The 114,465-nt window shown below is 72.4% G+C and carries 93 protein-coding genes, 2 pseudogenes and 2 riboswitches (1 of these 97 only partly in view); of the genes and pseudogenes, 44 read left to right on the top strand and 51 right to left on the bottom strand.

The window, feature by feature from the left end; translation table 11 throughout:
- On the top strand, positions 1-960 hold the 3' portion of the coding sequence (locus ACFWEE_RS17075) for a PRC and DUF2382 domain-containing protein (RefSeq protein WP_386889889.1). Its footprint begins 57 nt before the window's first position; only the last 960 of its 1,017 coding nucleotides appear in the window; its start codon lies beyond the left edge, outside the window; it ends in the stop codon at positions 958-960.
- A 202-nt stretch (positions 961-1,162) separates the two neighbouring features.
- Here ACFWEE_RS17075 and ACFWEE_RS17070 read toward each other — a convergent pair whose 3' ends face one another.
- From ACFWEE_RS17070 to ACFWEE_RS17030, 9 genes are all read right to left on the bottom strand, one after another.
- Positions 1,163-1,948, bottom strand: coding sequence for an ABC transporter ATP-binding protein (locus ACFWEE_RS17070; RefSeq protein ID WP_386889887.1), 786 nt, complete (start codon positions 1,946-1,948; stop codon positions 1,163-1,165).
- Positions 1,945-3,123, bottom strand: coding sequence for a FecCD family ABC transporter permease (locus tag ACFWEE_RS17065; protein ID WP_386889885.1), 1,179 nt, complete (start codon positions 3,121-3,123; stop codon positions 1,945-1,947). The genes ACFWEE_RS17070 and ACFWEE_RS17065 overlap by 4 nt, the downstream gene beginning before the upstream one ends.
- Positions 3,120-4,331, bottom strand: coding sequence for an ABC transporter substrate-binding protein (locus ACFWEE_RS17060; RefSeq protein WP_386889883.1), 1,212 nt, complete (start codon positions 4,329-4,331; stop codon positions 3,120-3,122). Before ACFWEE_RS17060 ends, ACFWEE_RS17065 begins: the two co-directional genes overlap by 4 nt.
- A 70-nt stretch (positions 4,332-4,401) precedes the next feature.
- Positions 4,402-4,591, bottom strand: a riboswitch (cobalamin riboswitch).
- Between the two features lie 121 nt (positions 4,592-4,712).
- Positions 4,713-5,936, bottom strand: coding sequence for a beta-ketoacyl-[acyl-carrier-protein] synthase family protein (locus ACFWEE_RS17055; RefSeq protein WP_386889882.1), 1,224 nt, complete (start codon positions 5,934-5,936; stop codon positions 4,713-4,715).
- Positions 5,933-6,193: an acyl carrier protein gene (locus tag ACFWEE_RS17050; RefSeq protein ID WP_386889880.1), complete on the bottom strand. Its 261-nt coding sequence runs from the start codon at positions 6,191-6,193 to the stop codon at positions 5,933-5,935. Before ACFWEE_RS17050 ends, ACFWEE_RS17055 begins: the two co-directional genes overlap by 4 nt.
- Positions 6,194-6,486: 293 nt before the next feature.
- Positions 6,487-8,364 (bottom strand): acyl-CoA dehydrogenase, encoded by a 1,878-nt coding sequence (locus tag ACFWEE_RS17045; RefSeq protein WP_386889879.1) that lies wholly within the window; start codon positions 8,362-8,364, stop codon positions 6,487-6,489.
- Between the two features lie 383 nt (positions 8,365-8,747).
- The gene (locus ACFWEE_RS17040) at positions 8,748-10,070 is read right to left on the bottom strand and encodes a beta-ketoacyl-[acyl-carrier-protein] synthase family protein (RefSeq protein WP_386889877.1); all 1,323 of its coding nucleotides are present in this window, start codon (positions 10,068-10,070) and stop codon (positions 8,748-8,750) included.
- Complete coding sequence (locus ACFWEE_RS17035; protein WP_386889875.1) at positions 10,054-11,127, bottom strand: beta-ketoacyl-ACP synthase 3; 1,074 nt, start codon at positions 11,125-11,127, stop codon at positions 10,054-10,056. The genes ACFWEE_RS17040 and ACFWEE_RS17035 overlap by 17 nt, the downstream gene beginning before the upstream one ends.
- 232 nt (positions 11,128-11,359) lie before the next feature.
- A complete protein-coding gene (locus tag ACFWEE_RS17030; protein WP_386889873.1) occupies positions 11,360-11,623 on the bottom strand; it encodes a type B 50S ribosomal protein L31 in 264 nt (87 codons plus the stop codon).
- 341 nt (positions 11,624-11,964) lie between these two features.
- Between ACFWEE_RS17030 and ACFWEE_RS17025 the strand changes: the two genes are divergently transcribed.
- Positions 11,965-12,372 carry a hypothetical protein gene (locus ACFWEE_RS17025; RefSeq protein WP_386889871.1) on the top strand — a complete coding sequence of 136 codons (408 nt, stop codon included), beginning with the start codon at positions 11,965-11,967 and terminating at the stop codon, positions 12,370-12,372.
- A gap of 154 nt (positions 12,373-12,526) precedes the next feature.
- Here the strand turns inward: ACFWEE_RS17025 and ACFWEE_RS17020 are convergent, their stop codons facing one another.
- The gene (locus ACFWEE_RS17020) at positions 12,527-13,420 is read right to left on the bottom strand and encodes an ABC transporter substrate-binding protein (RefSeq protein ID WP_386889870.1); all 894 of its coding nucleotides are present in this window, start codon (positions 13,418-13,420) and stop codon (positions 12,527-12,529) included.
- A gap of 318 nt (positions 13,421-13,738) precedes the next feature.
- Between ACFWEE_RS17020 and ACFWEE_RS17015 the strand changes: the two genes are divergently transcribed.
- Positions 13,739-14,599 carry a M12 family metallo-peptidase gene (locus ACFWEE_RS17015; RefSeq protein ID WP_386889869.1) on the top strand — a complete coding sequence of 287 codons (861 nt, stop codon included), beginning with the start codon at positions 13,739-13,741 and terminating at the stop codon, positions 14,597-14,599.
- 47 nt (positions 14,600-14,646) lie between these two features.
- Here the strand turns inward: ACFWEE_RS17015 and ACFWEE_RS17010 are convergent, their stop codons facing one another.
- The 3 genes from ACFWEE_RS17010 to ACFWEE_RS17000 form a co-directional block, all read right to left on the bottom strand.
- Positions 14,647-15,276 (bottom strand): GNAT family N-acetyltransferase, encoded by a 630-nt coding sequence (locus tag ACFWEE_RS17010; RefSeq protein WP_386889868.1) that lies wholly within the window; start codon positions 15,274-15,276, stop codon positions 14,647-14,649.
- Positions 15,277-15,364: 88 nt separating this feature from the next.
- Entirely contained in the window at positions 15,365-16,360 is a 996-nt protein-coding gene (locus ACFWEE_RS17005; protein WP_386889866.1) for a YihY/virulence factor BrkB family protein, read from the bottom strand.
- 232 nt (positions 16,361-16,592) lie between these two features.
- Positions 16,593-16,910 (bottom strand): cupin, encoded by a 318-nt coding sequence (locus ACFWEE_RS17000; protein ID WP_386889865.1) that lies wholly within the window; start codon positions 16,908-16,910, stop codon positions 16,593-16,595.
- A 97-nt stretch (positions 16,911-17,007) separates the two neighbouring features.
- Here ACFWEE_RS17000 and ACFWEE_RS16995 point away from each other — a divergent pair, with 97 nt between their 5' ends.
- Positions 17,008-17,628, top strand: coding sequence for an L-threonylcarbamoyladenylate synthase (locus tag ACFWEE_RS16995; protein ID WP_386889864.1), 621 nt, complete (start codon positions 17,008-17,010; stop codon positions 17,626-17,628).
- Positions 17,629-17,720: 92 nt separating this feature from the next.
- Here ACFWEE_RS16995 and ACFWEE_RS16990 read toward each other — a convergent pair whose 3' ends face one another.
- Both ACFWEE_RS16990 and ACFWEE_RS16985 read right to left on the bottom strand, forming a co-directional pair.
- Positions 17,721-18,851: a type III polyketide synthase gene (locus tag ACFWEE_RS16990; protein WP_386889863.1), complete on the bottom strand. Its 1,131-nt coding sequence runs from the start codon at positions 18,849-18,851 to the stop codon at positions 17,721-17,723.
- Positions 18,852-18,885: 34 nt separating this feature from the next.
- Positions 18,886-20,091 (bottom strand): cytochrome P450, encoded by a 1,206-nt coding sequence (locus ACFWEE_RS16985; protein WP_386889862.1) that lies wholly within the window; start codon positions 20,089-20,091, stop codon positions 18,886-18,888.
- A gap of 292 nt (positions 20,092-20,383) precedes the next feature.
- Here ACFWEE_RS16985 and ACFWEE_RS16980 point away from each other — a divergent pair, with 292 nt between their 5' ends.
- Together ACFWEE_RS16980 and ACFWEE_RS16975 are read left to right on the top strand one after the other, a co-directional pair.
- Entirely contained in the window at positions 20,384-21,601 is a 1,218-nt protein-coding gene (locus ACFWEE_RS16980; RefSeq protein WP_386889861.1) for a Dyp-type peroxidase, read from the top strand.
- 364 nt (positions 21,602-21,965) lie between these two features.
- Positions 21,966-24,986 (top strand): carbohydrate binding domain-containing protein, encoded by a 3,021-nt coding sequence (locus ACFWEE_RS16975; protein ID WP_386889859.1) that lies wholly within the window; start codon positions 21,966-21,968, stop codon positions 24,984-24,986.
- Positions 24,987-25,075: 89 nt separating this feature from the next.
- On the opposite strand, the gene ACFWEE_RS16970 is transcribed toward ACFWEE_RS16975, so the two are convergent.
- The 8 genes from ACFWEE_RS16970 to ACFWEE_RS16935 form a co-directional block, all read right to left on the bottom strand.
- Entirely contained in the window at positions 25,076-26,155 is a 1,080-nt protein-coding gene (locus ACFWEE_RS16970) for an aldose epimerase family protein (protein ID WP_386889858.1), read from the bottom strand.
- 190 nt (positions 26,156-26,345) lie between these two features.
- Positions 26,346-27,374 (bottom strand): LacI family DNA-binding transcriptional regulator, encoded by a 1,029-nt coding sequence (locus ACFWEE_RS16965; protein ID WP_386889857.1) that lies wholly within the window; start codon positions 27,372-27,374, stop codon positions 26,346-26,348.
- 41 nt (positions 27,375-27,415) lie between these two features.
- Positions 27,416-28,486, bottom strand: coding sequence for an ABC transporter permease (locus ACFWEE_RS16960; RefSeq protein ID WP_386889855.1), 1,071 nt, complete (start codon positions 28,484-28,486; stop codon positions 27,416-27,418).
- Positions 28,483-29,457, bottom strand: a complete 975-nt coding sequence (locus ACFWEE_RS16955) for an ABC transporter permease (protein ID WP_386889854.1) — start codon at positions 29,455-29,457, stop codon at positions 28,483-28,485. Before ACFWEE_RS16955 ends, ACFWEE_RS16960 begins: the two co-directional genes overlap by 4 nt.
- Positions 29,454-31,103, bottom strand: a complete 1,650-nt coding sequence (locus ACFWEE_RS16950; RefSeq protein WP_386889852.1) for a sugar ABC transporter ATP-binding protein — start codon at positions 31,101-31,103, stop codon at positions 29,454-29,456. Before ACFWEE_RS16950 ends, ACFWEE_RS16955 begins: the two co-directional genes overlap by 4 nt.
- A 194-nt stretch (positions 31,104-31,297) precedes the next feature.
- Positions 31,298-32,389, bottom strand: a complete 1,092-nt coding sequence (locus tag ACFWEE_RS16945; protein WP_386889851.1) for an ABC transporter substrate-binding protein — start codon at positions 32,387-32,389, stop codon at positions 31,298-31,300.
- Between the two features lie 442 nt (positions 32,390-32,831).
- Positions 32,832-36,128 carry a LamG-like jellyroll fold domain-containing protein gene (locus ACFWEE_RS16940; RefSeq protein ID WP_386889849.1) on the bottom strand — a complete coding sequence of 1,099 codons (3,297 nt, stop codon included), beginning with the start codon at positions 36,126-36,128 and terminating at the stop codon, positions 32,832-32,834.
- Between the two features lie 472 nt (positions 36,129-36,600).
- On the bottom strand, positions 36,601-37,938 hold the full coding sequence (locus tag ACFWEE_RS16935; protein WP_386889847.1) for a hypothetical protein: 1,338 nt from the start codon (positions 37,936-37,938) through the stop codon (positions 36,601-36,603).
- Positions 37,939-38,451: 513 nt separating this feature from the next.
- Between ACFWEE_RS16935 and ACFWEE_RS16930 the strand changes: the two genes are divergently transcribed.
- Positions 38,452-39,444 carry a polysaccharide deacetylase family protein gene (locus ACFWEE_RS16930; RefSeq protein WP_386889845.1) on the top strand — a complete coding sequence of 331 codons (993 nt, stop codon included), beginning with the start codon at positions 38,452-38,454 and terminating at the stop codon, positions 39,442-39,444.
- 255 nt (positions 39,445-39,699) lie between these two features.
- Here the strand turns inward: ACFWEE_RS16930 and ACFWEE_RS16925 are convergent, their stop codons facing one another.
- The gene (locus tag ACFWEE_RS16925) at positions 39,700-42,270 is read right to left on the bottom strand and encodes a discoidin domain-containing protein (RefSeq protein WP_386889844.1); all 2,571 of its coding nucleotides are present in this window, start codon (positions 42,268-42,270) and stop codon (positions 39,700-39,702) included.
- Positions 42,271-43,167: 897 nt separating this feature from the next.
- A complete protein-coding gene (locus ACFWEE_RS16920) occupies positions 43,168-43,335 on the bottom strand; it encodes a DUF5670 family protein (RefSeq protein WP_386889842.1) in 168 nt (55 codons plus the stop codon).
- Between the two features lie 324 nt (positions 43,336-43,659).
- Between ACFWEE_RS16920 and ACFWEE_RS16915 the strand changes: the two genes are divergently transcribed.
- The 5 genes and pseudogenes from ACFWEE_RS16915 (at position 43,660) to ACFWEE_RS16895 (ending at position 47,252) form a co-directional block, all read left to right on the top strand.
- Positions 43,660-44,076, top strand: a complete 417-nt coding sequence (locus ACFWEE_RS16915) for an ATP-binding protein (protein WP_386889841.1) — start codon at positions 43,660-43,662, stop codon at positions 44,074-44,076.
- 244 nt (positions 44,077-44,320) lie between these two features.
- Positions 44,321-44,991, top strand: a pseudogene (locus tag ACFWEE_RS16910) (IS5 family transposase); the annotation flags it as partial.
- A gap of 580 nt (positions 44,992-45,571) precedes the next feature.
- On the top strand, positions 45,572-46,321 hold the full coding sequence (locus ACFWEE_RS16905) for an SDR family NAD(P)-dependent oxidoreductase (protein WP_386889839.1): 750 nt from the start codon (positions 45,572-45,574) through the stop codon (positions 46,319-46,321).
- Positions 46,322-46,441: 120 nt separating this feature from the next.
- Positions 46,442-46,569 (top strand): annotated as a pseudogene (locus tag ACFWEE_RS16900) (glycosyltransferase); the annotation flags it as partial.
- A 371-nt stretch (positions 46,570-46,940) separates the two neighbouring features.
- Complete coding sequence (locus ACFWEE_RS16895) at positions 46,941-47,252, top strand: NIPSNAP family protein (protein ID WP_386889837.1); 312 nt, start codon at positions 46,941-46,943, stop codon at positions 47,250-47,252.
- A gap of 259 nt (positions 47,253-47,511) precedes the next feature.
- Here ACFWEE_RS16895 and ACFWEE_RS16890 read toward each other — a convergent pair whose 3' ends face one another.
- From ACFWEE_RS16890 to ACFWEE_RS16875, 4 genes are all read right to left on the bottom strand, one after another.
- On the bottom strand, positions 47,512-49,344 hold the full coding sequence (locus ACFWEE_RS16890; protein ID WP_386889836.1) for a rhamnogalacturonan lyase: 1,833 nt from the start codon (positions 49,342-49,344) through the stop codon (positions 47,512-47,514).
- Between the two features lie 247 nt (positions 49,345-49,591).
- Positions 49,592-49,936 (bottom strand): YkvA family protein, encoded by a 345-nt coding sequence (locus ACFWEE_RS16885; protein ID WP_386889834.1) that lies wholly within the window; start codon positions 49,934-49,936, stop codon positions 49,592-49,594.
- A gap of 120 nt (positions 49,937-50,056) precedes the next feature.
- A complete protein-coding gene (locus ACFWEE_RS16880) occupies positions 50,057-50,311 on the bottom strand; it encodes a WhiB family transcriptional regulator (RefSeq protein WP_266713001.1) in 255 nt (84 codons plus the stop codon).
- A 77-nt stretch (positions 50,312-50,388) separates the two neighbouring features.
- Entirely contained in the window at positions 50,389-51,495 is a 1,107-nt protein-coding gene (locus tag ACFWEE_RS16875) for a PP2C family protein-serine/threonine phosphatase (protein ID WP_386889832.1), read from the bottom strand.
- Positions 51,496-51,836: 341 nt separating this feature from the next.
- Here ACFWEE_RS16875 and ACFWEE_RS16870 point away from each other — a divergent pair, with 341 nt between their 5' ends.
- Positions 51,837-53,588: an LCP family protein gene (locus tag ACFWEE_RS16870; protein ID WP_386889831.1), complete on the top strand. Its 1,752-nt coding sequence runs from the start codon at positions 51,837-51,839 to the stop codon at positions 53,586-53,588.
- Between the two features lie 165 nt (positions 53,589-53,753).
- Here the strand turns inward: ACFWEE_RS16870 and ACFWEE_RS16865 are convergent, their stop codons facing one another.
- Both ACFWEE_RS16865 and ACFWEE_RS16860 read right to left on the bottom strand, forming a co-directional pair.
- Positions 53,754-54,437, bottom strand: a complete 684-nt coding sequence (locus tag ACFWEE_RS16865) for a ribonuclease H (protein WP_386889829.1) — start codon at positions 54,435-54,437, stop codon at positions 53,754-53,756.
- A gap of 73 nt (positions 54,438-54,510) precedes the next feature.
- Positions 54,511-55,302 (bottom strand): SDR family NAD(P)-dependent oxidoreductase, encoded by a 792-nt coding sequence (locus tag ACFWEE_RS16860; RefSeq protein WP_386889827.1) that lies wholly within the window; start codon positions 55,300-55,302, stop codon positions 54,511-54,513.
- Between the two features lie 243 nt (positions 55,303-55,545).
- On the opposite strand from ACFWEE_RS16860, the gene ACFWEE_RS16855 reads away from it, so the two are divergent.
- The gene (locus ACFWEE_RS16855) at positions 55,546-57,432 is read left to right on the top strand and encodes an ABC transporter ATP-binding protein (RefSeq protein WP_386889826.1); all 1,887 of its coding nucleotides are present in this window, start codon (positions 55,546-55,548) and stop codon (positions 57,430-57,432) included.
- Positions 57,433-57,482: 50 nt separating this feature from the next.
- On the opposite strand, the gene ACFWEE_RS16850 is transcribed toward ACFWEE_RS16855, so the two are convergent.
- From ACFWEE_RS16850 to ACFWEE_RS16840, 3 genes are all read right to left on the bottom strand, one after another.
- On the bottom strand, positions 57,483-58,316 hold the full coding sequence (locus ACFWEE_RS16850; protein ID WP_386889903.1) for a bifunctional 5,10-methylenetetrahydrofolate dehydrogenase/5,10-methenyltetrahydrofolate cyclohydrolase: 834 nt from the start codon (positions 58,314-58,316) through the stop codon (positions 57,483-57,485).
- 48 nt (positions 58,317-58,364) lie between these two features.
- Positions 58,365-58,450: riboswitch (ZMP/ZTP riboswitch) on the bottom strand.
- Positions 58,451-58,640: 190 nt separating this feature from the next.
- Positions 58,641-58,937, bottom strand: coding sequence for a hypothetical protein (locus ACFWEE_RS16845; RefSeq protein WP_386889824.1), 297 nt, complete (start codon positions 58,935-58,937; stop codon positions 58,641-58,643).
- An 86-nt stretch (positions 58,938-59,023) separates the two neighbouring features.
- Positions 59,024-60,037, bottom strand: coding sequence for an endonuclease/exonuclease/phosphatase family protein (locus tag ACFWEE_RS16840; protein WP_386889822.1), 1,014 nt, complete (start codon positions 60,035-60,037; stop codon positions 59,024-59,026).
- Between the two features lie 830 nt (positions 60,038-60,867).
- Between ACFWEE_RS16840 and ACFWEE_RS16835 the strand changes: the two genes are divergently transcribed.
- The 9 genes from ACFWEE_RS16835 to ACFWEE_RS16795 all read left to right on the top strand — a co-directional run bounded on the left by ACFWEE_RS16835 (position 60,868) and on the right by ACFWEE_RS16795 (position 70,827).
- On the top strand, positions 60,868-61,971 hold the full coding sequence (locus ACFWEE_RS16835) for a glycosyltransferase family 4 protein (protein WP_386889901.1): 1,104 nt from the start codon (positions 60,868-60,870) through the stop codon (positions 61,969-61,971).
- Complete coding sequence (locus ACFWEE_RS16830; protein ID WP_386889820.1) at positions 61,968-63,458, top strand: exopolysaccharide biosynthesis polyprenyl glycosylphosphotransferase; 1,491 nt, start codon at positions 61,968-61,970, stop codon at positions 63,456-63,458. Before ACFWEE_RS16835 ends, ACFWEE_RS16830 begins: the two co-directional genes overlap by 4 nt.
- 2 nt (positions 63,459-63,460) lie before the next feature.
- Positions 63,461-64,861, top strand: coding sequence for an O-antigen ligase family protein (locus tag ACFWEE_RS16825; protein WP_386889818.1), 1,401 nt, complete (start codon positions 63,461-63,463; stop codon positions 64,859-64,861).
- Positions 64,858-66,630: a murein biosynthesis integral membrane protein MurJ gene (gene murJ, locus ACFWEE_RS16820; protein ID WP_386889816.1), complete on the top strand. Its 1,773-nt coding sequence runs from the start codon at positions 64,858-64,860 to the stop codon at positions 66,628-66,630. The genes ACFWEE_RS16825 and murJ overlap by 4 nt, the downstream gene beginning before the upstream one ends.
- On the top strand, positions 66,620-67,420 hold the full coding sequence (locus ACFWEE_RS16815; RefSeq protein ID WP_386889815.1) for a polysaccharide deacetylase family protein: 801 nt from the start codon (positions 66,620-66,622) through the stop codon (positions 67,418-67,420). The genes murJ and ACFWEE_RS16815 overlap by 11 nt, the downstream gene beginning before the upstream one ends.
- Complete coding sequence (locus ACFWEE_RS16810) at positions 67,417-68,547, top strand: glycosyltransferase (RefSeq protein ID WP_386889813.1); 1,131 nt, start codon at positions 67,417-67,419, stop codon at positions 68,545-68,547. The genes ACFWEE_RS16815 and ACFWEE_RS16810 overlap by 4 nt, the downstream gene beginning before the upstream one ends.
- Positions 68,544-69,233, top strand: a complete 690-nt coding sequence (locus tag ACFWEE_RS16805; protein ID WP_386889811.1) for a lipopolysaccharide biosynthesis protein — start codon at positions 68,544-68,546, stop codon at positions 69,231-69,233. The genes ACFWEE_RS16810 and ACFWEE_RS16805 overlap by 4 nt, the downstream gene beginning before the upstream one ends.
- Positions 69,230-70,390, top strand: a complete 1,161-nt coding sequence (locus ACFWEE_RS16800) for a GNAT family N-acetyltransferase (RefSeq protein ID WP_386889809.1) — start codon at positions 69,230-69,232, stop codon at positions 70,388-70,390. The genes ACFWEE_RS16805 and ACFWEE_RS16800 overlap by 4 nt, the downstream gene beginning before the upstream one ends.
- A gap of 134 nt (positions 70,391-70,524) precedes the next feature.
- Positions 70,525-70,827, top strand: a complete 303-nt coding sequence (locus ACFWEE_RS16795) for a chaplin (protein WP_386889807.1) — start codon at positions 70,525-70,527, stop codon at positions 70,825-70,827.
- Positions 70,828-70,922: 95 nt separating this feature from the next.
- On the opposite strand, the gene ACFWEE_RS16790 is transcribed toward ACFWEE_RS16795, so the two are convergent.
- Positions 70,923-71,783: a tyrosinase family protein gene (locus ACFWEE_RS16790; RefSeq protein WP_386889805.1), complete on the bottom strand. Its 861-nt coding sequence runs from the start codon at positions 71,781-71,783 to the stop codon at positions 70,923-70,925.
- 18 nt (positions 71,784-71,801) lie between these two features.
- Positions 71,802-72,254, bottom strand: a complete 453-nt coding sequence (locus tag ACFWEE_RS16785; RefSeq protein WP_386889803.1) for a tyrosinase family oxidase copper chaperone — start codon at positions 72,252-72,254, stop codon at positions 71,802-71,804.
- 247 nt (positions 72,255-72,501) lie between these two features.
- On the opposite strand from ACFWEE_RS16785, the gene ACFWEE_RS16780 reads away from it, so the two are divergent.
- Together ACFWEE_RS16780 and ACFWEE_RS16775 are read left to right on the top strand one after the other, a co-directional pair.
- Entirely contained in the window at positions 72,502-73,788 is a 1,287-nt protein-coding gene (locus ACFWEE_RS16780; RefSeq protein ID WP_386889801.1) for a cytochrome P450, read from the top strand.
- A 69-nt stretch (positions 73,789-73,857) separates the two neighbouring features.
- On the top strand, positions 73,858-74,979 hold the full coding sequence (locus ACFWEE_RS16775) for a glycoside hydrolase family 26 protein (protein ID WP_386889799.1): 1,122 nt from the start codon (positions 73,858-73,860) through the stop codon (positions 74,977-74,979).
- Positions 74,980-74,989: 10 nt separating this feature from the next.
- Here ACFWEE_RS16775 and ACFWEE_RS16770 read toward each other — a convergent pair whose 3' ends face one another.
- From ACFWEE_RS16770 to ACFWEE_RS16755, 4 genes are all read right to left on the bottom strand, one after another.
- The gene (locus tag ACFWEE_RS16770) at positions 74,990-75,478 is read right to left on the bottom strand and encodes an NUDIX domain-containing protein (RefSeq protein ID WP_386889798.1); all 489 of its coding nucleotides are present in this window, start codon (positions 75,476-75,478) and stop codon (positions 74,990-74,992) included.
- A gap of 10 nt (positions 75,479-75,488) precedes the next feature.
- Entirely contained in the window at positions 75,489-77,093 is a 1,605-nt protein-coding gene (gene lnt / locus ACFWEE_RS16765) for an apolipoprotein N-acyltransferase (RefSeq protein ID WP_386889797.1), read from the bottom strand.
- Between the two features lie 93 nt (positions 77,094-77,186).
- On the bottom strand, positions 77,187-77,750 hold the full coding sequence (locus tag ACFWEE_RS16760) for a hypothetical protein (protein ID WP_386889795.1): 564 nt from the start codon (positions 77,748-77,750) through the stop codon (positions 77,187-77,189).
- Between the two features lie 70 nt (positions 77,751-77,820).
- Positions 77,821-78,606 carry a glutamate racemase gene (locus ACFWEE_RS16755; protein WP_386889793.1) on the bottom strand — a complete coding sequence of 262 codons (786 nt, stop codon included), beginning with the start codon at positions 78,604-78,606 and terminating at the stop codon, positions 77,821-77,823.
- 57 nt (positions 78,607-78,663) lie between these two features.
- Here ACFWEE_RS16755 and ACFWEE_RS16750 point away from each other — a divergent pair, with 57 nt between their 5' ends.
- The 5 genes from ACFWEE_RS16750 to ACFWEE_RS16730 all read left to right on the top strand — a co-directional run bounded on the left by ACFWEE_RS16750 (position 78,664) and on the right by ACFWEE_RS16730 (position 85,211).
- Entirely contained in the window at positions 78,664-79,893 is a 1,230-nt protein-coding gene (locus ACFWEE_RS16750; protein WP_386889791.1) for a glycosyltransferase, read from the top strand.
- 253 nt (positions 79,894-80,146) lie between these two features.
- Entirely contained in the window at positions 80,147-80,728 is a 582-nt protein-coding gene (locus tag ACFWEE_RS16745) for a DUF6643 family protein (RefSeq protein ID WP_386889789.1), read from the top strand.
- 100 nt (positions 80,729-80,828) lie between these two features.
- Positions 80,829-81,653, top strand: a complete 825-nt coding sequence (locus tag ACFWEE_RS16740; protein ID WP_386889787.1) for an MOSC domain-containing protein — start codon at positions 80,829-80,831, stop codon at positions 81,651-81,653.
- A 209-nt stretch (positions 81,654-81,862) separates the two neighbouring features.
- Positions 81,863-82,471 (top strand): hypothetical protein, encoded by a 609-nt coding sequence (locus tag ACFWEE_RS16735; RefSeq protein ID WP_386889786.1) that lies wholly within the window; start codon positions 81,863-81,865, stop codon positions 82,469-82,471.
- Positions 82,472-82,763: 292 nt separating this feature from the next.
- Positions 82,764-85,211, top strand: coding sequence for a right-handed parallel beta-helix repeat-containing protein (locus ACFWEE_RS16730; protein WP_386889784.1), 2,448 nt, complete (start codon positions 82,764-82,766; stop codon positions 85,209-85,211).
- Here ACFWEE_RS16730 and ACFWEE_RS16725 read toward each other — a convergent pair.
- The gene (locus tag ACFWEE_RS16725; protein WP_386889899.1) at positions 85,181-87,553 is read right to left on the bottom strand and encodes a hypothetical protein; all 2,373 of its coding nucleotides are present in this window, start codon (positions 87,551-87,553) and stop codon (positions 85,181-85,183) included. The genes ACFWEE_RS16730 and ACFWEE_RS16725 overlap by 31 nt on opposite strands.
- A 336-nt stretch (positions 87,554-87,889) precedes the next feature.
- On the opposite strand from ACFWEE_RS16725, the gene ACFWEE_RS16720 reads away from it, so the two are divergent.
- Entirely contained in the window at positions 87,890-88,750 is an 861-nt protein-coding gene (locus tag ACFWEE_RS16720) for a DeoR/GlpR family DNA-binding transcription regulator (protein ID WP_386889783.1), read from the top strand.
- Positions 88,751-88,869: 119 nt separating this feature from the next.
- Positions 88,870-89,328 (top strand): SRPBCC family protein, encoded by a 459-nt coding sequence (locus ACFWEE_RS16715; RefSeq protein WP_386889782.1) that lies wholly within the window; start codon positions 88,870-88,872, stop codon positions 89,326-89,328.
- 98 nt (positions 89,329-89,426) lie between these two features.
- On the opposite strand, the gene ACFWEE_RS16710 is transcribed toward ACFWEE_RS16715, so the two are convergent.
- A complete protein-coding gene (locus ACFWEE_RS16710; protein ID WP_386889781.1) occupies positions 89,427-90,560 on the bottom strand; it encodes a PLP-dependent cysteine synthase family protein in 1,134 nt (377 codons plus the stop codon).
- A gap of 375 nt (positions 90,561-90,935) precedes the next feature.
- Between ACFWEE_RS16710 and ACFWEE_RS16705 the strand changes: the two genes are divergently transcribed.
- Positions 90,936-91,253: a hypothetical protein gene (locus ACFWEE_RS16705; RefSeq protein WP_327174102.1), complete on the top strand. Its 318-nt coding sequence runs from the start codon at positions 90,936-90,938 to the stop codon at positions 91,251-91,253.
- A 388-nt stretch (positions 91,254-91,641) separates the two neighbouring features.
- On the top strand, positions 91,642-92,166 hold the full coding sequence (locus ACFWEE_RS16700; RefSeq protein ID WP_386889780.1) for an ATP-binding protein: 525 nt from the start codon (positions 91,642-91,644) through the stop codon (positions 92,164-92,166).
- A 123-nt stretch (positions 92,167-92,289) separates the two neighbouring features.
- On the opposite strand, the gene ACFWEE_RS16695 is transcribed toward ACFWEE_RS16700, so the two are convergent.
- Positions 92,290-93,504 carry an ROK family protein gene (locus ACFWEE_RS16695; RefSeq protein ID WP_386889778.1) on the bottom strand — a complete coding sequence of 405 codons (1,215 nt, stop codon included), beginning with the start codon at positions 93,502-93,504 and terminating at the stop codon, positions 92,290-92,292.
- Between the two features lie 121 nt (positions 93,505-93,625).
- On the opposite strand from ACFWEE_RS16695, the gene ACFWEE_RS16690 reads away from it, so the two are divergent.
- Positions 93,626-94,888, top strand: coding sequence for an MFS transporter (locus ACFWEE_RS16690; RefSeq protein ID WP_386889776.1), 1,263 nt, complete (start codon positions 93,626-93,628; stop codon positions 94,886-94,888).
- Positions 94,889-95,043: 155 nt separating this feature from the next.
- Positions 95,044-95,790, top strand: a complete 747-nt coding sequence (locus ACFWEE_RS16685; RefSeq protein WP_386889775.1) for a maleylpyruvate isomerase family mycothiol-dependent enzyme — start codon at positions 95,044-95,046, stop codon at positions 95,788-95,790.
- 61 nt (positions 95,791-95,851) lie between these two features.
- On the opposite strand, the gene ACFWEE_RS16680 is transcribed toward ACFWEE_RS16685, so the two are convergent.
- Positions 95,852-98,275 carry a glycoside hydrolase family 32 protein gene (locus ACFWEE_RS16680; RefSeq protein WP_386889774.1) on the bottom strand — a complete coding sequence of 808 codons (2,424 nt, stop codon included), beginning with the start codon at positions 98,273-98,275 and terminating at the stop codon, positions 95,852-95,854.
- Between the two features lie 136 nt (positions 98,276-98,411).
- Positions 98,412-99,425, bottom strand: a complete 1,014-nt coding sequence (locus ACFWEE_RS16675) for a carbohydrate kinase (protein WP_386889773.1) — start codon at positions 99,423-99,425, stop codon at positions 98,412-98,414.
- 292 nt (positions 99,426-99,717) lie between these two features.
- Here ACFWEE_RS16675 and ACFWEE_RS16670 point away from each other — a divergent pair, with 292 nt between their 5' ends.
- The 4 genes from ACFWEE_RS16670 to ACFWEE_RS16655 are packed head-to-tail and all read left to right on the top strand — an operon-like array spanning position 99,718 to position 103,713.
- Entirely contained in the window at positions 99,718-100,731 is a 1,014-nt protein-coding gene (locus ACFWEE_RS16670; protein WP_386889772.1) for a sugar ABC transporter substrate-binding protein, read from the top strand.
- A gap of 6 nt (positions 100,732-100,737) precedes the next feature.
- Positions 100,738-101,733, top strand: coding sequence for an ABC transporter permease (locus ACFWEE_RS16665; RefSeq protein ID WP_386889771.1), 996 nt, complete (start codon positions 100,738-100,740; stop codon positions 101,731-101,733).
- On the top strand, positions 101,730-102,635 hold the full coding sequence (locus ACFWEE_RS16660) for an ATP-binding cassette domain-containing protein (RefSeq protein WP_386889770.1): 906 nt from the start codon (positions 101,730-101,732) through the stop codon (positions 102,633-102,635). The genes ACFWEE_RS16665 and ACFWEE_RS16660 overlap by 4 nt, the downstream gene beginning before the upstream one ends.
- A 49-nt stretch (positions 102,636-102,684) precedes the next feature.
- Complete coding sequence (locus ACFWEE_RS16655; RefSeq protein ID WP_386889769.1) at positions 102,685-103,713, top strand: LacI family DNA-binding transcriptional regulator; 1,029 nt, start codon at positions 102,685-102,687, stop codon at positions 103,711-103,713.
- Positions 103,714-103,726: 13 nt separating this feature from the next.
- On the opposite strand, the gene ACFWEE_RS16650 is transcribed toward ACFWEE_RS16655, so the two are convergent.
- Positions 103,727-104,446, bottom strand: a complete 720-nt coding sequence (locus ACFWEE_RS16650; RefSeq protein WP_386889767.1) for a TetR/AcrR family transcriptional regulator — start codon at positions 104,444-104,446, stop codon at positions 103,727-103,729.
- 172 nt (positions 104,447-104,618) lie between these two features.
- Here ACFWEE_RS16650 and ACFWEE_RS16645 point away from each other — a divergent pair, with 172 nt between their 5' ends.
- Complete coding sequence (locus ACFWEE_RS16645; RefSeq protein ID WP_386889765.1) at positions 104,619-105,086, top strand: nitroreductase family deazaflavin-dependent oxidoreductase; 468 nt, start codon at positions 104,619-104,621, stop codon at positions 105,084-105,086.
- A gap of 51 nt (positions 105,087-105,137) precedes the next feature.
- Here the strand turns inward: ACFWEE_RS16645 and ACFWEE_RS16640 are convergent, their stop codons facing one another.
- Complete coding sequence (locus ACFWEE_RS16640; protein WP_327174116.1) at positions 105,138-106,370, bottom strand: geranylgeranyl reductase family protein; 1,233 nt, start codon at positions 106,368-106,370, stop codon at positions 105,138-105,140.
- 194 nt (positions 106,371-106,564) lie between these two features.
- On the opposite strand from ACFWEE_RS16640, the gene ACFWEE_RS16635 reads away from it, so the two are divergent.
- Positions 106,565-107,929 (top strand): dipeptidase, encoded by a 1,365-nt coding sequence (locus ACFWEE_RS16635; protein ID WP_386889763.1) that lies wholly within the window; start codon positions 106,565-106,567, stop codon positions 107,927-107,929.
- Positions 107,930-108,031: 102 nt separating this feature from the next.
- On the opposite strand, the gene ACFWEE_RS16630 is transcribed toward ACFWEE_RS16635, so the two are convergent.
- Positions 108,032-109,069 (bottom strand): NUDIX domain-containing protein, encoded by a 1,038-nt coding sequence (locus ACFWEE_RS16630; protein WP_386889898.1) that lies wholly within the window; start codon positions 109,067-109,069, stop codon positions 108,032-108,034.
- Between the two features lie 366 nt (positions 109,070-109,435).
- On the opposite strand from ACFWEE_RS16630, the gene ACFWEE_RS16625 reads away from it, so the two are divergent.
- On the top strand, positions 109,436-109,612 hold the full coding sequence (locus tag ACFWEE_RS16625) for a hypothetical protein (RefSeq protein ID WP_386889761.1): 177 nt from the start codon (positions 109,436-109,438) through the stop codon (positions 109,610-109,612).
- A gap of 50 nt (positions 109,613-109,662) precedes the next feature.
- On the opposite strand, the gene ACFWEE_RS16620 is transcribed toward ACFWEE_RS16625, so the two are convergent.
- Positions 109,663-110,589 (bottom strand): ROK family protein, encoded by a 927-nt coding sequence (locus tag ACFWEE_RS16620; RefSeq protein ID WP_386889759.1) that lies wholly within the window; start codon positions 110,587-110,589, stop codon positions 109,663-109,665.
- Positions 110,590-110,763: 174 nt separating this feature from the next.
- Here ACFWEE_RS16620 and ACFWEE_RS16615 point away from each other — a divergent pair, with 174 nt between their 5' ends.
- Positions 110,764-111,792: a LacI family DNA-binding transcriptional regulator gene (locus tag ACFWEE_RS16615; protein ID WP_327174120.1), complete on the top strand. Its 1,029-nt coding sequence runs from the start codon at positions 110,764-110,766 to the stop codon at positions 111,790-111,792.
- 46 nt (positions 111,793-111,838) lie between these two features.
- Here ACFWEE_RS16615 and ACFWEE_RS16610 read toward each other — a convergent pair whose 3' ends face one another.
- Both ACFWEE_RS16610 and ACFWEE_RS16605 read right to left on the bottom strand, forming a co-directional pair.
- On the bottom strand, positions 111,839-113,131 hold the full coding sequence (locus tag ACFWEE_RS16610) for a DUF6986 family protein (RefSeq protein WP_386889757.1): 1,293 nt from the start codon (positions 113,129-113,131) through the stop codon (positions 111,839-111,841).
- Between the two features lie 208 nt (positions 113,132-113,339).
- Entirely contained in the window at positions 113,340-114,302 is a 963-nt protein-coding gene (locus ACFWEE_RS16605; RefSeq protein WP_386889756.1) for an electron transfer flavoprotein subunit alpha/FixB family protein, read from the bottom strand.
- Positions 114,303-114,465 lie beyond the last annotated feature (163 nt).

Here is a 114,465-nt window from a genome sequence, read left to right as displayed (position 1 = left end):
GACAACGGGGGCGAAAAGGTCGGCAGTGTCGGCCGGGTGTACGTCGACGACGACACCGGCAAGCCCGACTGGGTCACGGTCAAGACCGGCATGTTCGGGATGAAGGAGAGCTTCGTTCCGCTCGCCGGAGCCCGCCGGGTCGGCGCGGACCTGCACGTGGCGCACCCGAAGGAGAGCGTCAAGGACGCTCCCCGGGTCGACGCGGACGCCCATCTCTCCGTCGCCGAGGAGGAGGAGCTCTACCGCCACTACGGGCTGACGAGGAAGCCCAGGAGCACCGCGGGTACGGGCATGGGCGCGGACGGCCGGACGACGGCCGGGACGGGCGCGATGGGCGGCGCCGCCGGAGCGGCTGCGGGCGCCGGGGCGGCGGGCGCGGCCCGTACCACCGGCACCGGAAAGGCGACCGGCGGTACCGCGGGCATGACCGGCACGGGCATGACGGGCGCCGGCACGCACCGGGACACCGACGCAGCGGCCGGAGCACGGCCGCTGGCGGGCGCCGGCGCGAGGTCCGCTCCCGACATGTCGAAGGCGGACCTCGCCGGCCAGGAGGAACTCATCCGCTCCGAGGAGCAGCTGCGCGTCGGCACGGAGGAGTACGAGAGCGGGAAGGCCCGCCTGCACAAGTACGTCGTGACGGAGGAGGTCACCCGCACGGTGCCCGTCTCGCACGAGGAGGTTCGCGTGGTCCGGGAGCCGCTGGCTCCGGGCGAGAAGGTGACCGGGCAGACCGCCATCGGCGAGCAGGACGTCGAGGTGACCCTGCACGCCGAGCGCGCGACCGTGCGCAAGGAGGCCGTGGCCGTGGAACGGGTGCGGCTGGAGAGGGACCGGGTGACCGAGCAGAAGGAGGTCTCCGCCGAGGTCCGCAAGGAGAAGATCGACTACGCGGACGGTACGGAATCACGCACCGGCAAGGACATGGGCGGTGATTTCGGGCCGGGAGGACGTCGCTGACCTCCGGCCACCCCGGCGGCGGACCGAGGGCCATCACGAGCAGGGTGCGGGGCGGTACCGCGGCGACGGTTCCGCCCCGCACCCTGCTTCCCACTCCCCCGGCGCGCACTTCCATGCCCGCGCTCCGCCGCACCCTGATTCCCTGCCTCCCGCTCCCCGGGCGCTGTTTCCACCCACGCCCCTCCCCCGCAGACCGCTCGGGTCACGCCCCGGCGGGCAGGAACCGCACGCTGGGCCTCCCCCGCGGGCCGTCCCCGGTGACCACGGACCGCACCCGGTAGACGTCCGCGATGAGCCGCTCGGTGATCACCTCGTGCGGGGTGCCCGCCGCGACCACCCGTCCGCCGTCCAGCACGGTGACCAGGTCGCAGAACATCGCGGCCAGGTTCAGGTCGTGCAGGGCGACGACGCAGGTGAGGGGCAGCGAGGACACCAGGGTCAGCAGCTCCAGCTGGTGCTGGATGTCCAGGTGGTTGGTGGGCTCGTCGAGGAGGAGTTCGCGGGGCCGCTGGGCGAGGGCGCGGGCGATCTGGACCCGCTGGCGCTCACCGCCGGAGAGGGTGTGCCAGGACTGCCCGGCGCGGTCGGTCAGCCCGGTCCGCTCCAGGGCCTGCCGGACCGCCTCGTCGTCCGCCGGCCCGGGCGCGGACCAGGCGCGGCGGTGCGGAATGCGTCCGAGGCGCACGACGTCGATGACGCGCAGCTCGACCTGGGTCGCCGCGTGCTGGTCGACGACGGCGACCCGCCGGGCCACGGTGCGCCGGTTCGTCGTGGCCAGCGGTTCGCCGTCGAGCGTGACGAGGCCGCCCTCCGGGGGCAGGACGCCCGCGAGCACCCGCAACAGGGTCGATTTCCCGGAGCCGTTGGGGCCGATCAGGCCGACGGTGGCGCCGGGCGGCGGGGCGAGGGTCACTCCGTCGAGGATGAGGCGGCCACCGGCGGCCCGGCTCACCCGGTCGGCCCGCAGTCCCTCGGCGGGGGCGGTCATACGACGCTCCGGGTGCGGTGCAGGACCAGGACGAAGGCCGGGACGCCGATGAGCGCGGTGACCACGCCGACCGGCACCTCCTGCGGGTCCAGGACCGTCCTGGCCAGGGTGTCGACCCAGACCAGGAAGACGGCACCGGCCAGCGCCGTGACGGGCAGCAGTCTGCGGTGTCCCACGCCCGCGAGGGCCCGGGCGGCGTGCGGCAGCACCAGGCCGACGAAGCCGATCGCCCCGGCCGAGCTGACCAGTGCGGCGGTCAGCAGCGCGGTGGTGCAGAGCAGCACGGTCCGGGTGCGTGCGACATGGACGCCCAGCGTGGCCGCGGCGTCCTGACCGAAGGCGAAGGCGTCGAGCGTACGGGCGTGCCCCAGGCAGATCGTCAGGGTGAGCGCCACCACGCCGGTGCAGAGCTGGACGTCCGTCCAGCCGACGCCGCTGAGCGAGCCGAGCAGCCAGAACAGCACTCCGCGCGTCTGCTCGGCGTCCGCGGCGGTCATCACGGTGAACGAGGTGAGCGCGGAGAAGAGCTGCATCACCGCGACGCCCGAGAGCACGACCCGGTCCGTGGTGCCGCCGAGGGTGTGGCTGAGCAGGAGGACGAGCCCGAACGAGACGAGCGCGCCGACGAACGCGCCCGCCGAGAGGGAGACGGCTCCCCCGCCGACGCCCAGCACCACGACGACGACCGCGCCGGTGGACGCCCCCGAGGAGACGCCGAGGACGAAGGGGTCGGCGAGCGGGTTGCGGAGCAGCGACTGCATGACGGTCCCGCACACCGCGAGCCCGGCGCCGCAGACGGCCGCGAGCAGGGTGCGCGGCATCCTGAGGTCCCAGACGATGCCGTCCCGGATCGGGCTCAGCTCCGTATCGCCGAGGCCCAGGTGGGCGGCGACCACCGACCACACGTCGGCGACGGAGATCCGGGCCGGGCCGATGGTGACGGCCACCGCGACGGAGGCCAGGAGCAGCACCGTTCCGCCGCCCCACAGGAGCGGTTCGGGCACGGCCCGCAGGCCGGTGCGCCGCCCGTACGGTGCGGGACGGGTGCTCGCGGACGGCTCCGGTGGGGTGGATGCGTCGGCCGACTTCCGGCGGGTACCGGTGTCGGCCGGCTCCGGACGGGTGCCGGCCGGCGCCACGGTGCGGGCACCCGCCGGGTCCTGGTCGGCCGTCATCCGGCGAGGCCGAACTCGCGCAGCCCCGCCGCGACGCGCTCGATGCCCTCCACCGTGCGGATGGTGGGGTTCATGGCCTGGCCGCTGAGCAGCACGTACCGCTTGTTCCGTACGGCGTCCATGTTCCTGGTCACCGGGTTGGACTCCAAAAACTCGATCTTCTTCTCGGCGCTCTCGGCCGTCTGCGACTTGCGGGTGAGGTCGCCGATGACGAGGACGTCCGGATCGCGGTCGGCGATGGTCTCCCAGTTGATCTGGGGCCATTCCTCGTGGGTGTCGTCGAAGACGTTCTTGGCGCCGAGCTCGGTGGTGATGATGCCGGGCGCCCCGCAGCAGCCCGCCAGGTACGGGGCCTCGGAGTTGGCGAACCAGTACATCAGGGTGGTGCCCGAGGCGTCGACGCCGTCCGTCGCCTCCGTCACCCGGGCCCGCAGCCCGGCGATGACCTTCTCGCCCCGCCCCGGCACGCCGAACACCCGGGCCAGGTCGCGTATCTCGCCGTAGACGCTGTCCAGGGTGAGGGCGGTGGAGCGGGCGCCGTCGCCGTCGCCGCTGTTGTCCTTGCCGGTGCAGTCGGCGGGCGAGACGTACGTGGGGACGCCCAGGTCCTCGAACTGCTCGCGGGGCGCGACCCCGCCCTTGCCGAGGGTGGACTCGAACGAGGCGCTGACGAAGTCGGGTTCCCGCTCCAGCACCTTCTCCGAGGAGGGGGCGTTGTCGGAGAGCCTCGGGACCTTCGCGTTGGCCTTCTCCAGGCCCTTCATCACGGGGTCGGTCCAGGTGGCGGTGGCCGCGAGCCGGTCGGCGAGGCCGAGGGCGAGCAGGATCTCCGTCGATCCCTGGTTGAGGGAGACCGCGTGGTGCGGAGCGGAGGCGACGGTGACGGTGCGTCCGCAGTTGTGGAGCGTCACCGGGTATCCGTCACCGGCCTTACCTGCGGCGGCCGGTGCGTCGTCGGCGGCGCCGCCGCAGGCGGTCAGCAGCAGGAGCCCCACCGTCAGCAGGGCGGCGGGGCGGGCGGACCGGGCCGCGGGCGTGCTCCGGAAGGAGCGCCGTCCGCCCGGACCGCGGGTCGGACGGTGTCCGGTGCTCGCGCTCGCGAGGTGGAGGACCGCTGCGGTACGGGCTGTAGCGGGTCCGTCCGGACGACGCGGCGCGCGTACGTGCCGGGCGTCGCGGGAGGGGCGGGACTGTCGGAACACGGCCATGGACGGCACGGGGTACCTCGGCGTCTCTGGGCCCATGCGCGGGGCCCGTTGTACGGAAGACCGCGGCCCGTACGGACCGCAGGGCGCCAGCAGGTCTTCGGACTCGGGTTCGTGCGGACGGGACGCCTTCCCGGGACACCCGTGGGTCTCCCAGTGGCCGTGGCCCCGCCCGTCCCCCTCACCGCTGCGCGTCAGTTCCGGACTCTCACCGGATTCCCTGACCCCATGTGTGGAGTGCGACTGGCACTGGGAAGCTATCACGCCCTTCCGCACGGGCCGGATGCCCGTTCGATGCCGTACGACCGCCGCCGAGGAGGCCGGGTACGGCAGCGGGCGCCGCCGGAGACCGTCCGGCGACGCCCGCTGTCCGGGGCCCTGTGATCAGGGCAGCCGCAGCGCGATCACGGCGTTGTGGCCGCCGAACCCGAAGGAGTGGCTGACGGCCCGGCGGACGGCGACGGGCCGGGGCGCCTTGGTGACGCAGTCGATGTCGAACCCGGGCGCGGGGGCGTCCAGGTTGGCGATCGGCGGGACGAGCTGGTGCTGGAGGGTCAGCACGGTGAGCGCGGCCTCGATGGCGCCCGCTGCCCCCATGCAGTGGCCGAGCACGCCCTTGGGTGCGGTGACCGGCGGCCGGTGCGGGTAGGCACGGGCGATGAGAGCGGCCTCGGTGGCGTCGTTGAGCGGGGTCGCGGTGCCGTGCGCGTTGACGTGGTCGACCTGCTCGGCGCGCCAGTCGGCGTCCCGCAGGGCGGCGTCGACGGCCGCCCTGGCCACCTTGCCGGAGGGGTGCGGGCTGGTGGGGTGGTGGGCGTCGGTGGTGGCCCCCGTGCCCGCGATCAACGCCCTGGGTACGGCCCCCCTGGCCAGGGCGTCGTCAGCCCGTTCCAGCACCATGATGGCAGCCCCTTCGCCCATGACGAGGCCCGCCCGGTCCTCGGCGAACGGGCGGCAGAGCCGCGACGGGTCGCCGTCCGGCAGGGCCGCCGCCCCGGACCTGGCCAGGCCGGTCATCGCCACCGGGAAGACGATCGACTCGGTCGCCCCGGCGACGGCGATGTCGCACTGGCCGCTCATCAGCATGTCCCGCGCGACCGACAGGGCGGTGACCCCGGACGAACAGGCCGTGCACGGAGCGAGGCTGGGGCCGGTCGCCCCGAGCTGGATCGCGATCTCCGCGGCGGGCATGTTGGGGATGGTGAGCAGGATGCCCGCGGGCGAGGAGGCCTCGGCCCCCAGCCGGTCGAGCACCACGGCCTGTTCGGAGAGGGCCGCCGACCCGCCGCTGCTGGTGCCGACCACGACCGAGACCCGGGAGCCGTCCCAGCCGCCGGGGTCCAGACCGGCGTCGGCCACGGCCTCCCGGGCGGCGAGCACGGCGAACTTGACGTACTTGCCCATCCGGTAGGCGGTCCGGCCGCCGACGGCGTCGTCCAGGTCGATGCCGGTGACCGTGCAGGCGAAGTCGACCGCGCACCCGTCCAGTTCGGGGACCGTACGGGCCGAGGACACCCCGGCGAGCACGCCCTCCCAGGTGGAGGCCGCGTCGTTGCCCGCCGGGGTGATCATGCCCAGTCCGGTGACGGCGATCTCGGGCCTCTTCATCGGGTGTTGCTCACCGGCTCCGCGCGGCGGGAGGCGGTGCGGATGAACTCCGAGATGTCCGCGAGGGTGGCGTCCCGGTGGAGGGTGTCGACGGGGGTGTGGATGCCGAGGGTTTCCTTGATGATGACGGCGAACTCCGCCACCGCGAGCGAGTCCATCTCCAGGCTGTCCATCGTGGACTCCGGGTGAATCTCGGCCGCGGGCACCTTGAACGTATCGGTCAGCACGCCGACGATCTTCGGATGAATGACCTTCATGATCTTCCTCTTGTATTCGGCACATACCTGGGGGGTGGCGGGCACGTTCAGCGGGCCCATCTCGGTAACTGACTGAGCCCCGTCTGGTTACGCCTTCCGGCGAACCGATTCCTCTACGCCCACCTGCGGCTTCTTCCGCCCCATCGAGACAACGAAGGCCGTTCCCCAGTACGCCAGAAGGACGGCCCTCACTCCCAGTGAGCCCATGGCCTCGCGCACCCGTCGGACGCGCCCCTCAGAGGCAGCCGTCGCGCTCCCTCCCGAGCCGGTCGCCGAACGGCCCACTCCGCGGGTCACCGCGCGAGCTCCCCGGCCGGACGGGCGGCGGCCCGGTGCCAGGGGCCTTCGGGGTCGTCGTAGGCGTCGGCGTAGGCGGGCCCCGCGATCGGCCGGTCGGCGAAAGTCTCCTCCGGCAGCGCGAACGACTCCACCAGCGCGGGAGCGTGCTCGGCGACGGCGGCCACGGCCTCCTCGTACAGCTCGGGCAGGGCGCGTACCTGCTCGGCCGTCACCCGACCGTCGGCCAGCAACTCCCCGCTGCCCCGACCGACCTGCCGCAGCAGGAACAACCGCTCCACCTGCGCGAGCCGTTCGCGCGCGGGCCCCCCGGGCAGGGCGGCGCCTGCCTCCGCGAACGCCTCGGCGGCCTGCCGGACCGCGTGCGCCTCCACACCGCGCAGGGCGGCCCCCGAGCCCGCGTTCCAGCGGCCGAGCGCGTCCCCGGGCGGGGCAGCGCCCATCCACGACCGGGCCCGCGCGAAGCGGAGGGCTTCCAGCGCGGTGAGCAGCCCGCGCAGGAACGCCGGGTCCCGGAGGTCGCCCGGCGCCTCCCCCGCTCCCCCCGTCTCCCCGTCGGCCGCGCGCTCCGGGGCCGAGAGCAGCATCTCGGCCGCCGCCTTGGCGTGCACGGCGAGGTTGTCCCCCTCGGCGGTGATGGTGCCCTCGATGCCGGTGACCAGGGCCGCGAGCCCGTTGTGCTCCAGCAGCCCCTGGGCGCCGCAGCGTTCGCGGCACTCCACGATCACGTCCCTGGCCCGCCAGGTGATCCACCCCTTGGCGACGGCCACCAGCCGCTCAGCCGCCCCCCGGTCCGTCTCGCCCGCGCCCGCCTCCCACCGGTCGAGCGCCCGGCGGTGCAGCAGACTCATCGCGAACACCATGGCCAACGCCTCGGCCAGCGGCCCGTGGTGGGTGCGGTGGGCGTAGACGGCGACCGGCCCGGTGCCGCGCGGCCCGGCGACCGTACGGTGCCCGGCGTAGCGCACGGCGACGGCGAGCGCGACGCGTGCCGAGCCGACCGCGCAGGCGCTCATGGCCAGCTTGCCCGGGGTGACCCGGGCGAGGGAGACGAGCAGGCGCCGCCGCCTGCTCGGGAGCGCGCTGCCGAACTCCCCGCCGTCCCCGACGTGTCCCTGCGCCCCGGTGAGCAGCGCCGTACGGGGCACGAAGCAGTCGTCGAACGAGGTCAGGCAGTGGTCCACCGGCGACCCCATCCGGGCCGGCAGCCTGCGCACCCGTACGCCGGGCAGGGCCGCGACGGCGTCGGTGAGCGGGACCAGCAGGAGGAAGACGCCGTGGTCGGTCCCGTCGACGACGAGCCGGGCGGCGACCAGCCCGCTCTTGGGACCGCCCGCCGGACTGGTGTTGGGCATGAACTTCTGCGCACCCGCGTGCGGGGTGCGCAGGACGAAGCCGTCGCGGGCCCGGTCGTAGGTGGCGGTCGTTTCCACCTCCGCCGCGTCGTTGCCGTGCGCGACCTCCGTACAGAGGAAGGTGCCGATCTCGTCCATGTGCAGGGGACCGGAGAGGTCGCGGCGGCCCTCGGGGTCGTGGTCGAGCAGGCTGCCGAGAAAGAGGTTGTAGTGGATCCCCGCCACCGTGGCGAGAGTCGGATCGACCGGCCCGAGCCACTCGTGCATCGCGGTCAGGGCACGTACGTCGGAGGCGAGCCGGGCCGCGCTGTCGAAGGAACGGTTGATCAACCGCAACCGGTCGTAGGCACGGGTCAGTTGATCCTCCGGTGGCACCGTGCGCGCGGGGCTCCTGAAGGGCTCGGTGGTGGTCAGCCGGCGCCAGAAGGCGTGCTCGCGGCGGAAGTCGGGGCCGTAGACGACGGCGGTCAGGGCGTCCGTGACGGCAGGCGGCAGCGCCGCGGTCGGTTGAGGGGTCATGTTCGTTGAACGAGCGTGGAACGGCGAGGACACCCGGCGTCGTGCAGGTACCTGGTGCGTGTGCGGCCGGGCACGCCAGTCGTCGACGCGTGCTTCCGCCCGGAAGGCCCGTCTACGCGTCGGGCTCGGTCCTGGCCCCGCTATCCGGCCGTTGCACGTCTGAGAAGGTCCCTGGCGGGTGCGGGTCCGGAGTCGGCCCGTGCTGCCGCCCGGTCAGCCGTTCACATGGTGTGACCTGCGGGTGCGGGGGGGCTGACGGAGGACGACAGCGAGCGAGGAAGGACGATCGGCGTGCTGGTCTCCGAAGAGGACGCGTTCGATCGGGCGGGAGCGGCGCGGACGCGTGACGGGGCCCGGTGGGGACCGGTCGCTCAGACACTCCGTCAGGCGCGCCGGAAGGCCAGCGCCACGTTGTGCCCGCCGAAGCCGAAGGAGTGGCTCACGGCGGTCTCGACGCTCTGGTGGCGCGGTTCCTTGACCACGCAGTCGAGTTCGAAGGCGTCGGTCACCGAGTCGAGGTTGGCGATCGGCGGTACGAGCCCGTGCTCCAGCGTCAGCACGGTGGCCACGGCCTCGATGGCTCCGGCCGCCGCGAGGGTGTGTCCGACGACGCCCTTGGGAGCGGTGACCGTGGGCGCGTGCGGGAAGAGGCTGCCGATCAGGGCGGTCTCCATCGCGTCGTTGAGCAGGGTGGACGTGCCGTGGGCGTTGACGTGGTCGACGTCGCCGGGCGTCCAGCCCGCCTGCCGCAGCGCCTCCTCCACCGCGCGTCGCGCACCCCGGCCGTCCGGTTCGGGTGCGGTGGGGTGGTAGGCGTCCGTACTGGAACCGGCCCCGACGAGCAGCGCCCGGGTGTGCCCGCCCCGGGCGGTCGCGTCCTTCTCGCGCTCCAGTACGAGCATGGCGGCGCCCTCGCCCATGACGAAGCCGTCCCGGTCTGCGGCGAAGGGGCGGGAGGCGCTCGCCGGGTCGCCGGACCGGGTGGAGAGCGCGCCCATCCGTGCGAACGCGGTGACGACGAGGGGGGTGAGGACGGATTCGGCGCCGCCGGCCACCACGATGTCGCACTGACCGCTGTCCAGCAGATCGCGGGCGACGCTGATGGCTGTCGCGCCGGAGGCGCAGGCGGTGACGGGGGCGAGACTCGGGCCGCGGGCACCGAGGGCGATGGCCACCTCACCGGCGGCGGCGTTCGGGATCATCATGGGGACCAGCAGGGGTGACACGGCGTCCGGCCCGTCGTCGGCCAGTCTGCGGGCGTTGTCGACGAGCACCGAGACACCGCCCACCCCCACTCCGAGCACCACACCCACCCGGCCTCCGTCCCAGCGCGCGGGGTCGTGCCCGGCGTCGGCCACCGCCTGCCGGGCGGCGACGAGGGCCAGTTTCACGAACCGGGCCATCCGCCACACGGAGCGTCCGCCGACCGCGGCGTCGAGGTCGATGCTGTCCACCGGGCAGGCGAAGTCGACGGGCAGGCCTGTGAGTTCGTCGCAGCGACGGGCCGTGGACCGGCCGGAGCAGAGTCCTGCCCAGAAGGAGTGCTCGTCCGCTCCGGCCGGGGTGACCACGCCGAGACCGGTGACGGCGACGGCCCCGCCGCCGTGGAGCACGCCGCGTGGCGCCGTGCGGTGGGCCGCTCTCGCCGACTCGGCGGCCCGGTCCCGAGAAGTGGCCCTGGTGCTTTCGTCAGCCAACTGCGACATGCTCTGTTCCTTCCGTCGTGGTCGTCGGCGGGGCCCCCGGCCAGCGAAGTGCCGCGGAGCCCCAGGTGAGTCCGCCGCCGAACGCGGTGATCAGTACGTGGTCCCCCGCGCGCAGGCGACCCCGGCCCGCGGCGTCCGCCAGCGCCAGCGGGATGGAGGCGGCCCCGGTGTTGCCCACCCGGTCCAGATGGGTGACGCAGCGGTCCGGCCCGATGCCGACACGCTCGGCCACGGCGCTCATGATGCGGCCGTTGGCCTGGTGCGGCACGAAGTGGTCGACGTCGGCGGGGTCCCAGCCCACCGAGGTCAGCAGCGACCGGCAGGACGCGGTCATCCGCAGCACGGCGTGCTCGTAGACCGTGCTGCCCCTCATCCGGAAGAAGGCGTCCTTCTCGGCGGGCGGTCCGCCGCTGGCACGGGCCCGCGCGCCGCCGCCCGGGACGGTGATCAGGTCGTGGCCCGTACCGTCGCTGCCCAGGTCGAAGGCGAGGAGTTCACCGGGGTCGCCCCTGCGGCCCGCGGCGACCAGCGCGGCCCCCGCGCCGTCGCCGAAGACCACTCCGGCCGACCGGTCCCCGGGGTCCAGCCAGGTGGAGTAGACGTCGGCGCCCACCAGGAGAATCCGGCGGTAGAGGCCGGAGGCGACCAGACCGTGGCAGACGGCGAGTCCGTAGACGAAGCCGCTGCAGACGGCCGCGATGTCGAAGGCGGGGACGGTCCCCAGGCCGAGCCGGGCCGCGAGGGCGGGCGCCGTGCCCGGGCAGAGGTGGTCCGGGGTGGCCGTGGCGAGCACCAGCGCGTCCACCCGGCCGGGCGCGGCACCGTCGACGAGTCGGCGCGCCGCCTCGTGGGCGAGGTCCCCGGTGGAGAGGCCGGGGCCGGCCCGGTGCCGGCTCACGATGCCCGTACGACGCCGGACCCACGCGTCGTCCACGCCCCAGGCCTCGGGCAGCGCGTCGTTGCCCACCGGGTTTCCCGGCACCCATCCCGCGACGCCTTCCAGCACCGCCGTACGTTCGCCGCCACCGGCGCCCGCCGTCGCCCGTCCGCTCGTCACCCGTCGCCCCGCTCCCCTGATCGGCCCGTACCCTGTCATGCGAACGGCGCAACACACAGCGCGAAGGCGTTCGACACCGCCGAACGGGTGACTGACGTTCACCTGCGCGAGTGGAGATCGGCCCAACCGGTGGCGCATCGGGGCCCGGTCGCTATTCGCCCTGCTGACGCGGCCCGGGGCCGTTCGCGGAGCTCCCGGACCACCCCGCGGCGCGCGGGACAGCCCCAGCCCTTCAGGAACCGTCCTCATCTCCCGCTTCTCCGTACCGCCGTTCGAACTTGGCGACCTGTCCCTCCGCGTCGACGACGCGGGCGCGACCGGTGAAAAAGGGGTGACTCTCGGCGGAGATCTCGACGTCGACGACGGGGTAGCTCCGGCCGTCGTCCCAGTCGATGGTCCGCTCGCTCGACGCGGTGGACCGCGTGAGGAAGGCGTATCCGGCCGACCGGTCGCGGAACACGACGGGCCGGTAGTCGGGGTGCTTGTCCTGCTGCATGGCTGACTCCCGGGGTGGGGGTACGGATGAGGCCGACCCCACCCCTTCTCTTCCGATGGAGGGGGTGGGACGGATGCCGGTTCGGACCACCTTCTCCAGCCCGGCCTCCGGGCGCGATCCCTGACCGCCCGTACGGGGCGGCTCCCGCGCGGCGCCCTGCCCCGGCCCCCGGCCCCCGGCCCCCGGGAGCAACGGAGCGACGGGGCGACGGGGTCCAGCGGTCATCCCTCGCGGCCCGAGGACGCGCACGGCGAGACAGGGGCCACCGCGACCGCGATGAGTTTTGCTGCTTTTTTCTTTATTTGCTGGCCTGATGATCCTGGTTGCGCTACGATTCCAGCATGGACAAGAACGAATCTCCCCAGGCCCAGATCACCGTCGCGACCAGCACCCTGGACCGCATCCGCCTGCTCGCCCTCGCCTGGCAGGTGGACGAGGGCGAAGCCGTCGCGCGCCTGCTGCAGCACTTCGAGAAGACCGCGGGGCGCTCCGGCGCCCCGGCATCCGCCCCCGCCGGACACCTTCCGGTGCACGCCGTGTACGGCGGGCGGCGTTTCGACGGAGTGTTCGACACCGCGTCGAAGGGCCTGAGCATCCCGGCAGGCCCGGCCGCCGGTGACTACAGGACTCCCAGCGGAGCAGCCGCCGCGGTCGTCCAGGCCGTCAAGCCCGGAGTGGCCAGCGCCCGGAACGGATGGTCGTTCTGGATCATCTCGGACACCGGTGAGGCGCTGCAAACCCAGCGCTGACGACAGAATTCCCAGCACGCGGCTTCACGTCTCAAGCATTTCAGAGAATGCTGAAGCCTGTACCCGCGCGTGCCCCCCGCAGACAGACCCGTCACGGGTCACACCGCCGACCGAGGCCCCCGGCCCTACTCCCTGGTCGCGGCTGAACGCCTGCTCATCCCTCGCGCAGGGAGTCGTGCACGGAGTCCAGCGCGTCGGCGACCAGGGAGAGGAAACGGGCGTGCGCGTGCGGGCTGCACAGCGGCTCCGGGTTCCACGGCACGACAAGCGTTCCGGCGTCGAGCAGCGCGGCCCACTCCGGCTGGGAGCGGAGGCTCTCCAGCGGCGCCGCGTTGACGCGTACGTCCGTCAGCAGCACCTGCGGGGCGAGCACGGCCACCTCCGCCCAGGAGGCCGTGTGCCAGTTGACGCCGGGACCCGCGGGCGGGTCGACGAGGCCGACGCCCAGCTCGTCCAGGGCCGCCAGCTCGGGCCACTGGGCGGGGCGGGCTACGTACGCCTGGTCCGGGTCGGCCGGGGAGAGGGCCACCACCCGGACCGCGCCGCCGGATGCGGCGGTGCGCAGCCGGGCCCGCGCGGCCTCCAGTTCCTCGTCGGCCCGGGGGAGTTCGTCCGCGCCCAGCGAGCGTGCCAGCTCGGCGAAGCGGTCGGACGTCCCGGCCAGCGTGCGCGACTGGCCGACGTCGATCACGACGACCGGGACCTGTTCCTCCAGGTGCTTGGCGGTGTCCGGGTCGAGGCCGTACACCGTGCCGCCGCCGTAGCTGACGGCCACCACCAGGTCGGGCTCGCCGCGCAGCAGGGTGTCCACGTCGAGCGCGGTGCCCGCGCCCAGGTACGCCACCTCGCCCACCGGGAGTTCCCCGCTCTTCGCCGGGTCGATCTCGGCGCCGTCGTGGCCCGAGCCGAAGACACCGTGGGACCGGACGCCCAGGTCCCAGAGGGTGGCGCCCGCCTGGACGTACGCCAGTACCCGCGAAGGCGTCCGCTCGGCCCGGGACACCCGGCCCCGGTCGTCCGAGAAGCGCCACCCGCTCTGTTCCGTCATGTTCCCCACCCCTTGGTCCGTCCTCTTCCGCCGGCCACCGGCCCCCTTCGCACAGATGTACCTGCCCAACTCCTCGCCGCCGCACCCCTCGGCCCCCGGATCGGGGCCGGTGCGGCGGCACATGGGCTCCGAGCAGCCCTGGCACGGATCCGACTCCCCCTTACCGCAGTCCACTTGACGCCGTCCCGGGCCCTGTCTCCCCGGCAGCGCGGCCGAGGCCGCCCTCCGGTGGTGTCCGCACGGTTTCGCCCCGTACCGATCAAGAAACACTCTTGGCGTCCGGCACTCCCCGCCCCGGACGGAAGGAAGGACGCCCCGATGCCCGCGACCGCTCTCAAGGCGGCTCTGACCCTGACCCTCCTCGCCGCGCTCGGCCTGGCGCCCTCGGCGCGCGGCACCGCCCCCGGGACCGCGCCGGACAACCCTCGCGAGGTGACGGCCGGCCGGCCTGCCGCCTCCTGCCCGGTGGTCGACGTACTCACCGTGTACACGCCGAAAGCTGCGGCGGCGGTGGGCGGTGTGCACCGGGTGCCGGTGTCGGCCCAGGAGATCGCCACGCGGATGAACGAGTCCCTGCTCGCGAGCGGGGTCTGCGGCTCCATCCGGATCGTGCACCCGTACACCGCGAAGGGGTACGAGGGCTCCGACGAGTTCGACGCGGCGTACGAGGGGCTCCGCGAGGGCACCGATCCCTCCCTCGGACCGACCGCGCGACAGCGCCGGGACCACTACGGGGCGGACCTGGTGACGCTCGTGGTGGACGCGTCCGGGCGGGGTGGCGGCACCGGGGACTACACCCCCCGGCTCACCGCCGAGTCGGACGCGTACGCCTACGCGGTCGTGGACGTCCAGGGCATCGCGCTCGACTCGGCGAGCCACGAGATCGGCCACAACCTGGGCCTGGCCCACGACCGTACGACGCTCGCCGAGGATTCCGAGGGGGCCATGGAGGTCAGCAGCATCCGCCCGTACAACACCGGCTGGGTCACCGAGGACCGGCGGTACTACACGATCATGGCCTACCGCTCCGCCTGCGGTGAGCACTGCCGCCGCGTCAGCCGCTTCTCCAGCGCCCGGGGCACCTGGCAGGGCCGCCGGCTCGGGGACGCGGCCAACGACAGCGCCCGGGTGCTGCGGGAGACGATGCCGATCGTCGCCGGGTACCGGGCCGCCCCGTGAGCCCGCCGGCCCGCCCGGTCGGCGGGCCCCTTCCGCCGGTTCGCCGCCTACAGTCCGGCGCTGTCGGTGGTCCGGCCCAGGTAGGTCAGCGGGCCGGGGTCGGGCACGTCGATCTCGTGGAATCCGAGCCGGTCGTAGAAGATCCTGGCCGGCTTGTTCGCCGTCAGCATCGAGAGGTGGACGTCGGCGACCCCCTTGACCCGCAGCGCGTCCAGGAAGGCGCGCATCAGCTCCCGCCCGTGGCCCCTGCGCTGCCAGGGTGGCAGCAGGTCGATGTGCAGATGGGCCGGGTACGCGGCGACCTGCGGACCGAGCATGTGCTCGGGGCGGTGCAGGAGCGCGATCATCTCCTCGGTGGGCGTGGTGGGCGGCTTGCCGGAGGCCGGGAAGCGCCCGGCCACCAGCGGCAGCCACCGCTCTTGGAAGGCGGTGGCGAAGGCCGTGGTGTCGGCCGTGCCCAGCACGTATCCGACCGCCCGTCCCGAGCCGTCGTCCAGCACGAAGGCGAGGTCGGGTTCGAGGTACGCGTACGGGGCGGCGAACAGGCTGGGCATCAACTCCTGGTCGGCGTAGATGTGCCGGGAGTCACCGCCGTTGTCGGCCGTCCGGACACAGATGTCGGCGAGCGCGGCACGGTCGCCGGGGCGGTAGGAGCGTATGAACGCGGGCTGATCCATGGCCGGGAGCATGCCATCTTGGGAGCGCTCCCACAAGGTCCGTACGGCCCTGCCGGACGGGGACCGACGCGCATCGCGCGCGGGCCGGTCAGCCGCCTTGGCCAGGCCCTTCGCCAAACCCCCCACCAGGCCCCGCGCCGGGCCCCTCCCCCGCCTCCTCGCCGCCCCCTTGCGGCGGCACCGTGGGCCGTGCTCCCCGAGACCTCCGCTCCGCCGCCAGCTCGGCGTTGAACTGGGCTCCGGCCAGCAGGGCCAGGTTGGTGAACCAGACCCAGATGAGGAAGACGACGAGCCCCGCGAGAGAGCCGTACAACCGGCTGTAGGTGCCGACGTGCGTGGCGTAGAGCGCGAACCCCGCGGAGGCGACGAGCCAGAGCACGGCCGCGAGCACCCCGCCGGGAAGCCCCTGGCGCGTGCCGCGCACCGAGCGCGGTCCCGTCCGGAAGAGGACGGTGATGAGGCAGGTGACCAGTACCAGCAGGACGGGCCACTTGAGGAACCACCACAGGGCCTGTCCCGCCTCCGCGAGTCCGAGCCTGCGGGCCGCCCAGCGGGCCAGCGGACCGGTGAGCACCAGCACGAACGCGCTGGTCAGCATCAGCAGGAGCAGGCCGATCGCCGACGCGACGATGGTGTGCGCGTTGCGCAGCGCGGGGCGGGTGTCGCGCTCGTGGTGCATGGCGTGCAGGGCGCGGCGGAAGACTGCGAGGTAGCTGGAGGCCGACCAGACGGCGCTGACGCTGCCGGTGGCGACCAGGACCCAGCCCGCCGCGCGCTGCTCGGTGGCGGCCAGGAGCGGCTGGCGCAGGGCCGCTCCGGACTCCGCCGGGGCGAAGGCCGTGATGTCCGTGATCAGCGCGGCGGTGGCGTCGGGGCTGGCCAGGCCGATGACGGAGACGGTCACCAGCAGGGCGGGCAGCAGGGCGAGGATGGCGTAGTACGTCTGAGCGGCGGCCCAGTCGGATATGTCGTCGTTCCACAGCGAGACGGGGGTCCGTCGCAGCGCGGCGGACCAGGCGGCGGCACGACCCGGCGGGTGGGCGTCGCCCGCCTCGCGGGCAGGGGCAACGGACTTGCGGAACACGCGTCGCTCCGGGGGACGTGGACGGGATGGGGCACGCGGGACGCCCGTGCTGGTCGCACGGTCGCACCGCCGGTGCCGTCCTTTGTCTCATGCCTCGGTTTCGCGGGAGTACACCGCCACCCCGGCGGACCGGTTCCGGCCGGTGCCGGGGCCCGCGCCCCGGGCTCGGACGCGGCCGGTCTTGGGGAAGCGGCACGGGGCGCGCACGGCCACCGGGCCCACCGCCCGGCCGTCAGTCGTTGACGGCCGTGAGGAGGACCACCGCGTCCTCCAGCGCCAGCAGCCCGTGCCGCTCCCTCGGGATCGGCACCAGAGCTCCGGTTGTCATCTCCACGTCGCCGGAGGGCGCGGTGATGCGGACCGCGCCGCGGAGCACCAGGAGGGAGGCGGCGAGCGGCGCGTTGTGCTCGTCCAGCGCGGAGCCGGAGGTGAGGGCGATCACCGTCTGGCGCAGCGGAGGCTGCTGGAGCAGGCGGTGCGCGCTGCGCCCGTGGGGGGAACTGCGCGCCGCGGCGAGATGCTCGTCCGCGAGGGCGTTGAGGTCGTTCATGGGGCCACTCTGCCGCAGCACCTGCGGGCCCGCCGCCGGAGCGTGGCGTCCGACCAACCTCGCGGGGGCGGCCGGGGCCGGCCCGTAGACTCGGCGGATGGCTAAGTATTTCGACGTGCATCCCGAGAACCCTCAGCGACGCACGATCAGCACGGTGGCCGAACTCATCCGTTCGGACGCCCTGGTCGCGTACCCCACGGACTCCTGCTATGCCCTCGGGTGCCGGCTGGGCAGCCGGGAAGGGATCAGTCGCATCCGGTCGATCCGGCATCTCGACGACCGCCACCACTTCACCCTGGTGTGCGAGAACTTCGCCCAGCTGGGCCAGTTCGTCCAGATCGACAACGACGTCTTCCGTGCGATCAAGGCGGCGACGCCCGGCAGCTACACCTTCATCCTGCCCGCGACGAAGGAGGTGCCGCGCCAGCTGCTGCACCCGAAGAAGAAGACCGTGGGCGTCCGCATCCCCGATCACGCCGTGGTCCGGGCGCTGCTGAGCGAGCTGGGCGAGCCGCTGCTCTCCAGCACGCTGCTGCTTCCCGACGAGGAGGAGCCGCTGACGCAGGGGTGGGAGATCAAGGAGCGGCTCGACCACGAGGTGGACGCGGTGGTGGACTCCGGGGACTGCGGGACGGAACCGACCACGGTCGTCGACTTCTCGGACGGCGGGATCACGGTCGTGCGCAAGGGGGCGGGAGACACCGCCCGGTTCGAGTGAGTCTCCCCGCGCCGTCCGTCGCGTGGGCCCGGACCGCTGGTGTCGCGAAGGCCGCCGTACGGGCTCGCGCGCACGGTGCGGGCCCGACGCGGTCAGCCGAGCAGCGCGCTGCCCGGGGAGGGCAGCGTTCCGCTCGACGTGAGGAGTTCGTCCGCCCGGCCGGCTTCGTGGTCGGGCCGGCGCGCCCAGCGTCCGACCGCGCACTCCGCCGTGATGCCGGGGCCGAATCCGGCGATGAGCCCCTGCGCGTCGTCGTCCGCGCCGCCGTCCTCGAAGAGCCGGGCCAGGGCGTCGAAGACGACCGAACTCGCGATGTTTCCCCGCTCCGTGAGGGTGGCCCTGCTGTAGCGGAACATCCCCGGCGGCAGCTGGAGGAAGTGGCAGAGGTCGTCCAGGATGCGCGGGCCTCCCGCGTGCACGATGAAGAAGTCCATGGCCTGCACCGACCATCCGTGCAGGTCGACCAGGTTCTGGAGTACCGGGGCGAGCATCTCCATGGTGCCGGGGACGCGGCGGTCGAGCAGGAAGTGGAATCCGGTGTCCCGGACCGCGTAGGAGATCCAGTCCTCGGTGTCGGGCACCAGGTGCGAGCCGTTGCGTTCGAGTCGCATCCCGGCGCCGCCCTCGCCCCGGACGACGGCGGCCGAGACGGCGTCGCCGAACAGGCCGTTGGAGAGCAGGGACCCGACACCGATGTCGGTGGGCTGGTAGCAGAGCGAACAGAACTCGCAGGACACGAGGAGGACGTTGGACTGCGGGTAGGCCCGGCAGAAGTCGTGGGCGCGGTTGATGGCCGCCCCGCCCGCGGCGCAGCCGAGCTGGGCGATCGGCAGCTGCCGGGTCTCCGGCCGGAAGCCCATGGTGTTGATCAGCCAGGCGGTCAGCGACGGCATCATGAAGCCGGTGCAGGAGACGTAGACGATGAGGTCGATCTCGGCGGCCTCGACCTCGGCGTATTCCAGTGCCCGGCCCACGACTTCGGGGACCCTCTTCTTGGCCTCGGCCTCGTAGACCCTGTTGCGCACCTCGAAACCGGGGTGGCGCAGCGTCTCCTCGATCGGCTGGACGAGGCGGCGGGTCTGCACGCCGGTGTTCCGGATGAGCCTCAGGACCAGGTCGCGCTGGGGGTGGCCGTCGTGGGTCTCGCGGGCGAGGTCCAGGGTCTGCTGCATCGTGATCACGTGTTCGGGCACCGCGATGGCCGGGCGGCACAGGGTCGCCATGGGTTCTCCTCGTGTCTGGGAGCGGAGGCTCACGTCACCATGTGACGGGCAGGGCGAGCGGGTAGCGCCAGATCGACGTGGTGTTCCAGCGGATGTCCTCCACCGGTGCGTCGAGGCGCAGGTGCGGGAACCGGCGGAGCAGCGACGAGAACGCGGTCTCCAGTTCCATCGTGGCGAGCGGGGCTCCCAGGCAGTGGTGGGCTCCCCAGCCGAAGGTCATGTGGGGGATGGACGGCCGGTCGGGGTCCAGGTCGTCGGGGCGCTCGAACTTCTCGGCGTCGCGGTTGGCGGTCAGGTAGGAGACGTGCACCACGTCGCCGGCCGGGATGCTGACGCCGCCGAGTTCCACGTCCACCAGGGCGACGCGGGGGATTCCGACGCCCTTGCGGAACGGGATGTGGCGCAGGAGTTCTTCCAGGGTGCGGGGCAGGCGCTCCGGGGAGTCGCGCAGGGTCCGGGTCAGTTCGGGGCGGACGAGCAGCGAGTAGGCGATGTTGCCGAGTTGGTAGGTGGTGGTGTCCTGACCGGTGATGAGCAGGACCATGGCCATGACGGTCAGCTCGTCGTCGCCGAGGAGTTCGTCGCCGTCCCGCGCGGTGGCGAGGGTGCTGATCAGGTCCTCGCCGGGGGACCTGCGTCGGCGGGCGGTGAGCTCGCCGAAGTAGGCGCGGAGTTCCGCCTTGGCCCGGACGGCGTCCTCCTTGCCGGCGGCACCGACGTTCATCATGGTGAGGGCGTGCGCGCGGAGCCAGGGCCGGTCCGGCTCGGGGATGTCGAGCACCTCGCAGATGGTGACGAGCGGCAGGGGTGCGGCCACCGCCGCCATGAAGTCGGCCGTGGTTCCGCCGTCCTCCATGGTGTCGAGCAGCCGGTCGACGATGCGCTGGGTGCCCACGCGCATGGCGTCGATGCGGCGGGCGGTGAAGCTCTTGGCCACCAGGCTGCGGAGCCTGCTGCTGGCCGGGGGGTCCATGAGGTTGATGGCCTCGTCCTGGACGATGGGTTCGGGGGTCATCCGCGGGAAGTCCCGTCCCGTCACGGCGCTGCGGCTGAAGCGCCGGTCGGTGGTGACCGTGCGGACGTCCTCGTACCGGGTGACCAGCCAGGCGTCGCCTTCTCCGTACGGCATCCGGATGCGGGACACCGGCGCGGTGGTCAGCAACTCCTTGAGCTGGGGGTCGAACTCCAGCTGGTGTGCGAAGTCGAAGGGGCAGCTGCGTACGGTTTCCGTGTTCTCCACCGAGGTTCTCCCAGGGACCGGTCCGGCTGATGGGTGGTCAGTCCGCCCCCCGACCGGGACCGGACCCCGGCTGTATTCCCGTTACCCTCCGGAACATGTTCACCACGCTGAGTAGTCAGTCGATCAGGGGGTGCGTGGGCGGCGCACGGGGCCGAAGAGCGCACGGCCGGTGACCCGCACGAATGAATTTGCGCCCGCGCGCACGCCGCGCGGGCCAGGCACCGGCCGCCCGGCGGGAATGGTCGGACACGGCCCAGCCAGACACACCGACCACATGGAAGAGGCGCGCACCATGACAGACATCGACGACCGTCCGGCCGCCGGCCCGAACCCCGCCCCCGGACGGCGGGGGTTCGTGCTGACCGGGGTCGGTCTCGCCGGGGCGGTGGCGGGCGCGCCGGACGCCTTCGCGGCACCGGTCCGGCGGCCGGAAGCGGCGGGCGAGGTGGCGCGCAAGGCCGCGGTGCCGTTCCACGGCCCGCACCAGGCGGGCGTCGTGACGCCGCAGCAGGCGTTCGCCGCGTTCGTCGCCTTCGACGTGCTCGCCACGGACCGGGGCGGACTGGTGGCCGTCCTCGACGTGTTGACGAAGCGGGCGAGGGCCCTCACCGCGGCCTCCGCGCAGGGTGGCCCCGACGACCGCCTGACCGTCACGGTCGGCGTCGGGGCGTCCCTCTTCGACGAGCGCTTCGGCCTCCGTTCGCGCCGGCCCGCGGGGCTGCGGACCATGCCCGCGTTCCCCGGGGACGACCTGGACCCGGACGCCTGTCACGGGGACCTGTCGGTGCAGGTCTGCGCGGAGCACCCCGACGCCGTCCTGGGGGTGATGCGTGATCTGCAGCTGGCGCTGCGGGGCTCGGCCGCTCCGAGGTGGCGGAGTGACGGGTTCCTCAACCCGCCCCGGCCGAACGGCGCGCCGCGCAGCATCGTCGGCTTCAAGGACGGCATCTCCCGTCCGGACACCACGTCCGAGCGGGAGATGGACCGGGTGCTGTGGCTGGGTTCGCGCAGCGGGGCGCCCGCCTGGGCCTGGGGCGGCTGCTACCAGGTGCTGCGGATGACCCGGCTGCGGGTCGAGGCGTGGGACCGGCTGCCGGTCTCCGAGCAGGAGCGTGCGTTCGGCCGGAACAAGGCGACGGGCGCTCCGCTGACCGGCACCAGGGAGACGGACGTTCCCGACTACCGGTCGGACCCGGACGGCCGGAAGATCTCCTTCGACTCGCACATCCGGCGGGCGAATCCGAGGACGCCCGGGACGGCCGACTCCCTCCCGCTGCGCCGCAGTTACAACTTCGACCGTGGCCTGGCGCCCGACGGAGCGCTCGACGTGGGGCTGAACTTCTGCTGCTACCAGCAGGACATCGGGAGGCAGTTCGAGGCGGTGCAGCGGCGCCTGGACGGTGAGCCCCTCGCGGACTTCACCGTCACCCGGGGCGGCGGCTACTTCCTCGTGCTGCCCGGCGTGACGGACGCGAAGGACAGCCTCGGAGCCGGCCTGCTGGGCGACTGAGGCTCCTCCCGGTGACCCGAGCCGGAGATTCGCCGGCAGTAGAGGGGTCGGCAGGGCCGCGGGGAGCGAGGGCCGACGACGCCTTCCCGAGTCCACGAGGCCCCGGGGAGCGCGACGGCGAACGGCACCTTCCCGGGTCCTTCCTTGTCAGAACTCTTTACGCACCTGACATGCACGGGTAATTTCCTGGGCGCAAGAGATTGCAGAAAGATTCCGACAGCCCTTGCCGTCGGATTCCTTCCGCTCGCCCGAACCCCGAGGCGCGTCCGGGTTCTCCGGCGGGATCTCGGCCGATGCCCGTGCCGGGCACCGGCGTTGTCGGCAGCCGCGGCCTCCCCCGCCGCGGCCTCCCCCTGGAGACATGATGAAACGCTCCTCCCTACGGCTGCTCCGGCGCCCCGCGGCGGCAGCCGCCGCGGCGACCGCACTGCTGGGCCTGCTCACCGCGATACCCGCGCCGGAGCAGCTGTCGTCCGCGACGCCGGTCGCCGCCACCGAGAACTCGGCGACCGTCTTCTACTGGACGAAGACGAAGAACTGGTCGGCCTACAACCTCCATTGGGCACCGGACGGGGGCTCGTGGACCACCGTGCCGGGGACGGCGATGACCGCCGCCTGTACGGACTGGGTGAAGCTGACCGTCCCGCTGGGCAGCGCCACCGGCCTGGCCGCCACCTTCAACAACGGCAGCGGCGTCTGGGACAACAACTCGGGCAACAACTACGCGCTGGGCACGGGGAACATCACCGTCAAGGACGGCGTCGTCGCCCACAGCGACCCGTGCGCCGACAGCGGTACGACCCCGAGCCCTTCCCCCACCGGGACGAACAGCGCGGAGGTCTACTACTCCACCGCGACGGTGGGCTGGACCACCACCAACCTCCACTACCAGCCGGTGGGCGGCGCCTGGACCACAGTCCCCGGGGTCGGCATGGAGGCGGCCTGCACCGGATGGGTCAGGCGGACCGTCGACCTCGGCACGGCCACCGGACTCAACGCCACGTTCAACAACGGCAACGGCGTCTGGGACAACAACAACGGGGCCAACTACGCCCTGAAGACCGGGCGCACCACGGTGAAGGACCACCAGGTCGCCTCGGACGCGGCCGATCCGTGCGCCACCGCTGTCCCGGACACCACGGCCCCGACCGCTCCGACGAAGACGGTCGCCGCGGCGGACGGGGTGTCGGTCGTCCTCACCTGGGAACCCTCCACGGACGACCGGGGTGTGACGAAGTATCAGGTCACCCGCACCGGCGGGACGAAGGGCACGCTGGTGGCGGACACCGGCTCCACGGTGTTCTCCGACACCGGGCTGGAGGAGCGGACCGCGTACAGCTACACCGTCAAGGCGGTTGACGCGGCGGGCAACGTCTCGGCGGCCTCGGCTGCCGCGACCGCCACCACCGGCGACAAGCCCCCGGTCGCGGCCTCCGGGCAGCCGCTGGGCACCGACCCGCGCAAGGACCCCATCTACTTCGTCCTCACCGCCCGCTTCAACGACGGCGACACCACGAACGACCGGGGCGGCAGCCAGGACGTGAAGTCCGGCAACGCGGCCAACAACGACCCCATGTTCCGCGGCGACTTCAAGGGACTGGTCCAGAAGCTCGACTACATCAAGGGGCTGGGCTTCTCGGCCGTCTGGATCACCCCGGTGGTGCTCAACCGGTCGGACTACGACTACCACGGCTACCACGGCTACGACTTCTACAAGGTCGATCCGCGCCTGGAGTCCGCCGGGGCCTCGTACCAGGACCTCATCAACGCGGCGCACGCCAAGGGGATGAAGATCTACCAGGACGTCGTCTACAACCACTCCTCGCGGTGGGGCGCCAAGGGGCTGTTCACGCCGACGGTCTACGGCGTGCGGGACTCCCAGTGGAGCTGGTACTACGACGAGAAGAACGAGGGCTTCGAGTACGACGGGCTGACCGTCGAGACGAAGTCCGGCAAGTCCTACTACAACGGCGACCTGTGGTCGACCGCCGAACCCGCGGGAAACACCTGCCTCAACTGGGGCAAGCCCACCGGGAGTACGTCCGCCGAGGGCTATAAGATCTACAACTGCCAGTGGCCCAACGCCACTTCGGGGATGTTCCCGAAGGTGTACTACCACAACTGCTGGATCGGCAACTGGGAGGGCGAGGACTCCCGCAGCTGCTGGCTGCACGAGGACCTCGCGGACTTCAACACCGAGAGCGCCCCGGTGCAGAACTACCTGATCGGCGCCTACGACAAGTACATCGACATGGGAGTCGACGGCTTCCGGATCGACACCGCCGTGCACATCCCGCGCACCACCTGGAACCGCCGCTTCCTGCCGGCGATCCAGGAGCGCGTCACCTCGCGGTTCGGCGCCGAGGCGGCGAAGAACTTCTTCGTCTTCGGCGAGGTCGGCGCCTTCGTCAACGACAAGTGGAACCGCGGCTCGGTCAACCACTCCGCGCAGTTCTACACCTGGAAGGAGCGCAAGGAGTACAGCGCGGACGACGCCGCCGCCTCGCTGGAGATGTACAACTACGAGGAGCAGCTGGGCACCGGACAGCAGCCGGTCTCCGACAACGCCTTCCTGAAGGGGAACGCCTACCACACCCCGGACCACAGCCAGTTCTCCGGGATGAACGTCATCGACATGCGGATGCACATGAACTTCGGTGACGCCAACAACGCCTACAGCAACGGCAAGGACTCCGACGACAGCTACAACGACGCCACCTACAACGTCGTCTACGTCGACAGCCACGACTACGGGCCCAACAAGAGCAGCGAGCGGTACGCGGGCGGCACCGACGCCTGGGCCGAGAACATGGCCCTGATGTGGACGTTCCGCGGCATCCCCACGCTGTACTACGGCTCCGAGGTCGAGTTCCAGGCGGGGAAGAAGATCGACTGCGGGCCCACCTGCCCGCTGGCGACCACCGGGCGGGCGTATTTCGGCGACCGCATCGCCGGTGACGTGACGGCCTCGGACTTCAGCAAGGTCTCCTCGGCGAGCGGCGCGGTGGCGGACACCCTCGCGCAGCCGCTGGTCAAGCACGTGCAGCGGCTCAACCAGATCCGGCGGGCCGTCCCGGCGCTCCAGATGGGCCAGTACTCCACCGAGGGCATCAGCGGCTCGATGGCGTACAAGCGCCGGTACACCGACGCGGCGAGCGGGGTCGACTCCTTCGCCCTGGTGACCGTCACCGGGGGCGCCTCGTACACCGGAATCCCCAACGGCACCTACAAGGACGCCGTGACCGGGGACGTCCGGACGGTGTCCGACGGCACGCTCACGGTGGCCGCGCCCGGCAAGGGCAACCTCCGGGTGTACGTGCTCGACCTGGGCGGCAGGAACGCGGCTCCCGGACAGGTCGGCACCGCCGGTCCGTACCTGAAGTAGTCGCGCCGGTGAGCGCCGGTGCGGGCCCTTCCGCGGGGACCGCACCGGCGCTCTCGCGTGTGCGCGGCCGGCCGGGCACCACCGGGTGGTTACCTGCCGGTGCCCAGGTGCGGGAAGCGCCACTCCGTGCGGGTGCGGAGCGTCTGACCGGGGCGCAGGACCGTGGTGGGGTAGCCGGCGTGGTTGGGCGAGTCCGGCAGGTGCTGGGTCTCCAGGCAGACCGCTCCGTGGCGGTCCTGCACGCGGCCCTCGCCGTCGGTGAACGTGCCGTCCAGCAGGTTGCCCGTGTAGATCTGGATGCCGGGTTCCGTGGTCCACACCTCCATCACGCGGGAGGCGTCGGGCGCGGTCAGCCGGGCGGCGCGGCGCAGTCCGTCGGCGCCGGGGGCCTCGTCGCGCAGGACCCAGCAGTGGTCGAATCCACCGGCGGAGGCGAGCTGCTCGTGCGGGAGGGCGAGGCGCTCGCGCAGCACCTGGGGGGCGGTGAGGTCGAACGGGGTGCCGCGCACCTCGACCGGGTCTCCCTCGGGAATGCCCTCGGGGTCCACGGGGAGGTAGTGGTCGGCGTCGACCTCCAGGGTGTGCCCGAGGATGTCGTCGTCGCCCAGGTTGAAGTAGGCGTGCTGGGTCAGGTTGACGACGGTCGCCCGGTCGGTGGTGGCGGTGCAGTCGAGCGAGAAGGTGCCCGAGGAGTCGACGGCGTAGGTGGCGCGGACGTCGAGGTTGCCGGGGAAGCCCATGTCGCCGTCGGGGCTGTGCAGGCGCAGGTCGACGAAGGCGGCGTCGCCGTCCTCCCGGCCGGACGCCTCCCAGATTCTGGTGTGGAAGCCTTCGGGTCCGCCGTGCAGGGCGTGGCCGCGGTCGTTGACGGGGATCTCGTGGGTGGTGCCGTCGAGGGCGAAGGTGCCGTGCGCGATGCGGTTGGCGTAACGGCCCACGAGCGCCCCGAAGTAGGGGTGGTCCTTCGCGTATTCGTCCATCGTCGACAGCGATCTGACGATCTGTCGGTTCCGGCCGTGGGTGTCCGGCACGGTGAGACGGTGCAGGACGCCCCCGTAGGTGAGGACTTCGGCCCGCACTCCGGTGCCGGAATCCAGCGTCCAGAGGTCTGCTTCGGCGTTCCCGGGAGCGGAGCCGAAGGGGGTGCGGTGCGCGGTGGGGCGGGGCATCGGCGTTCCTTGGTGGAAAGCGGCCGGCCGGTGCGGGTGGTGCAGCGGTCGGCCGGAGGGACGGCGGCCGACGGCCGTCGTGGACGGGTGGGGTGGCCGCGCGGCGGCCCGGCTCGGGCCGGCGGGGCGGCCCGCGCCGCCGGGGCTCGGTGCCCCGGCGCGCGCCGGTCGGGCGGCCCGGACGGCCGGGTCAGGCGGCCGGGCCGGGCGCCCGCGGGACCGTCGACTCGCGGACGACGAGCCGGTAGCCGGGGCGTGGGCGCCGCGGTTCGGTCACCGGAGCGCCCGCGAGCCGTTCGACGAGGCTGTCGACGGCGAGGCGGGCGATGGCCTCCTTGTCGGGGGCGATGGTGGTGAGCGTGGTGGTGCCGTAGCTGCTTTCCTCGATGTCGTCGAAGCCGACGAAGGCGATGTCGTCCGGGACGGACAGCCCGCGCGCGGTGACGGTGCGCATGGCCCCGATCGCGATCAGGTCGTTGTAGGCGAAGACCGCGTCGGGCCGCTCGCCCCGGTCGAGGAGCGACGCCATCGCGATGGCCCCGTCCTCACGCCCGAATCCGTCCGTGACCACGACCAGCGCCTCGTCCGGTTCGATGCCGGCAGCCGTCAGCTCCTCGCGCCAGCCGCGCAACCGGAGGTGCGCGGGCTGGCGTTCACGGCCGGTGCGGGATCCGAGGAAGGCGATCCGCCTGCGTCCATGGTCGAGGAGATGGCGTACCGCGGTACGGGCGGCGGCGACGTTGTCGATCGCGATGTGGTCGTAGGGCGCTTCGTACTCCCGCTCCCCCAGCAGGACCAGGGGGGCGGTCTCCTCGCGTGCCATCAGGTCCTCGGTCTCCAGATGGATCGGGCTCATGATGAGCCCGTCGATCACGTGTGACCGGAACCCCTGGCTGACCAGCAGCTCCTTCTCGCGGAGCCCTGCCGTGTGGTCGACCAGCACGGTGTAGTCGTGCCGGGCTGCGGCGTCGACGACGGCTCCGGCGAGTTCGGCGAAGTACGGGTTGCCGAACTCGGGGACCGCCAGCGCGATGATGCCCGTACGGCCCTTGCGCAGGTGGCGGGCGGTGAGGTTCGGCCGGTAGCCGAGCTCGTCGATCGCCTGCTGCACCTTGGCCCGCATCTTCGGGGTGACGTGCTGGTAGTTGTTGACCACGTTGGACACGGTCTTGATCGACACGCCCGCCCGCTGCGCGACGTCCTTGAGGCTGACGCCCACGGCACTCCTTCACTCGGTTCGGCTATGAAAGACGGCTCCGCTCACGTGGTTCTGCGGTTGCGCGCCAGATAGCGCTGCGCCACCACGACAACGATAAGGAAGCCGCCGCTGACCACCGACTGGTAGGAGGAGTTGAGGGTACCGATCTGGTTGATCAGATTCTGGATGACGGCGAGCAGCAGCACGCCCCAGAGGGTTCCGCTGACCGATCCGGCGCCGCCTACCAGCAGCGTTCCGCCGATGACGACGGCGGAGATCGCGTCGAGCTCCATGCCCACGCCGACGATGGTGACGCCGGAGGTGAGCCGGGCCGCGTTCAGCGCACCGGCGAGGCCGGCGAGCAGACCGCTCAGCGTGTAGACGAGGATCTTCGTCCGGGCGACGGGCAGGCCCATCAGGGTCGCGGCATCGCTGCTGCCGCCCACGGCGAAGATCGACTGTCCGAACGAGGTGCGCTGGAGGACGAGTCCGCCGATCCCGAAGAGGACGAGGGCGATGAGGAGCGGGTACCCGAAGCCCCAGACGTCGCCCTGTCCCAGGTCGGCGAAGGCCGAGTCCTTGGGGACGAGGTAGGTGGTGCCGCCCTCGTCGGTGAGGGAGAGCAGCAGACCACGGGCGCCGAGGAGAGTGGCGAGGGTGACGATGAAGGGGGCCATCCCGGCTCGGGCGATGAGGAACCCGTTGAGCAGGCCGATCGCGGAACAGACCACGAGCGGTACGAGCAGCGCGGGCAGGAAGCCGTACTGCGAGGCCCAGGCGGCGAGGACGCCGCCGAGGGCGAAGACGGAGCCGACCGACAGGTCGATGCCGCCGGTGATGATGACCATGGTCATGCCGAGCGCGACCACGGCGAGGAAGGACGCCTGCACGGTGACACCGCGGGCGTTGTCCAGGCTGTGGAACGTCGGGTAGATGGCGGAGGCGACGACGATCACCGCGATCAGCACGGCGAGGACGCCCTGGCGCTGGAGGATGTCGAGGACGCGCTGTCCCGCGGTGGGGCCGGCGGAAGCGGCACCCTCCTGGGGGCGGGGCTCGGGCGCCTTGGCCGGAGCGGGAGTCGCTTGCGGGGCCGTGGTCCGGGCCACCGGGGCGGAGGAGGTTTCGTTCATCGGGACCGGCGCTCCCGGGCGACGTAGACGGCGGCGATGATGATGGCTGCCTGGGCGATCTGGGCGGTGGAGTCGGGCAGGTCGTGCTTGACGAGGGTGGCGCGCAGGAGCTGCATCAGCAGGGCTCCGGCGACGGTGCCGAGCACGCGGACGGAACCGCCGGTGAGCGGGGTTCCGCCGACCACGACGGCGGTGATGGCGGAGAGCTCCATCAGGGTGCCGAGCGAGGACGGGTCACTGGCGGTGAGCCGGGCCGTGGCGAGGATGCCGGCCAGCGCGGCCAGCACGCCGCAGAGCACGTAGACGCCGATGAGGACGCGCTTGACGGGAAGCCCGGCGAGTTTGGCGGCGGCGCGGTTGCCGCCGACGGCGACGACCTGGCGGCCGAAGGTGGTGCGCCCGATCAGGAAGGCCACGGCGACGGCGAGGACGCCGGCGATGAGCACGACCAGCGGAATGCCGAGGAAGGAGTCGGTGCCGAGCGCGAGCAGGTCGGGGTTTTCGATCTGCTTGAGCTGGCCGTCCGCCATCACGAGGGCGAGGCCCCGGCCGCCCACGAAGAGCGCGAGGGTGGCGACGATGGGCTGGAGTCCGACGAGGGAGACGAGCGATCCGTTGACGGCCCCGACGACCGCTCCGGCGAGCAGGGCGATGCCGAGCGCCGGTACGAGGCCGTACCCGAGGTAGAGCGGGAGGAGCGCCGCGGCCAGCGCCATGGTGGAGCCGACGGAGAGGTCGACGCCCTCGGTGCCGATGACCAGGGCCATGCCCAGCGCGACGATGACGATCGGGGCGACCTGGACGAGCTGCGTGCGCAGGTTGTCGGTCGTCAGGAAGTGGTCGGTGAAGAGTGCGTTGAAGAGCAGCAGCACGGCGACGGCCGCGTAGACGCCGTACTCCTGCCACCACGCGGGGGTGCGCAGCCGGGCCAGCGGGTTCGCTGCGGGCGGGGCCAGGGTGGCCTGGGTCATCGGGGTTCCTCCTGTGCGACCGGGGTCTTCTCCGGCGTGGCCGGCGCGTTCGTGGGCGACGCGTCCGGGGCGTGGTCGGCGAGCACTTCGAGCAGCCGGCTCTCGGCGACCTCGTCGCCGGCGAGCTCGCCCGCCACGGCTCCGCCGCGCAGGACGACGATGCGGTCGGCGCCCTCGATGAGCTCCTCGATGTCGGAGGAGATGAGCAGCACGGCCAGGCCCTCGCCCGCGAGTTCGTCGATGAGGCTCTGGACCTCGGCCTTGGCGCCGACGTCGATGCCGCGGGTGGGCTCGTCGAGCAGCAGGACCTTGGGCTCCAGGCAGAGCCAGCGGGCGATCAGCACCTTCTGCTGGTTGCCGCCGGAGAGTTCGCCGACCTTCTGCTCGGGGCTGGAGCACTTGATGCGCAGGCGCTTCATGAAGATCTCGACGACGCGGTCCTGCTTGGCGCGGGAGACGACTCCGGCCCGGGAGAGGCGGGGCATCGCGGCGAGCACGATGTTCTCGCGCACCGACAGACCGGGGATGATGCCCTCGGCCTTGCGGTCCTCGGGGAGGAGGCTGATCCCGGCCCTGATGGCGGCGGCCGGGGTCAGCCGGCCGAGGGTCTTGCCGTCGACGCTGATGTTCCCCGCGTCGACGGGCAGCGCACCGGAGAGGGCCTTCGCCGTCTCGCTGCGGCCGGAGCCGAGGAGGCCGCCGAGTCCGAGCACCTCTCCGCCGTACAACTCCAGGGAGATGTCGTCGAGATGGTGGCGGCTGGAGACCCCGGACGCGGTCAGGACCGGCGTGCGGGTGGTGTCGTGACCGCCCTCGGTGAAGTTGGTGAGGCCCGACCGCTTGACCTCGGCCATGTCACGGCCGAGCATCATCGACACGAGCTGCATCCGGTTGAGTTCGGCGAGGTCGCCCGTGTGGATGTGGCGGCCGTCGCGCAGCACGGTGACCCGGTCGCAGATCCGGTAGAGCTCGTCCATGCGGTGGCTGACGTAGAGGACGGCGATGCCGCGCTCACGGAGGTTGGCGATGACGCGGAAGAGCGTCTCGACCTCGCGGGGCTCCAGCGAGGACGTGGGCTCGTCCATGATGACGACCTGGGCGTTGACCGAGACGGCACGCGCGAGCGCGACCATCTGCTGGGTGCCGATGCCGAGGGTGTTCAGCGGACGCTTGGGGTCGACGCGGACGCCGAAGCCGTCGAGCAGTTCGGCCGTCTCGCGGTGCATCCGGGCGAAGTCGATCAGCCCGAAGCGGTTCTTGGGCTCGCGCCCGAGGAAGATGTTCCGCGCCACGCTCATCAGCGGGACGAGGTTGACCTCCTGGTAGATGGTGGAGATGCCGGCCTGCTGGGCCTCGAAGGGCCGGGCGAAGCGGACGGCTCCGTCGTTCATGCGGAGTTCACCGCCGTCGGGCCGGTAGACCCCTGTGAGCACCTTGATGAGGGTGGACTTGCCGGCACCGTTCTCACCGACCAGGGCGTGGGTCTCCCCCGCCCGCAGGGAGAACGACACGTCGTCCAGGGCGACGACGCCGGGGAACCGCTTGCTGACGCCACGGGCTTCGAGGACCGTGCCGGCGTCCTGGGCGGGGCCCGGAGCGGATGCGACGGGCTCGGGCGGCTGGGTTACTGCTTCGGGTGGTGCCATGAATCCTGGCCTTCCAAGTTCCAAGGTGCCGAAAGGGCGGGGGCGGGGGGGGAGAATCCCCCTTACCGGTGAATGACGGAGGGAAATCCCTGCCGCCGTGGCACGGTTCGCGCCACGGCGGTCACGGGAGAGCCCCGGGGCGTGTCGTCACGGCAGTTCGACGACACGCCCCGGCCGTCCGGCGGGACGACGGGTCAGTACGCGCCGCCGACCGAGGCCTTGGCGTTGCTCTCGTCGTACGCGCGGTCCGAGATGATGACGTTCTCGGGGATCTCCTCGCCGCCGTAGAACTTCTGGGCGGTCTGGAACGCCAGCGGGCCGAAGCGCGGGTTGGACTCGATCACGGCGTTGTACTCGCCGTTGACGACCGCCTGGACGGCGTTGCGGGTGCCGTCGACCGACACGATCTTGACGTCCTTGCCCGGCTTCTTGCCCGCGGCCTTGAGCGCGGTGACGGCGCCGAGGCCCATCTCGTCGTTCTCGGCGTAGACGGCGGTGATCTCGGGCTTCGACTGGATCAGCTGCTCCATGACCTGCTGGCCCTTGTCACGGGCGAACTCGCCGGTCTGCTGGGCCACGATCTCCAGTCCCGGGGCCTTCGCCGCGAGCTGGTCCACGAAGCCCTTGGTGCGGTCGGTGGTGACGCCGTTGCCGGAGGTGCCGAGGAGGATGGCGACCTTGCCCTTGCCACCGGTCGTCTTGATCATCGCGTCGGCGGCGCGCTTGCCCTGCTCCACGAAGTCCGAGCCGAGGAAGGCCACGTAGTCCTTGCAGGCGCCGGCGTTGAGCTTGCGGTCGATGGTGAGGACCGGGACCTTCTTGGCCGCGGCGGCCTTCAGCGCGGGCTCCAGGCCGTCCGAGTTGAGCGGGGCGACGATGAGGAACTGCGCGCCCTGGGACAGCATGTCCTGGATGTCGCTGATCTGCTTCGACAGCTGCGACTGGGCGTTGGTGGTGAGGAGCTTCTTCACGCCGACCTTGGCCGCCTCGTCCTTGATGGACTGGGTCTCGGCGATACGGAACGGGTTGGCCTCCTTCTCCGACTGGGAGAAGCCGACGATCGCGTTCTTGAGATCGAGCTTGGGCGCCCCGTAGGTCTGGAGGGAGCAGCCGGAGCCGGAGGTGCTGTCGGGGGCCGTGGTGGCCGCCTGGGCGGCCTGGCCGGTGTCGGAGGACGAAGCGGTGTCGTTGGTCTCCGACTTCGAGCAGCCGGCCGCGGTGAGCATGGCGGTGGCGGCGAGCACGCAGGCCGCGGCGAGGGTACGGGATCGGCGCTGGATCATCATGCGCGGGACGCTCCTTGGGCGGGATGACGGCACGCGGAACCACGTGCGGTCGGGCTGTTTCTGATGAAGCATCAGCTCGAATCGGCTGATGCCGGTTGCCTGTCCTCGATGTCGTCCGTGGGTACGGACGGGGATCGGGAGGGGCGGCGCGGCCTGTCGGCGGCTCGGTTTACAACGTTATATAGGCGGCTTCGGCGCGACGGCAAGAGCACAACGGATGCGTTTCCAAAATGTGTCGTGGGGCGCGGGACGGGGCCTTTGCCCGGCTCGCGCGCCCGCGCGCCGCCGCCGCGCGCAGGCGCGCGGAAGCACCGCTGCGGCCCGCCGAGGGGCCAACACCGGTGGAAAAACGATAGGTTCAAGAGGGCGGGAACGGCCGCACGGGAACGGTCCGTCCCGCCGGAGGGCGGACGGCCGTACGGAAACGGTCCGTCCCGCCGGATCAGGCCTTCGGAGCGTGAGCGGCGTACAGCGCGCTCACGTCGGCGGCGCCGAGCGCCTTGTCGAAGACCTGGACCTGGTCGACGGAACCGTTCCAGAAGTCGGTCGGGTTGCCGTTCCACTTGGCGCGGCCCACGGAGAGCGGACCGGTGCTCACGTCACCGGCACCGCCGGCCGGGGCGGACGCGGCGAGCTTGCCGTCGAGGTAGATCGAGATGGTGTCGCCCTGGCGCACACCCACCAGGTGGTACCACTTGCCCAGTTCGGGGGTGGTCACCGCACGGGCCCGGTTGCTGCCCGGCAGGGAGAAGGCGAACGCGCCCTGTCCGTACTGGAGGTAGAACGGGTTCTCGGTGCGGCGGCCGTCCTGGCTGACGGCCGAGGCGTAGTTGCTGGGCAGCTGGTCCAGCGAGACCCACGCGGAGACCGAGTAGTCCTTCGTGGTGTCCACGACCGGACCGGCCGTCTGCGCGTACTGGGCGTCGCCCGAGAACTTCAGCGCGGAGCCGGAGACGCCCTGCGTCCACGAAGCGCCACCGGTCAGGGTGAGCGAGGCGTGGTTCGGACCGCTGTCGGCGGCCTTGGTGCCCTTGTTCTCGTCGAGGTTCCAGGCGGCTCCGCCCTTGACCTCGTCGCGCTGACCGGCCGCGGCACCGGCGGCGATGACCTTCTTGTTGATCGCGCGCACCGCGGCGATGTCGACCTTGGGCTCACGACGGTCGTACGTCCACAGGCCGTTCAGCTCGTGCTCCAGGTCGGTGACCTGGGTGTAGACGGAGCCGGACAGCTCGGCACCGGCCGCTTCGAGGTAGTACTTCTCGGTGTTCTCGACGTACTTGGCGGTGAGCGCGGCCTTGTCGTTGACCCCGCTGTAGATCACGGTCGGGGCGCCCGGCCACATGTGTCCGGGGGTCCGCAGCGTGAAGCCACCGTGCTCGCCGTCCATCGCGGCCCGGGTGGCGTCCGGGAAGGCGGGGTCGGTGTTGCCGTAGTCGTGGTGGTCGATGATGTCGCCGGCGCCCGAGTCACCCTTCGAGTTGCAGCAGTTCACGCCACTGTGGGCGTTCACGACGCGCGAGGGGTCGGCGGCCTTGACGGCCTCGGTGAGCTTGCCGGTCGCGGTGCGGTCCCACTCGCCCCAGCCCTCGTTGAAGACGATCCAGCCGCCGATGGACGGGTAGTTGTGCAGCTGGGTCATCTCCTCCTGGGCCTGGGAGATGAAGGCCTGCTGGCCGGCCTCGTTGTTGATGCCGCCGGACACGAAGTCCTGCCACACGAGGAGTCCGAGCTGGTCCGCGTGGTAGTACCAGCGGGGCGACTCGACCTTGATGTGCTTGCGCACGGCGTTGAAGCCGAGGTCCTTCTGCGCCTTCAGGTCGAAGACGAGGGCGTCGTCACTGGGCTGGGTGTAGAGACCGTCGGGGTAGAAGCCCTGGTCCAGCTGGGCGAGCGAGAAGAACGGCTTCCCGTTGAGGGTGAGCTTCTGGTAGCCGCCCACCTTCTCGACCTTGAGCGAGCGCATACCGAAGTAGCTGCCCACCTTGTCGGTGGCGTGGCCGTCGGTCAGCGTGACGTCGAGGTCGTAGAGGTACGGGTCGTCGGGCGACCAGAGGTGCTCCTTGGCCACCGGCAGGCTGAGTTCGCGGTTGGCGGGACCGGAGACGGTACCGACGACCTTGCCCTTCTTGTCCCGGGCGACGGCCGTGATCCGGGCGTTGGCGGAAGCGTCGTCGGAGTTGACGGTGACGGCGAGCCGGCCCTTGTCGATGTCCGGGGTGGTGGTCAGCGAGTCGATGGAGGCGGTGGAGACCGGCTCCATCCAGACGGTCTGCCAGATACCGGAGGTCGCGGTGTACTCGATGCCGCCGGGGTTCGAGGACTGCTTGCCCTTGGGCTGGTTGGCCCCGGTGGTGTCGGTGACGGCGACCACGATCTCCTGCTGACCGGTGCCCTTGAGGGCGTCGGTGATGTCAGCGTCGAAAGCGGTGTAGCCGCCGGTGTGCTCGGCGACCTTCTTGCCGTTGACGAAGACGGTCGCGTTGTAGTCGACCGCGCCGAAGTTGAGCTTGAGCCGCTTGTCCTTGCCGGACTTGCCCACCTTCCAGTTCTTGGGCACCGTCACGAGCTTGCGGTAGAACATGTGGTCCTCGTGGCGCTCCAGTCCGGAGAGCTGGGACTCCACCGCGAACGGCACGGTGATCTTCTCGGCGAGCTTCTTGCCGAAGACGGGCTGCTCGCCCGCGGCGGCACCGGCGAACTCCCAGGTGCCGTTGAGGTTCTGCCACTGGGAGCGGACCTGCTGCGGCCGGGGGTACTCGGGCAGCGGGTTGTTGCGGTCGAGCTTGTCGCCCCAGACCGTGGTGAGGCGCTTGGTCGACAGGTTCTTGGCGTTGCGGCTGATGTCGGGGACGGTCTCGCCGCCCACCGTGAGCCCGCCCTCGGTGCCGTAGGTCACCTTGACCTGCTGGCCCTTCTGGATGGCCTCGGACAGTGTCACGATGAGCGAGTTGCCCTTGCCCGACGTCTTGACGACGGACTTGATCGGCATCGGCGTGGTGTCCGCCTCGATGACGAGGTGGTCCTTCACGGCGGCGAGGTTGCCGACCTTGTCGTCGAACGTGGCCTGGAGGCGCTTGCCGTCCTCGGCGACGGTCAGGGCGACCGGGTAGACCTCGTAGTCCGCGGGCGGGGTGAACGCCGACTCGGGGATGATCTGCTTGGCGAGCGCCGGGCTCGACCAGCGCAGGAACATGTTGGCGCCGCCGACGTCCTGGAACATCTCCAGCTTGAAGTCGTGCTTCACGCCCGCTTCCAGGTGGACCGGCTGGCTCGTCTGCTCGACGTCCCAGTCCCCCACCCAGTGGTCGATGACCGCAACGCCGTCGATCAGCAGCCGGAAGCCGTTGTCGCCGCTCGCGGAGAAGGTGTAGTCACCGGTCGCCGGGGCCTCGATCTGGCCAGTCCAGCGCGCGGTGGTGTTCTCGGTCTGCCCCGTGGCCGACTGGAAAGCGCCCGTGAGGTCCCCGAAGTTGACCTGTGGGTCCAGGGCGGTGGCGCCGAGCTTGGCGAAGTCCCGCGCCCCGGGGGCGGACATCGCGTAGTACTCGCCCTTGAGCCCGTGGACCAGAGTGGCCGGGTTCTCGGATACGAACGCCGGTGCCGTGGCCTCGGACGCCGAGTGGCCGGCGGGAGCCGCGGCAGCCGCCGGGACCATGGTGATGCCGAGGGGCATCGCCAGGGCCGCCGTACAAGCAAGCGTCGTCAAAGCCGCACGTCGGCGCGGTAGTTGTCGTCTCATGGCATTGTCCTCACGAAGGAGCTGAGTGCCTCGGACGAGCGAGGCACCGCACATGGTCGATCATTGAGCCACAGCCCCCAGCCCTGTCACAACGGTCGTGCACAGAAAATTTTCAACGATAGAAATTTGTGACCTGAGCGCGTACCGTTCACACGACGGAAACGCGTGCAACAGACCTGCGGCGCGCGGGGCGTTGAACAGGGCGGGCCACCGAGGGGATTCGTCCTCCACCTCGCCGCCACCACGGAACCCTTTGCCTCTCCCTCACGGACGCGGTCCACAAGGGACTTTTGAGCCAATCCCCAAGCCCAATCCCCAATCTTCAGGAGCTGACCGGCGATCCGGACCGACGCACGACGATCCGGACCGACGCACGACGATCCGATCCGACCGGACGCGGCCCAAAGGCGGCCCGGCGTACGGCGGATGAAGGGCTGAGGGGAATCGGACCGAGAACCGGAGCCGGGCCCCCTCACTCCCGCGGTCGCCCGGCGGAACGAGGCTCCTCCCCAGCCGGGCACTGTCGACGAGCTGCGGGACGCGGTGGGCGCGTCCGGCCGCCCCTGCCGCTCCCGCCGTCGTGGGAACTCCATGCGTCGGCCGACTGGACGCGGACGGCTCGGGCGCGGACCACGAAGGGCCGGGAGAGGACGGTGATGGCGATGGAGGCGGCGGCCACACAGGCGACGGCCGTACCCGCGGTGAAGTGCTGGGCGATGCCGCCGGCGATCGCGGCCCCGATCCCCTGCCACGTCATCCGGCCGGCGGACTCGACTCCCTGGACCTGGCCACGGACCGGATCAGGGGTCAGCTCCAGGAGCTGCTCCTGGAGCGGCAGGGTGGCAGCGAAGCCGGCGCCGGCGATGAACACCGCGACGGTCGCCACCGGCACGGGCGGGTGGAAGGCGAACAGCAGGTAGGGGGCGGCGAGCAGCAGGCGGAGGGCGAATGCGTAACGGCGTCGCTGTTCCGCGGTGAACAGCCGTCCGACCGCGAGGTCACCGAGGAGCATGCCTGCCGATCCGGCGGCGAGGAAGAAGCCGGCGCGATGGGGGGCGTAGGAGATGAACAGGGCCTCGCAGCCGACGATCAGGCCATTGGGGACCCACAGGTTCAGCAGCAGCGCGCGTTGGCCGGAGCGGGAGAAGAGCTCGATGTTCGTCGTCCAGGTCTGGCGCAGTCCAGGGCGACGGGTCAGACGGATCGAGCGCTCCCGGACCGTCACCGCCACGATGACCGATCCACCGCCGGTCAGGGCTGCCGCGACAGCGAAGACCTCCTGTGGGCTCAGGTACCGCAGCAGTACGGCGCCGATGGCGTAGCCGAGAATGGCCATGCCTCCCGAGGTGATGTTCATCAGCGAACGTGCCAGTGCATAGGCGGAGGCCGGCACCACCTCGGCGAGCAGCCCCATCCGCGCGCCCGTTCCCAGGGACCGGAAGAAGCCCAGTACGAGGAGCAGGCCGAACCGGGCGGCGAGCGGCAGCCCTGGAACCGCCTGTGCGGCACCACCCGCGAGCGAGACGCACTCGAGCGCGACGAGTGTCCGGCGAGGTCGGTTTCCGTCCGCGACCGACATCAGCGTCAGTGCACCGAGCACCGTGGCGAAGGTGGCGCCGTACATGCTCACAGCGGTCAGGAACGGGGACTTGGTCTGCTGGTCGACCAGCGTGCCGAGCGCGAAGCCCGACAGGGTGGTCGCGGCGACCGCCAGGGTGAGGCTGGCGTACAGACCCATGAATTCACGGTTGCGGAGCAGGTCACGGTAGGTGCTGGGCGGTTTGCCGGAGGCAGTCGTGTCAGAAGGCATGAAAAAAGCCTTCGCGCGCACCCAACCTGGGGCACCGAAGGCCGACTCGGAGATTATAGCAAGCGTCCCGCTCCTGCCGTAGCCCCACCCCTGCCCCACCCCCGCCCCACCCCCGCCCCAGTCCGGCGCGAGCATGCCGTCGCCCGCCAACTCGGCGCGAGCGCCCGCAAGCAGCTTTCGAAACTTTCGGCCGCAGCGACTTCATACCGACGCACCCCCGTCCACTTCTCCACACGCCCCAGAAGGGCTGCGGCCGACACACACCCACGACCTGCTGGTATGTCCGACACCCATCGAAGGAACCGCTTCGAAGCTTTCGCCGTCGCGACCGAAACCATTGACAGCCCAGGGAGCCACGTCAACACTGATCGCCGACCCGGAACCCCTGACGCGTCGACCCGGCCTTCGCGCTCCAACTCCCAAGTGCAGAGCTGGACTTGACGAGTCCCACCACACTGCGGACAGCCGACCGACACGGTCCGACCGCAGTCGCCTTCCCCCACGGAGGAACCCATGCGAACTCCCTCGGTCTTCTCGCCGCGCTCCTTGGCCGCAGGCCTCGCCGCCCTCATGACGACGGTGACCACCGTCGCCGCTCTCACGACAGTGGCCTCGCCGTCGTACGCCGCCACGTGCAACGGGTACGTCGGGCTCACCTTCGACGACGGCCCCTCGAACGACCACACACCCGCCGTGCTCAACGCGCTCAAGCAGAACGGGCTGCGGGCGACCATGTTCAACGAAGGCCAGTTCGCGGCCTCCTACCCGGCCCAGGTGAAGGCGGAGGTCGACGCCGGTATGTGGGTCGGCAACCACAGCTACACGCACCCGCACCTGATCCAGCAGAGCCAGGCGCAGATGGACTCGGAGGTCTCCCGGACCCAGCAGGCCATCGCGGCGGCGGGCGGCGGGACTCCGAAACTTTTCCGTCCTCCGTACGGCGAGACCAACGCGACGCTGCAGGCCGTCGAGGCCAAGTACGGGCTGACGCAGGTGATCTGGGACGTCGACTCGCAGGACTGGAACGGCGCGAGCACCGACGCGATCGTCCAGGCCGCCGGGCAGCTCACCAACGGCCAGATCATCCTCATGCACGAGTGGCCCGCCGCCACCCTCGCGGCGATCCCGCGCATCGCCCAGGGGCTGGCGGCCCGCGGACTGTGCGCGGGGATGATCTCGCCGCAGACCGGGCGCGCCGTGGCCCCGGACGGAGGCTCCACCGGCGGCGGCTCCACCGGCGGCGGTTGCTCCGCGACCCTGTCGGCGGGCCAGCAGTGGAGCGACCGCTACAACCTCAACGTCTCGGTCACCGGGGCCGGCAACTGGACCGTCACCATGAACGTCCCCGCTCCCGAGAAGATCATCGCGACGTGGAACATCACCGCCGCGTACCCCAGCGCCCAGGTCCTGACCGCCAAGCCCAACGGCAGCGGCAACAACTGGGGAGTGACGATCCAGACCAACGGCGCCACGACCTGGCCGACGGTCTCCTGCAGCGCGGGCTGAGGCCCGAGGACCCCGGACGGCCGTCCGGACCGGTGGACCCGGCGAGGCGGGGCAACCGGACGGCCGCCCCGTACACGGGAACGACGGACACGGAGACCCGAACCGCCGCCCCGTACAAGGAATCGACGAAGGCGGGTACCCGAACTCCCGCACCGCACAGGGAAACGACGAAGGCGGGTACCGGACCGCCGTCCGGCACCCGCCTCGCCGGGTCCACCGGCCCGAAGGCCGGTGTGACCGTCGACTACCCCGGAATCAGCCGGAGAAGTTCGTCACCGTGGACGGAACGGTGTCCGTCCCGAACGCGGGGGCACCCGTGTCGTTGATGACGTGGTTGTAGCGCCCGGCCCCGCCGAGCGAGACCGTCAGGATGCTGTGGAACTTCACGCCGGACTTCACCGGCACCTGGAAGCCCCGGTCCGTCTCGATGCTCGTCAGAGTGAAGGCGCAGTAGCTCCCCACCCCCCAGGCCTCGTGCGTGTTGACGGCCGGGTCGACCTTGTACGCCGCGTACCCCTTGCTGCTGCCGTCCATCCACTCGGCCTGGCTCGGTACGTCGTACGCCTTCTCGTTCTGGAAGAAGATCGTCCGTCCCCGCTCGCCGAACCACTCGACGTCGTACTTCTTGAAGTGCTCGACGAAGAGCCCGGTGGCGAGTACGTCGTCGCCGTGGACGAGCAGCCCGTTGTCGGCGGCGTTGACGTTCCAGCCGACACCGGAGCCGTGGTCGGCCCGCCAGATCCAGGTGTGGTCGATGATCGTGTCGTCGCTGTAGATCTCGACGGCCGTCGTGGCCTTGCCCGCGAACTGGCCGCCCACCCGCACGAACACGTCCTGCATCGAGGTCGGGTTGTTCGCGTGGTCGGTGTGGGTGCCCTGCTTGCCGATCTCCAGCAGGGTGGGCGAGTTGGTGGTGCCCGCGTCGATCAGGAATCCGGCGAGCTTGACGCCGTCGACGTCGGCGACCTTCATCGCGGTGACGCCGTTGTCCGGGACGAGGGTGGCGAGGCCGAGGCCCAGGACCACCGTGTCGGCGCGGTTGACCTCGATGGTGCGGTCGAGGTGGTAGACGCCCGGGGTGAAGAGCAGGTTCAGGCCCTGGGCGAGCGCCTGGTTGATGGTGGCGGCGGAGACGCCCGGCTTGGCCACGTAGAACTGGTCGAGCCCGATCGAGGTGCCGGGGGTCGAGCCGTTGGCCCAGCTCACGCCCCGTGCGTTGACCCGCTTGGAGGGCACGAACACCTTGTACGCGGAGCCGTCCAGGTAGAGGTAGGGCTTCTCCCGGCTGACCGGCGTGGTGTCCAGGGTCGTGTACCTGGGCTCCGGGAAGGAGGTCGCCGGGGCGCCCTCGGTGCCCGAGAAGACCATGTTCCAGACCGAGTTGGTCCAGCCGCCGATGGAGCTGTCGCGGGTGTACCACTGCTGCTGCGAGTACGGGCCGACCGTGCCGTCGATCTTGGAGTCGGCGATGTACCCGCCACTCGCCCAACCGTAGCCGGACGGGGCGAGGTTGAGGCCGCCCTTGACGTGCATCCGGCGGAACGGCGCGGCCTGGGCGACCGCCCAGCGGTTGGTGCCGTCGTACGGGGCGATGGAGAGGTTCTCCGTGGAGCGCCAGAAGTTCTGCGTCGCGTTGCCGTTGAACCATCCGGCGTCGACGCTGACTCCCTTGACGGTCACGTCGTCGGGGTTCTGCCCGAGGCCGAGGACCGAGGTGTAGAAGCCGGTGTTGACGTTGACGTCGTAGCTGCCGGGCTTGAAGGCCAGCGCGTAGCGCCCCTCCCCGAACTGCGCCGACTCCTGCTGCTGGTAGATCGCGTCGATCTGCTGCTGGATGGTGGCGGCCGACATGGACGGGTCGAAGACCTTGACGTTGGGGCCGAGGTCACCGCCGCCCTGGACCGGCGTCGTGGAACCGTCCTGCACGTGGACCGCCGCCTCCCAGAGGGAGTAGCCGTACGCGGTGCCCCGGGCCGTACCCGCGATGCGGAGGTAACGGCCCGAACCCTGCACCTGGTACGAGGAGGAGCCGCCGGTGGCGCCGGTGACCTTCTTCAGGTCGGTGAAGGTCGTGCCGTCGGTGGACGCCTGGATGGCGAAGTCCTTGCCGTAGGCCGCCTCCCAGGAGAGGTCCACCTGGCAGATGTTCTTGACCGCGCCGAGGTCGACCTGGATCCACTGGGGGTCGGCCGCCAGGCTGGACCAGCGGGTGGCGCCGTTGCCGTCGAAGGCGGAGGAGGCCGGGGTGCCGGCGCCCTCCACGGAGGAGGCGGTGGCCGTACGGTTGAGCGCCGCGTTGGCCGTACCGCACGAGCCCGTGCCCGTACCCGGGTTCGTGGTGCCCGACGCGGAGCCGTAGACCTGGAACTCCCAGAGGGAGTAGCCGTAACTCGTCGCCCGCACGGTGCCTTGGACCCGCACGTAGCGGCCGGTGCCACTGACGTCGAGCGTGTCGACGCCACCGTCCCCGTTCGTCACCGTGGTCAGGTCCGTCCAGCTGGAACCGTCCCCGGAGACCTGGATGCGGTACCCCTTGGCGTAAGCGGCCTCCCAGTTCAGCACCACCTTGCTGATGGTGGACGAGGTGCCGAGGTCCACCTGGAGCCACTGGTCGTCCGACGCGGCGCTGGACCAGCGGGTGCCGGTGTTGCCGTCGACCGCCAGTGCGGCCGTCGTACCGCCGTTCTCCTCCGAGGACGCCGTCACCGTACGGCCCTGCGACAGCAGGACCGGCGTGTCGGCACCGAAGGCCGGAGCTCCCAGGACGGGGATGGCGAGGATGCCTGCCACCACTGCCGCCGCGGCTCGGCCGGGTCTGAATCTCATATGTCGCTGCTCCTTCTCGGAACGCACACCGCGGCCCGCCGACCGGCGGACCACCCTGTGGGAGAGCGCTCTCTCACCCAGCCGCACACCCCGCCCGTCAGAGTGCGTGAGGGTTCATCAGAACTGATGCAGAGAGGAGAACTCGGAGAGAGCGCTCTCCCGGCGCATACCGTAGGAGGAGGCCCCTGGACCGTCAATAGATGCAGCAGAGATCAGCCCGCGGCTTCGGGCGGAGCGGGCCGCCGGGCCGCCTTGGACCTCGCGCGACCTGGTCAAACTCCATGCACGGGAGTGGAGTTGCCATGCCGTCGGTGTGCGGGAAGTGGAGGCGCCGCCGTGCGGGACACCGCCCCTGCGTTCACCCTCGCAAGGTTCTGGAGCCGCTCGCGGAACCCTCAGCCGGAGCCGGAAAGCTCCCGGCGGACCGGGCGGGGTCCGCCCCGGCGATGATCCGCCGGACACCGCCCGACCTCGATGGGTGATCGAGGTTCCGGACACCTTCGCCCGCGCCACCGTCGGACGCGAGAGCGCGCGCGGGAGGGCGTGGCTCGACGGACTTCCGCTGCTCGTCGAGGGCTTGCTCGACCGTGGGAGCTGCGTCCCGGACGGCCGGATCACGCACGGCGGCGCCGGAGTCGTCGTCCCGGTCCGGCGGCGGCCCGAGGGGCCGGCCGTGATCAAAGTGCCCCTCCGCACCCGGGCAACGTCCACGAGCCGGACGGCGTCTCGGCATGGGCCGGTCACGGAGCCGTACTGCCGCACGACCGGGGCATCCCCGTCCCCCCGGAGTCCGCCGGGAACGGAACGCGGGTGGCCCCGGCGACGTCACGTCACCGGGGCCATCCGCAGACCGGCAGTGGGCAAGGATTCCGTCCCGCCAAGAATTGCGGGCCGGATTCACCAGCGGTACCAGCGTCCCTTCCGGCCGCTGGAGGCCGGGCGTACGAAGAAGCCCAGCAGCCACACCACCAGTACGATCACGGCGATCCACCACAATGCCTTCAGCGCGAATCCGGCGCCGAAGAGAACGAGAGCGAGAAGCAGGACGAGAAGAAGTGGGACCATGATGAGCAACCTCCGACCATCCATGTGCCCGCACACGCGAAGGGCACACCCCGCTCACCCCGGAGGCTTCTCCCAGTCGGCGCTTCCCCGCGTCCGGGCCGCCGCGACCAGCGACAACACGCCTCCGCACGGCCGAGTGCCTTTCGCACCCACGCCCCGCACGCGCCACACCCGCTCCCCGGCCCCCGGCCTTCCGGAGAAGTTCACGCGCTCCGCACATTTCCGCACACTCTCCGCAATCGATCGACGGATGCCGTCCTTGAAATCTTTTCTCCGGGGTACGCGAGGGAGGGACAACCGAATTCTCGTGACGGGGTAATTCATATGCACCACCAGGTTCTGAGCAAAGATTCGACCTCCCGTGACTCGCGTGTCGAATTCGTCTGCAAGCCGCAACGCGCCGCCGAGGCCCGGGACGCGATCGCCGCCTTTCTCGAACGACTCGATCCACCGCCCCGGGCCGAAACGGTCCAGAACCTGCTCCTGCTCGTGTCGGAGTTGGTGACCAACGCGATCCGTCACGCCGGTGGCGTCTGTGCGCTCCGGTTCGCCGCCGATCGCGGGGCCCTGCAGATCCGGGTCTCCGATCGCAGCTCCGCCCACCCCCAGGACCGCACGCCCGACCTCACGGGCCGCGCCGGCGGCTTCGGCTGGCCCATGATCCGGCGCCTCGCCCACGACGTGCAGGTGCGGAGCCGGGAAGGCGGAGGGAAGGTCGTCGTGGCGACGGTCGGCCGCTGAGGCGCGCACGCGGACGAGTCCGGCGCGCCCGCACCGGAAGCCACCACCGCGCGAGCGGCGGAACGGGCAGGAGTCCCGGCTCGCGCCCGGCCACGCACGAGCACGCCCACCGGCGCCGTCGCGTGGCTCCGCGATCCGGCTGCACCACCGCCACCTCATCAGGACATCGTTTCTTACGGCGTGGGCGCTCATTGGTCTGTGCATGACGGATCTGGTTGAGCGGTTGGTGCCGGATGAGTTGTAGGTGTTGTTCCGGCGGGTGGTGCCGCCCACGGAGGTAAGGCGTCCGCAGGGCGGGGGCCGTGTTCGGGCCGGTGACCGTGAGGTTCTGGCGGCGGTCGTCTTCGTGGCCACGTCGGGCTGTACGTGGCGGCAGCTTCCGCCGGTGTTCGGCCCGGCCTGACAGACGGTCTACCGGCGGTTCGCCCGGTGGAGCACGGACCGGGTCCGGGCCCTTCTCCACCGCGTGGTCCTGGACGAACTCGGGGCGCGGGGTGAGCTGGGCCGGTCGCGGTGCGCGATCGACTCCGTCGGCGTCCGGGCGGCAAAAGAGGGCTTCTGACGGGACCGAATCCGACCGGCCGAGACAAGTCGGGATCGAAAATCCATCTGGTCACCGACCGGAACGGACTGCCGCTCTCACCGGGCATCTCCGGCGCCGACACGCACGGCAGCCAGGGACTGGAACCGCTCGTCCGTGGAATCCCGCCCATCCGTTCCCGTCGCGGCCCACGCCGCAGGCGGCCGGCGAAGCTGCGTGCGGACAAGGGCTACGACTACAACCACCTGCGGTCGTTGAACGAACCGTCTCCTGGCTGGCCGGTTGTCGACGGCTCCACCGCCGCCACGAACGCAAACCCGAGCACTTCCTCGGCCGGCACAGCCGCAACCCTCATCTGCCACCGACGACTCACCACATGGGAGACCTCCAAGTCGTGCACGGCGCTCCGATATATCGCCCAGCCCGTGCCCCATCCGTGCCCAGCCGCACGGGCAGGAACGGTCATGTACGGCTCCCGGAGACCACGGCTCTACGCCTCGCCCAACGGGAAGACGCAGGCCAGAGCCACTCCAACGCTCCGGGAACCGCTGATTCCCAAGCCCAGGGCGCGAGTTCGATTCTCGTCACCTGCTCCATGAAAAGGCCCCAAGCCAATGGCCGGGGGCTTCCTTGTTGTCTGGACCAGTTCAGGCACCTCGTGCCATATCCATGCCAGATTTGGGGATGTCCGTGCTGTCGCCGGAGTATCAGCGGATCGCGGCGGGCCGGCAGGCGCCAGGACAGCCGTGACGTGCAAAGCGGCCTCGTACGATCCGTTCCGGATCCGTGGCCTGGGGTGAACGGGCGGATGTGGCCATGTTGGAGCGGATCGGGGCTCCGACATCCGGGTAAGGAGCCTGCGGCACCGGTCCGTTGACGCCGAAGACCGGCGGTCGTACCGTCGCCGGGCAGAGATGTGACCGTTGTTCATGAACGAGGACATGGGGTGGAGTCGTGGGGCAGCGCAAGGTCGTGGTGTCGGGTGGCGGTACGGGGATCGGGCGGGCGGTGGCCGAGGTCTTCGCGGCGGACGGCGACCACGTCGTCCTCATCGGGCGGCGCGAGGAGCCCCTGGAGAAGGCCGCCGGAGAGCTCGACGCGGCGCATGGCGCGGGAACGGCCTCCTGGGTCGCCGCCGATCTGAGCGATCCCGACCAGGCCCGCCGAGCCGTGGAGTTCTGCACCGCGGGCGGCGCGCAGGTCGACGTCATCGTCGCCAACGCCGGCGGCAACGTCGCACCGGCCCACGACGGCACCCTCGAAGGCGTCGCGGACAGCTTCCGCCGCAACTTCGAGGCCAACGTGCTCACCGCCGTGCTGCTCACCGAAGGATTGCTGCCGCACCTCACCCGGCCCGGCGGCCGGATCATCCAGATGTCGTCCATCGCCTCGCTGCGCGGCCCCGGTTCGTACGGCGGCTCCAAGGCCACGGTCAACGCCTACACCGTCGACCTGGCGCAGAAGCTCGGCCCGCAGGGCATCACCGTGAACGCGGTCGCTCCAGGTTTTGTCGCCGACACCGAGTTCTTCGGCGACCGGGCCACGCCCGAGTTCGTCGCCGCCCGGGCCAAGCAGGCACTGACGGGCCAGGCGGGCCGCCCCTCGGACATCGCTGCCGCGGTGCACTATCTGGCGTCACCTGAAGCGGCGTACATGACGGCGCAGATCGTGCATGTGAACGGGGGCGCAGCACTGGGGAGGTGACTGTTCATCATCAGTTGGCAGCCGGCCCGCGCGCGGCCGGCCCGACTCCACCCTCCGTGCGCGGGCATGGGGGGCTCCCGGTCGGCCCGCGCGCAGAAGTCGTACGAATCAACATCACGCCCGTCCACCACCCTGGAGGCCAGGGGCCTGGTCGCCATGGATGCCCAGCTTGCGGTCTCCCCGTTCTCCACCGACCGGTGCCGGGACTGAACGAGGCGCTCGGCGCCTGCGCGGCACCCACCGACTTCGGCCGGCAGTTCGGCGGTGCGCTCCGGCAGGCGGGGAACTGTGCCGTGAATCGGGCCCATCCACATCTGCAAGCGCCGCCACGCCGGCCCATGGATCGACGTCACCGGTCGATGAGCTGCCGTCCTTGTCGTTCGGCTCGTTCTCCGTATCGCGCGTTGCCTTCGCACCACCCATCGGGCTCACGCATCCATGGAGAGAGCGATTCTGTTCGCGGGGCAGGACTACACCGCCCCGCTGGGTGGCACGGTCCGGTCATGAGGGTGATCAACGTGCAGGCCGCTGCTCTCACCAGCGCCCACGTCCGAATCGGAGCCGCCGGCCATGGCCCCCGGCGTACGGATGCCCGTCCGTGACACGGAATCATGCGGGCATGGTCACCATTCACCTGAAGTACGAGATCGACGCCGACAAGCTCGAGGATTTCGAGGAGTACGGTCGCCGCTGGGTCCGTCTCGTCAACCGGTTCGGCGGGACGCATCACGGCTACTTCCTGCCGAGTGAGGGCGACAGCGACATCGCCTACGCGCTGTTCTCCTTCCCCAGTCTGGCCGCGTACGAGCAGTACCGCTCGGACAGCATGTCCGACCCTGAGTGCCTGCAGGCGTTCGCACTGGCTCGTGAGACCCGCTGCATCAAGCGCTACGAGCGCCGGTTCCTCCGGCCGCTGGACGGCCTGTCCTGAGTCTTGGGTGGCGTGCGGCCGGTAGCTGACCTGTTCGTTCTCGTCGGCATCACGGACATCCGCTCCGGGGTGGCTGCCGGCCGTACGCCGGCTGACCGTACCTCTCCGAGCCGGTGGTACCGCCAGGGCCACCGGGACCGACTCGGACTCAACTCGGCTTGTTGCAAGAAAAATTGGCTATTACGCCGCTCGCGTCCGGACGAAGGAGGCGGCCACGCGTGGCTCGTGCGTGGCCGCCTCCCCGTGTGTTCCGGTTGCCCTACGGCGTGGTGATCGCCGGGCGGGGGGCCGTCGGCATCCCGTTGCCGATGGCGAAGCTCGGGTGCGGCGGCTGGTTGTAGGCGGTGTTCTGCCACGCGAGCGCGGTGCGGTACTGGGTGTCGTGGAGCAGCGTGGTGATCCGGGTCGTGGTCTCGTACGGCGTGGAGTAGATGCGCAGGGCGGTGTTGTTCGTCGTCGGCCAGACGACCTCCTCGCGCCAGTCGCCGAAGAGGTCTCCGGAGATGGCGGGGGTGGCCTTCGTCCCGTTGTTGGCGTGGACGGAGTCGCCGGTGAGCAGCCGGGTGTCGGACGAGGTGCCGTACTTGTCGATGTGGGTGGAGTCGAGCAGTTCGCGTGTGGTGTCGCCGTCCCACCAGGTCAGGAAGTTGGTGCTGGACGGCTTGCGGGTGGCGACCACGGCGCCGGAGGGGCTGCGTACGCCGTCGGCTGCCGAGGACCAGGATTCGGCGCCGGGGCTGCCGGACCAGATGTCGCCCGAGACGCCCCGCCCGTTGTCGCCGGAGGCCGGGGTCGACCACAGGATCTGTCCGGTGCGGGCGTCTGCCATCCAGGACGAGGGCTTGGAGGCGTCCTCGTCCACCTTGAACTCCTCCAGGCCTGCCCGGGAGGGATCGAGGTCGCCGACGTGCTGGGCGTCGCCGTGGCCGTTCTTGGTGGTCCACAGGGAGGCGCCGTTGTCGTCCACGGCCATGGAGCCGTACACGATCTCGTCCTTGCCGTCCGCGTCGACGTCGGCCACGGACAGCTGGTGGTTGCCCTGGCCGTCGTAGCCCCGTCCGGTGTTGGTGGAGCTGTTGGTGTCGAAGGTCCACCGCCGGGTGAAGGTGCCGCCGCGCCAGTCCCAGGCGGCGATGACGGTGCGCGTGTAGTAGCCGCGCGCCATGATCAGGGAGGGCCGGGAGCCGTCGAGGTAGGCGGTTCCGGCGAGGAAGCGGTCGACCCGGTTGCCGTACGAGTCGCCCCACGAGGAGACGGTGCCGCGCGCGGGGACGTAGTCGACCGAGCCCATGGCCGCGCCGGTGCGGCCGTTGAACATGGTCAGGTACTCGGGTCCGGTGAGGACGTAGCCCGAGGAGTTGCGGTAGTCGGCGGAGGCGCTGCCGATGGTGGCGCCCTTGCCGTCGACGGTGCCGTCCGAGGTCTTCATGGCGACCTCGGCCTCGCCGTCGCCGTCGTAGTCGTACACCTGGAACTGCGTGTAGTGCGCGCCCGAACGGATGTTGCGGCCGAGGTCGACGCGCCAGAGCCGGGTGCCGTCGAGCTTGATGCCGTCGACGATCGTGTTGCCGGTGTAGCCGGACTGCGAGTTGTCCTTGGCGTTGGTGGGCTGCCACTTGAGGACGAAGTCGAGGGCTCCGTCGCCGTCCAGGTCGCCCACGGACGCGTCGTTGGCCTCGTAGGTGTAGGCGACGCCGTCCGGGGTGGTGCCGCCGGCCGGCGGGCTGATGGGCACGTCCTTGTATCCCGCGCGGAACTGGATGGCGTGGACGGAGTCGGCCTGTTCGACGCCGCCGACCACGGCGCGGACGGTGTAGTCCGCGGTGGCGGGCGCGCCGGAGTGGAAGTAGTTGGTCGAGCCCGTGATGGGCGAGGCGTTGACCTTGGTGCCGGCCCGGTAGACGTTGAACGCGACGGCGTCGGGGTCCGTGCCGAGCCACCGCCAGCTGATCAGGTTGCCGCTGTCGGTGTGCACGCTGACGACGCCCCGGTCCAGCGCCTCGGCCTGCCGCAGGGTGGCGGCGTGCGAGGTCTGGCCCGCGGCGACGAGGCCGGCGGCGGCGAGCAGACCGGCGGTCAGCGAACTGAGCAACGCGCGGGTGCGGGCGGTCGGGCGACGCCTGCCTCGTGGGTGGGGGGAACGGGCTGAAGTGGATGTGGGGTTCACGGTACGCACTTTCGGCCGGGGGCGGGTGACGGGTTGCGTACGTCAGTCGCCCCCGGCGGCACAAAGGTTGCCCGCCCTCCGCGCCGACTTCGGCCGTTCCCGGCCGCCCTCCGCGCCGCTCCCGGCCGCCCTCCGTCGTACCAGGACCGCCGCCGGGCTCCTCCCGCACCGCTCATCCGCCGTCGGTCGTCGCCCTCGGCAGGGTCTTCTCATGGCTCCGCCGTCCCGCGCCGCGCGCCCGTACCCCGATGCCTGCGGCGTTCGCGGCCGAGTGCAGGGAGCGGAGGGCGACGAGGAGGAAGCCGAGGTCGTCGAGGTAGACGGGGTCCGGGACGAGGTCGACCGGCGAGATCGTGTAGATCACCGCGGCCCAGAACAGGGCCTTGGACCGGAGCGGGATCCCGGCGTCGGTGAGGAGTCTGCGGGCACGCACGACGCGTACGAGCAGGACGGCGGCGACACCCATGGTGAGCAGCGCGACGACGGCGCCGATGACGAGCCAAGCGGTGAGGTCCATGGCTCATCGTGTACCCGCTCGCGGTCCGCGCACGGCATCCGGACGGTAACAGCCCGCCCCGGCCCGGCCCTCGGCCCGCGCCTCCGGCCCGTTCGCCGACCCCGTTCCCCGGCCCGTTCCTCAGCCGCGCTGCCCCGCCTTGCGGCGGTCGCGGCGCTTGAGCGCGCGGCGTTCGTCCTCCGCGAGGCCGCCCCACACCCCCGCGTCCTGGTTGTTGTCGAGGGCCCATCGCAGGCACTGCTCCCGTACGGGGCAGGTGCGGCAGACCGCCTTGGCGTCCTCGGTCTGGACGAGTGCGGGCCCGGTGCTCCCGATCGGGAAGAAGAGGTCCGGGTCCTCCTCGCGGCAGGCCGCTCGTGTGCGCCAGTTCTCCATGGTTCCCACTTCCGGTGGCCGGTTGCGTGTTTTCGTCTCCGGTTGTCGGGTGACCGACAGCCGGGGACCGAAACCGGCTACCACCGAAAAGTTGCCTCCGGGGGGCGGTGCAGGGCGAGCAGCGCCTGGTCGTCCTGCGGGCGGTCGCCGGTGTGGCGGCGGACGTCGCGGATCAGCGCGTCGAGGATCTGCCCCGGTGCGACCGGGTCGCCCAGGGCGATGCGGCGCCGGGCCAGGACCGGCAGCCGCTGGGCGGCGTCGTAGAACGTCCCCGCGCTGTCCCGGGACTCACTGACGCCGTCGGTGTAGAGGACCAGGGTGGCGCCGGGCGGGAAGGCGAAGGTGTCGATGGGCGCGGTCCACTCCCGCAGCGCGCCCATCCCCAGCGGGGGCGCCTCCTCGGAGGGTTCGAGCAGGGTGGCGGTGCCCTCCACGTCGAGCAGCACCGGCGGCGGGTGCCCCCGGTTGACGATGCGTACGGACGACAGGTCGGCGGCGAATTCGGCGAGCAGGCCCGTGGTGAACCCTTCGGCCCGTTCCAGTCCGCCGCGGCGGTCGCCCTCCCGGGTGAGGGCCCGTTCCATGGCGCGGGCCAGGGCGGAGAGGTCCTCGGCCTCGTCGGCGGCGTACCGGAAGGCGCCGAGGTCGGAGCAGACGGCGCTCACCGCGCCGAGCCCTTTGCCCCGGACGTCCCCGATCAGGGCGCGGACGCCGTGCGCGGTGTGCTGGACGACGTAGAGGTCGCCTCCGATGAGGGCCTCGTCCTCGGCGGGGACGTAACGAGCCGCGACCCTCAGGGAGCCGATCCGTTCGGGCGGGTCGGGGAGGACGGCGCGCTGGGCGACGGCCGCCACCTGCCTGGCGCGCAGGGTGTGCGCGTACTGCCGCTCCAGCCTCCGGTTGATGAAGAGCGCCAGCACGGTCACGGCCACCAGGGTGAGCTGGTTGGCCACACCGCGGCGCCAGCCGAAGGTGCCGTCGACGCGGGCGAGGAACGCGTGCACGGCCATCGCCGTGATCCCGGTCAGGATGATGCCCCGGGGCCGCAGGAGCGGTCCCGCGAAGACGGGTGCGGCGATGAGCAACGGCGCCGAGGTCACCTCGTGCGGGGTGAGCAGGTCGACGACGACCGCCAGCACGATGACGCCGGCGGGGATCCACAGCACACTCCTCGACTGCACCACTCCCCCACGCTGCACGCCCCGCCTCCGGTCCGCATCCCGGCGGGACGCGATCGGGCGGTGCCGTCCGGGGCGGAGGCCCGGCCGGGATCAGCGCTCTGCGTAGGGCACTGGCCAAGACAAGAAGGATCCATCAGGGGCTTTCACATGAATTGCCCCGATACGGGCCCGTCAAGAGTTTCCCCGCCTTGGCCCAGAGCCGATGCGGGCGGATAGGGTGAGCGATCCGGTGCACCGGCCACGGGGGCGAACCCGCAGGCATGTGTCTGGTGACACCTTGTACGAGACCCGAGCGCCTTCAGGGGGAAGGCGCCGCGTGGCCCCGACGGAGGATTCGGACAACCGTGGACGCGCAAGGCCGTGGGCGGGCGGACGACATCGACCCCGCAGACCAGTGGGTGCTCAACCCGAGCACCGGCGAGTACGAGCTGCGCTTGACCCCTTCCGCACCGCAACCGGGCCGCACGGGTGTTCCGAGCCCGCGGGGGCCGGTCCGGGGGGAGGGCGGCGGCGCCGGGCGGACGCGGACCGGGCCGGAGCTGGACACCCCGGCCCCGGGCCGTACCAAGTCGCCCGCCGGTCTTCCGTCGCCCCGCAGACGCCGGGGGGCGCCCGCCGAACCGCCGGGGCGCCGGGGGGCGCGGAACAAGCGGAAGCCGCGGACCAAGCGCGTACTGCTCTGGACCGGCGGCACGATGGCTTTCGTCCTGGTCGCCGTGTCGGCCGCCGGCTACGCCTACCTCAAGCACCTCGAGGGCAACGTCACGACCACGGACGTGGGGAACGCCGGGGCCGCGGGCTTCAGCAAGGACAAGGCCTTCAACATACTGATCATCGGCACCGACAAGCGCACCGGCGTCGGCAACGAGGGCTACGGCGACGCCGGGAGCGTCGGCCACGCCGACACCAACATCCTGCTGCACGTCTCCGAGGACCGGACGAACGCGACCGCGCTGAGCATCCCGCGCGACCTCATCGTCGACGTACCGGACTGCCCGACCAAGCAGGAGGACGGGACCGAGAAGATCGTGCCCGGGACGCAGCACGTCCGCTTCAACACCAGCCTCGGCCAGGACGGCCGCGACGCGGGCTGCACCATGCGCACGGTCAAGGCGACCACCGGCATCACGGTGGACCACTTCATGATGGCCGACTTCAACGCGGTGAAGACGCTGACGACCGCGGTCGAGGGGGTCGACGTGTGCCTCGCCAAGGACGTCGACGACCCCGACTCGCACCTGAAGCTCGGCAAGGGGACGCACACCATCCAGGGCGAGCAGGCGTTGGCCTTCCTCCGTACCCGGCACAGCTTCGGCAACAAGGGCGACCTCGACCGCATCGGGGTGCAGCAGCAGTTCCTCGGCTCGCTGATGCGGAAGATGTCCTCCAGCGACACGCTCACCAGCCCCACCAAGCTGGTGAAGCTCGCGGAGGCGACCACCAACGCGCTGACCGTGGACACCGGCATCGGCAAGCCGAGCACGCTCAAGGACATGGCGCTGGAGCTGAAGAAGGTCCCCCCGAAGAACATCTCCTTCACCACGGTGCCGGTGCTCGACAATCCGGAGGAGCACCCCCCGGTGACGGTGATCCTCAACGAGGCGGCTGCGCCTCCGGTCTTCCAGGCCGTCGCCGACGACGTCTCCCTCACCGAGGTGAAGCAGAAGAAGAAGGAAGAGGCCGCCTCGGTCGCCGCCCGCCTGAAGGGCACCCAGTCCGCCGCGGGCGACGTGCGGGTACGGGTCCTCAACGGCGGCGCCGAGGACGGCTCGGCGGGGAAGACCGTGGAGTGGCTGCAGAACGAAGTGGGCGTGGCCAAGTCCGAGAACGGGGCCAACGCCCCGGCGAAGCTCGCGAGGACGACGCTGGAGTACGCCCCCGACCAGGCCGACCAGGCCCGCAAGCTCGCCGCGCTGATGGGCCTGTCCGGATCGGCGATGAAGCCGGGGAAGAGCGTCGTCAACGCCCAGGGCATGCCCGCCATGACGCTCACCCTCGGAAAGGACTTCAAGGGTGCGGGCGTCTTGCTCACCGCCCCGGTGAAGCCGCCGAACGTGACCAAGTCGACGGCCGACCAGGCGAAATGCGCGGAGTGACCGGCTGACAAAACGGTCCGGCACACGGATCCGGTCCGCCTGCCGGACCGGCGGGCGCGGGTCGGCAGAACGGGCGGCCGGCCCGCGGAACACTCGGCCCGTTCACGCGCGGCGGGTCGAGCGGTCCGGTCGGGCAGGCCGGACACCACCCGGCGGTCGGGCGGATCAGGCGGGCTCGGTGCGGCACTCCGGGTGGCCCCAGCCCGCCGGGTTCTTCGCGATCATCTCCTGGGCCGCGTACGGCTTGCCGCAGCGGCACCGCCCGGCGAACTTCGCGCGGATCGTCGCCCCCGTACGGGCTGTGCCGGTGGAGGCCTTCGCCGTCTTCCCGGGCGCGCTCTTCACCGCCCGGGACGGCGCGGGCTCGGGCAGGGCGGCCGTCCCGTGGGCCGTGCCGGCGGGCAGCTGCGACACCGCCGCCTCGCTCGCCGCCTGGTCCGCCAGCGCGTTGAGCGGGTCCCCGCCGACCTGGTGGGCGGGGACGTACTGGAAACGCACCGCGCGGCCGGTCAGCAGCTCGTCGATGCGGACGACCAGCTCCTGGTTGGCGACCGGCTTCCCGCCCGAGGTCTTCCAGCCGTTGCGCTTCCAGCCCGGCAGCCACTTGGTCACGGCGTTCATCGCGTACTGCGAGTCCATGCGCACCTCGACCGGCACCGAGGGGTCGGTCGACTCCAGCAGCGAGCGCAGAGCGGTCAGCTCGGCGACGTTGTTGGTGGCGGTGCCCAGCGGTCCCGCCTCCCAGCGCTGCGGGCGCCCAGCCGCGTCCGCGACCACCCACGCCCAGGCGGCAGGCCCGGGGTTGCCCTTCGACGCCCCGTCACACGCGGCGATGATGCTCTCGTCCATACCCCGATCATGCCAGCCTCCCGAGGCGGCTCCGGCCGCGCGTACCCCTCCCGGGCCCGTGGGCCGACAGCGGTCAGGGCACGATCGAGTCGACGTACCCGCCGTCCACCCGGACCGCCGCACCGGTGGTGGCGGAGGCCTGGGCCGAGCTGAGGTAGACCACCAGGTTGGCGATCTCCTCGGGTTCGATGCGCTGGAGCAGTGACTGCGGCCGGTGCAGGCGCATGAACGCGCGCTGCGCCTCGTCCCAGGGCAGGTCCTTGTCCACGAGTTCGTAGACGAACTTCTCGACGCCTCCGGTACGGGTCGGTCCGGCGATCACCGAGTTGACCGTCACCCCGGTTCCCGCCGCCTCCTTGGCGAAGCCCCGGGAGACCGCGAGCAGCGCGGTCTTGGACATCCCGTAGTGGATCATCTCGGCGGGGACGACGAGTGCCGAGTCGCTCGCGATGTTCTGCACCCGCCCCCAGCCCCGGCCGGTCATCCCGGGCAGATAGCGGCGGATCAGCCGGACTGCGCTGAGGACGTTCGTGTCGAAGTACGTCCGCCATTCCTCGTCGGTGATCTCCAGCGGCGGGCGCGCCCCGAAGATGCCGAGGTTGTTGACGAGCACGTCCGCTTCGGGTACGGCCCGCTGGAGCCGATCGGCCCCTTCCTCGGTGACCAGGTCGCAGGCGACGGTCTCGACGTCCGCGTCCGGCACCCCGTCCCGCAGGGTCCGCACCGCCGACTCCAGCCGGCCTGCGTCGCGCCCGGTCAGCACCACGGAGGCGCCCGCGGCGGCGAGGCCGGAGGCGATGGCGAGGCCGATCCCCTGCGAGGATCCGGTGACGACGGCCTTCTTGCCCGTCAGGTCGATACGCACCTCGTGGTCCTCTCCGCCGGTTCGGGTGCCTGAGTGGCACCGTGTCCACCGTCGCACCGCGCCGGGCGGACCGCTTCCGGAACGGGGTGCGAGCGGAGCGGGCCCGGCGCGTCCGCGCGACAGGGCCCGGCGGCGGGCGCGACGATGAAACCCGTTGACCTCAATAATGGTTGAGGTCCTATGTTCTTGTCCTACGGGCCCCCCGCGGGCCGTCCGTCGGTCGGAAGAACCCGGAGCCCCTGCATGGACATGGAATTCACCGCCTGGTCGTCGCTGCACAGTGTGATGAACGCCGAGCGCGACCGCCGGCCGTTCTCCGGGGCGACCCTGCGCCGCATCGCCGGATTCGCCCGCCCGCACCGCGGCCGGCTCGTGCGGTTCCTGGCCGCCAGCGTGGCGGGAGCCCTGCTCGCGGTGGCCACACCGGTCCTCGCGGGCAAGGTGGTCGACGCGATCGTACGGGGCGGCCGGAGCGACACCGTCGTCCGTCTCGCGCTGCTCATCGCGCTCATCGCGGTGGCCGACGCGGCTCTCGGGCTGCTCACCCGCTGGCTCTCGTCCAACCTGGGCGAAGGGCTCATCCTGGACCTGCGGACGGCCGTCTTCGACCACGTCCAGCGGATGCCGGTGGCCTTCTTCACCCGTACGCGTACGGGGGCGCTGGTGAGCCGCCTGAACAGCGACGTCATCGGGGCCCAGCGGGCGTTCAGCAACACCCTCTCGGGCGTGGTCGCCAACGTCGTGACGCTGCTCCTGACGCTCGCCGTGATGCTCGGCATCTCCTGGCGGATCACGCTGCTCGCCCTGGTGCTGCTACCGGTGTTCGTCGTACCGGCCCGTCGCCGGGGCGCCCGGATGGCGTCGCTGCAACGGGAGGCCGCCGCGCACAACGCGGCGATGGCGACGCAGATGACCGAGCGCTTCTCGGCGCCGGGCGCCACCCTCGTCAAGCTGTTCGGGCGGCCCGCCGACGAGTCCGCCGAGTTCGCCGCCCGGGCCCTGCGGGTACGGGACATCGGCGTCCGGACGGCCATGGCACAGTCCGGCTTCATCACCGCCCTCACCCTGGTCTCCGCGCTGGCGCTGGCGCTGGTCTACGGCCTCGGGGGCCACTACGCCCAGCAGGGCACGCTCGAACCCGGCGCCGTCGTCTCGCTCGCCCTCCTGCTGACCCGCCTGTACGCCCCGCTCACCTCGCTCGCCGGCGCGCGGGTGGAGGTGATGAGCGCCCTCGTCAGCTTCGAGCGCGTCTTCGAGATCCTGGACCTGAAGCCGCTGATCGCCGAGAAGCCGGACGCGCGGCGGGTGCCGGACGGGCCGGTCTCGGTGGAGTTCGACGGTGTCTCCTTCGGTTACCCCTCAGCCGACAAGGTCTCCCTCGCCTCGCTGGAGGCGGTCGCCACGCTCGACGACCGCGGCGGCGCCCAGGTCCTGCACGACGTGTCCTTCGCGGCGCGGCCGGGCCGGATGGTCGCCCTGGTCGGCTCGTCGGGGGCGGGGAAGTCGACGATCGCGCAGCTGCTCCCCCGGCTGTACGACGCCGACGCGGGGGCCGTCCGGCTCAACGGCGTGGACGTCCGCGACCTGACCGCCGACTCGCTGCGCGAGACGATCGGCATGGTCACTCAGGACGGGCACCTGTTCCACGAGTCGGTCCGGGCCAACCTGCTGCTGGCCCGGCCGGAAGCGACCGAGGACGAGATCTGGGACGCCCTGCGCCGCTCGCGGCTCGACGGTCTGGTGGCCTCGCTCCCGGAGGGCCTGGACACGGTGGTCGGGGAGCGCGGCTACCGGCTCTCGGGCGGCGAACGGCAGCGGCTGACCATCGCCCGGCTGCTGCTGGCCCGTCAGCGCGTGGTGATCCTCGACGAGGCGACCGCACACCTCGACTCCACCTCGGAGGCGTCGCTCCAGGAGGCGCTGGCCGAAGCCCTGGAGGGCCGGACGGCGCTGGTGATCGCCCACCGGCTCTCGACGGTGCGCGCGGCCGACCAGATCCTGGTCGTCGAGGCGGGGCGGATCGTGGAACGCGGCACCCACGAGGAGCTCCTCGCCGCCGGGGGACGGTACGAGGAGCTGTACCGCACTCAGTTCGAGCGCCCGGACACCGCGCCGCACGCGGTGGGGTGACCGGGCGTGCGACGGCGGGCTTTTGGGCGCGCGGCCCGGAAGCCCGCCGGTCAGCCCAGGCCCAGCTGGTGGGTCGCCGCCCGGACCGTCTGGTCGAGCAGCACGGCGATCGTCATGGGCCCGACGCCGCCGGGCACCGGGGTGATCAGCCCGGCCCGTTCGGCGGCGGACTCGAAGTCGACGTCGCCGACGTTGCCGGGGTTGTACCCCGCGTCGATCACCACGGCACCGGGCTTGATGTCCGCCCCGGCGATGAAGCGCGGCCTGCCGACCGCGGCGATCAGCACATCGGCCTCCCGCAGGTGGGAGGAGAGGTCGGCGGTGCGCGAGTGGCAGTACGTCACCGTCGCGTCCCGGCCGAGCAGCAGCAGGCCGGCCGGCTTGCCGAGGATGGCGCTCCGCCCCACGACGACGGCGTGCTTGCCGGCGAGACCGACCTCGTACGCGTCGAGCAGCCGCATGATGCCGCCGGGGGTGCAGGAGACGAAGCCGGGCAGGCCGAACCCCATGGCGGCGAAGGAGTGCATGGTGACGCCGTCGACGTCCTTCTCCGGCGCGATCGCCTCGAACGCGGCACGCTCGTCGATGTGGGGGCCCACCGGATGCTGCAGGAGGATGCCGTGCACCCCCGGGTCCTCGGAGAGCTCCGTGACCGCCTCGACCAGCCCGGCCGTGGAGATCGAGGCGGGCAGGGCCACATGCCGTGACTCGATGCCGGCCTTCTCGCACCGGGCGCGCTTCATCCGTACGTAGGTCACCGACGCGGGGTCCTCGCCGACGAGTACCGTCGCGAGGCACGGTGCCGTCCCCGTCCGCCGCCGGATGGAGGCCGCCGAGGCCGAGGCCTCCTCGACGGTACGCCGGGCGAGGGTGGTGCCGTCCATGAGGCGGGCTGTCTGTGTCCGGGCCACGTGCTGCTCCTGAGCTTCACGGTGGAGTGCCCAGGCGTACGGCGGCGACATGATGTCAGGCCGCTCCCCGGTGGTACCCCACCTGAACGCCAGTCACGGCCCGCTCGTCACCCTAGACGATGAGGTCGCCCCACGTCCCCGGTCCCGGTCGACCGCTTCCTCCGGACCGGCGAGAGCGGGCCGGCAGCTTGGCGAGGATCCGGGGGAACCGCCGGCGTTCGGCCACGGTCGGCGCCCGGAACGCCTCGTCCAGGCACGCCGGGACCGTCCCCGGCCCGGCGAGCCGTTCGCCCCGCGTCACCCGCGTCCGGCCCGCACCCCGCGTACGAGCCGGGCGGCACCGCTCACCGCGCGGCCCTCCCCGCTCCGGCGCAGCACCGCACGGCCGCAGCCGCGCCACTGCGAGGGCGGCACCGGGCTGCCGGGTCCGGTACGGGTGAGCAGGGCGTTCACCGAGGTCATCGGATCGCCCGCCGCCGCCTTCGCCAGCAGGACTCCGGCGACGAGCGGGAGGAGAGCCCCGGCCAGGGCGGAACCGGCCACGGTGACGTGGCGGATGCGGACACGGGGGCGGGGGTGCGGTTCGGTGGGCATGGTCCCATCCGACCAGCGGCGCCGGGCCCTGGGATGCGCAGGAGTACTCAGCCGGACGCGACCGTGTACTCAGCGAGGTCGGCGCTCTACCCGGCGCCCCCGAGGTCGACGTACGCGGCCACGGGCAGGTGGTCGCTGCCGGTCGCGGGAAGGGTCCGGATGCCGGTGACGCGGACGGACCGCGCGAGGACCTGGTCGATACGGGCCACCGGGAAGGAGGCGGGCCAGCTGAACGCGGCTCCGGAGCCAGGGGCGTCCAGGTGTGCGCGGAGCGGGCCCAGTCCCCGGTCGTCCACGGTGCTGTTGAGGTCGCCGAGCAGCAGGACCCGCTCCAGCGGTTCGTGCCGGACGACGGTGGCGAGGAGCGCGGCGCTCTCGTCCCGGGGGCCGGAGCGCAGGCCGGTCGCGCCCAGGCGGATGGATGGCAGGTGGGCGACGTACACGGCGAGGTCGCCGTCCGGGGTGTGCGCGGTGGCCCGCAGGCCCCGGTTCCAGCCCTCGGCGATGTCGTGCGGCCGGATGTCCACGGGGCGCACGTCGGTCAGGGGGTAGGCCGACCAGAGCCCCACGGTGCCGCTCGCTCCGTGGTAGGGGAAGCGCGACGCGAGGGCCCGCGCGTACACGGGCAGGGCCTGCTCGGTGAGTTCCTCCAGCGCGACGATCCGCGCCCCGCTCCGGTTCAGGGCCGCCGCCGTCCCCGCCGGGTCGGCGTTCTCGTCGCTGACGTTGTGCTGGACCACGACCAGGCCGCCGGAGTCGTCCACCCCCGTGAGGCAGAGGCCGCCGAACCGGACGCCCCAGACGAGGGCGGGCAGCAGCGCGGCCACCACGGCCACCGGTGCTCTGCGCAGCAGGCCGGCGCAGAGCAGTACCGGCACCGCGAGGCCGAGCCAGGGCAGCAGGGTCTCCAGCAGGCTGCCCAGTCGGCCGGGGGTGTTGGGGACCAGCCGGGGCGCGGCGAGCAGGGCGGCGACCACCGCGGCGAGCGCGGCGCCCGTCTTCCCCCGCCCGGAGCGGTGCCACCTCCGGGGGGCCGGGGCGGACGGTACGGCCGGCAAGACGCCCGGGGGCGCGGGTGCGGGGGTCTCTGCCGGTTGCATCGCTCTCCTCGGTCCGTACGGCATCGCCGGAGCCCTGGGCCCCCACGGGGTGGCCGGTCCGGCGTACGACGCCGTCCTCCGGTACCGGGTCGCACCGGAGGACGACGCGGCCGGGCTCCCTCCGGTTCCGCCGGGGCCGGTACCCCGTCGTGAACGGCGGAATCGGAAAAGCGCTCTTCTCGGACCGGTGGCCGGTCCGTTCGGCCGAATGGACCGGTTTCGCGGAACGCCGGGCGGCCACCACCGCGCACGCGAACGGCGTCCCGTGCGCACCCCTTCCCGTGTTCTCTCTCACGGAAAAGGCTTTACGCACGGAAGGTCCTGCACGGGCGGACCGGACGGACAAGCGGAGCACTCAACGGCGAAGGGTCAGAAAGCATCTCCCGCACTCCACACCCCCGTACCCCCGTGCCCCCGCACTTCCGCACTTCCGCACTTCCGCACTTCCGCCGGAACGTTTCCTCACGCGCGGGCCCCTGGCGCGCCCGGAGCATGCGAACAGGTCCGCGACGTGCGGCATTCGGGTCCGGCACGGCCGGTCGCACGCGCGAGTCATCCACACATTCCGGCTGACTGTCTGTCAAAGTGCAGTTCGGTTTAACTCATTTTCCACTCTCGCGCGAAAGCGCGAAACGAACAAACCTGCCCGGAAGGGTGAGCGCTCAGCACCGCTCACCGGAAACCGAACAGAACGCATGTGCACACCTCCTCGGTCGGCATCCGGCTCTTTCGACCGGTCGTGCGGAGGGTGGGTACGAAAACCGCCGAAGGCGCCGCGAGAACGTCACCCCGGAGCAATTCTGTTGAAGATTCTTCATCTCGTTCAGCCTGTGGAGGGCGGTGTCGCCCGGGTCGTCGCCGATCTCGTGCGGGCGCAGGTCCGCGCCGGACTTCGGCCCGTCGTCGGGTGCCCGCCGAACGGTCCGCTGGCCGCGCTGGCGTCCGCCACGGGGGCGGAGGTCCACGGCTGGCGGGCCGTACGCGACCCCGGCCTCGGGCTGGCCCGCGAGATCGCCGGAGCCCGGTCCCTGGTCCGGGAGCACCGCCCGCAGGTGGTGCACGCGCACAGCGCGAAAGCCGGTCTCGCGGGCCGGATGGCGGTACGTGGCCGGATTCCGACAGTGTTCCAGCCGCACGCCTGGTCGTTCGAGGCGGTAGGCGGTGGTACCGCGGCCTCCGCGATGAAGTGGGAGCGTTTCGGGGCACGTTGGGCGGACCGGGTGCTCTGCGTCAGCGATTGCGAACGCCGGGCGGGCGAACGCGCGGGCATCGCGGCCCGCTGGTCGGTGATCCACAACGGCATCGATCTCGGCCACTTCCGGCCGGCCGGGCTCCGGGAACGGGCCGCCGCCCGCACCGCCCTCGGCCTCCCCGACGGGCCGCCCCTGCTGGTCTGCATCGGCCGCCTCTGCCGGCAGAAGGGCCAGGACGTCCTGCTGGAGGCGTGGCGCGCGATGCGCCCGGGGACCGGCCGGCTCGCCCTGGTGGGCAGCGGTCCCGAGGAGGCCCGGCTGCGCGAAGCGGCCCCGTCCGACGTGCTGTTCGCCGGGACGGCCGACGACGTCCGCCCCTGGATCCACGCGGCCGACGCCGTCGTCCTGCCCTCGCGGTGGGAGGGCATGGCCCTCGCGCCGCTGGAGGCGATGGCGTGCGGCCGGCCGGTGGTGATGACCGACGTGGCGGGTGCCCGGGAGAGCCTGCCGCCCGGACAGGGCACCCACTGCCTCGTCCCGCCGGACGACCCGGCGGCCCTGGCCACCGCGCTCACCGCCCTGCTGTCCGACCCCGAGCTCCGTACGGAGCTCGGCCGCGTCGCCCAAGTCCACGCCCGTGCGGCCTTCGACGTGCGCAGGACTGCCGCGGAGGTCACCCGCCTCTACCAGGAACTAGTCCACCCGTCCGGCACCACGACGAGAGAGCGCACCGAGCGATGACGACGGAGAGTGCATCACTCCCGGGCACTGCCCGGGGGACCACGCTGCCCCCTGCTTCTTCCACCGTCCATCGGCCACGCGGCGGCCCGGTCCGGCGCTACTCCGAACCGGTCGTCCGGCAGGTCCACCGGCACCGGCTGACCGTGCTGCTCATGGGTGCGGACGGACTCGTGGCGCTGCTCGCCCCGGCGGTGGGCCCCGCCCCCCGCTGGCCGGTCGCCGTCTTCGCGTTCCAGGCGACGGCACAGATGCTCCTCCATTCCTCCCGCGGCCTGTACCGGCCCCGGCTGTCCCGCTCGGCGGCGGCCGAGTTCCCGGCGGTCCTCGGGCTGACGCTGCTCCAGTGGTTCGTGACCGCCGAGACCCTGACCACGTACGACACCCGCTACGCGATCGGCTGGACCACACTGCTCTGCGCGGTGGGGGTGCAGACGCTCTTCTGCTGCGTCGCACGCGGTGTGCTGTACCGGGCCGGTGCGCGGGCCGGGGCCCGCCGCCCCCGGCCCGCCCTCGTCGTGGGATCCGGACCGCTCGCCCGCGGTGCCGCGACCGCGCTGCGGGACCGCACCGAGTACGGCCTGCGGGCCGTGGGCCGGGTCGCGCTGCGCGCGGCGGACGCGGGCCCGGCGGCGGACGACGGAGCGGCGGGCAGGACTCCGGTGCTGCGCACCCGGGAGGAGGTGGGCCGGACCGTCGTCCGCGAGCGGGTGGGGCACGTGCTCTTCACCGAGCACCCGGCGGCGACCCCCGAGGGCACCGACCTCTTCTCCCTCCTCGCCGGGCACGGCTGCCGCATGTGGCTGATCGAGTCTCCGGCGACCGGTGCGATGCCGGAGCACCGCCCCGCGCGTCCGGACCATCTGTGGGGGTACTCGGCACACCGCCTGCTCGTCGCGCGCCGCCACCCCTTCTCGCACGCGGCCAAACGCGCCATGGACATCGTCCTCGCCTCCGTCGCCCTGCTGGCCGCCTCCCCCGCGCTGTTGGCCTGCGCGTGCGCGGTACGGCTCTGCGACGGGCCGGGGGTGCTCTTCCGGCAGGAACGACTCGGCCTGCACGGAAGGCCGTTCACCCTCCTGAAGTTCCGTACGCTCCGGCCGGCCGACGCCCACGAGTCGGCCACCCGGTGGAACGTCGCGGGCGACCGGCGGATGAGCGCGGTCGGCAACGCGCTCCGCCGTACCTCGCTGGACGAACTGCCACAGTTGTGGAACGTGCTGCGCGGGGACATGAGCCTGGTCGGACCGCGCCCCGAACGCCCCTTCTTCGCGGCCCGGTTCAGCACCGTCCACCCCGGCTACCAGGCGCGTCACCGGATGCCCGTGGGTATCACCGGGCTCGCCCAGGTGAACGGTCTGCGCGGCGACACCTCGATCGAGGACCGCGCCCGCTTCGACAACCGGTACATCGAGACCTGGTCACTCTGGCAGGACGTGTGCGTGCTCGCCCGCACCGTCCTCTCCCTCTTCCGGTGCGGAGGCAGCTGAGCATGACACCCCCCACGACCGAAGCCCCGGTCGCACCCGCGCCCGTCACGTCGCGGGCGCCCGCCGCGCCACCGGCCCCACCGGTGAAGGCGGCACCGCCCCCCGGGGCGCTGGACCTCTGGACCCTGCTGCCGCTGGTGGCGACCGTCCTGCTGCTCGCCCTCCCCGTCCCCGGCGCCGGAACACCCGCCTCGCAAGGGGCGCTTCCGGCCGACCTCGCGTCGGGCGCGGCGGTGCTGTGCTGTCTGGGGCGGCTGCTGGCCCGGCGGGTGCGCCCGCTGCCCGCGGGCGCGGTGCTGATCGCCGGTCTCACGGTGACCGGGCTCGCCGTGGCGACCGTCACCGCCTCGGACCCGGCGGCGGCGCTCCCCGGCCTCGTCCGCTACCTCCAGGTCTTCGTCCTCGTGCCGCTCGCCGTGTGCCTGACCATCCGGGACGCGCGCGGTTTCCGGCTCCTGACCGCGGCGCTCGTCCTGCTCGCCCTGGTCCAGGGGTTCGTCGGAGTACGCCAGTTCGCCACCGGCACCGGAGCCTCCTACATGGGCGAGGAGGTCCGCGCGGTGGGGACGTTCGGCCCCGGCGACATCATGGGCATGGCGACGGTCGTCGGGTACGGGCTGCTCGCCGCCGTCCCGTACGCGCTCTGCCCGTCCGCGTCCGTCCGCCGCTGGCTGCGTCCCTGCGCGCTCGTCGTCACCGCCGGACTGGTCGTGGCGCTCGCCGTCTCCTTCAGCCGGGGCTCGTGGATCGCCACGGCGCTGGCCGCGCTCACGGTCGTGGTGCTGACCGGGCGGCGCACGGCGACCCGGTCGCTGCTGGTCCTGGGTGCGCTGTCGGTGGTGCTGGTCGGCGGGTTCGGCGTCGGCTCCGACATGGTCCGGGAGCGGCTCTCCAGCGTCACCGACGTGGCGCGGGCCCCCGACCGCTCCGTCAACGACCGGTACGCCCTGTGGGAGGCCGCCGGAAGCATGTGGCGGGAGCGCCCGGCGACCGGCGTCGGCCTCAAGGGCTTCCCGGAGTTCCGCGACGGGCACGCCTCGGTCGGCCTGTCCTCCGGCAGCGACACGGAGGGGGCCGGTCAGGAGTTCCGCAGGCAGGCCCTGCTGTCGCCGCACAACATGTATCTGCTGGTCCTCGGGGAGCAGGGGCTGATCGGGTTCGTCACCGTCGTGGGCGGCTGGCTGGCGGTGCTCGTGGCGTCGGTGCGCGCCCTCTTCCTCGCCCGTCGGCGGCGGGCCGGAGCGATCGACTGCGGGCTGGTGGCCGTGGGGCTGGTGGTGTGGCAGACCATCGATTTCCTGTACTCGGACATCGGCGGGCCCACGACCGTGCTCACGGGCGTCGTGCTGGGGCTGGGAACGTGGTGGGCGCTGACCGCCCAGGACGAGGCGGCCTCCGCGTGAGCGACACCACGACCGGGGCCGGTCCCTCCGCCGGGCCGCCGCCCGGGGCGGAGGGGCCCGGCGTGGCGGCACCCCGCCGGGCGCCCCGCCCCGAGCCGGGGGCGCCGGTGTCCGGGGGGCCGGCGGGCGACGCCGTCGCCACCGAGGAGGACGCGTCCCGCCGGACCTCTCCGGTGCTGTCGCGGTTCCTGGCCCGCGCCGCCGCCGCGACGGCGGGGCTGACGCTGGTCGGTGCCGTGCTGGGGCTGCTCCGCGACCAGACCGTCGCCCACCTCTTCGGCGCGGGCGGCGACAGCGACGCGTTCCTGGTCGCCTGGACCGTCCCGGAGATGGCCGCGACCCTGCTCATCGAGGACGGGATGGCACTGCTGCTGGTCCCGGCGTTCAGCCAGGTGCTGGCTCGCCGGGCCGCCGAGGCCGGTGCGTCCGGTCCCCCCGAGGAGCCGGTCCGCGCGTTCGTGGCGGCGACGCTGCCGAGGCTCTTCACCCTGCTCGCCGGGGGCGCCGCGCTGCTGTTCGCGGGCGCCCCCTGGGTGGTCGGGATGCTGGCCCCCGGGCTGGCGGATCCCCGGCTGGCCGTGGACTGCACCCGGCTGACCGCCGTCACCGTGCTCACCTTCGGGGTCACCGGATACTTCAGCGCGGCGCTGCGGGCGCACGGGAGTTTCGGTCCTCCGGCCGCCGTCTACGTCGCGTACAACGTCGGCATCATCGCGACGACCCTGGGTCTGCACGCGGTGTGGGGGGTGCGGGCGGCGGCGGTCGGGGTGGCGGCCGGCAGCGTCCTGATGGTCCTGGTCCAGGTCCCCTCCTTCTGTTCCCGGGTCCTCACCCGGGAACGCGGCGGGTACGCGAAGCTTCCACAGGCCGACGGCACCGCCGTACCCGGCGCCCCCCGCTCCGCCCCGCGGCTGCCCGGCGTCGCCGTGCTCGCGCCCGTTCTGCTCTTCGTGGTGAGCCGTCAGGCGCAGGTCCTGGTGGAGCGGTTCCTCGCCTCCACGCTGCCCGCCGGTTCCATCTCGCATCTGAACTACGCGCAGAAGGTCGCGCAGATGCCGATGGTGCTGTCGTTGATGATCTGCACGGTGACCTTCCCGGTGGTCGCGCAGGCGATGGCGGACGGCGACCGTGAGGGCGCCCGGCTGCGGGTCGAGCGCGATCTGGCGCTGGCCGCGCTGGTGGTGCTGCTCGGCACCGCGATGGTCGTCGGGTACGCCCCGCAGATCATCGAAGTCCTCTTCCAGCGCGGGGCGTTCGGCGCGGAGGACACCCGGGCCACCGCCGGGGTCATGCGGGTCTACGCGCTCGGCCTCCTCGGCCACTGTCTGGTCGGCGCGCTCGGCCGGCCGTTCTTCTCCTCCGGGCGCCCCACCTGGTACCCCGGTTTCGCGATGGCGACGGGGCTGGTCGTCACGACCGGTACCGGCTTCGCCGTGACGTACTCCTACGGCGTTCTCGGCATCGCCGCCGCGAACGCGGTGGGGATCACCGTGACGGCTGCGCTCCTCCTCCAGGGGCTCGGCTCCCGGGTGGTCGCCATCGAGGTACGGGCCGTGAGCCTGTCCCTCCTGCGGCTGACGGTGCCGGCCGCCCTCGCCGCCTCGGCCGGCTGGGCATCGGCGGGCGTCGTCGCCGATCCCCTCCTGGGCCTCGCGGCGGGATGCGTCCTCGTACCCTCCGTCTTCCTCCTCACCGGACGCGTGTGCCGGGTTCCCGAAGTCGTCCATCTCCTGGCCCTGACCCGACAGAGGTTCATCCATGGCAACTGACCCGTCGGCGCGAGTCTCCGCGCCCCGCTCCTCCCGCCCGGCCGCCCGGCCGTGGATCTGGACCTACCACTCGGTGGGCGACCCCACGGACGACCCGTACGGGATCACCGTCTCCCCCGAACGCCTGGACACCCAACTGGCCTGGCTGCGGAGCCGCCGGCTGACGGGCGTGGCGGTGGGGACCCTGCTGCGCGCGCACGCCGAGGGCAGGCGCGGACTGGTGGGCCTCACCTTCGACGACGGTTACGCGGACTTCGTGGACGAGGCCCTGCCGCTCCTGCGCCGGTACGGCTTCACCGCCACCGTCTTCGTCCTGCCCGGACGCGACGGCGGTACCAACGAGTGGGACCCGAAGGGGCCGCGCAAGCCGCTCCTGACCCACGCGCAGATCGCCCGGCTCGCGCGTACCGGGATGGAGATCGGATCCCACGGGCTCTACCACCGCGACCTGACGGCACTGCCCGACGGGGAGCTCCACGCCGAGACCCGGCGCAGCCGCGAGCTCGTCCGGGAGCTCACCGGAACGTCCCCGGAGGGCTTCTGCCACCCGTACGGCTACGCCGACAAGCGGGTGCTCGACTCGGTGCGCGAGGCCGGCTACGCGTACGGATGTGCCCTGCAACCCGGCATTCTCGTGGGCGAGTTCGCGCTTCCGCGCACCCATGTCAGCCACGCCGACCAGGGCCTGCGGCTGCGCGCGAAGGAGCTGCGGCACCACATGCGCCACCGGGCGGGACGCACGCCCTCGGGGCCGGTGCCCTCGGGCCCTCTCGCGGAGGCCCGCCGGTGAAGGTCCTGCATGTCATCACGGGCCTGGGCATCGGCGGTGCGGAACAGCAGTTGCGACTGATGATCCGTCACCTGCCGGTCCCGTGCGACGTGGTGACGCTCACCAACCCCGGGGCGGTGGCCGAAGGGCTGCGCGCCGACGGGGTACGCGTCACCCACCTCGGCATGGCGGGGAACCGCGATCTGCGGGCGGTGGGCCGGCTCACCCGGCTCGTGCGCCGGGGAGCGTACGACCTCGTGCACACCCATCTCTACCGGGCCTGCGTCTACGGGAGGATCGCCGCGAGACTGGCCGGGGTCCGTGCCGGGGTCTTAACCGAACACTCCCTGGGGCACGCGGAGATCGAGGGCCGCCCGCTGACCGCCGGTACCCGCGCGCTCTACCTGGGAACCGAGCGGCTGGGGTCCGCGACCGTCGCGGTCTCCCCCACCGTGGCCGGGCGGCTGCGGGAGTGGGGTGTGCCCGAGGAACGCATCCACCTGGTGCCGAACGGCATCGACGCGCGGGCGTTCCGGTTCGACGCGGAGTCCCGGCGCGCCACCCGTGCCCTCCTCGGCCTTCCCCAGGACGCCTTCGTGGTCGGGGGCGTGGGGCGGCTGGTCCCGGGCAAGCGGTTCGACGTCCTCGTGCGGGCCGTCGCGGCGCTGCCCGGCGTGCGGCTGGTGCTCGCCGGGGAGGGGCCGGAGCTCGCGTCGTTGCGGGCCCTGGCCGAGCGGCTCGGCGCGGCGGACCGGGTCAGGTTCCTCGGAGCGTGCGACGCCTCGGGGCCCGGCCCCGACGTGCCCGCGGTGCTGGGCGCGGTCGACGTGTTCGTCTCCGCCTCCCGCGAGGAGTCGTTCGGGCTGGCCGTCGTGGAGGCGCTCGCCTCGGGTCTGCCCGTGCTGCACCAGGCCTGCCCCGCGCTCGACGACCTCCCCGCCGGCAGTTCCCCCGGCGCCCGCCGCATCTCCGGTGACCCCACCGAACTCGCCTCCGCCCTGCGGAGTCTGGCGGATCTCGGCCCCCAGCGTCTTTCCCCGCCCGCCGCCGTCGCCGCGTACGACATCCGGCGCAGCAGCCACCACCTCATGGACGTGTACCGCCACGTCCTCGCCACGTCCCGTCCCCTGGAAAGAGCAGAGTCATGACCGAAACCCCCGCCCAGAACCAGGCCTCTCCCGGACGCACCCGCAGGCTCCGCTCGGCTCTCCGCCCGCCCGTCTGGTGGCCGCTGCCCGCCTGCGCCCTGCTGGGCGCCGCCTGCGGAATCTCCTACGGCCTGCTCACGCCGAAGAGTTACGAGGCGACCGGGTACGCGATGACCGTCGCGGCGACGAAGACCACCGACCCGGCGGCGGCGCTCGGGTACGCGCAGTCGTACGGGCGGCTGGCGACCGGCGACGCGACCCTCGGCTACGCGCAGGGCGCCGCGGGCGAACCGCTGCAAAAGCTGCGGGGCCACGTCCGGGCGGAGACCTCCCCCGACTCGCCGATGATCGCGGTCACCGGCACGGCCCGCCGGCCCCGGCAGGCGGCGGAGATCGCGGACGCCGTCGTCGAGGCCCTCATCGTGAGCGGGGGCCACGTCTCCAAGGACACCGGGGTGAAGCTGATCCAGTTCACCCACGCCGTCGCGCCGAGCGACCCGGCGTCGCCTTCCGTGCCGCTCTCCGCGGCCGTGGGCGGCAGCGCGGGCGGGCTCGTCGGCGGGCTGCTGCTCCTCGTCCGCCGCCGCCCCGAGGAGCAGCCGGCCCCGGCTCCGGCCGCCCCGGTCCCCGGCCCCGCGCACGAGGCCGAGTCCCTGGTGCCCGAGGAGCGGGAGCCCGCGCGATGACACCCCTGCCGAGAGGCTCTTCGAGCGTCACGCTCTGCCGGGACGGCCGGGAGTTCGCCGCGCTCGCGACCGAGTGGGACGCCCTGCACCGGCGCTGCCCGTCGGCCACCCCGTTCCAGAGTCATGCCTGGCTGCACTCCTGGTGGCTGTCGTACGGGCAGGACGCGAATCTCCGGGTCGTCCTGGTGCGGCGCGGCGGGCGGCTGGCCGGCGCCGCGGCGCTGCTGCTCACCCACCGGCCGATGCCGGTGCTGATGCCGATGGGCGGGGCGATCTCGGACTTCTTCGACGTCCTCGTCGACGAGGAGTCCGGGGACGCGGAGGCCGGGGCGGTGGTCGACGCCTTGGCGCGCGGCCTCCACCGGGCCGCCCGCTCCAGCGTGATCGACCTGCGCGAGGTTCGCCCCGACGCCCTGGCGCAGCGGGTCTTCGCCGGCTGGGCCGGGCCCCGCGTCCGGCTCACGGACTCCACCTGCATGGAGTTGCCGGCCGCGCCGCTCGCCACGCTGGCGCAGGAGATGTCGGGATCCCGCGCCCAGCGGGTGCGGGCCAAGCTCCGGAAGGTGGAGGCGCTGGGCGTCGTGTGCCGGGAGGTCCCGGTCGAGCGGGTGGCCACGACGGTCGGCGATCTGCTGCGGCTGCACGCGTTGCAGTGGAGCGGGCGGGGCGTCAACCCCGAGCATCTGCGCCCCCGTTTCGCGGCCCATCTGACGCACGCCACGGGGCGGATGGTCCGCGACGGCGGGGCGACGCTCACGGAGTTCCTGCTGGACGGGGAGGTACTGGCGGCGAACCTGTCGCTGCACGCGGGTCCGCTGACCGGCTGCTACCTGTACGGCGCGCACCCTCTGCTGCGGGAGCGGAAGGTGGACGTGGCGACCCTGCTGCTGCGCGAGGTCTCCCGGCAGGCGGCTGCCGACGGGCGGCGGACGCTGAGTCTGCTGCGCGGCGCGGAGCAGTACAAGAGCTACTGGCAGCCGGTCTCGGTGGTCAACCAGCGGCTGCTGCTGTCCCGGCCGGGGCTCGAACCGGTGCTGCGGCTGCGCGCGGCGCAGGTGGCCGCGCGGGACCGGGCGGCCAGGACGGTGAAGGCGCGCTTCCCCGCGGCGCGGGACTGGCACGAGCGGTTCACCGCGCTGACGGGGGTGGGGCACTGAGCCATCCGGCGGAGCCGTACCCAGAACTTCCGTACCGATCCGTTACCGCCCGCCGCTCCCGGCGTTTGTCAGTCAGTGCGGGGCCGGAAGGCGCCGCAGCTCCACAACGAAACGTTCTTCCATAGGAGTTCTTGATGTCGCGTATCACGAAGGTCGCCGCCGTCCTGGCGGGAACCGGCGCCCTCATCGCCGGCGGTGCCGGCCTCGCCTCGGCCGACGCCGGGGCCGGTGCGGTCGCCGCGGGCTCCCCCGGTGTCGTCTCGGGCAACATCATCTCGGTGCCCGTGCACGTCCCGGTCAACGTCTGCGGCAACACGATCAACGTCGTCGGTCTGCTGAACCCGGCCTTCGGCAACACCTGCGTCAACGGCTCGGCCCCGCAGCCGCTCCAGCACGAGAACGCCTACGAGGGCGACCACGACGCGTACGGTCACTGACCGGACACGTACACGGCGGCCGGTCCCCCCTCCTCATCCCCGGAGGGGAGACCGGCCGCCGTGCCGTCCGGCGCCGTCCGCCGGAACACGCGGGGTCAGGCGTAGCGGTAGACGCGGCTGTGGTCGAGCAGCCCGGACGGCGCGACCCCCCAGGGCGGCAGCGGCTCGTTGCGGGCGAACACCCGGCCGCGTTGCGGATCGTCGCCGCTGAGTTCCCGGGCGGGCAGGTAGCCGGATCCCGGATGGGCCTTCTGCCAGCGGTCCCAGAGCCGGTCGATGAACGCGTGGTGCAGCCAGAAGACCGGGTCGTTCGGGGAGCCGGCCCCCGCCATCACGCCGCCGACCCAGCGGTGCACCTGGTTGTGGTTGCTGATCGCGCGCGCCCCCCGGATGCCCCATCCCTCCACCCGGTTGCGGAAGCCCGTGCGGCTGACGCTGTTCCACGGCTCGGCGTCGTACAGCGGGTCGTTCAGCGCTCCCCGCACGTCCTTCGCGGTGGGCAGGGCCACCGGATCGGCCGGCCGGCCGAAGTCACGGGTCAGGAACAGGTCGTCGGTGACGCCGTTGCTGACGGACCAGTTCCCCTCCCGGTACGCGAAGGGGCCCGTGGTGACCTGCCGGTCCCCCTCCCGTCCGTTGCCGCCGAGGAAGTCCGGTGTCCAGGGCGGTCCCTCCGGCGAGCGGTCCAGGGTCCAGTCCCAGTACGGCACGGACACCGTCGGGTCGGCCTCCCGCAGAGCCCGCTCGAACTCCAGCAGGTACTGGCGGTGCCAGGGAAAGAACGACGGGGTCATGTGTGCCGCGCGCGGCCGGTCCTCCCCGTCGGTGACGTAGAACTCGCGGTGCGTCGCCACGAAGTCGTCGTACCGCCCCGAGCGCTTGAGCGTGAGCACGGCATCGACGAACCGCTTCCGTTCGGTCCGGGTGAGATCGCGCTGGTTCTTTCGCGTGTACACCTTCCACCTGTCCTTCGGTCAGATGCTGTGGGGCGCGGCGGACAGCCGGGCCGTGCCCAGGACGTCGACCGCGGCGCGCGCCGCCGCGAGGGGCGTCGGATGCGACTCGTAGTGGGTGACCGCGGTGAGGCAACTCCCGTCGGCCCGGCGCATGAGATGCAGGGGAACGCCGTCGATGCTGGCCTCGGGGTGGAGACCGGCGCTCGCGGTCCGTACGCCGGGCGCGGCGGTGCCGCCCGGGGAAGCGTCCGCGCGCACCCGGATCGTCCGCCCCCGGTACGTCTCGGTGATCTCCCCCGGTCGCGCGGGTTCGGTGGCGCCGGGGCTCTTTGAGCCGCGGGCGACGATCGGCTCCCAGGCCGCCCCGGTTCCGGCCACGACCCCGACGGCGAAGACGGAGCGCAGCACCCCCCTGCGGGTGGCCGCGCTCCGTCCGCCCACGGGGCCTCGGGTCTTCCTGCTCCAACCCATCTGCGTCCGCCTTCCTGCCATTCCGGTGAGCTTGTCGGTACAGCTGTTCGTCGGTGAAACCGCTTGTCGGTGCGGCTGGTATCGACGCCCATCAGACGGGGTGCGCCACCCTCTGGCCCGTAACGGCTCGCCGTGCCGCCGGTCAATCCCTCAACCGTGGGAAATCCGGGCCGTTCGCGGCCACGTCGGGCCTCGGGTGTGCATGGCCGGGTCAGCATGGGAGTCCCGACTGCCGAAGGTGGTGGACATGAGCGTTCCCGGGCAGGTCCCCGGTGTCCGTGACGAGCGGCCGGAGGACGTCGATCTGGCGGACCCCGCGTTCTGGCGGCTGCCGCGCACCGAGCGGCTGCGGGCGTTCGAGACGCTGCGGGAGCTCGACGCTCCGGTGCGGTTCACCGCGCGCGGCGGCCGGGAGGCGGGGCTCTCCTTCTACGCCCTGGTGAAGCACGCCGACGTCAAGGCGGCCAGCCGCCGCGCGGACGTCTTCGCGAGCGCGCCGGGGGTCACCGTTCCGGAGCCCGCCCGCTGGGCGAAGGCCGTCTTCGGCAACTCCATGGTCAACATGGACGGCGCCGACCACGCGGGGCTCCGCCGGATCGTCTCCCGCGCCTTCACCCCGCGGCTGCTCGGCGAGGCGGAGGAGAACATCTCCCGGGTCACGCGCCGGCTGGTGGACGAGGCGGTGGCCGGCCGCTCCACCGACTTCATGCGGTCGGCGCCCGCGCGTCTGCCGTTCGAGGTCATCTGCGACCTGATGGGCGTCCCGGGTACGTACCGGCCGTGGATCGCCGCCCAGATCGACCACGCGTCGAGCCACGTCGGGGTGGAACGGCGCGGACTGGCCCGGATCCGGGTGCCCGGCCGGGGCCTGCGGTCGCTCGCCCGGATGCAGCTCGTGATGGCGCGCATCGCGCACGAGCGCCGCCGCCGGCCCACCGGTGACCTGATCTCGGCCCTGGTGAGGGCCGACGTGGACGGGCAGTCGCTCGGCGCCCGCGAACTCGGCGCCTTCTTCTCCCTGCTGCTGGTCGCGGGGGTCGAGACGACCCGGAACGCGCTGGCACACGGGATGGCGCTACTGTCCCGGTTCCCGGAGCAGCGCGCCCTGCTGGTGTCCGACCTGGACCGGTACGTCGACGGGGCCGTGGAGGAGATCGTCCGGCACTCGACGCCGATCATCCAGTTCCGGCGGACCGTCACCACCGAGCACGAGCTCGGCGGGCGCACCTTCCGGCCGGGCGACAAGGCCGTGCTCTTCTACGCCTCCGCCAACCGCGACGCCTCCGTGTTCGCGGACCCGGACCGCTTCGACATCACCCGCTCGCCCAACCCGCATCTGGGGTACGGGGGCGGCGGCCCGCACCACTGCCTCGGGGCGCACCTGGCCCGCCTGGAGATGCGGGCGCTCTTCACGGAGGTGCTCACCCGGACCGACACCGCGCGGGCGCTCGGCGAACCGGAGCTGGTGGATTCCAGCTTCGACAACCGGGTCCGCGGTCTGGCACTGACCTTCGATTCCGTCCCGACGCCGTAGGTGGTGTCCGCCCGTGGGGCCGAGCCGCCGCCGGACCGGCCGGACGTCCACCGCTACCGAGGAGCAGCCGTGTCCCGTAGTCGCCGTATCGTCAATCTCTGTGTGGGCACGGTCGCCGCCGGTGTGCTCGCCGTCAGTGGTGCCTCCGGTTTCCGGGTCACCGAGGCGGGTACGGCGGACGGCGCCGGACCGCATGTCGATCCGCGCAGCACGGCGGTCGGTGCCTATCTGGACTACGGCCCCGACGGCGTGGCGCGCATGGCGGAGATGTCCCGGTGGCTCGGCGGGAAGGAGCTGCGCGTCGGGCACAGCTACCTCCCCGGGGACCTCTGGGTGAACATCGAGGGCTCCGTCGACTTCCTGGGCGCGTGGGCACAGTGGCGGCAGGCGCGGAACGACCGGATGTTCGTCCTCAACACGCCGATGCTGGAGCGGAACGAGGAGCGGGTCTCGGACGCCACCGTGCGTCTGCGGCTGCGGTCGGGTGCGGCGGGCCTGTACGACCGGCACTTCCGCAAGCTCGCCGAGCGGCTGGTGGGGCTGGGCATCCCGGACACCGTGATCGTGCTCGGCTGGGAGATGAACGGCACCACCTACGCCCACCGCTGCGGGCCCGACCCGGCGGCCTGGAAGGCGTACTGGCAGCGGATCGTCACCGCCATGCGCTCGGTCGAGGGCCAGCGGTTCCGCTTCGACTTCGCGCCGAGCCGGGGGCGGGACGCGGTGCCCTGGACCGACTGCTATCCCGGTGACGACTTCGTGGACATCGTCGGCATGGACTCCTACGACCAGCCGCCGGGCGAGAACTTCGACGACCAGGTGTTCGGCGAATACGGGCTGCAGAAGCACGTGGACTTCGCCGCCGAGCACAAGAAGCCGATCTCCTACCCGGAGTGGGGGCTCTTCCGCAACGGCGACAACCCCGAGTACATGCGCCGGATGCTCGAATGGATGGATCTCCACCCGCCCGTCTACCAGACGATCACGGACTACTGCCCGCACGGGGTGTGGGGGTGCGACGGGAACCCGGCCGCGTCGAAGCTCTACCGGTCCTTCCTCAGTGACGAGAACCGGCCGCTCCCGGTGGATACCTCCTCCGCGCCGGGACCGGCCGAATGGTGCTTCCCGCTGTCGCTGAGCGACTGGTTCACCGACTGGACGAAGAGCCGGCGGATCTGTGTGAAGCTCTGAGCCCGCCGGCTCAGACGAGGGCGTCGCTCCCGGCGGCCCGGAACCAGGTGGGGCCGTCGGTGAGGGACTGCTTGATCCGGAAGCGCGCGAACTCGGCCAGCGGCGGCAGCGCGTCCAGGGCGAACCAGGCGACCTCCAGCGACTCGTCGTCGTTGACGCGCGGCTCGCCGCCGGTGGCCCGGCACCGGAAGGTGATGTCGAGGTACTGGCAGTGGTCCCCGTTCGGGTACTCCACGGGCTTCAGCGCCTCGGTGAGCACCACGCGTTCGGCCACGCAGCGCACGGCCGTCTCCTCGAACACCTCGCGCACGGCGGTCTGCGCGGGCTCCTCGCCGGGTTCGGGGATGCCGCCGATGACCGACCACTTGCCGGTGTCGGCCCGCTTGCCGAGGAGGACCCGGCCGTCCTCGTCGAAGACGACCGCGCTCACCCCGGGCAGGAGAAGCAGCTGGTGGCCGGCGGTGGCCCGGATCGCGCGGATGAAGTCGGGAGTAGCCATGGACCAGAGCCTAACGTGAGGGTCGAAGGGCGCGGCGGCGCCGGATGGAGCGGACGGCGACGAGGACGAGACCGGCGGCGGCGAACAGGGCGATGGCCCCTTCGGGGAGTGCGCCCATCCGGGTGGCGGGGGTCAGCGAGGACCGCAGGGGCACCTCGTCCACGAGCGCCGCGGGGGTGAAGAAACCGGACTTCTCCATGAGCGTGCCGTCCGGGCGGATGACGGCGCTGACTCCGCTGGTGACCGGTACGACGACGGCGCGGCCGTGCTCCACCGCCCGTACCCGGGACATGGCGAGCTGCTGGTAGGTCATCTCGGTGCGGCCGAAGGTGGCGTTGTTGCTCGGCACGGCGATCAGCTGACCGCCGGCCTTCACGGTGTCGCGCACGGCGTCGTCGAACGCGGCCTCGTAGCAGGTGACGAACCCGACCTTCGTACCCGCGAGGTCGAACACGCCGACCTTGGTGCCGGAGCCGAAGTCACGCTGGACGCGGTCGACGTCCTTGCTGAAGACGCGGGCGACCGAGCGCATCGGCATGTACTCGCCGAACGGCTGGATGTGCCGCTTGTCGTACGTGTCCAGGGGGCCCTTCTCCGGGTCCCACTGGATCAGTGTGTTGCGCAGCTTGCCGGTGTCGGGTTCGACGACCGCGCCGACCACGGTGGGGACGCCGATGGCCCGGACCGCCCGGTCGATGACGTCCCAGGCGTCGGCGTTGCGGTAGGGGTCGAGGTCGGAGGAGTTCTCCGGCCAGAGGACGAAGTCCGGCTGGGGCTCCTTGCCCGCCTTCACGTCCGCCGCGAGCTGCTCCGTGACCCGGGCGTGGTTGTCGAGCACGGCGCGCCGCTGGGAGTTGAAGTCCAGGCCGAGACGCGGCACGTTGCCCTGGATCGCGGCCACGGTCGCGGTGCCGTCCTCCGGGGAGTTGTCGACCAGCGGGAGCGAGCCGAAGGCGCCCGCGACGGGGACCAGCACCGCCGCCGCGGCCATCGCGGTCGCCGCGCGCGGGAGCTCTCCGGTCGAGCGGTACGCGCGGACCCGCCGGACCACCTCGAAGAGGCCGAACCCGCAGAGGACCACGGCGAAGGAGAGGAGCGGAGTACCGCCGAGCGCGGCGATCGGCAGGAAGACGCCGTCGGCCTGGCCGAAGGCGATCTTGCCCCAGGGGAACCCGCCGAACGGCACGCGGGCCCGGACCGCCTCGTCGAGGGTCCAGACGGCCGCCGCCCAGAACGGCCAGTACGCCAGCCTGGTCACGGCGGCGATCCCGACGCAGCCCACCGCGACGAAGAGCGCCTCGGCCGCGGCCAGGGCCAGCCACGGGACGGGGCCGACGTCCTCCCCGGTCCAGTGCAGCAGCGGCAGCGTGAAGCCGAGCCCGGCCAGCAGGCCCAGGCCGAACGCGGCGCGCGGGCGGCGTTCGTACAGGACCCAGCCCAGCAGGGCGAAGCCGGGGAGCACCAGCCACCACAGGGGCCGGGGCGGGAAGCTCACGTACAGCAGCGCTCCGGAGAACACGGCCGCGGCGGGCCGGGCCCAGGTGAGCCACCGCCCCCGGGGACGCGACTCGGGAACGGGCGACGGTTCATCGACGGAGGTGATGGTGGCGCTCACCTGCGGGAGTCTACGGGCGGTCGCTGTGGGCGCGGCAGCGGGGAGACCTGATGTCCGGAGCCGTCCGGCGGGGGGCGCCCGGCGATCCCGGGGTCAGGCTTCGGAGGGCTTGCCGGCCGCCGGGAGGCGGAGCCGGTCGCGGATGAACCGTACGGCGGCCTCCGCGTTGTCCACGGTGACGGTGAAGGAGCGGCCGTCGCCGAGCCGGAGCAGCAGCGCCTCGCCCCTGCGCACCACGACGGCGGTGCCCTGTTCGGGGCGCCAGCGGTATCCCCACCCGCCCCACTGGCGCGGGGTCACGCGGGGGACGAACTCGGCGCCCACGACGTGGGTGAGCAGGATGCGGCGGCGCGGCAGCCCCATGTGGCCGCAGCGGACCTCCAGGGCGTCGCCGTCCACCTTCACCGCGACATGGACGAAGGCGAGGGTGCCGTAGAGCATCAGGAGTCCGGCGGCGACGCAGCCGACCACCGACATGACCAGGGGGGCGACCCCGGAGGTCCAGTTGGAGTCGAGGGCGATCTCGACCCCGAGGGCCAGACACGCCGCTCCCACGAAGGCCAGCAGCCACTGGGCGCGGTTGGTCGCCTTGCCGGTCCACACGGTGGACGGCGCCTGGGTCGAGCCGTGCGCGGCACGGCCGGGGTGGTCCGTCATGCTCAGCAGCGTACCCATGACCCGCACCCTCGGGACGGGTGCCGGACGGCCGATCGGGCGGTGGCCCGGGTCAGCGGGAGACGCCCGCGCCCCGCAGCAGCCTGCCTTCGGCGTAGGTGAGAGCGGCTTCCGGGAGGTCCGCCTCGCGCCCGCCGAGGAGGACGGTGAGGGAACCGGTCGGTTCGGCCGACGGAGCGGGTTCGGCGCCGATGCGGCGGAGCGCCTGGGCGGCCACGGCACCGGCGGAGCCGTGCAGGACGACCGGGGGGCGACCCGGCCGCCGCAGGGCGTCGGCAACGCGGTCGGCGACCAGCTCGTAGTGGGTGCAGCCGAGGACCACCGTGCGGACGTCGGCGGGGGTGAGAGCGGCGGCGGCGGCCACCGCGCGGTCGATCGCGGCGTCGTCGGCGTACTCGATGGCGTCGGCCAGGCCCGGGCAGGGCACCTCGGTGACGTCCACGTCGGCCGCGAACTCCTGGATCAGCCCGCGCTGGTAGGGGCTGCCGGTGGTGGCCGGGGTGGCCCAGATGGCGAACGGGCCGCCGGCGGTCGCCGCGGGCTTGATCGCCGGTACGGTGCCGATGACCGGCAGTGCGGGCTCCAGCGCGGCGCGCAGCGTGGGCAGCGCGCGCACGGACGCCGTGTTGCAGGCGACGACCAGCGCGTCCGGCCGCAGGGCCGCGGCGGCGCGGGCCACGGCGAGCGCGAGCGCGGTGACGTCCTCGGGACCACGCGGCCCCCAGGGCATGGTGGCGGGGTCCGAGGAGAGCACCAGATCGGCGTCCGGGCGCAGTCTGCGCACCTCGGCGGCTGCCGCCAGCAGTCCGATTCCTGAGTCCATGAGCGCGATCTTCACCCGGTCACCTTATGCCACCCCCCTCCGCGACCGGTCGGAGTGGGGCAGACTCGGCGGATGAGCGCCGTTGCCTGGATCGCCGTGGGTTCCCTGATCGCGTGGGTGTGGCTGCTGCTCGGCCGGGGGTTCTACTGGCGTACGGACCAGCGGTTGCCGGTGCGGTCCGAACCGGCGCGCTGGCCCTCCGTCGCCGTCGTCGTGCCGGCCCGGGACGAGGCGCCGATCCTGCCGGTGAGCCTTCCCTCCCTGCTGGCGCAGGACTATCCGGGGGAGGTCTTCGTCGTCCTCGTCGACGACTGCAGCTCGGACGGCACCGGGGATCTCGCGCGGGAACTGGCGGACCGGTGCGGCGGGCTGGAGCTCCAGGTCGTCTCCCCGGGCGAACCGGAGCCGGGGTGGACGGGCAAGCTGTGGGCGGTGCGGCACGGGATCGCGGTGGCGCGGCGGCGGAACCCGGAGTTCCTGCTGCTGACCGACGCCGACATCGCCCACGAGCCGGACAGTCTGCGGGAGCTGGTGGCGGCGGCCGGGCCGGCGGGCCCGGACGGTTACGCCCTGGTCTCCCAGATGGCCCGGCTCCGGGTGGAGAGCTGCTGGGAGCGGCTCGTCGTGCCCGCCTTCGTCTACTTCTTCGGGCAGCTCTTCCCCTTCCGCCGGGTGAACCGGGCGGCGTCGCGGACCGCCGCGGCGGCCGGGGGCTGCGTGCTGCTGCGCGACGAGGCCGCGGTCCGGGCCGGGATCCCGGAGTCCATCCGGCAGGCGGTGATCGACGACGTGTCGCTGGCGCGGGTGGTCAAACGCACCGGAGGCCGGATCTGGCTGGGTCTCGCCGAGCGGGTGGACAGCGTCCGCCCCTATCCGGGGCTCGGGGAGCTGTGGCGGATGGTCTCGCGGAGCGCGTACGCACAGCTGCGGCACAGCCCGCTGCTGCTCGCGGGTACGGTGCCGGGTCTCGCCCTCGTCTACCTGGCGCCGCCGGTGACGCTGGTGACCGGTTCGGCCCTGGTCGATCCGGCGGCCTCGTGGGCCGGGGGGCTGGCGTGGACGGTGATGACGGTGACGTACCTGCCGATGCTGACGTACTACCGCCAGTCGCTCTGGCTCGCGCCCCTGCTCCCCTTCACCGCCCTGCTGTACCTGCTGATGACCGTGGACTCGGCCGTCCAGCACTACCGGGGGCGGGGGGCCGCCTGGAAGGGGCGTACCTACCCCCGGCCGGAGACCTGGCCGGGGACCCGGCCGGAGACCACGCCGGAGACCCGGCCGGAGGCCGCGCCGGAGCAGTGAGGCGGGCCGGGGCGCGAGGCCGCACACCCCATTCCGGGGCGGGTGCCGGGGGCCCTGTCCACATCCGCCCGAACCGGGCGTTTCGGGACCTTACGACTGCCCGACATGACGCCCTTTACACGATCACTACACACCACGGTGACCCTTTATGGGAAGTTCGCTCGCATTGGTGAACTCAGCTGGCGCACAACTCGGGAAACAACCTTCTGGGCGGCCTCCCCAACTCGCACATCGTGGGCTTAACTTAGGTGGCATGACCTCCCCCCGCTCCAGCTACGGAAGCGGCTACTACGCCGCACCGTCGTTCGCCGACACTCCGATCTACGACTCCCTGGTCGCGGAGCGAGGCACGCCTCAGATCGCACCGATCCGAGTGCCCGCCGCCTACGAGACCGGCAACAGCTACCTCCCCGCGCTGCCGTCCTCGCTGCCGGCCCTTCCCGCCGCTCCTTCCCAGCCCGTCGGCTCCTACGGCTACCAGCAGCCGTTGGCGCAGCCGTACCAGCCGCAGGCTCCGATGCAGCCCGCGCAGATGCAGCCCGCGCAGCTGCAGCACGCCCCCGCGCCGTACATCCCGCAGCAGCCCTCCCCCGCGCGGGGATACCCGCAACAGCAGACGCCCGCCCGGGGGTTCCCGGCGCAGCAGACCCCGCCGCGGGGCTTCCCCCAGCAGCAGGCTCCGATGCGCGGCGGCTACCCGCAGCAGCAACAGCCGCCGCGGCCCGCGCCCGCCACCGGCTACGAGGCGATGCGGCCGGCGGCGCCGCGCCCCGCGCCGGCGCCTTCGCCGTACGAGGACCCGTACGACCAGCCGTACCAGGGCCGGGGGTACTGACGGGGCGACCGGCCGCACCCGGTCCGGGGGTGAACGGCCCCGGTCGTGGCCGCGGGCGGGTGCGTGCGGAGGCCTCGCGGAACGCTGACAAAATGGCCGGATGGTTCATCCCGTTCTGAGCTCCCTCCACCTCCACCCCGTCAAGTCGCTGGCGGCCCTGGCCGTCGACGGCGCCGTCGTCGAGCCGTGGGGACTCGCCGGCGACCGTCGCTGGATGCTGGTGGACGGGGCGGGCACAGCAGTCACACAGCGTCAGGAACCCCGTCTGGCGGGGATCTCCGCGAGGCCGCTGCCGGACGGCGGGGTGGAACTGGCCGCGCCCGGCAGGCCGCCGTTGGAGGTGGCGGTGCCGAAGCGCGCGGACACGGTCGTCGTGGAGCTGTTCGGCACAAGGCTCGAGGTCGTGGAGGCGGCACCGGCCGCGCGGGCCTGGCTGAGCGGGTTTCTCGGTACGGAGGTCCGGCTCGTCCATCAGGACGAGCCGTCGTTCCGGAGGCCCCTCAACCCGAAGTACGCGCGGCCCGGGGAGACGGTCAGCCTCGCGGACGGCTACCCGCTGCTGCTGACCACCGTCGCCTCGCTGGACGCCCTCAACGCGCTGATCGCGAACGGCGACCACCCGCACGAGGGCCCGCTGCCGATGAACCGGTTCCGCCCCAACGCCGTGGTGGACGGCACCGGCGCCTGGGAGGAGGACGGCTGGCGGCGGGTCGCGATCGGCCCGGTCGCCTTCCGGGTGGCGAAGCCGTGCCGGAGATGCGCGATCACCACCATCGACCAGTCGACGGCACGACGCGGCAGGGAACCGCTGCGCACGCTCGCCCTGCACCGCAGGACGGGGACGAAGCTGCTCTTCGGCATGCACCTGGTGCCCGAGGGCACGGGGGCCGTCCGGGTCGGGGACCCGGTCCGCGTGCTGGAGTGAGCCGCGCCCCGCGGCGGCGGCCCGGGGCCGGCCGGGAACGGACGGGGGGCGGATGGGCGTTGGGGGTGGTGAGGCCGCCCTCCGCGCTCCCCCGGGTGTGCACGGGCGCTTCGAGCGGGCGCGGGCGCTCGGACGGGTGTGTGCGCTCCTGACGGGTGCATGCGCTCGGACGGGCGGCGCATGGGGAAAAAGGCGAGGGGGCGACAGCTGTGCGAGCGGTCTCGGGGGTCTGGCGCTGGCGGCACAATCCACTGTGCCGGGACACCGACCGCCGCGAGGCGTGGCTGGCTCTGTGCGCACTCGTGCTGGTGCTGGTCGTCGCGCCCGCCGTCGGCTGTCTCTGCGCCCTGTCCGCCGACTCCGGCCTGCGCGACACGATCCGCGAGCAGCGGGCCCACCGTCACCGGGTGGGCGCGGTCGTGGTCGGTGTGTCCGCGCGCCCGGCCGCGTTCCCCGGCGACCCCGAGGGCGGGGCCGGTCCCGCGACCTGGCAGTCGGTGACGGCGAGGTGGAAGGCGCCGGACGGCCGCGAGCGGCACGGCACGGTGCCGGCCGCGGCGCGCGTGCACAAGCCCGGCGAGCGGGTGTGGATTTGGACCGACGACCGGGGCGCTCTCGCCCCGCGCCCCATGGACGCGGGCACCGCGGCGATCCACGCGGGACTGGCCGGTGCGGGCGCGTTCCTGCTGACGGCCGGTGCCGTGGAGGCGGCCCGGCGGACCGGAGTGCGGTTCATGGTGCGGCGGCGGTACGAACGGCTGGACCGCGCCTGGGCGGCGGTGGGCCCCGACTGGGGCAGAACCGGAACGGGTTCCTGAACGCGGGCGCGAACTCCGCGCGGGGCCCCGCGGCACGGGTTCCCCGGCGTCCCGCAGCACCCTGCCGGGCGGACCGACGGCCTTGCGCGGAGCCCCACTTCGGGAAGGCCGGGGCGGGAGTCGTCAACTCCCGCCCCCGGCGCGCGCTACGGTGGACCGGCCCGCCCTTCCCCTCGGCAGGGCGGACCCGCCCGCGCCGTCGTCGGAAGGCCGACGGCACCCCGCGGTCGCACGACGGTGCGTACGGACACGAGGGATCGCACACAGCACGAGGTGGGGGCAGAACAGCGCCATGGCACAGGGCACGGTCCAGGTCACGCACACCGGCACATCGCGATGGCGGCGGCGCACCGGCGAGTACCCCTCGCTCGGCGCGGCCCTGGAAGCGGCGGCCGAGGGCGACGTCCTCACGATCGCTCCGGGAACGTACCGGGAGAATCTCGTCGTCCAGCGGGCGGTCACGCTGCGTGGCCCCGAGGGGGCCGTCGGCTCGGTGCGGATCGCCCCGGTGGACGGCGTGCCGCTCACCGTCCGGGCCTCCGCGATCATCCAGGACCTGCACGTGGAGGGCCAGGACTCGGCGGCCCCCGCGGTGCTGGTGGAGGGCGGTGCCCCCGACCTCGTGGACCTGCGGATAGTGACCCGTTCAGCCGCCGGGATCGAGGTCCGGGGCGCCGGCCGCCCCACCGTGCGGCGGTGCACGGTCGACAATCCGGCGGGGGTCGGGATCGCCGTCCTGGACGGCGCGGGCGGCGTGTTCGAGGAGTGCGAGGTCGTTTCGGCGGGTCAGTCCGGCGTGTCGGTGCGCGACGGCGCCCATCCCCGGCTCGACCGGTGCCGGGTCCACCACTCCTCCGGCTCGGGGCTGAGCGTGACCGGTGAGGGCAGCGGGCTGGAGGCCGTGGGCTGCGAGGTGTACGAGGTCAAGGGCAGCGGGGTCCAGGTGACCGCGCGCGCCTCGGCCCATCTCACCGACTGCACCGTGCACCGCACTTCCGGCGACGGCATCACGCTGGACACCGACGCCGTGCTGACGCTCGCCGACTGCGACATCCACGACATCCCGGAGAACGCCGTCGACCTGCGCTCCCGCTCGGTGCTGACGCTGACCCGCTCGACGGTCCGCCGGTTCGGCCGCAACGGTCTCTCGGTGTGGGACCCCGGTACCCGGGTCGACGCCAACCAGTGCGAGATCCACGACAGCACGGGCGACTACCCCGCCGTCTGGGTGAGCGACGGGGCCACGGTGATACTGGACGCCTGCCGCGTCCACGACGTGCCCGACGCCCTGTTCGTGCTCGACCGGGGCTCCCGTGCCGACGTGGTGGACAGCGATCTCACCCAGATCCGCAACACCGCCGTCTCGGTGAGCGACGGGGCCACCGCGCAGCTGGACGACTGCCGTATCCGCGAGGCGTCCACCGGCGCCTGGTTCCGCGACCACGGCAGTGGCGGCACGCTCAACAACTGCACCATCGACGCGGCGCAGACCGGGGTCATCGTCACCAAGGGCGCCGATCCCACCATCGAGCGCTGCACGGTCACCTCGCCGGCCGAGGCCGGGTTCTACGTCTCCGCCGAGGGCCGGGGCACCTTCCACGGCTGCCGGGTGACCGGCAGCGAGGGGTACGGCTTCCATGTGATGGACGGGTGCCGCACCACCCTCACCCGCTGCCGTACCGAGCGCTGCGCGCGGGGCGGTTACGAGTTCCCCGAGGGCACCTCCCACGACGGGTCGGGCGGTGCCGGACCGGTCGTGGAGGACTGCACCAGCGACGAGAGCGCCCTGCGCGGGACCCCCGCCGCGCCGGCCGCGCCCGTACTCACCGCGACCCAGGCGGCGGCGCCGGGACTGCTCGGCTCGCTGCCCGCGCAGCGCGCCTCGGCGCCCTCCGCCGCGCCCGTGCCCGACGTCCCGGACGAGCCGGCCCGCGACTCCGAAGCGGTCCTGGGCGAACTGGACGCGCTGGTGGGGCTGGAGAGCGTCAAGCGGGAGGTCCGGGCGCTGACCGACATGATCGAGGTGGGGCGCCGGCGGCAGCGGGCGGGTCTGAAGGCCGCCTCCGTCCGCCGCCACCTCGTCTTCACCGGCTCCCCCGGCACCGGCAAGACCACGGTGGCCCGGCTGTACGGCGAGATCCTGGCCTCCCTCGGCGTGCTGGAGCGCGGCCACCTGGTCGAGGTCTCCCGGGTGGACCTGGTCGGCGAACACATCGGCTCGACCGCCATCCGCACCCAGGAGGCGTTCGACCGCGCCCGGGGCGGAGTCCTCTTCGTGGACGAGGCGTACGCCCTCTCTCCCGAGGACTCCGGCCGGGACTTCGGGCGGGAGGCCATCGACACCCTGGTGAAGCTGATGGAGGACCACCGCGACGCCGTGGTGGTGATCGTGGCCGGCTACACCCACGAGATGGAGCGGTTCCTCACCGTCAACCCCGGTGTGGCGTCGCGCTTCTCGCGGACCATCACCTTCGGCGACTACCAGCCGGACGAGCTCCTGCGGATCGTCCGGCAGCAGGCCCAGGAGCACGAGTACACCCTCGCCGAGGGCACCGGCGAGGCGCTCACGAAGTACTTCACGGAGCTGCCCAAGGGGCCCGCCTTCGGCAACGGCCGCACGGCGCGCCAGACCTTCGAGTCGATGGTGGAGCGGCACGCGGGCCGGGTCGCCCAGCTCGCCGAGGCGAGCACGGACGACCTGACCCTGCTCTACCCGGAGGACCTGCCCGAACTCCCCTGACCCTCCGCGCTCGGGTGCCCGGCCCCGTCGCCGCCCTGCCGGGGCAGTACGGGGCCGAGTTCGGCGAGCAGCGCGGCGCGTTCCTGGGCGAACGCCGGGTCGGCCTGGTAGTCGGAGTGGCCCAGGATGGGTTCGGGCAGCGGCAGTTCGGCGGTGCGGCCGTGCACCAGCGGGTCCTTCAGCGGTCCGCGGTCGACCTCGGGACGTCCGGCGGCTCCGCCGACCCGGACGGGTCCTCCTATCGGGTCGGTGGCCCGCCACAGGTTGCGCCAGCAGTGCACCGATCCGTGCAGCCCGCGCAGTGCGGCGGGACCGAAGTAGGCCGGGAACCATCGACCGTACAGGCGTTCGACAGGTGATCCGTAGGTGAGGAGGGCGACCCTGCGGCGGGTGACGGCCGGGAGCTGCCAGACCGCGGAAGCCGCGAGCACGCTGCCCTGCGAGTGGCCCGAGATGACGAGCCGGCCGCCGGTCCTGGCCGTCCAGGCGGACATCCGGGACGCGAGGTCGGGCACGGCCCGTTCCGCGTAGCAGGGCGGCGCGAAGGGGTGGGCGGCGCGCGGCCAGTACGTGCCGACGTCCCAGAGGATGCCGATGGTCCGCCGGGCCGAGGCGTCGCGGTAGGCCCGCCGGCCGGAGGCGACGAAGAGCACGAAGCCGAAGCCGACCATCCAGGACCCCGTCGACTGCGCGGCCTCGGCCGCGGATTCGAGGAAGGGACCGGTTCCGTCCATGGCCCGGCCCGGCACCTGCCCGGTGGCCCAGGAGCCCGCCAGCGCGGCGGCGCCCAGCAGCAGGGTGGCCCCGGACAGCAGTCCGATGATCCAGGGCGCCTCGTCGGTGAGCCGGGCGGTGGCCCGTACCCGTGCGATCTGCCGGGTGCGCCCGCGCTCGGGGGTGCGGCCCTCGTACTCCGGCGCGTACTCGGCGGCGACGACCGGCTCGGTGCGGCGGGTCAGGCGGGCGGTACGGACCAGGAGCACGCCCACGGGGACCAGGAGGACGAGGAGCAGCACCGGGAGCACCGAGGCCTGCCAGCTCAGCAGGACGGGCGGACCTCCTATGGCCGAGCCCGCTCCCATGCCGGGGGTGCCCGGACCGTCGAGCCAGTCGGCGACCCGCTGGGCGAGTCCGCCGGTCATCACCCCGCCCAGCGCGCACGCCAGCATGGCGATCGCCGGCCCGCCCAGCCCGTACAGCGAGGTGCGGGCGTCGGGGGCGTGGCGGTGGAGGCTCAGGGCGACGGCGGCGAGCGCGACCACGAGGAGGCCCTGGCCGACCGTGAGCGCCCGGAAGGTGTCCTCGCCCGCGACGAGCGCGCCCGAGGAGGTCCAGCCGGGCCGCGACCAGGCCGCGTGGAGGAGGGAGAGCGCCAGCAGGACGAGGGCGGCGGACGGGAGGAAGGTGATGACCGCGCCGTCCAGGCGGTGGTCGAGGCGGCGCTCGCTGCGGCCCCGGCGGCAGACGACGGCGAGGACGAGGAGGGCGCAGAGCGCCAGCGCGGTGGTCAGCAGGCGGCCGAGGAGCGCGGGTCCGGGGCCGGAGTGGGCCCCGTCGTAGTCGGCGGCGGCCAGCTCGACGAAGACGGCGACGGTGAGGAGCCCCGCGGCGGTGTGCGCGGCGCGCAGCCGGGCGACCAGGCGTCGCCCGTACCAGAAGCCGGGGCGGCCGAGGGCGGGGCGCGTGGCGGGCACCGGCGTGTCGTCGGGATGTGGTGTGTCGCCGTGCCGGCCGCCGCCCAGGTCGCCGTCCGGGCCGCCGCGCGAGTCGCCACGCGCGTCGCCTCGCGCGCCGGTGCCGAGGAAGGGGCGCTGGGACTCGTACGCGCTCCAGGTGCGGTTGGACAGGTACCAGAGCAGGGTGACCAGGGCGGTGGGCAGCACCGCCGCGAGGGCGAGCCGCCTGCCGGGCTGGGACCACCAGCCGCCCTGTTCGGAGGAGAGGAAGCCGAGCCAGGACCGCCGGTCCGAACAGGCGGACACGCCGGCGCACTGCCAGGCCACGAGGTCGAGCGCCACCTCGCAGGCCGCCGCCGTCAGCAGCACGGTGAGGCTGAGCGCGAGGACCCGGACCAGTACGCCGTAGAACCGGACCGCGCGGCCACGCCCGGTGGCGGCCGGTCGCATCCAGTGCGCGAGGTTGACGACCATGAACGGGAGGAGCAGCAGCCACAGGGCGCGGGAGCCGTTGCCGGAGGTCAGGTTGGACCAGCAGTACGCCTCGGCGACGGGCTGGTCGCGGTAGCACTCGGGGTGTTCCTCCGCGTCCACGTCCTCGGGGCGCCGGTACATCGCGGCGGTGAGGTCGCCGGTCACGCGCACCGTGCGCGGATCGCCGAGCATCTCCTGCGGCGTGGTGCCGCCGACTCCGTGGACGAGCAGTTCGAGCGCGATCCCGGTGGACCGGGAAACCTGGGGGGCGGGGGCCAAGGGAGTACTCGCTCTCCGGTCTGCCCGGCCGTCCGGCGGGCGTGGAAGGGGTGGTACCGGGCGGCTCGGAGAGGACCGGCGCGCCCGCGCCACCAGAATCGCCGAGATCGACGTCGGGTGACGGCCTCTCACCGAATCTCCCCACGTCCGGACCTCGGTGAACCCCCCGGTGGGGCGCGTGGGAGGATTGCACGGGCGTTCCGCGGTGCCGCGGAGCCGTAGGGCCAGAGGAGAGGACCGGACACCGCGTTGAGCGAGAACCAGAATCTGCTCGCGGAGCAGCGGCGTGCCCTGATCCTCGACGAGGTCCGCAAGCGCGGCGGGGTCCGCGTCAACGAGCTGACCCGCCGCCTCAACGTGTCCGACATGACGATCCGGCGGGACCTCGACGCGCTGGCCCGCCAGGGCGTCATCGAGAAGGTGCACGGCGGCGCGGTGCCGGTGGTCGGGACGAGCACCCACGAGCCCGGCTTCGAGGCGAAGTCGGCCCTGGAGCCGGGCGCCAAGGAGGACATCGCGCGGGCCGCGGCGGCGATGGCCGCCCCGGGCAGCGCCATCGCGCTCTCGGGGGGTACGACGACCTACGCGCTGGCGCGGCAACTGGTCGACGTGCCGGACCTGACCGTGGTGACCAACTCCGTGCGGGTGGCCGACGTGTTCCACGACGCCCACCGTCCGTCCTCCTCCGGCGCGACCCGCGCGGGCGCGGCCACGGTGGTGCTGACGGGCGGGGTACGGACCCCCTCCGACTCGCTCGTCGGGCCGGTGGCGGACCGCGCCATCGGCTCGCTCCACTTCGACGTGCTCTTCCTCGGGGTGCACGGCATCTCCGAGGAGGCGGGGCTCTCCACGCCGAATCTGGCGGAGGCCGAGACGAACCGGCGGTTCGTGTCGGCCGCACGCCGGGTCGTGGTGGTGGCCGACCACACCAAGTGGGGGACGGTCGGTCTGAGCTCCTTCGCGACGCTCGGCGAGGTGGACACCTTCGTGACGGACGCGGGGCTGCCGGCGCAGGCGCGGGCGGAGATCGAGGACCTGCTGCCGGGCGGCCTCCTGGTGGCGGGCCCGGCCGGTGCCCCGGAATCCGACGAGGGACCGCACCCCGCCTGAACGGGGCCCGGTCGCACGATCCGCTCCGGACCGGACAGGCGTGCGAACGGGGCGGCGGCTCCTCGCCGGAGATTCCGTTACGCGTCGCATCCGGCGGCCCACCTCCTTAGGATCGGACGGTGGCCGTCTTCCGGATCGAACGATTCACGTCCCTTCCCCCCGCCGAGGCCTGGCGCCGCGTGACCGACTGGGAGCGGCACGGTGCGCATGTGCCGCTCACCTCGGTCCTCGTCCCGGCCGGCACACGGACCGGCGTCGGCACGGTCTTCGTCGCGCGGACCGGAGTCGGGCCGCTCACCTTCGACGACCCGATGGAAGTGGTCCGCTGGACGCCGCCCGAGGCGGGCCGTGCGGGGCTCTGCCGTCTGGAGAAGCGCGGGCGGACGGTCCGGGGGCGGGCGTCGATCGACGTGCTGCCGACCCAGACCGGTTCCCACGTGGTGTGGGTGGAGGACGTCCGGCTGTTCCTTCCGGGCCGCTGGATCGATCCCCTGCTCACGGCGGCGGGGCGGCGGATGTTCGGGCGGGTGCTCGACGGCCTCCTCGAAGCCCCGGCCCGCGCGCCGCGAGGGGCGTAGCGGGGTCGTGGCGCGCGGGCCGGGTCGCGGCGGGCCGGGTCGGAGAGAGCGGCCCCGGCGCCGGGGCTCCGTGCCCGGACCGCGCCCGGAGCCGCGGGTCAGGCGGGCCAGCCTCCGGTGCGCAGGAAGGTGTCGAGCGCGGCGGCGTAGGGGGCGATGTCGAGCCCCTGCTCGTTCAGCCAGGAGTCGGAGTAGTACTTGTCCAGGTAGCGGTCCCCGGAGTCGCAGATCAGCGTGACGACGCTGCCCTGCTCGCCGCGCTCCACCATCTCGGCGATGATCTTGAAGGCACTCCAGAGCCCGGTACCGGTGGAGCCGCCCGCGCGCCTGCCCATCACCCGCTCCAGGGCGCGTACCGTCGCGACGCTCGCCGCGTCCGGCACCTTCATCATCCGGTCGATGGCACCGGGGACGAAGCTCGGCTCCATCCGGGGCCTGCCGATGCCCTCGATGCGGGAGCCGCAGTCGCTGCTCGCCAGCGGGTCGTGCCGCGTCCAGCCGTCGAAGAAACAGGAGTTCTCGGGGTCGGGGACGCAGATGCGGGTGTCGTGCTGCATGTAGTGGACGTACCGGGCGATGGTCGCCGAGGTGCCGCCGGTGCCCGCCGTGGCGACGATCCAGGCGGGGTCCGGGTAGCGTTCCAGCCGGAGTTGCTGGTAGATCGACTCGGCGATGTTGTTGTTGCCGCGCCAGTCGGTGGCCCGCTCCGCGTAGGTGAACTGGTCCATGTAGTGGCCGCCGGTCTCCTTGGCGAGCGCGGCCGACTCCTCGTACATCGCCCGGGGATCGTCGACGAAGTGGCAGCGGCCACCGTGGAATTCGATCAGCCGGCACTTCTCGGGACTGGTGGTGCGGGGCATCACCGCGACGAAGGGCACCCCGATCAGCTTGGCGAAGTACGCCTCGGAGACGGCCGTCGAACCGCTGGACGCCTCGATGACCGGTTTCCCCGGGCGGATCCAGCCGTTGCAGAGCCCGTAGAGGAAGAGGGACCTGGCGAGGCGGTGCTTGAGGCTCCCGGTCGGGTGGGTGGACTCGTCCTTGAGATACAGGTCGATGCCCCACTCCTCGGGCAGCGGGAAGCGCAACAGGTGGGTGTCGGCGGACCGATTGGCGTCGGCCTGCACCTTGCGCACGGCCTCCTTGAGCCACGACCGGTACGCGGAGTCACTGCGGTCGACGTCGATCGTCGCGACGGGTCCTTGGTCGCGTCCGTGCTCGCTGATGCCCATCGCTGATCCTCCTGCTGGAGCCTGTGGAACCCGGGAACCCGTGCGGTATCCGTGGAACCGGTGGAATCCGTGGAACCTGTTGTGCCTTCCTCCCACGATATTCCCCCCACCTGCGCAAACGGAGACTTGGACCTCCTCCAGGAATCGCTTGGGTACACGGGGCCAGAACTCCTCGCACACGGGCCGGAACTCTCGGCGTACGGAGCCGGAACCTCCTGGGCGCGGAGCCCGGAGGGCGGGAGGGCCTCGGGCGCCACGCTTCGCCCGGCGTCACCTTGCGTACACGCAATTCAGCCCGACACGCGTACGTGAAGCAGTGCCGGGACGGGAAGACTTCCTTCCAGGAGTCGATGGGTGAAGGGGGGCGACCGAGCGGTGGACGACGTGGAGTTCAGCGCACGGGGGGTACGGATCGAACGATGGGCTCGCTCGCTCACCCGGGCCGGGCAGGTGATCGTCAAGGACGGCCGGGTCGCTCTTCTCACGAGCAACGGCCGGGAGATCGACAGTGCCCCGGTGGGAGCGGTCAGCGCGTGGAAGTGGTGGTTCTCCCAGACGGATTCGGCCGTCGCCCGGGTCAACGGCGTGCGTTACCGGCTCACCATGGGGCAACGCGGTCGTCGGCCGGACGGGACGGCCCCGATACATCACTTCCTGGAGGTGCTGCGCAGCGCGGGCTGCCGTCACCGCTGACCAGGGGCCGGGTGCGCCGCACCGACGCGGGCGCGGCCCACCCCGCACAGGCTGCACACCCCGCACAGGCAGGGCATGCCCCGTAGAGGCACGGCGCACCTGGGCGGGCGCGGCCCACCGCGCATCGGCCACCCTCAGGCTCCGCCGCCTCCCGCGCTCGCCCCGGGCCGGCTGTCCGGACCATGAGCCGGGCCCACGGCCGCGAGTTGCGGAGCGGGTCGCCCTGAGCGACGCTGAACTTACGTCACGGACGGTTCAACGAAGGTCACCCTGCGACTGAAGGTGCCGGGCCGCCGCGACGGACCACAGCAGACCAGAAACACCAGCCAGCCACATGCTGGATCCGTTCCTCCGTCTTCTTCCGGACCTCTTTCGGGGAGTCGCAGCCGTGATCAGCGAGCCAAGCAGGCACTGCACGGTGGAGCTCCAGGCACTGCCGTCGCGGATCGGTCAGGTCCGCAGAATCATCTCGGCGCAACTGCGCTACTGGCATCTCGATCTTCTGATCGACCATGCGGCCCTGGGCGTCACCGAGCTTCTCACCAATGTCCACCGCCACGCGGAACCGGACAAGTCGTGCACCGTCGACATCGAGCTGCTGCTCGACCGCCTGACGGTCTCCGTCCACGACCACGACCCACGCTTGCCCTCCGTGAACGTGGCGGACACCTTCGCCACGTCCGGGCGCGGACTGGCCCTGATCGCCGCCGTCAGCGAGAGCTGGGGGGTCCGTCCCGGCGACGGGGCGGGCAAGGTCGTCTGGTTCACCCTGCCCACTCCGTCCGTCCCGACGAGGGCGCTGCCACCGCTCGCGGTCTACGGATCGATGACCGACGGCCCGTTCGGGGGACGGTACGCGGGGGCGGTGGAAGCCTCGGCGCAGTTCCCCAGCCGATCGGCCGTCCTCGGCTGACATCCCCTCAGCAACAGTTGAGCGCAAGGCATTTGACTGCCTCACGACCGGTGTCCGGAACCGTACTGGCTCTTCGGGCACCGGTCGCCCCGCGTGACGCGGGAGGGACTCGCGGCTCACGGGTCAGACGAGGACGGTCAGCGGGTCGTCGAGCACCGGCTGCCAGGCCAGTTCGGCCGCGCCGACCAGGCTGTCGTGCGCCAGCGTGCACGGCAGGATCGGCACACTCCCGCTGCGCCCCCACAGGCTGCGGTCGGCGACGACGGCCCGCAGCCGGTCGGGGTCGGCCTGGAGCAGATCACGGTGCAGGCCGCCGAGGATGACCCGGTCGGGGTTGAGGATGTTGACGAGTCCCGCGAGCCCCAGTCCCAGCCTGTCGATGAGGGCCTCGGCCGCGCGGCGTACGTCCCCGTCCCCGTACTCCGTACGCAGCAGATCGCCGGCCTGCTTGAGCAGCGACTCCTCCGGGCCGGGCGTCCGTCCCGCGGCGAGGAGGAAGGCGAGCGGGTCCGCCTCGACGTCGAGGCAGCCGCGGCCACCGCAGTGGCACGCGCGGCCCTCGGGGTTCACCGTGAGGTGCCCCACCTCCAGCGCCAGCCCCGAACTCCCGCTGTGCAGGCGGCCGTCGAGGACCAGTGCGCCGCCGACGCCCCGGTGGCCGGTGGCCACGCAGAGCAGGTGCTGGGCGCCGCGCCCGGAGCCGTGCCGATGTTCGGCCAGCGCCGCGAGGTTGACGTCGTTTCCGGTGAACACCGGTCCCTCGATGCCCGCTTCACGCACGCAGGAACGGAAGATCTCGCGCACCGGGGCGCCGGCGGGCCATGCGATGTGCATCGGGTTCAGGGCCGTTCCCTCCGGTTCGGCCACGGCCGAGGGGACGGCGAGCCCGGCGCCCACGCAGCGCAGCCCACTGCCGCGCAGCAGCTGCGCGCCCGCCTCCACCACCTCGCCGAGCACCTGCGCGGGGTCGGCCATGACGGTGCCGCAACCGGGTGCGGTGGCGACGATCCGGCCTCCGAGACCGACCAGCGCGGCGCGGAACCCGTCGCTGTGCACCTGAGCGGCGAGTACGACGGGGCCGGTCTCGCGCACCGACAGCCGGTGCGAGGGGCGGCCCTGCGAACCGGCGGCCGAACCGGGGCTGGAATCGACTCTGATGAGTCCCAGCGCCTCCAGTTCGGCCGCGACCGCTCCCGCCGTCGCGCGGGTGACACCCAGTTCCGAGGTCAGCACGGCACGGGTGGGCGCGCGCCCCGTGTGCACCAGTTCCAGGGCCGGCCCGAGCGCGCTGCGGCCCCTCTCCAGCTTTGTCCGCGTGGTGGACACCTTGCCGTTCATGGGGGCGAGTCTCCCACGATCCGGAGGTGTCTCTGACGCTTCGGCACCAGGTCACGACGTGCTGCGGGTCACGTCCGCACGTGTCTTGTGCCCGCCCCCGGCGCGCCCCTATGCTGAGTTTGTGCCGCACCTAAACAAACTGCGGACGGTCCGAACGGGGGGCCATGGCGGAGACACCGCCCCACCCTCCGCGGCCCGGCTCCGCACCGCGCTGACCGCGTTCTTCGCTCTCGACGGTTTCCTCTTCGCAGGTTGGGTCGTCCGTATCCCGGCCATCAAGCACCACATCGGCGCCTCCGCCTCCTCGCTCGGGCTCGCCCTGCTCGGGGTCTCGGCGGGCGCGGTGATCACGATGGTCCTCACCGGCCGGCTCTGCCACCGCTTCGGCAGCCACCGGGTCGCCGTCGGGTGCGGCATCCTTCTCTCCCTGAGCATCGCCCTGCCCGCGCACGCCGGTTCGGCGCTGACGCTCGGGCTGCTGCTGCTGGTCTTCGGCGCCGCCTACGGCGGAATGAACGTCGCCATGAACAGTGCGGCGGTGGACCTCGTCGCCGCCATCCGCCGGCCCGTACTGCCCAGCTTCCACGCCGCGTTCAGCTTCGGCGGGATGGCCGGCGCGGGGATCGGCGGCGTCGCCGCCGGCCACCTCTCCCCCGTCGCCCACCTGACCCTGCTCGCCGCGACCGGCCTTGTGGTCACCGCGGTCGCCGGGCCGGTCATGCTCCACAACACCCCGGACACGGCGGCCACTTCCACCGCGTCTCCCACCTCCTACGCGTCGACGGCGTCCGCCGCTCCGGATTCCCGCGCCGGGTCTCCCCGCATGAGCCCGGCCGTCCGCCGCGTGGTCGCCCTGTTCGGCGTGATCGCGCTCTGCACCGCGTACGGCGAAGGCGCGCTCGCGGAGTGGAGCGCGCTGCACCTCACCCAGGATCTGCACGCGACGCCGGGCATCGCGGCTGCCGGGTACTCACTCTTCGCCCTGGCCATGGGGGTTGGCCGACTCACCGGTACGGCCCTGCTGGAACGTTTCGGCCAGACGCGGACGCTGGTCTTTGGCGGCAGCGCGGCGGCAGCGGGCATGCTGCTGGGCTCGCTCGCCCCCACGGTTTCCCTGGCGCTCGTCGGCTTCGCCGTGGCAGGGCTCGGGCTGGCCAACATCTTCCCGGTCGCCGTCGGCAGGGCCGGTGCGCTGGCGGGCCCCGGCGGGGTGGCCGCCGCCTCCACCCTCGGCTACGGCGGCATGCTGATGGGACCGCCCGTCATCGGTTTCCTCGCCGACTGGCTCTCACTGCCGATGGCCCTGACCACGGTGGCCCTGCTCGCCGCCGCAGCTGCCGTGCTCGGGTACGTCTCCCGCACCGCGTCGCCGAACGCCGCCTGAGGGTCTGGTCGCGACACCGCGTCGCGGTACGGGACGCGGTACCGCGTTCCGTACGAGGCGGTACGGGACCCGGTACCGCCTCGTACGGAATCCCGTCGGTTCCACCAGCCGAGAACGTCGCCGATTCCGCCTCCGGTCCTGCCAGAATCTGCGCCATGGACATGTCCGAACAGATCACACAGCTCGGCGACGAGGGCCGGCTGCTCGTCGCGGCGGCCGAGCGGGCCAGGACGGACGCCCTCGTGCCGACCTGCCCGGGCTGGCGGGTGCGCGACCTGCTGCGCCACACCGGCATGGTGCACCGGTGGGCGACGGCCTTCGTCGCCGAGGGGCACACCGAGTACGTCGACGACGCGGGCGAACCCGACCTGGACGAAAAGGAGTTGCTGGACTGGTTCACCGACGGTCACCGGGATCTGGTGGCGGCGCTGGGCGCCGCTCCCCGCGACCTCGCCTGCTGGACGTTCATGCCGGCGGCCTCGGGCTCGGCGTTCTGGGCCCGCCGCCAGTTGCACGAGACGACGGTCCACCGGGTGGACGCCGAATCGGCGCTCGGAGCACCGTACTCACCGGTGGGCACGGCCCGCGCGCTCGACGGTGTCGACGAGTTGCTGACCGGTTTCCACGCCCGCGCCAAGAGCCGGGTACGCACCGAAGACCCGCGCGTCCTGCGGGTGCACGCGGTCGACGCGGGCGTCGCCTGGACGGTCCACCTCTCGGCCGGACCGCCCCGTGCGGTGCGCGACGACGGCCGCGAGACCGTCGCCGACTGTGTGGTGAGCGGCAGCGCGGAGTCCCTCTATCTGGCCCTGTGGAACCGCTTGCCGCTCTCCTCGGTCACCCTCGACGGCGACGAGACCCTGGCGCGGCTCTGGACGGAGAAGTCCGCCATCACCTGGTGACGCGGGCGCGGGGTCTTCCCGGAACCGGCGCGAACGCGGGTTCCGGTAAGACCCCGGCCGGTCAGCCCACGGTCAGGTTCTGTGCGACGGTGTTCGCCGCGAAGCTGTTCACACCGAACAGGCCAGCGGGATAGGCGTCGTCGGTCGCGTCGATGACGGGATCGGCACCACCTCCGAACCAGACCCGGATACGGGTACCGTCCGTACGCACCTTGAGATGGTAGGTACGGCCCTCGACGATCGGGGTGGTGCGGGTGGCGATGTCCTTGCCGGGTCGCCAGAGTTTGACCATGCCGCTGGTGTCGATGTTCGCCGTGTACCCGGCGCCCGCGGTGTTCGCGCGGAACGTGAGGCCGGTGGCGGTGCCATTGGTGACGGACAGGTCGCCCTCGTAGGTGAAGTCGGTGCCGGAACGGTCGCTGAGGTAGAAGCCGTTCTGTGCGGAGGCTCCCCCCAGTCCGGCGGGGGTGACCGTCCAGTTGCCGCCGTGCGGTGTCCAGCTTCCCGACGGGAAGGCGGAGAAGCCGGCCGTGCCGGTGTTCAGGTTCTGCACCGTCGCCGTGCCGTCGTACACGTTCACGCCGAACAGGCCGCTGGTGTACGTGGTGTCGGTGGCGTCGATGACGGGGGCGGTGGCGTTGTCGAGCCAGACCCGGATGCGGGAGCCGTCGGTGCGCACCTTCAGATGGTGGGTGCGCCCGGCGGAGACCGGTGCCGCGTGGACGGCGATGTCCTTGCCGGGGCGCCAGAGCTTGACCACGCCGCTGGTGTCGAGGGTCGCCGTGTACCCGGCGCCCGCGGCGTTCGCCCGGAAGGTCAGGCCGCCGGCGTGTGCGGTGTCCAGCGAGATGTCTCCCTGGTAGACCCCGTCGGCGCCGCTCTGCGCGCTCAGGTAGAAGCCGTCGCCGCTGGTGGTGGCGCGCTTGCCCGCGCCGACGTCGCTCCAGGCGCCGCCGGCCGCGTGCCAGGGACCCTTCAGGTTGCTGAGAAGGGTCGACTGGTCCGTGCCCCAGCTGGTGTTGAGGCGGGTGAAGGTCGCGCTGTCCAGCTTCACCTTGCCGCCGACGGCGAAGAGACGGATGCCCTGGCTGTTCGCCGCGGAGTCGAAGTCGGCGTTGTCGGACAGGGAGTACCGTCCACCGTCGGCGAACGTCTCCAACTGGCCCCGGTCCACGAGGAGTCGCAGGGTGACCTTGCCGTTCACCGGCTTGAGCGGCTTGCCCTGGAGGGTCTGCGCCTCGGTGTCGTAGACCACGCTGCGGTCGGCGGTGCCGTCGGACCGGGCGTGCAGGTCGAAGCCGAACCGGTCCGCGCTCGCCCCCAACACGTCGAACCGCGCGGTGATCTCGTAGGTGTCGGCCTTGATGTCCCCGAAGAGGTTGCCCTTGCCCGCGTCGACCGTCTCGTTCTTCCAGCTCTTGGTCTCCGAGCCCAGCGAGGCGAGTTCGGCGACCGGGGTACGGGTGATCCGGGGGCCGTCCGCCGTACTGACCAGGGCGAGGGACACCGGGAAGGTCGCGTTGCCGGTCCAGGTGCTGCCGCGGTTGCCGCCCTGCCAGGCCATCTGCACCGTGCGGCCGTCCGGTGTGTTGGTGAAGGTCTGCGCGGCATAGAAGCTGCCGCCGGCGTACGTCGTCCCGAGGTCCATCTGCTGCGGGCCGGTCCAGTCGGTACTGAACGTCGTGCCGTCGAAGGATCCGACGACGTACTGGCTGGAGGCGGAGGTGAGGACCCACCGCTGGGCGCCGGTCCTTCCGTCGAGGGCCAGGGGGTACATGTCGGGGCATTCGAAGAGCCAGGGGGCGTTGAAGCGGCTGGCGAAGGTCCACTCCAGCAGGTTCGGCGAGGTGTAGATGCTCACCCCGTTGCCGCCCTCGTTCGACCAGACGACCATGGTCCAGCGGTGGCGGGCCGCGTCCCAGAAGACCTTGGGGTCGCGGCTCTCGTCCGGTATCGAGATCTGCTTGCGGCCCTTGTCGTACGCCTGGAAGGTCTGGCCGTTGTCGTTGCTGTAGAACACGCTGACGCCGTCGGTGTTGGAGAACACCACGATCGGGTCGAGGGAACCGGTCTTCAGCCCCGAGGTGTTGTCCTTGTCGACGACCCCGCCGCCGGAGAAGAGCGTGCCGGGGTGCACGTCGGGCTCCAGCGCGATCGGCTTCTGGGTCCAGTGCACCAGGTCGGGGCTGGTGGCGTGCCCCCAGTGCATGGTGTCCCAGGCCAGACCGTGCGGGTTGTGCTGGTAGAAGAAGTGGTACACCCCGTTCGCGTACACCAGCCCGTTCGGGTCGTTCATCCAGCCCGACTGCGAGCTGAAGTGGAACTGGCCGCGCAGCGGCTCGCTGTACGTGGTCGGCGGATACGGGAACTCGGGGTAGTCCCCGGTGGTCCCGGCGACCGCGGGGGCGCTCGGAACCAACGCGACCAGGCCCGCGGCCAGGCTCGTCAACAGCGCGACGAACAGCGCCCCGACTCTTCGGCGCATGTGAACCCACTCTCTCTGCACGGAGACGAATGAGTGTCATCGTTGACATCTGTCATCGATGACACCCGATCGATGACAGATGATGGGCCCCGACCGGGAGCCCGTCAACGCTCCGAACAGGATCCGTTCCGGCCCGTCAGGAGAGGCTCCCGGCCCGCGTGGCGCTGGGCTCCTGTTCCATCCGGTGGGCCCACGGCGGGTTGGGACCGGCGACGGCGCAGGTCAGGGCCGCCACCCGGACCGCGTACGCGCAGGCCGCCGCGAGCCCTTCCGGGGTCAGCCGTTCGAGCCGGCCGCCCAGCAGGCCGTGCTTTCCGAGGTGGTGCAGAAGCCCCGCGGTGAAGGCGTCCCCGGCGCCGACCGTGTCGACCACCCGGGTGGGCACACCGGGTACGGAGATCCGCCGGCCGTCGAGCGAGGCGAGCGCTCCGTGCGCGCCGAGGGTGACCACCACCAGCCGGGCGCCCGCCGCGTGGAAGCCGTCGCAGGCCGCTTCGGCCGTGACGTCCGGGGCCACCGCGTCGAGGTCGTCCTGGCTCAGCCGCAGGATGTCCGCCACCGCGCACCAGCCGGGGAGCCGGTCGCGGTACACCTCCGGATCGACCAGCGCGGGTCGGACGTTGGGGTCGATGCTCACCGTGGCGTGGGGCCGCACACCGGCCAGCAGCTCCTCAGCCAGAGGGCCGCCGGGTTCACGTACCAGCGCGAGCGAACCGGTGTGCACGCAGGCCGAGTCGCGCAGATCGCCGGCGGCCAGTTCCGCACGCGTCCACTGCCAGTCCGCGGTGCCCTCGGCGTGGAAGGAGTACGAGGCCACCCCGCCCGCGTCGACGTCGGCGACCGCCAGCGTGCTCGGCTCCTCGGCGGTCGGCGCGCCGGTCAGATCGACCCCCGATTCCAGCAGGCGGGCGCGGAACAGGCGGCCGAAGACGTCGCCGGACAGCCGGGCCATCAAGCGGGTCGGTGTGCCGAGACGGGCCAGCCCCACGGCGGTGTTGGCGGGACCGCCGCCCGGCAGGACACGCAGGGTCATGCCCTGCCGATCCGGCGCGGGGCCGGGCGCACCGGTGTGCGGCAGGGCCGGTCCGGGGCCGGCGAAGAGGTCGGCGACGCACTCTCCCAGCACGGTGACCCGACGTGGTGTCTGCATGTGGTGAACCCTCCAGGTGGGACGTGGAATCGGGCCCGCGCGACGGCCTGCGCCACGCGGGCTCCGGGGTGGTGTCCGGGGACGCCGTGTCGTGGATCGGCCGCCTGTTCGGCCAACTCGCTTTTCAGCGCGAGGCATTGACGTTGCCGGACCGGGAGTCCATCATCCTCCGCAAGCGGTGTCAACGATGACATGTGTCAACGATGACATGTGTCAACGATGACACCGCGACCAGAGCGCCCTCCGGCACCACTCGGCTGCCGACGCCCACCGCTTCCCCGGGAGTCTCACCATGTTCCGTAGAGCCCAACCGGCCCTCGCCATCGGCGCCGTCGCCCTCGCCCTGTCCCTGGCCGCCTGCGGATCCGGTTCCGGTACCGGATCGGCCGGCGGTTCCTCGTCCGGGGGCAAGGTGAAGGTCGGGCTGATCACCAAGACGGACACGAACCCGTACTTCGTGAAGATGAAGCAGGGCGCCGAACAGGCGGCCAAGAGCGCGAACGCCGAACTGACCACCGCCGCCGGGAAGTTCGACGGGGACAACGCGGGGCAGATCACCGCGCTGGAGAACATGGTCGCCGCCGGGGTCAAGGGAGTGCTGATCACCCCGAACGACTCCAAGGCCATCGTCCCCGCGATCGCGAAGGCCCGTGCGAAGGGGGTGCTGGTCATCGCCCTGGACACGCCGCCGGAGCCGCAGTCCGCCGTCGACGCGCTGTTCGCCACCGACAACGTGAAGGCCGGTGAGCTGATCGGCGCCTACGCCAAGGCCGCGATGGGCGGCAAGCCGGTGAAGATCGCCACGATGGACCTCGCCCCCGGTGTGTCGGTCGGCGTCCAGCGGCACGACGGGTTCGTCAAGGGCTTCGGCATCGACGCCTCCGACCCGTCGATCGTCTGCTCCCAGGACACCGGCGGCGACCAGGCCAAGGGCCAGACCGCCATGGAGACCTGCCTGCAGAAGGCGCCCGACATCAATCTGGTGTACGCGATCAACGAACCGGCCGCGCTCGGCGCGTACACCGCCGTCAAGGCCAAGGGCCGCGAGAACGACGTCATGATCGTCGCGATCGACGGCGGCTGCACGGGGGTGCGGGCGGTCAAGGACGGCAAGATCGCGGCCACTTCCCAGCAGTACCCCCTGAAGATGGCCGCCGACGGGGTGCGGGCGATCGCCGAGTACGCCAAGTCCGGCAAGAAGGCCTCCGGTTACACCGACACAGGTGTCCAGCTCGTCACCGACGAGCCGCAGCCCGGCGCCGCGTCCGAGGACACCGGCTTCGGCCTCGAGAACTGCTGGGGCTGAGCCGCGGTGACCACTTCCACTCCGCTCGCCGTCCGCGCCGACGGGCCGGCCGCGCTGCGCCGGCTCCTCACCTCACCGGTCGCGGGGCCCCTCGCGGCCCTCGTCCTCGCGTCGGTGTTCTTCTCCACGGCCACCGACCAGTTCCTGTCCGGCGGCAACTTCTCGCTGATCCTTCAGCAGGTCATGGTGGTCGGCACCCTCGCCATCGGGCAGACGCTGATCATCCTCACGGCCGGGATCGACCTCTCCTGCGGCGCCGTCATGGCGTTCGGCGGCATCCTCATCGCCAAGCTCGCCGTGAGCGGTCCGCTGCCGCCGCTGCTCGCCATCGCCGTCGGAATCCTGGCCTGCGCGGGGTTCGGCCTGCTCAACGGAGTGCTGGTGCGGGTCGTGCCGCTGCCGCCGTTCATCGTGACGCTGGGGATGCTCAACGTCGCCTTCGCCCTGACCCACATCTACTCCGAGGAGCAGACGGTCACCGGCCTTCCCGGACCGCTCACCGTACTGGGCAGAACCTTTCCGCTCGGCCGGACGGACGTCACCTACGGTTCGCTGGTCACCATCGCGCTCTTCCTCGGCTTCGCCTACGCGCTGAGCGGTACCGCCTGGGGCAGGCACCTCTACGCCCTCGGCAACAGCGCGGAGAGCGCCCGGCTCAGCGGCATCCGCGTGTCCCGGCTCACCGTGGGCGTCTACACGATCGCCGGCCTGGTCTACGGGATCGCGGCTCTGCTGCTGGTGTCCCGTACCGGCGTCGGCGATCCGCAGGCGGGCCAGACCGACAACCTGGACAGCATCACCGCGGTCGTGCTCGGCGGGACGAGCCTGTTCGGCGGCCGTGGAACGGTGCTCGGCACCCTGGTCGGGGTCCTCATCGTCGGTGTGTTCCGCAACGGCCTCCAGCTGATGGGCGTCTCGTCCGTCTACCAGACCCTGGTCACCGGTGTGCTGGTGATCCTCGCGGTCACCGTCGACCAGCTCTCGCGCAAGGGGAACCGATGACCCGCCCGGACTCGCCCCAGGACCCGGCGGGCACCGGCCCGCGGCCCGTCACGTCCTCGACGCCGACCGCACCGGGCGGCGGCACCACCCCCGTGCTCAGCGCGCGCGGGCTGGTCAAGCGCTACGGGCACGTGACCGCCATCGACGAGGCCGACTTCGAGCTCATGCCCGGTGAGGTACTGGCCGTCATCGGTGACAACGGCGCCGGCAAGACGAGCCTGATCAAAGCGCTCACCGGCGCTCTGGTGCCCGATGCCGGGGAGATCCGGCTGCACGGAGAGCCGGTCAGGTTCGCCGGGCCGCAGGACGCGCGGGCGCGCGGCATCGAGACGGTGTATCAGGATCTCGCCGTCGCCGCGTCCATGGACATCGCCTCCAACATGTTCCTCGGCCGGGAGGTCCGCCGTCCGGGCGTGCTCGGTTCGGTGCTCCGCATGCTCGACAAGAAGGCGATGCGCCAGGAGGCTGCCGGGTACCTGGCGCAGCTCGACGTCAGGATCGGCTCGCTGTCCCAGCCCGTGGAGACGCTCTCCGGTGGTCAGCGGCAGGCCGTGGCCGTCGCCCGGGCCGCCGCCTGGGCCCGCAGTGTCGTGGTGATGGACGAGCCGACGGCCGCGCTGGGGGTGAAGGAGTCGGGGCAGGTGCTCGACCTGATCCGCCGGGTCCGCGACAAGGGGGTGCCGGTGATCCTCATCAGCCACAACATGCCGCACGTCTTCGAGATCGCCGACCGTGTGCACGTCCACCGGCTCGGCCGGCGCGAGGCCGTGATCAGGCCTTCGGACTACTCCATGGCGGAAGTCGTGGCCATCATGACGGGCGCGCTCGGCGTGCGTCCGGACGGGGGTACGGTCGTGGCGGACAGTGACGCCGCCTCGGCAGCCGGAGTGCGGGGGAGCTGACCCGCCGTCCCCGGCGTCCGAGGGGACGCCCTCCAGAAAAAGGTGGTCCATGGCATCGTCGTCCCGCAGACCGACCCTCGCCGACGTCGCCCGCGAGGTCGGCGTCAGCGCCAAAACGGTCTCCCGGGTCCTCAACGAGGACGGCCCCAGCTCCCCGGAGACCAGGAAGCGCGTTCTGGCCGCCGTGGCGAAGCTCGGCTTCCAGCCCAACCTGATGGCCAGGAGCATCCGGGTGGGCGGCCCCGACACCACCGTCGGACTGGTGGTGCCGGACCTCGGCAACCCGTTCTTCGGCGCGGTCGCGGGGGGCATCGAGGAGGCCGTGCGCGATCGCGGGCTGACGCTCCTGATGGGTTCGTCCGACGACGACCCGGAGCGCGAACACGCCCTGATCCGTACGTTCCTGGCCCGCAGGGTGAGCGTCCTCATGGTCGCGCCGGCGGTGGGGGCCGACCACTCCCATCTCAAGACGCACCGGGCGGCCGGGATGCCCGTCGTCTTCCTCGACCGGCCCGGCAGTGGGCTGACCGCCGACACGGTGGTCAGCTCCAACCGCTCCGGTACGCGCGAGGGCGTCGCCCACCTGATCGCCCGGGGCCACCGCCGGATCGGCTTCATCGGCGACCTGCCGGCCCGCCTGTACACCCGCCGCGAACGAATAGCCGGATACCGCGCGGCGCTCGCCGAGGAGGGGCTGCCCTACGACCGGGCGCTGGTCGCCGACGCCCACGACCCAGAAGGAGCGGCAGCGGCGACGGCCCGACTGCTCGCCCTTCCCGACCCGCCGACCGCGCTGCTGTCGGGCAACAACGTCATGACGATCGGCGTGCTGACCGAGGTGTCGCGCAGCCGCCGCAAGGACGTCGCGGTCGTCGCCTTCGACGACGTGCCGATGGCCGCCATCCTCGATCCCGGGCTCACGGTCGTCGCCCAGAACCCGGCGGCCATGGGCGAGTTGGCGGGCGCCCTCGCCGTCGAACGCCTCGACGGGGACCGCTCCCGGGGGCGCACCGTGATGGTCCAGACCCATTTGGTGCCCCGCGGATCCGGCGAGCTTCCCGCTCCTCGCCGCGGGTGACCGGGCCGGGCGCTCACCCTTCGGGGGGCGCCCCGGGCAGCGTGAGGCCGACCGAGCGCGCGAGCCCGTCCGCCGCCTGCCGGAACAGCGCCTCCCGGTCCTCCACCACCCCGGTGAACTGGCCGAAGAGCTCGAAGGAGACGAGTCCGAAGAGCTGGGCCCAGGCGATGACGAGCGCGGCGACGTTGGCCGGCGGGAGGTCCGGGGCGAGTTCGGCGGCCATCCGGGCCGCCTCGGGGCGCAGCGCGGCGGAGAGCGGCGGTGCGGTGACTCCTTCGCCCCGGTGGGCCTCGCGGATCAGGCCGACGAGGACCATGCCGACCCGGGAGGCCGGGCCGACGGTGTCCTGGGGCGCCACGTAGCCGGGTACGGGCGAGCCGTGGATCAGCGCGTACTCGTGCGGGTGCGCGAGGGCCCATTCCCGTACGGCGAAGGCGACGGCCGTCCAGGCGGTGGCGGGCGAGCCGTCCGGGGCGGCGGTGGCGTCGCGGCCCGCCTTCTCGGCGGCTTCCCCGACGGCGTCGTAGGCGTCGATGATCAGCGCCGTCAGCAGATCGTCGCGGCTGGGGAAGTAGCGGTAGAGGGCCGAGGAGACCATGCCCAGCTCACGGGCGACGGCGCGCAGGGAGAGCTTGGCGGCCCCCTCCGCCGCGAGCTGCGCCCGCGCCTCGTCCTTGATGGCGGCGGTGATCTCGGTACGGGCGCGTTCCCGGGCTCCTCTGATGGCACTCATGGTGCCCATTCTGCCACGCGGGCGGATCAGCGAACAGGAACGAGAGCAGTGCTCTTGCCAAGGCGACCCCGAGGGAGCACACTGATCTCAGGAGAGAGCACCGCTCTCGAAGTTCGGCGAAGACGGACCACTTCGCACTCGGGGACTTCCGCGCTCAGGAACTGGGGACACCATGTCGCAGGCACAGCCGTACTACTTCAGAGCCGGCACGATCGGCACCCGGTTCAACAGCGTCGTCGGGTGGCTCGCCCGGCACGGCCTCAGCCTCATGGGCGCGGCGGAGATGTCCGTCCGGGGGCGCAAGAGCGGCAAGATGCAGCGGGTCCCGGTGAACCCGCACGTCCACGACGGCGAGCAGTACCTGGTCTCGGCCCGCGGCCACTCACAGTGGGTGCGCAACATGCGGGCGGCGGGCGGCGGCGAGCTGCGGATCGGGCGCCGGACGCGCACCTTCACCGCGGTGGAGATCGCGGACGACGCGCAGAAGGTGCGCGTCGTCCGCGCCTACCTGAAGCGGTGGGGCTGGGAGGTGAACCAGTACTTCCAGGGCATCACCGCCACGTCGACCGACGAGGAACTGCTGGCGGCCTGCCCCGACCACCCGGTCTTCCGGATCACGGTGGAGGAGCGGGGCGCCTGACCCCGAGGCTCCGACCCCGGGGCCCGGGACGCGGGCCCCGGTGGCAACAGGTCAGCCGTTCTCGGCCGACCGGCGGTCCATCACGGAGAGCGCGCGGTGCGCCAGCGGGTGGGTACGGACCAGCTCGGCCAGCGAGGTCGTCCCCCGGGTGATCCCGGCGAACGCCTTCCAGGCCGGACGGAAGGTCGTTAGCACCGCGTGCAGGACGCCGGGGCGGCGCTCGAAGAGCTTGAGCATCCGGCGCCCGACGTTCATCTCGACGCCGAGTCCGGCCTTGATGGCGAAGGCGTAGTTGAGCGCCTGGCGCCGGGCGTCCACCGCGTCGCGGGCCTCGGCGATGCGTACCGCCCACTCCCCCGCCAGCCGGCCGGAGCGGAGCGCGAAGGAGATGCCCTCGCGGGTCCAGGGCTCCAGGAGGCCCGCCGCGTCACCGCAGACCACGACCCGGCCCCGGGAGAGCGGCGAGTCCTCGCTGCGGCAGCGGGTGAGGTGGCCCGAGGAGATCTTCGGCTCGAACCCGGCCAGCCCGAGGCGGGCGACGAAGTCCTCCAGGTACCGCTTGGTCCCCGCGCCGTCGCCCCGGGCGGAGATGACGCCGACGGTCAGCGTGTCGCCCTTGGGGAAGACCCAGCCGTAACTGCCGGGCATCGGGCCCCAGTCGATGAGCACCCGTCCGGCCCAGTCCTCGGCCACCGTCTCGGGGACGGGGATCTCCGCCTCCAGGCCGAGGTCCACCTGATCGAGCTTCACCCCGACGTGGGCGCCTATGCGTCCGGCACTGCCGTCCGCCCCGACGACGGCCCGCGCGAGCACGGTCTCGCCGCCGGCCAGCACCACCGCGACGGTGCGCCGGTCCGGTACGGACGAGCCGTGCTGCTCGACCCGCGCGACGGAGGCGCCCGTACGCAGCTCCGCGCCGGCCTTCTGCGCCTCCTCGACGAGCTGGGCGTCGAACTCGGGCCGGTTGATGAGGCCGAAGAGCATCCGCTTCGACTTGCGGGTACGCGCCAGCTTTCCGTTGAGGGAGAAGGTGACGGCGTGCACGCGGTCCCGCAGGGGCAGTTCGAATCCCGGCGGAAGCGAATCGCGCGAATATCCGATGATCCCGCCGCCACAGGTCTTGTAGCGGGGCAGCTCCGCCTTCTCCAGCAGCAGGACCCGACGGCCCGCGACGGCTGCCGCGTATGCCGCGGAAGCACCGGCCGGCCCTGCACCGACTACCACGACGTCCCACACCGACGACTCTTCGTGCTCACGCCCGGCGTCTGCGTTCTCGCTGCTCACGATGTGCTTCTGCTCCCGATCCGACCAGTTGCCCCAGCTACTGACGGCATCCTACGGCGCGATCCGGCCAGGGTCCGCTGTGGGAGGATCGGCAGTGTTTTCGTCGTACGGACAACGCCGGACAAACGGCGTCGTCCACGGCCGTGCACGCCTCGCACGGCCACCCAGCACCACACCCAGTAAGGAGCGTTCCCATGACCGCCCGTCCGATTCCCGAAACCGTTGCCTCGCTGATGCCCCGCGCCAAGGCGGAGCTGAGCGAGCTGGTGGCGTTCCAGTCGGTGGCGGATCCCGAGCAGTTCCCGAGGAGCGAGTGCGAGGCGGCGGCCGGCTGGGTCGCAGACGCGCTCACCGCGGAGGGATTCCAGGACGTCGCTCTGCTGGACACCCCCGACGGCACCCAGTCCGTCTACGGCTTCCTCCCCGGCCCCGCCGGAGCCCCGACCGTGCTGCTGTACGCCCACTACGACGTGCAGCCGCCGCTCGACGAGTCGGCCTGGCTCTCCCCGCCGTTCGAACTGACCGAGCGGGACGGCCGCTGGTACGGCCGCGGAACGGCGGACTGCAAGGGCGGTCTGATCATGCATCTGCTCGCGCTGCGCGCCCTCAAGGCCGACGGCGGCGTGCCCGTCGGCGTGAAGGTGATCGCGGAGGGGTCCGAGGAGCAGGGCACCGGCGGACTGGAGCGGTACGCCGAGGAGCATCCGGAGCTGCTCGCCGCGGACGCGATCGTCATCGGCGACGCGGGCAACTTCCGGGTCGGCCTGCCGACCGTCACCGCGACCCTGCGCGGTATGACGATGCTGCGCGTGACGCTCAACACCCTTGAGGGGAACCTGCATTCCGGCCAGTTCGGCGGTGCCGCCCCCGACGCGCTCGCCGCGATGATCCAGCTCCTCGCCTCGCTGCGCGCCGAGGACGGTACGACGACGGTCGACGGGCTGGCCCCGGACGCCTCCTGGGAGGGCCTGCAGTACCCGGAGGAGGAGTTCCGCAAGGACGCGAGGGTGCTGGACGGGGTGGAGCTGATCGGCACGGGCAGCGTCGCCGACCGCATCTGGGCGCGGCCCGCGGTGACCGTGATCGGGATCGACTGCCCGCCGGTCGTCGGTGCCACGCCGTCCGTGCAGGCGAGCGCGCGGGCCCAGGTCAGCCTGCGGGTGCCGCCGGGCCACGACGCCGTCGAGGCGACGAAGCTGCTGACCGCGCACCTGGAGTCGCACGCCCCGTGGGGAGCGCGTGTCACGGTCGAACAGGTGGGCCAGGGACAGCCGTTCCGCGCGGACGTGACCAGCCCCGCGTACACCTCGATGGCGGCGGCGATGCGGGTCGCGTACCCGGGCGAGGAGATGCAGACGGCGGGTATGGGCGGGTCGATCCCGCTCTGCAACACGCTGGCGCAGCTGTACCCGGAGTCGGAGATCCTGCTCATCGGGCTGAGCGAGCCCGAGGCGCAGATCCACGCGGTGAACGAGAGCGTGTCGCCCGAGGAGCTGGAGCGCCTCGCGGTCGCGGAGGCGCTCTTCCTCCAGAACTACGCGGAGTCCCGGCAGGGCTGACGGTCGGCGGGGCGGGGGCCGCGGGAACTGGTGGGGCCGGTGCGGTGCGGTGCGGTGCGGCCCACGGCCTCCCCCGGGTCCCGTCGGCCCCGTCCGGCTCTCTCAGCCGACCGGCACCCCCGCCTCCAGGTTGAGGACGGTGGAGCGCTCGCGGGCCCGGAGCGCCCATCTCAGCCGGGTCCAGCGGGTCGGCGGGAGGAGCCGGGCGGCTTCCTCCTCGGTGACGAAGCGCCATTCCCGCAGCTCGGAGTTCTGGAGCCGCAGTCCCGCCGCGTCCTCGTCCCGCAGGACGCCCCCGTCGAAGAGGAACCGCAGGCCGCCGTAGCCGGGCGGGCGTGGCGCCTCCCAGTCGATCACCAGGAGCCTGGGCTCGGTGGTCAGGACCAGCCCGATCTCCTCGGCGACCTCCCGGACACCCGCCCGGGCCGGTGCCTCGCCCGCCTCGACGATCCCGCCCGGGAACTCCCAGCCGGCCTTGTAGGTGGGGTCGACGAGGAGGACCCGGCCGTGTTCGTCGAAGAAGAGCACGCCGGAGGCGACGGTCTCGGCGGTCGGGGAGGGGTTCTGCACGATCCCGCACTCTCCGGCGATGCCGGTGCGCACCGCTTCCTCGATCCTCAGCGCGGTCTCGCGCGGGGTGAGGGCGCCGGTGTCGATGACGTGCGCGTCGGCGGTGAGCCACGGGAGGGCCGCACGGTAGGGCTCGATGTGCTCGAGGCACCAGCGGCGGGTCCGCCGGCTGCGCTCGGGGTCCTCGGGAGACGCGTGCCGCTGCGCGATCCGCCGGCGCAGGATCGTTTCCTCTGGGCGGAGCAGCACATGGTGGACGGGGATGCGGCGGGAGGCGAGTCCGCCGAATATCTCGTCGCGGTACTCCTGGCGCAGCAGCGTCATCGGCACCACGAGCGTGCCGGGGACCTCGGCGAGCAGCGCCGCCGCGGTGTCGACGACCAGGCGCCGCCAGATGGGCAGGTCCTGGAAGTCGGTCACCTCCGCCAGGCGTTTCTGGGGCAGCAGCCCGCGCAGCGCGGCGCCGGTCAGCCCGGGGTCGTACAGCGTGCTGTTCGGGATCAGATCGAGCAGCTCGCAGGCCGCGCTGGTCTTGCCCGCACTGAACGCACCGTTGACCCAGACGATCACGGCTCCCCCTTCGCCAGGCATCTCTTCCGGTCCCTACCGCGCTCGCGCCCCACCCGCCGTGCCGCACGGCGCCGGACCCGGCCCGCGCCGCACGGCCGCCCTGCCCGAGGACCGCGCCGCGGGTCCCGTCCCTCGGTGCGGCCCCGGCCGCCCGGAGGGGCTCCAGCCTTCTGTGGCTTGCCCTGAACACCCTGCGGCGAAAACCCGGCGCGACGAACCTGTTGTACGGAGCCGTGGACGGGGTACCCGTCGGCAGACGCCCCGGCGGGACGGCCAGGCGGAACCGGTGGTCCGGGCCGACGGCGTCGGACGGTCACCGGAGCACGCGGTCGGCGAGACCGCGGACAGCGGCAGAGGGGGCACACCATGCGTCGGACGGTGCTCGAACAGTTTCCCGCCGGCGGGCCGCGCGGCAGCTGGCCCGCGGAGGAGTTCGCAGCCGCGCGCCGCGGCGAGGGGCTCGCGGTGGAGGTCGTGATGGACCTGGACCGGGACGCCTTCCTCGTGGTGGTGGCCGGGTCGTCGGCCGACCGCGCCGGCTGAACGGTGTCCGCCCCGGGCACGCCGGGTCGCGGCGGGCCCGGGGTACGGCGTCAGCGCACGGTGGCCGCGGCGGCGGCTCCCACGAGTCCGGCGTCGTTGCCCATCACCGCGGGGGTGACCGTGAGGTTGCGTACGAAGGAGAGCGTCGCGTAGTCGGCCAGGGCCCGCCGCAGCGGGGCGAAGAGCACGTCGCCGGCCCCGGCCACTCCCCCGCCGATCACCGCGATGTCGATCTCGACGAGGGTCGCCGTGGCGGCGATCCCGGCGGCGAGCGCCTGGGCCGCGCGGTCGAAGGACGCCTGGGCCACGGGGTCCCCCGCCTTCGCGGCGGCGGCCACGGCGCGCGCGGTGGCGTCTCCGTCGGGTCCGGGCCGCCAGCCGCTGTCCAGGGCCCGGCGCGCGATGTTGGGGCCGCTGGCGATCCGTTCGACACAGCCGCGCGCACCGCAGGGGCAGGGGTCGCCGTCCAGGTCGACGCTGATGTGGCCGATGTGGCCGGAGTTGCCTGTGGGTCCGGGGTGGAGCCTGCCGCCGAGGACGAGCCCGCCGCCGACCCCGGTCGACACGACCATGCAGAGCGCGTTGTCGTGCCCGCGGGCCGCTCCCTGCCAGTGCTCGGCCGCGGTCATCGCCACGCCGTCGCCGACCAGGGTGACCGGCAGTCCGCCGATCGTCTTGCCCACCCGTTCGACCAACGGGAAGTCGCGCCAGCCGGGAACGTTGACCGGGCTGACCGTGCCCGCCGAGGCGTCCACCGGACCGGCGCTGCCGATGCCCAGCGCGCAGGCGCGCTCCCAGTGCGGCGAGGCCATCAGCTCGGAGAGGACTCCGTCCACCGCCCCCATGACCGACTCGCCGGACTCCTTGGCGGGCGTCGGCCGCTGCGCGCGGACGAGCAGCGTGCCGTCGTCGCCCACCAGCGCGCCGGCGATCTTGGTGCCGCCGATATCGAGGGCTGCGACGAGGTCGGTATGCATGGGCCTTGGCTCTCCGGATGAGTAGAAGGGCGGACCTGCTGGTTCCGTCCTTGTGGTCTGCACAGTCTGTATTGCCATGACAACGTTGTCCAGGGCCTATGCTCGACGCCACAGCCCCGATACCCCGCGGCGTTGACACCGGTGTCGACGCACCCTACGACAGGACAGCGCACTGTGGCCGAGACCGCCCGTCATTCCGAGCCCCGCTACGGCAACCGGCCCACCATGAAAGACGTGGCCGCGCGGGCCGGAGTAGGGCTCAAGACGGTCTCCCGGGTGGTGAACGGCGAGGCCGGCGTCACGCCCGACACCGAGCGCCGGGTGCAGGAGGCGATCGACGCCCTCGGCTTCCGCCGCAACGACAGCGCACGCGTTCTGCGTAAGGGCCGTACGGCATCCATCGGTCTGGTCCTGGAGGATCTGGCGGACCCGTTCTACGGTCCGCTGAGCCGCGCCGTGGAAGAGGTCGCGCGCTCGCACGGGGCGCTGCTCATCAACGGCTCCAGCGCCGAGGACCCGGTGCGCGAACAGGAGTTGGTGCTCGCGCTCTGCGCGCGGCGGGTGGACGGGCTGATCGTGATCCCGGCGGGCGACGACCACCGCTATCTGGAGCCGGAGATCCGGGCCGGGGTGGCGACCGTCTTCGTGGACCGGCCGGCCGGTCTCGTGGACGCCGACACGATCCTCTCCGACAGTTTCGGCGGCGCCCGCCAGGGCGTGGCCCACCTGATCGCCCACGGCCACCGCCGGATCGGCTTCATCGGTGACCAGCCGCGCATCCACACGACGACGGAGCGGCTGCGCGGCTACCACGCGGCGATGGCGGACGCGGGCATCGCCGTCGACGACCGGTGGGTCTCCCTCGGGGTCACCGCCCCCGAGCGGGTGCGCGCAGCCGCCGAGGAGATGCTCTCCGGCCCGGAGCCGGTGACGGCGGTCTTCGCGGGCAACAACCGGGTGACCGTGACCGCCGTGCGGGTGCTCGCCGACCGCGAACGGCCGGTCGCACTGGTCGGGTTCGACGACATCGAGCTGGCCGACCTGCTCGGCATCACGGTGATCGCGCAGGACGCGGCGGCCGTGGGGCGCACCGCGGCGGAGCACCTCTTCCGCCGTCTGGAGGGCGGCGGCCACGCCACCGCCCGGGTGGAGCTGCCGACGACCCTGGTGCCCCGCGGCTCCGGCGAGCTTCCCCCGGCCTGAGCCGCGGAGAACGCGCGGCGGGCGGGGAGGCGCGGCTCTGCCGTGCTCAGCCGGCCGCGGCGGCACCGTGCCCGGTTCGCGCGTACGCGTCCAGCTCGTGGCGGCCGAGCCCGGTCAGCCGGGCGACCTCCGCGGTGTCCAGGGCCCCGCAGTCGATGCCGCGCAGCAGATGGCCGCTGAGGGCCTTGGCGGTGGCGGGTTCGTCCATGACGTCCCCGCCGGACTTGGCGACGTACCCGGCGAGGCGGGCCGCCGCCTGTTCCAGGCCCTCGCGGTAGAAGGCGTAGACGGCCGCGTAACGGGTCGGCAGATGCGCCGGGTGCATGTCCCAGCCCTGGTAGTACGCGCGGGCCAGAGCGCGGCGGGTGAGGCCGTAGTGGAGCCGCCAGGCCCGGTGGACGCGGTCGGTGGGGCCGACCGGGAGCACGTTGGTGGAGCCGTCCGAGACCCGGACGCCGGTCCCGGCGGCGGCGACCTGCATGACCGCCTTGGCGTGGTCCGCGGCGGGGTGGTCGCTCGCCTGGTGGGCGGGGCTGACGCCCACGGACGCGCTGTAGTCGAAGGTGCCGTAGTGCAGTCCCGTGGCCCGGCCCCGCGCGGCGTCGATCATCCTCGCCACGGCGGCCGTCCCGTCCGCCGCGAGGATCGACTGGCTGGTCTCGATCTGGATCTCGAAGCGCAGCCGCCCCTCGTCCAGGCCGTGCGTCCGCTCGAACGCGTCGAGCAGCCGGACGAAGGCGGCGACCTGCTGCGGGTAGGTGACCTTCGGCAGGGTGAGCACCAGCCCGTCGGGCAGCCCGCCGGAGCGTACGAGCCCGGTGAGGAACACGTCCGTGGTGCGGATCCCCCGCGCGCGCACGGACGCCTCCATGCACTTCGTCCGGATGCCGGTGTACGGGGGCGCGCCACCGTCCTCGTACGCCCGCCGGACCAGCTCCGCGGCGCGGGCGGCGGCCTGGTCCTCCTCGGCGTCCGGGCGTCTGCCGTAGCCGTCCTCGAAGTCCACCCGCAGGTCCTCCACGGGCTCGCGCTCCAGCTTGGCGCGCACCCGGTCGTGGACGGATACGGCGAGCTCGTCGGGGAGGCCGAGGACGGCGGCGAAGGACGCCGCGTCCGGGGCGTGCTCGTCGAGCGCGGCGAGCGCCCGGTCGCCCCAGGAGCGTACCGTCGCGGCGTCGAAGGCGTCGGCCGGTACGTACACCGTGTGCACGGGCTGGCGGGTGCCCGGGTCGCCGGGGTAGCGGCGCGCGAGTTCGGCGTCCACCTCGGCGAGGGACGCGCCGATGTCCTCGCCCACCGCGTCGTCGAGGCTCGTCGCCACTTCGGCCCGTCGGCCCATGACCGTACCTCCCCGCTCTCGACAGGTCCTCCGGCCGGAACTTCCGCCGACCGGAATCGATGATCCGCATGGCGAAGCTATAAGCGCGGCCGGAGGTTGGTCAACGGTGGAACGGCGACGGGCCGGGGCCGTGCGGGGGTGTCCGCGTGGTCCCGGCCCGTGGCCGTCGTACCCTTCCCCGCGCAACCGGCGCCGGGAAAAGGTGTGTTCAGTTCTTGCGGGTGTTGATCTCTTCGGTGAGCTGGGGCACGACGTCGAAGAGGTCGCCGACGACACCGAAGTCGACGAGTTCGAAGATCGGGGCCTCGGCGTCCTTGTTGACCGCGACGATCGTCTTCGAGGTCTGCATGCCCGCCCGGTGCTGGATCGCACCCGAGATGCCCGACGCGATGTACAGCTGCGGGGAGACCGACTTGCCGGTCTGGCCGACCTGGTTGGTGTGCGGGTACCAGCCCGCGTCGACCGCCGCCCGCGACGCGCCGACCGCCGCGCCCAGCGAGTCCGCGAGCGCCTCGATCACCGCGAAGTTCTCCGCACCGTTGACACCCCGGCCACCCGAGACCACGATCGCGGCCTCGGTCAGCTCCGGACGCCCCGTCGACGCACGCGGCGTCCGGAGGAGCACCTTCGTGCCCGTCGCCGCGGCCGAGAACTCCACCGCCAGCTCCTCCACCGCACCCGCCGCGGCCACCGGCTCCACCGGCGCCGAGTTCGGCTTCACCGTGATCACCGGCACCCCCCGCGACACCCGCGACTTCACCGAGAACGACGCCGCGAACGCCGACTGCGTCGCCACCGGACCCGACTCACCCGCCTCCAGATCCACCGCGTCCGTGATGATCCCCGAACCGATCCGCACCGCCAGACGCGCCGCGACCTCCTTGCCCTCCGCCGACGACGGCACCAGCACCGCCACCGGCGACACCACCGCGACCGCCGCCTGCAACGCGTCGACCTTCGGCACCACCAGATAATCCGCGAACTCCGCCGCCTCCGACGTCAGCACCCGCACCGCACCGTGCTCACCCAGCACACCCGCCGTGCCCCGCGCACCCGCACCCAGCGCCACCGCGACCGGCTCACCCAGACGCCGCGCCAGCGTCAGCAGCTCCAGCGTGGGCTTACGGACCGCACCGTCCACGTGATCGACAAAAACCAGAACCTCAGCCATGGAACATCCACTTCCTGCGAAACCAGAGACGAAAAGAGAGGGGGGAGGCAGTGGGCCTGTCCGGCCCGTGCCCGGGACAACGCCGCGACACGACGCCGCAGGGGGTCAGATGAACTTCTGGCCCACGAGGAACTCGGCCAGCTTCCGCCCGCCCTCACCCTCG

Source organism: Streptomyces sp. NPDC060184 (assembly GCF_042728795.1).
Taxonomy (GTDB): domain Bacteria; phylum Actinomycetota; class Actinomycetes; order Streptomycetales; family Streptomycetaceae; genus Streptomyces.
The sequence above is the reverse complement of the archived record's forward strand: the minus strand, read 5'-3'. Positions and strand labels throughout refer to the sequence as shown.

Excerpts from the sequence above, each read along its gene's own strand:
- ACFWEE_RS17070 (WP_386889887.1), bottom strand. The coding sequence starts at position 1,948 with ATGACCGCCCCCGCCGAGGGACTGCGGGCCGACCGGGTGAGCCGGGCC.
- ACFWEE_RS17065 (WP_386889885.1), bottom strand. The coding sequence starts at position 3,123 with ATGACGGCCGACCAGGACCCGGCGGGTGCCCGCACCGTGGCGCCGGCC.
- ACFWEE_RS17060 (WP_386889883.1), bottom strand. The coding sequence starts at position 4,331 with ATGGCCGTGTTCCGACAGTCCCGCCCCTCCCGCGACGCCCGGCACGTA.
- ACFWEE_RS17055 (WP_386889882.1), bottom strand. The coding sequence starts at position 5,936 with ATGAAGAGGCCCGAGATCGCCGTCACCGGACTGGGCATGATCACCCCG.
- ACFWEE_RS17050 (WP_386889880.1), bottom strand. The coding sequence starts at position 6,193 with ATGAAGGTCATTCATCCGAAGATCGTCGGCGTGCTGACCGATACGTTC.
- ACFWEE_RS17045 (WP_386889879.1), bottom strand. The coding sequence starts at position 8,364 with ATGACCCCTCAACCGACCGCGGCGCTGCCGCCTGCCGTCACGGACGCC.
- ACFWEE_RS17040 (WP_386889877.1), bottom strand. The coding sequence starts at position 10,070 with ATGTCGCAGTTGGCTGACGAAAGCACCAGGGCCACTTCTCGGGACCGG.
- ACFWEE_RS17030 (WP_386889873.1), bottom strand. The coding sequence starts at position 11,623 with ATGCAGCAGGACAAGCACCCCGACTACCGGCCCGTCGTGTTCCGCGAC.
- ACFWEE_RS17025 (WP_386889871.1), top strand. The coding sequence starts at position 11,965 with ATGGACAAGAACGAATCTCCCCAGGCCCAGATCACCGTCGCGACCAGC.
- ACFWEE_RS17020 (WP_386889870.1), bottom strand. The coding sequence starts at position 13,420 with ATGACGGAACAGAGCGGGTGGCGCTTCTCGGACGACCGGGGCCGGGTG.
- ACFWEE_RS17015 (WP_386889869.1), top strand. The coding sequence starts at position 13,739 with ATGCCCGCGACCGCTCTCAAGGCGGCTCTGACCCTGACCCTCCTCGCC.
- ACFWEE_RS17010 (WP_386889868.1), bottom strand. The coding sequence starts at position 15,276 with ATGGATCAGCCCGCGTTCATACGCTCCTACCGCCCCGGCGACCGTGCC.
- ACFWEE_RS17000 (WP_386889865.1), bottom strand. The coding sequence starts at position 16,910 with ATGAACGACCTCAACGCCCTCGCGGACGAGCATCTCGCCGCGGCGCGC.
- ACFWEE_RS16995 (WP_386889864.1), top strand. The coding sequence starts at position 17,008 with ATGGCTAAGTATTTCGACGTGCATCCCGAGAACCCTCAGCGACGCACG.
- ACFWEE_RS16990 (WP_386889863.1), bottom strand. The coding sequence starts at position 18,851 with ATGGCGACCCTGTGCCGCCCGGCCATCGCGGTGCCCGAACACGTGATC.
- ACFWEE_RS16980 (WP_386889861.1), top strand. The coding sequence starts at position 20,384 with ATGACAGACATCGACGACCGTCCGGCCGCCGGCCCGAACCCCGCCCCC.
- ACFWEE_RS16975 (WP_386889859.1), top strand. The coding sequence starts at position 21,966 with ATGAAACGCTCCTCCCTACGGCTGCTCCGGCGCCCCGCGGCGGCAGCC.
- ACFWEE_RS16970 (WP_386889858.1), bottom strand. The coding sequence starts at position 26,155 with ATGCCCCGCCCCACCGCGCACCGCACCCCCTTCGGCTCCGCTCCCGGG.
- ACFWEE_RS16960 (WP_386889855.1), bottom strand. The coding sequence starts at position 28,486 with ATGAACGAAACCTCCTCCGCCCCGGTGGCCCGGACCACGGCCCCGCAA.
- ACFWEE_RS16955 (WP_386889854.1), bottom strand. The coding sequence starts at position 29,457 with ATGACCCAGGCCACCCTGGCCCCGCCCGCAGCGAACCCGCTGGCCCGG.
- ACFWEE_RS16950 (WP_386889852.1), bottom strand. The coding sequence starts at position 31,103 with ATGGCACCACCCGAAGCAGTAACCCAGCCGCCCGAGCCCGTCGCATCC.
- ACFWEE_RS16945 (WP_386889851.1), bottom strand. The coding sequence starts at position 32,389 with ATGATGATCCAGCGCCGATCCCGTACCCTCGCCGCGGCCTGCGTGCTC.
- ACFWEE_RS16940 (WP_386889849.1), bottom strand. The coding sequence starts at position 36,128 with ATGAGACGACAACTACCGCGCCGACGTGCGGCTTTGACGACGCTTGCT.
- ACFWEE_RS16935 (WP_386889847.1), bottom strand. The coding sequence starts at position 37,938 with ATGCCTTCTGACACGACTGCCTCCGGCAAACCGCCCAGCACCTACCGT.
- ACFWEE_RS16930 (WP_386889845.1), top strand. The coding sequence starts at position 38,452 with ATGCGAACTCCCTCGGTCTTCTCGCCGCGCTCCTTGGCCGCAGGCCTC.
- ACFWEE_RS16925 (WP_386889844.1), bottom strand. The coding sequence starts at position 42,270 with ATGAGATTCAGACCCGGCCGAGCCGCGGCGGCAGTGGTGGCAGGCATC.
- ACFWEE_RS16920 (WP_386889842.1), bottom strand. The coding sequence starts at position 43,335 with ATGGTCCCACTTCTTCTCGTCCTGCTTCTCGCTCTCGTTCTCTTCGGC.
- ACFWEE_RS16915 (WP_386889841.1), top strand. The coding sequence starts at position 43,660 with ATGCACCACCAGGTTCTGAGCAAAGATTCGACCTCCCGTGACTCGCGT.
- ACFWEE_RS16895 (WP_386889837.1), top strand. The coding sequence starts at position 46,941 with ATGGTCACCATTCACCTGAAGTACGAGATCGACGCCGACAAGCTCGAG.
- ACFWEE_RS16885 (WP_386889834.1), bottom strand. The coding sequence starts at position 49,936 with ATGGACCTCACCGCTTGGCTCGTCATCGGCGCCGTCGTCGCGCTGCTC.
- ACFWEE_RS16880 (WP_266713001.1), bottom strand. The coding sequence starts at position 50,311 with ATGGAGAACTGGCGCACACGAGCGGCCTGCCGCGAGGAGGACCCGGAC.
- ACFWEE_RS16865 (WP_386889829.1), bottom strand. The coding sequence starts at position 54,437 with ATGGACGAGAGCATCATCGCCGCGTGTGACGGGGCGTCGAAGGGCAAC.
- ACFWEE_RS16855 (WP_386889826.1), top strand. The coding sequence starts at position 55,546 with ATGGACATGGAATTCACCGCCTGGTCGTCGCTGCACAGTGTGATGAAC.
- ACFWEE_RS16850 (WP_386889903.1), bottom strand. The coding sequence starts at position 58,316 with ATGGACGGCACCACCCTCGCCCGGCGTACCGTCGAGGAGGCCTCGGCC.
- ACFWEE_RS16845 (WP_386889824.1), bottom strand. The coding sequence starts at position 58,937 with ATGCCCACCGAACCGCACCCCCGCCCCCGTGTCCGCATCCGCCACGTC.
- ACFWEE_RS16840 (WP_386889822.1), bottom strand. The coding sequence starts at position 60,037 with ATGCAACCGGCAGAGACCCCCGCACCCGCGCCCCCGGGCGTCTTGCCG.
- ACFWEE_RS16830 (WP_386889820.1), top strand. The coding sequence starts at position 61,968 with ATGACGACGGAGAGTGCATCACTCCCGGGCACTGCCCGGGGGACCACG.
- ACFWEE_RS16825 (WP_386889818.1), top strand. The coding sequence starts at position 63,461 with ATGACACCCCCCACGACCGAAGCCCCGGTCGCACCCGCGCCCGTCACG.
- ACFWEE_RS16815 (WP_386889815.1), top strand. The coding sequence starts at position 66,620 with ATGGCAACTGACCCGTCGGCGCGAGTCTCCGCGCCCCGCTCCTCCCGC.
- ACFWEE_RS16805 (WP_386889811.1), top strand. The coding sequence starts at position 68,544 with ATGACCGAAACCCCCGCCCAGAACCAGGCCTCTCCCGGACGCACCCGC.
- ACFWEE_RS16800 (WP_386889809.1), top strand. The coding sequence starts at position 69,230 with ATGACACCCCTGCCGAGAGGCTCTTCGAGCGTCACGCTCTGCCGGGAC.
- ACFWEE_RS16795 (WP_386889807.1), top strand. The coding sequence starts at position 70,525 with ATGTCGCGTATCACGAAGGTCGCCGCCGTCCTGGCGGGAACCGGCGCC.
- ACFWEE_RS16785 (WP_386889803.1), bottom strand. The coding sequence starts at position 72,254 with ATGGGTTGGAGCAGGAAGACCCGAGGCCCCGTGGGCGGACGGAGCGCG.
- ACFWEE_RS16780 (WP_386889801.1), top strand. The coding sequence starts at position 72,502 with ATGAGCGTTCCCGGGCAGGTCCCCGGTGTCCGTGACGAGCGGCCGGAG.
- ACFWEE_RS16770 (WP_386889798.1), bottom strand. The coding sequence starts at position 75,478 with ATGGCTACTCCCGACTTCATCCGCGCGATCCGGGCCACCGCCGGCCAC.
- ACFWEE_RS16760 (WP_386889795.1), bottom strand. The coding sequence starts at position 77,750 with ATGACGGACCACCCCGGCCGTGCCGCGCACGGCTCGACCCAGGCGCCG.
- ACFWEE_RS16750 (WP_386889791.1), top strand. The coding sequence starts at position 78,664 with ATGAGCGCCGTTGCCTGGATCGCCGTGGGTTCCCTGATCGCGTGGGTG.
- ACFWEE_RS16745 (WP_386889789.1), top strand. The coding sequence starts at position 80,147 with ATGACCTCCCCCCGCTCCAGCTACGGAAGCGGCTACTACGCCGCACCG.
- ACFWEE_RS16740 (WP_386889787.1), top strand. The coding sequence starts at position 80,829 with ATGGTTCATCCCGTTCTGAGCTCCCTCCACCTCCACCCCGTCAAGTCG.
- ACFWEE_RS16730 (WP_386889784.1), top strand. The coding sequence starts at position 82,764 with ATGGCACAGGGCACGGTCCAGGTCACGCACACCGGCACATCGCGATGG.
- ACFWEE_RS16725 (WP_386889899.1), bottom strand. The coding sequence starts at position 87,553 with ATGCTCGGCGATCCGCGCACGGTGCGCGTGACCGGCGACCTCACCGCC.
- ACFWEE_RS16710 (WP_386889781.1), bottom strand. The coding sequence starts at position 90,560 with ATGGGCATCAGCGAGCACGGACGCGACCAAGGACCCGTCGCGACGATC.
- ACFWEE_RS16695 (WP_386889778.1), bottom strand. The coding sequence starts at position 93,504 with ATGAACGGCAAGGTGTCCACCACGCGGACAAAGCTGGAGAGGGGCCGC.
- ACFWEE_RS16685 (WP_386889775.1), top strand. The coding sequence starts at position 95,044 with ATGGACATGTCCGAACAGATCACACAGCTCGGCGACGAGGGCCGGCTG.
- ACFWEE_RS16680 (WP_386889774.1), bottom strand. The coding sequence starts at position 98,275 with ATGCGCCGAAGAGTCGGGGCGCTGTTCGTCGCGCTGTTGACGAGCCTG.
- ACFWEE_RS16675 (WP_386889773.1), bottom strand. The coding sequence starts at position 99,425 with ATGCAGACACCACGTCGGGTCACCGTGCTGGGAGAGTGCGTCGCCGAC.
- ACFWEE_RS16670 (WP_386889772.1), top strand. The coding sequence starts at position 99,718 with ATGTTCCGTAGAGCCCAACCGGCCCTCGCCATCGGCGCCGTCGCCCTC.
- ACFWEE_RS16660 (WP_386889770.1), top strand. The coding sequence starts at position 101,730 with ATGACCCGCCCGGACTCGCCCCAGGACCCGGCGGGCACCGGCCCGCGG.
- ACFWEE_RS16655 (WP_386889769.1), top strand. The coding sequence starts at position 102,685 with ATGGCATCGTCGTCCCGCAGACCGACCCTCGCCGACGTCGCCCGCGAG.
- ACFWEE_RS16650 (WP_386889767.1), bottom strand. The coding sequence starts at position 104,446 with ATGAGTGCCATCAGAGGAGCCCGGGAACGCGCCCGTACCGAGATCACC.
- ACFWEE_RS16645 (WP_386889765.1), top strand. The coding sequence starts at position 104,619 with ATGTCGCAGGCACAGCCGTACTACTTCAGAGCCGGCACGATCGGCACC.
- ACFWEE_RS16635 (WP_386889763.1), top strand. The coding sequence starts at position 106,565 with ATGACCGCCCGTCCGATTCCCGAAACCGTTGCCTCGCTGATGCCCCGC.
- ACFWEE_RS16625 (WP_386889761.1), top strand. The coding sequence starts at position 109,436 with ATGCGTCGGACGGTGCTCGAACAGTTTCCCGCCGGCGGGCCGCGCGGC.
- ACFWEE_RS16620 (WP_386889759.1), bottom strand. The coding sequence starts at position 110,589 with ATGCATACCGACCTCGTCGCAGCCCTCGATATCGGCGGCACCAAGATC.
- ACFWEE_RS16610 (WP_386889757.1), bottom strand. The coding sequence starts at position 113,131 with ATGGGCCGACGGGCCGAAGTGGCGACGAGCCTCGACGACGCGGTGGGC.
- ACFWEE_RS16605 (WP_386889756.1), bottom strand. The coding sequence starts at position 114,302 with ATGGCTGAGGTTCTGGTTTTTGTCGATCACGTGGACGGTGCGGTCCGT.